This window comes from Frigoribacterium sp. CFBP9030, from assembly GCF_034045195.1.
Lineage (GTDB): Bacteria > Actinomycetota > Actinomycetes > Actinomycetales > Microbacteriaceae > Frigoribacterium.
This window is the reverse complement of sequence record NZ_JAXCWG010000011.1, coordinates 1-103,018: the sequence shown is the minus strand read 5'-3', so window position 1 is coordinate 103,018 and position 103,018 is coordinate 1. Positions and strand designations below refer to the sequence as shown.

Annotated in this window: 93 protein-coding genes and 1 pseudogene; 39 read left to right on the top strand and 55 right to left on the bottom strand. The window is 71.2% G+C overall.

The annotated features are described in order from the left end of the window. Positions 1-197, bottom strand: a pseudogene (locus SOM13_RS12215) (hypothetical protein); the annotation flags it as partial. Between the two features lie 161 nt (positions 198-358). Here SOM13_RS12215 and SOM13_RS12210 point away from each other — a divergent pair. Next, complete coding sequence (locus SOM13_RS12210) at positions 359-808, top strand: hypothetical protein (protein WP_320477755.1); 450 nt, start codon at positions 359-361, stop codon at positions 806-808. Positions 809-1,338: 530 nt separating this feature from the next. Here the strand turns inward: SOM13_RS12210 and SOM13_RS12205 are convergent. Continuing rightward, positions 1,339-1,911 (bottom strand): phosphoglycerate transporter, encoded by a 573-nt coding sequence (locus tag SOM13_RS12205; protein ID WP_320477754.1) that lies wholly within the window; start codon positions 1,909-1,911, stop codon positions 1,339-1,341. Between the two features lie 100 nt (positions 1,912-2,011). Between SOM13_RS12205 and SOM13_RS12200 the strand changes: the two genes are divergently transcribed. Then, the gene (locus tag SOM13_RS12200) at positions 2,012-2,716 is read left to right on the top strand and encodes a DUF2625 family protein (RefSeq protein WP_320477753.1); all 705 of its coding nucleotides are present in this window, start codon (positions 2,012-2,014) and stop codon (positions 2,714-2,716) included. On the opposite strand, the gene SOM13_RS12195 is transcribed toward SOM13_RS12200, so the two are convergent. Beyond that, positions 2,710-3,174, bottom strand: a complete 465-nt coding sequence (locus SOM13_RS12195; protein WP_320479860.1) for a MarR family winged helix-turn-helix transcriptional regulator — start codon at positions 3,172-3,174, stop codon at positions 2,710-2,712. The two genes, SOM13_RS12200 and SOM13_RS12195, sit on opposite strands and share 7 nt — an antisense overlap. Before the next feature lie 140 nt (positions 3,175-3,314). Between SOM13_RS12195 and SOM13_RS12190 the strand changes: the two genes are divergently transcribed. Beyond that, a complete protein-coding gene (locus SOM13_RS12190) occupies positions 3,315-4,190 on the top strand; it encodes a cyclase family protein (protein WP_320479859.1) in 876 nt (291 codons plus the stop codon). Positions 4,191-4,559: 369 nt separating this feature from the next. Here SOM13_RS12190 and SOM13_RS12185 read toward each other — a convergent pair whose 3' ends face one another. The 5 genes from SOM13_RS12185 to SOM13_RS12165 all read right to left on the bottom strand — a co-directional run bounded on the left by SOM13_RS12185 (position 4,560) and on the right by SOM13_RS12165 (position 8,504). Then, positions 4,560-4,832 (bottom strand): hypothetical protein, encoded by a 273-nt coding sequence (locus SOM13_RS12185; RefSeq protein ID WP_243213945.1) that lies wholly within the window; start codon positions 4,830-4,832, stop codon positions 4,560-4,562. 1,887 nt (positions 4,833-6,719) lie between these two features. Next, complete coding sequence (locus SOM13_RS12180) at positions 6,720-7,226, bottom strand: GNAT family N-acetyltransferase (RefSeq protein WP_320479858.1); 507 nt, start codon at positions 7,224-7,226, stop codon at positions 6,720-6,722. A gap of 101 nt (positions 7,227-7,327) precedes the next feature. Continuing rightward, entirely contained in the window at positions 7,328-7,876 is a 549-nt protein-coding gene (locus tag SOM13_RS12175) for a hypothetical protein (protein ID WP_320479857.1), read from the bottom strand. A gap of 102 nt (positions 7,877-7,978) precedes the next feature. Beyond that, positions 7,979-8,194, bottom strand: a complete 216-nt coding sequence (locus tag SOM13_RS12170; RefSeq protein ID WP_320479856.1) for a hypothetical protein — start codon at positions 8,192-8,194, stop codon at positions 7,979-7,981. A gap of 112 nt (positions 8,195-8,306) precedes the next feature. Beyond that, positions 8,307-8,504 (bottom strand): hypothetical protein, encoded by a 198-nt coding sequence (locus SOM13_RS12165; RefSeq protein WP_320479855.1) that lies wholly within the window; start codon positions 8,502-8,504, stop codon positions 8,307-8,309. Positions 8,505-8,563: 59 nt separating this feature from the next. Between SOM13_RS12165 and SOM13_RS12160 the strand changes: the two genes are divergently transcribed. Then, complete coding sequence (locus SOM13_RS12160; protein WP_320479854.1) at positions 8,564-8,761, top strand: hypothetical protein; 198 nt, start codon at positions 8,564-8,566, stop codon at positions 8,759-8,761. Between the two features lie 416 nt (positions 8,762-9,177). Here SOM13_RS12160 and SOM13_RS12155 read toward each other — a convergent pair whose 3' ends face one another. Both SOM13_RS12155 and SOM13_RS12150 read right to left on the bottom strand, forming a co-directional pair. Further along, positions 9,178-10,560, bottom strand: a complete 1,383-nt coding sequence (locus tag SOM13_RS12155) for an NtaA/DmoA family FMN-dependent monooxygenase (protein ID WP_320479853.1) — start codon at positions 10,558-10,560, stop codon at positions 9,178-9,180. Between the two features lie 106 nt (positions 10,561-10,666). Beyond that, positions 10,667-12,016 (bottom strand): MFS transporter, encoded by a 1,350-nt coding sequence (locus tag SOM13_RS12150; protein ID WP_192059069.1) that lies wholly within the window; start codon positions 12,014-12,016, stop codon positions 10,667-10,669. 299 nt (positions 12,017-12,315) lie between these two features. On the opposite strand from SOM13_RS12150, the gene SOM13_RS12145 reads away from it, so the two are divergent. After that, positions 12,316-12,669 (top strand): PRC-barrel domain-containing protein, encoded by a 354-nt coding sequence (locus tag SOM13_RS12145; protein ID WP_192059071.1) that lies wholly within the window; start codon positions 12,316-12,318, stop codon positions 12,667-12,669. A gap of 68 nt (positions 12,670-12,737) precedes the next feature. Here SOM13_RS12145 and SOM13_RS12140 read toward each other — a convergent pair whose 3' ends face one another. Both SOM13_RS12140 and SOM13_RS12135 read right to left on the bottom strand, forming a co-directional pair. Next, positions 12,738-14,582: a PIG-L family deacetylase gene (locus SOM13_RS12140; RefSeq protein ID WP_320479852.1), complete on the bottom strand. Its 1,845-nt coding sequence runs from the start codon at positions 14,580-14,582 to the stop codon at positions 12,738-12,740. A gap of 10 nt (positions 14,583-14,592) precedes the next feature. Further along, positions 14,593-16,902: a hypothetical protein gene (locus tag SOM13_RS12135; RefSeq protein ID WP_320479851.1), complete on the bottom strand. Its 2,310-nt coding sequence runs from the start codon at positions 16,900-16,902 to the stop codon at positions 14,593-14,595. A 407-nt stretch (positions 16,903-17,309) separates the two neighbouring features. Here SOM13_RS12135 and SOM13_RS12130 point away from each other — a divergent pair, with 407 nt between their 5' ends. After that, positions 17,310-18,332 carry a glycoside hydrolase family 16 protein gene (locus SOM13_RS12130; RefSeq protein ID WP_243213933.1) on the top strand — a complete coding sequence of 341 codons (1,023 nt, stop codon included), beginning with the start codon at positions 17,310-17,312 and terminating at the stop codon, positions 18,330-18,332. Here the strand turns inward: SOM13_RS12130 and SOM13_RS12125 are convergent. The 6 genes from SOM13_RS12125 to SOM13_RS12100 all read right to left on the bottom strand — a co-directional run bounded on the left by SOM13_RS12125 (position 18,320) and on the right by SOM13_RS12100 (position 25,185). Continuing rightward, positions 18,320-19,489 (bottom strand): glycosyltransferase family 4 protein, encoded by a 1,170-nt coding sequence (locus SOM13_RS12125; protein WP_320479850.1) that lies wholly within the window; start codon positions 19,487-19,489, stop codon positions 18,320-18,322. The two genes, SOM13_RS12130 and SOM13_RS12125, sit on opposite strands and share 13 nt — an antisense overlap. Positions 19,490-19,554: 65 nt before the next feature. Next, a complete protein-coding gene (locus SOM13_RS12120; RefSeq protein WP_192059082.1) occupies positions 19,555-20,913 on the bottom strand; it encodes a glycosyltransferase family 2 protein in 1,359 nt (452 codons plus the stop codon). Further along, positions 20,910-22,676, bottom strand: coding sequence for a lipopolysaccharide biosynthesis protein (locus SOM13_RS12115; protein WP_320477743.1), 1,767 nt, complete (start codon positions 22,674-22,676; stop codon positions 20,910-20,912). Before SOM13_RS12115 ends, SOM13_RS12120 begins: the two co-directional genes overlap by 4 nt. Positions 22,677-22,933: 257 nt before the next feature. Next, on the bottom strand, positions 22,934-23,542 hold the full coding sequence (locus SOM13_RS12110; protein ID WP_320479849.1) for a hypothetical protein: 609 nt from the start codon (positions 23,540-23,542) through the stop codon (positions 22,934-22,936). A 108-nt stretch (positions 23,543-23,650) separates the two neighbouring features. After that, positions 23,651-24,604 carry an NAD(P)-dependent oxidoreductase gene (locus SOM13_RS12105; RefSeq protein WP_320479848.1) on the bottom strand — a complete coding sequence of 318 codons (954 nt, stop codon included), beginning with the start codon at positions 24,602-24,604 and terminating at the stop codon, positions 23,651-23,653. 302 nt (positions 24,605-24,906) lie between these two features. Further along, positions 24,907-25,185, bottom strand: coding sequence for a helix-turn-helix domain-containing protein (locus tag SOM13_RS12100; protein WP_192059091.1), 279 nt, complete (start codon positions 25,183-25,185; stop codon positions 24,907-24,909). Between the two features lie 90 nt (positions 25,186-25,275). On the opposite strand from SOM13_RS12100, the gene map reads away from it, so the two are divergent. Further along, a complete protein-coding gene (gene map, locus SOM13_RS12095) occupies positions 25,276-26,058 on the top strand; it encodes a type I methionyl aminopeptidase (RefSeq protein WP_243213927.1) in 783 nt (260 codons plus the stop codon). Between the two features lie 33 nt (positions 26,059-26,091). Next, positions 26,092-26,424, top strand: coding sequence for a DUF3140 domain-containing protein (locus SOM13_RS12090; protein WP_320479847.1), 333 nt, complete (start codon positions 26,092-26,094; stop codon positions 26,422-26,424). A 69-nt stretch (positions 26,425-26,493) separates the two neighbouring features. Here SOM13_RS12090 and SOM13_RS12085 read toward each other — a convergent pair whose 3' ends face one another. Further along, positions 26,494-27,051 carry a CGNR zinc finger domain-containing protein gene (locus SOM13_RS12085; RefSeq protein WP_320477739.1) on the bottom strand — a complete coding sequence of 186 codons (558 nt, stop codon included), beginning with the start codon at positions 27,049-27,051 and terminating at the stop codon, positions 26,494-26,496. A 73-nt stretch (positions 27,052-27,124) separates the two neighbouring features. Between SOM13_RS12085 and SOM13_RS12080 the strand changes: the two genes are divergently transcribed. The 3 genes from SOM13_RS12080 to SOM13_RS12070 all read left to right on the top strand — a co-directional run bounded on the left by SOM13_RS12080 (position 27,125) and on the right by SOM13_RS12070 (position 29,581). Then, complete coding sequence (locus tag SOM13_RS12080) at positions 27,125-28,150, top strand: DMT family transporter (RefSeq protein ID WP_320479846.1); 1,026 nt, start codon at positions 27,125-27,127, stop codon at positions 28,148-28,150. After that, a complete protein-coding gene (locus SOM13_RS12075; protein ID WP_192059099.1) occupies positions 28,147-28,872 on the top strand; it encodes a TSUP family transporter in 726 nt (241 codons plus the stop codon). Before SOM13_RS12080 ends, SOM13_RS12075 begins: the two co-directional genes overlap by 4 nt. 64 nt (positions 28,873-28,936) lie before the next feature. Then, positions 28,937-29,581, top strand: a complete 645-nt coding sequence (locus tag SOM13_RS12070; RefSeq protein ID WP_320479845.1) for an MOSC domain-containing protein — start codon at positions 28,937-28,939, stop codon at positions 29,579-29,581. A 32-nt stretch (positions 29,582-29,613) separates the two neighbouring features. On the opposite strand, the gene SOM13_RS12065 is transcribed toward SOM13_RS12070, so the two are convergent. Both SOM13_RS12065 and SOM13_RS12060 read right to left on the bottom strand, forming a co-directional pair. Beyond that, positions 29,614-30,750, bottom strand: a complete 1,137-nt coding sequence (locus SOM13_RS12065; RefSeq protein ID WP_192059103.1) for an AI-2E family transporter — start codon at positions 30,748-30,750, stop codon at positions 29,614-29,616. A gap of 151 nt (positions 30,751-30,901) precedes the next feature. Next, positions 30,902-31,063 (bottom strand): hypothetical protein, encoded by a 162-nt coding sequence (locus SOM13_RS12060; RefSeq protein ID WP_192059105.1) that lies wholly within the window; start codon positions 31,061-31,063, stop codon positions 30,902-30,904. A gap of 190 nt (positions 31,064-31,253) precedes the next feature. Here SOM13_RS12060 and SOM13_RS12055 point away from each other — a divergent pair, with 190 nt between their 5' ends. Next, a complete protein-coding gene (locus SOM13_RS12055; protein WP_192059107.1) occupies positions 31,254-32,759 on the top strand; it encodes a DHA2 family efflux MFS transporter permease subunit in 1,506 nt (501 codons plus the stop codon). A gap of 102 nt (positions 32,760-32,861) precedes the next feature. Here SOM13_RS12055 and SOM13_RS12050 read toward each other — a convergent pair whose 3' ends face one another. Genes SOM13_RS12050 through SOM13_RS12025 form a run of 6 tightly spaced genes read right to left on the bottom strand, consistent with a single transcriptional unit; the run spans position 32,862 to position 39,003 of the window. Continuing rightward, a complete protein-coding gene (locus SOM13_RS12050) occupies positions 32,862-33,767 on the bottom strand; it encodes a phosphogluconate dehydrogenase C-terminal domain-containing protein (RefSeq protein ID WP_320479844.1) in 906 nt (301 codons plus the stop codon). Further along, positions 33,760-34,563: a sugar phosphate isomerase/epimerase family protein gene (locus SOM13_RS12045; protein ID WP_320479843.1), complete on the bottom strand. Its 804-nt coding sequence runs from the start codon at positions 34,561-34,563 to the stop codon at positions 33,760-33,762. Before SOM13_RS12045 ends, SOM13_RS12050 begins: the two co-directional genes overlap by 8 nt. Further along, entirely contained in the window at positions 34,560-35,357 is a 798-nt protein-coding gene (locus tag SOM13_RS12040; protein WP_320479842.1) for a triose-phosphate isomerase family protein, read from the bottom strand. Before SOM13_RS12040 ends, SOM13_RS12045 begins: the two co-directional genes overlap by 4 nt. After that, positions 35,354-35,845, bottom strand: a complete 492-nt coding sequence (locus SOM13_RS12035; protein WP_192059116.1) for a ribose-5-phosphate isomerase — start codon at positions 35,843-35,845, stop codon at positions 35,354-35,356. Before SOM13_RS12035 ends, SOM13_RS12040 begins: the two co-directional genes overlap by 4 nt. 39 nt (positions 35,846-35,884) lie before the next feature. Next, entirely contained in the window at positions 35,885-37,627 is a 1,743-nt protein-coding gene (locus tag SOM13_RS12030; RefSeq protein ID WP_320479841.1) for a dihydroxyacetone kinase family protein, read from the bottom strand. Beyond that, on the bottom strand, positions 37,624-39,003 hold the full coding sequence (locus SOM13_RS12025) for an MFS transporter (protein ID WP_414655525.1): 1,380 nt from the start codon (positions 39,001-39,003) through the stop codon (positions 37,624-37,626). The genes SOM13_RS12030 and SOM13_RS12025 overlap by 4 nt, the downstream gene beginning before the upstream one ends. A 161-nt stretch (positions 39,004-39,164) precedes the next feature. Between SOM13_RS12025 and SOM13_RS12020 the strand changes: the two genes are divergently transcribed. Then, on the top strand, positions 39,165-39,914 hold the full coding sequence (locus SOM13_RS12020; RefSeq protein WP_192059122.1) for a FadR/GntR family transcriptional regulator: 750 nt from the start codon (positions 39,165-39,167) through the stop codon (positions 39,912-39,914). Positions 39,915-40,016: 102 nt separating this feature from the next. Here the strand turns inward: SOM13_RS12020 and SOM13_RS12015 are convergent, their stop codons facing one another. Both SOM13_RS12015 and SOM13_RS12010 read right to left on the bottom strand, forming a co-directional pair. Beyond that, positions 40,017-40,619: a response regulator transcription factor gene (locus SOM13_RS12015; protein ID WP_192059124.1), complete on the bottom strand. Its 603-nt coding sequence runs from the start codon at positions 40,617-40,619 to the stop codon at positions 40,017-40,019. Next, positions 40,616-41,797: a sensor histidine kinase gene (locus tag SOM13_RS12010; RefSeq protein WP_320479840.1), complete on the bottom strand. Its 1,182-nt coding sequence runs from the start codon at positions 41,795-41,797 to the stop codon at positions 40,616-40,618. Before SOM13_RS12010 ends, SOM13_RS12015 begins: the two co-directional genes overlap by 4 nt. Before the next feature lie 131 nt (positions 41,798-41,928). Here SOM13_RS12010 and SOM13_RS12005 point away from each other — a divergent pair, with 131 nt between their 5' ends. Both SOM13_RS12005 and SOM13_RS12000 read left to right on the top strand, forming a co-directional pair. Then, positions 41,929-42,870: an ABC transporter ATP-binding protein gene (locus SOM13_RS12005; RefSeq protein ID WP_192059129.1), complete on the top strand. Its 942-nt coding sequence runs from the start codon at positions 41,929-41,931 to the stop codon at positions 42,868-42,870. 35 nt (positions 42,871-42,905) lie between these two features. Beyond that, entirely contained in the window at positions 42,906-43,670 is a 765-nt protein-coding gene (locus SOM13_RS12000; RefSeq protein WP_243216515.1) for an ABC transporter permease, read from the top strand. Positions 43,671-43,787: 117 nt separating this feature from the next. Here SOM13_RS12000 and epsC read toward each other — a convergent pair whose 3' ends face one another. The 6 genes from epsC to SOM13_RS11970 form a co-directional block, all read right to left on the bottom strand. Beyond that, positions 43,788-44,336, bottom strand: coding sequence for a serine O-acetyltransferase EpsC (gene epsC, locus SOM13_RS11995; protein WP_320479839.1), 549 nt, complete (start codon positions 44,334-44,336; stop codon positions 43,788-43,790). Position 44,337: 1 nt separating this feature from the next. Further along, entirely contained in the window at positions 44,338-45,276 is a 939-nt protein-coding gene (cysK, locus tag SOM13_RS11990; RefSeq protein ID WP_192059133.1) for a cysteine synthase A, read from the bottom strand. A 112-nt stretch (positions 45,277-45,388) separates the two neighbouring features. Further along, entirely contained in the window at positions 45,389-46,123 is a 735-nt protein-coding gene (locus tag SOM13_RS11985; RefSeq protein ID WP_320479838.1) for a hypothetical protein, read from the bottom strand. Between the two features lie 507 nt (positions 46,124-46,630). Beyond that, a complete protein-coding gene (locus tag SOM13_RS11980) occupies positions 46,631-48,328 on the bottom strand; it encodes an FAD-binding oxidoreductase (RefSeq protein ID WP_320479837.1) in 1,698 nt (565 codons plus the stop codon). Further along, complete coding sequence (locus SOM13_RS11975) at positions 48,325-49,314, bottom strand: lysophospholipid acyltransferase family protein (RefSeq protein WP_320479836.1); 990 nt, start codon at positions 49,312-49,314, stop codon at positions 48,325-48,327. Before SOM13_RS11975 ends, SOM13_RS11980 begins: the two co-directional genes overlap by 4 nt. Next, positions 49,311-50,090: an SDR family NAD(P)-dependent oxidoreductase gene (locus tag SOM13_RS11970; protein WP_320479835.1), complete on the bottom strand. Its 780-nt coding sequence runs from the start codon at positions 50,088-50,090 to the stop codon at positions 49,311-49,313. Before SOM13_RS11970 ends, SOM13_RS11975 begins: the two co-directional genes overlap by 4 nt. Before the next feature lie 85 nt (positions 50,091-50,175). Between SOM13_RS11970 and SOM13_RS11965 the strand changes: the two genes are divergently transcribed. From SOM13_RS11965 to SOM13_RS11950, 4 genes are read left to right on the top strand one after another with little or no spacing between them, the layout of a single operon-like run. After that, positions 50,176-50,997, top strand: coding sequence for a hypothetical protein (locus SOM13_RS11965; protein WP_192059142.1), 822 nt, complete (start codon positions 50,176-50,178; stop codon positions 50,995-50,997). Next, on the top strand, positions 50,994-53,330 hold the full coding sequence (locus SOM13_RS11960) for an SDR family oxidoreductase (protein ID WP_192059143.1): 2,337 nt from the start codon (positions 50,994-50,996) through the stop codon (positions 53,328-53,330). The genes SOM13_RS11965 and SOM13_RS11960 overlap by 4 nt, the downstream gene beginning before the upstream one ends. 23 nt (positions 53,331-53,353) lie before the next feature. After that, a complete protein-coding gene (locus tag SOM13_RS11955) occupies positions 53,354-54,190 on the top strand; it encodes a ferritin-like domain-containing protein (protein WP_192059146.1) in 837 nt (278 codons plus the stop codon). Next, complete coding sequence (locus tag SOM13_RS11950; RefSeq protein ID WP_192059148.1) at positions 54,187-54,534, top strand: helix-turn-helix domain-containing protein; 348 nt, start codon at positions 54,187-54,189, stop codon at positions 54,532-54,534. Before SOM13_RS11955 ends, SOM13_RS11950 begins: the two co-directional genes overlap by 4 nt. On the opposite strand, the gene SOM13_RS11945 is transcribed toward SOM13_RS11950, so the two are convergent. The 4 genes from SOM13_RS11945 to SOM13_RS11930 form a co-directional block, all read right to left on the bottom strand. Further along, entirely contained in the window at positions 54,512-55,714 is a 1,203-nt protein-coding gene (locus tag SOM13_RS11945; protein WP_320477724.1) for a GAF domain-containing protein, read from the bottom strand. The two genes, SOM13_RS11950 and SOM13_RS11945, sit on opposite strands and share 23 nt — an antisense overlap. Positions 55,715-55,817: 103 nt before the next feature. Then, a complete protein-coding gene (locus tag SOM13_RS11940; protein WP_192059152.1) occupies positions 55,818-56,417 on the bottom strand; it encodes a hypothetical protein in 600 nt (199 codons plus the stop codon). Between the two features lie 148 nt (positions 56,418-56,565). Then, the gene (locus SOM13_RS11935) at positions 56,566-57,144 is read right to left on the bottom strand and encodes a type 1 glutamine amidotransferase domain-containing protein (protein WP_320477722.1); all 579 of its coding nucleotides are present in this window, start codon (positions 57,142-57,144) and stop codon (positions 56,566-56,568) included. 144 nt (positions 57,145-57,288) lie between these two features. Next, positions 57,289-58,188 (bottom strand): sugar-binding transcriptional regulator, encoded by a 900-nt coding sequence (locus tag SOM13_RS11930; protein ID WP_192059324.1) that lies wholly within the window; start codon positions 58,186-58,188, stop codon positions 57,289-57,291. Between the two features lie 239 nt (positions 58,189-58,427). Here SOM13_RS11930 and SOM13_RS11925 point away from each other — a divergent pair, with 239 nt between their 5' ends. The 4 genes from SOM13_RS11925 (at position 58,428) to SOM13_RS11910 (ending at position 62,631) form a co-directional block, all read left to right on the top strand. After that, positions 58,428-60,128, top strand: a complete 1,701-nt coding sequence (locus SOM13_RS11925) for a glycerol-3-phosphate dehydrogenase/oxidase (RefSeq protein ID WP_320479834.1) — start codon at positions 58,428-58,430, stop codon at positions 60,126-60,128. Positions 60,129-60,283: 155 nt separating this feature from the next. Then, positions 60,284-60,943 (top strand): GntR family transcriptional regulator, encoded by a 660-nt coding sequence (locus SOM13_RS11920; RefSeq protein ID WP_192059158.1) that lies wholly within the window; start codon positions 60,284-60,286, stop codon positions 60,941-60,943. Positions 60,944-61,035: 92 nt separating this feature from the next. Further along, positions 61,036-61,851 carry a hypothetical protein gene (locus SOM13_RS11915; RefSeq protein WP_320479833.1) on the top strand — a complete coding sequence of 272 codons (816 nt, stop codon included), beginning with the start codon at positions 61,036-61,038 and terminating at the stop codon, positions 61,849-61,851. Positions 61,852-62,061: 210 nt separating this feature from the next. After that, a complete protein-coding gene (locus tag SOM13_RS11910) occupies positions 62,062-62,631 on the top strand; it encodes a manganese efflux pump MntP family protein (protein ID WP_243214102.1) in 570 nt (189 codons plus the stop codon). 3 nt (positions 62,632-62,634) lie between these two features. Here SOM13_RS11910 and nadE read toward each other — a convergent pair whose 3' ends face one another. Together nadE and SOM13_RS11900 are read right to left on the bottom strand one after the other, a co-directional pair. Then, positions 62,635-63,459, bottom strand: coding sequence for an ammonia-dependent NAD(+) synthetase (nadE, locus tag SOM13_RS11905; protein ID WP_243214103.1), 825 nt, complete (start codon positions 63,457-63,459; stop codon positions 62,635-62,637). Between the two features lie 60 nt (positions 63,460-63,519). Beyond that, on the bottom strand, positions 63,520-63,666 hold the full coding sequence (locus tag SOM13_RS11900; RefSeq protein ID WP_320479832.1) for a hypothetical protein: 147 nt from the start codon (positions 63,664-63,666) through the stop codon (positions 63,520-63,522). Positions 63,667-63,709: 43 nt separating this feature from the next. Between SOM13_RS11900 and SOM13_RS11895 the strand changes: the two genes are divergently transcribed. Beyond that, positions 63,710-64,429 carry a hypothetical protein gene (locus SOM13_RS11895; RefSeq protein ID WP_320479831.1) on the top strand — a complete coding sequence of 240 codons (720 nt, stop codon included), beginning with the start codon at positions 63,710-63,712 and terminating at the stop codon, positions 64,427-64,429. A gap of 155 nt (positions 64,430-64,584) precedes the next feature. After that, positions 64,585-65,871, top strand: coding sequence for an Nramp family divalent metal transporter (locus tag SOM13_RS11890; protein WP_320479830.1), 1,287 nt, complete (start codon positions 64,585-64,587; stop codon positions 65,869-65,871). Between the two features lie 69 nt (positions 65,872-65,940). Here SOM13_RS11890 and SOM13_RS11885 read toward each other — a convergent pair whose 3' ends face one another. The 4 genes from SOM13_RS11885 to SOM13_RS11870 all read right to left on the bottom strand — a co-directional run bounded on the left by SOM13_RS11885 (position 65,941) and on the right by SOM13_RS11870 (position 76,664). Continuing rightward, complete coding sequence (locus tag SOM13_RS11885) at positions 65,941-69,573, bottom strand: hypothetical protein (RefSeq protein WP_320479829.1); 3,633 nt, start codon at positions 69,571-69,573, stop codon at positions 65,941-65,943. Between the two features lie 127 nt (positions 69,574-69,700). Beyond that, the gene (locus tag SOM13_RS11880; RefSeq protein WP_320479828.1) at positions 69,701-73,708 is read right to left on the bottom strand and encodes a hypothetical protein; all 4,008 of its coding nucleotides are present in this window, start codon (positions 73,706-73,708) and stop codon (positions 69,701-69,703) included. A gap of 68 nt (positions 73,709-73,776) precedes the next feature. Continuing rightward, positions 73,777-74,202 carry a hypothetical protein gene (locus tag SOM13_RS11875; protein ID WP_320479827.1) on the bottom strand — a complete coding sequence of 142 codons (426 nt, stop codon included), beginning with the start codon at positions 74,200-74,202 and terminating at the stop codon, positions 73,777-73,779. A gap of 101 nt (positions 74,203-74,303) precedes the next feature. Beyond that, positions 74,304-76,664 (bottom strand): hypothetical protein, encoded by a 2,361-nt coding sequence (locus tag SOM13_RS11870; RefSeq protein ID WP_320479826.1) that lies wholly within the window; start codon positions 76,662-76,664, stop codon positions 74,304-74,306. A gap of 249 nt (positions 76,665-76,913) precedes the next feature. Here SOM13_RS11870 and SOM13_RS11865 point away from each other — a divergent pair, with 249 nt between their 5' ends. The 4 genes from SOM13_RS11865 to SOM13_RS11850 are packed head-to-tail and all read left to right on the top strand — an operon-like array spanning position 76,914 to position 81,017. Further along, a complete protein-coding gene (locus tag SOM13_RS11865; protein ID WP_320479825.1) occupies positions 76,914-78,047 on the top strand; it encodes an ABC transporter substrate-binding protein in 1,134 nt (377 codons plus the stop codon). 11 nt (positions 78,048-78,058) lie between these two features. Beyond that, positions 78,059-78,976 carry an ABC transporter permease gene (locus SOM13_RS11860; RefSeq protein WP_320479824.1) on the top strand — a complete coding sequence of 306 codons (918 nt, stop codon included), beginning with the start codon at positions 78,059-78,061 and terminating at the stop codon, positions 78,974-78,976. Next, on the top strand, positions 78,973-79,947 hold the full coding sequence (locus SOM13_RS11855; protein ID WP_320479823.1) for an ABC transporter permease: 975 nt from the start codon (positions 78,973-78,975) through the stop codon (positions 79,945-79,947). The genes SOM13_RS11860 and SOM13_RS11855 overlap by 4 nt, the downstream gene beginning before the upstream one ends. Continuing rightward, positions 79,944-81,017, top strand: coding sequence for an ABC transporter ATP-binding protein (locus SOM13_RS11850; RefSeq protein WP_320479822.1), 1,074 nt, complete (start codon positions 79,944-79,946; stop codon positions 81,015-81,017). The genes SOM13_RS11855 and SOM13_RS11850 overlap by 4 nt, the downstream gene beginning before the upstream one ends. Before the next feature lie 75 nt (positions 81,018-81,092). On the opposite strand, the gene SOM13_RS11845 is transcribed toward SOM13_RS11850, so the two are convergent. Genes SOM13_RS11845 through ribB form a run of 3 tightly spaced genes read right to left on the bottom strand, consistent with a single transcriptional unit; the run spans position 81,093 to position 83,403 of the window. Next, positions 81,093-81,509, bottom strand: a complete 417-nt coding sequence (locus tag SOM13_RS11845) for an SRPBCC family protein (RefSeq protein ID WP_341850019.1) — start codon at positions 81,507-81,509, stop codon at positions 81,093-81,095. Next, a complete protein-coding gene (locus SOM13_RS11840; RefSeq protein WP_243214113.1) occupies positions 81,509-82,720 on the bottom strand; it encodes a lysophospholipid acyltransferase family protein in 1,212 nt (403 codons plus the stop codon). Before SOM13_RS11840 ends, SOM13_RS11845 begins: the two co-directional genes overlap by 1 nt. Then, positions 82,720-83,403 carry a 3,4-dihydroxy-2-butanone-4-phosphate synthase gene (ribB, locus tag SOM13_RS11835; protein ID WP_320479821.1) on the bottom strand — a complete coding sequence of 228 codons (684 nt, stop codon included), beginning with the start codon at positions 83,401-83,403 and terminating at the stop codon, positions 82,720-82,722. Before ribB ends, SOM13_RS11840 begins: the two co-directional genes overlap by 1 nt. 194 nt (positions 83,404-83,597) lie before the next feature. Between ribB and SOM13_RS11830 the strand changes: the two genes are divergently transcribed. From SOM13_RS11830 to SOM13_RS11820, 3 genes are all read left to right on the top strand, one after another. Continuing rightward, entirely contained in the window at positions 83,598-85,808 is a 2,211-nt protein-coding gene (locus SOM13_RS11830; RefSeq protein WP_320479820.1) for an MMPL family transporter, read from the top strand. After that, positions 85,805-86,317: a MarR family winged helix-turn-helix transcriptional regulator gene (locus SOM13_RS11825; RefSeq protein WP_243214115.1), complete on the top strand. Its 513-nt coding sequence runs from the start codon at positions 85,805-85,807 to the stop codon at positions 86,315-86,317. The genes SOM13_RS11830 and SOM13_RS11825 overlap by 4 nt, the downstream gene beginning before the upstream one ends. A 91-nt stretch (positions 86,318-86,408) precedes the next feature. Then, entirely contained in the window at positions 86,409-87,116 is a 708-nt protein-coding gene (locus SOM13_RS11820) for a Rho termination factor N-terminal domain-containing protein (protein ID WP_320479819.1), read from the top strand. Positions 87,117-87,182: 66 nt separating this feature from the next. On the opposite strand, the gene SOM13_RS11815 is transcribed toward SOM13_RS11820, so the two are convergent. The 6 genes from SOM13_RS11815 to SOM13_RS11790 all read right to left on the bottom strand — a co-directional run bounded on the left by SOM13_RS11815 (position 87,183) and on the right by SOM13_RS11790 (position 93,574). Further along, the gene (locus tag SOM13_RS11815; RefSeq protein WP_320479818.1) at positions 87,183-89,033 is read right to left on the bottom strand and encodes an immune inhibitor A domain-containing protein; all 1,851 of its coding nucleotides are present in this window, start codon (positions 89,031-89,033) and stop codon (positions 87,183-87,185) included. Between the two features lie 190 nt (positions 89,034-89,223). Next, entirely contained in the window at positions 89,224-89,979 is a 756-nt protein-coding gene (gene mtnN, locus SOM13_RS11810; protein WP_320479817.1) for a 5'-methylthioadenosine/S-adenosylhomocysteine nucleosidase, read from the bottom strand. Next, the gene (locus SOM13_RS11805; RefSeq protein WP_192061808.1) at positions 89,976-90,428 is read right to left on the bottom strand and encodes an S-ribosylhomocysteine lyase; all 453 of its coding nucleotides are present in this window, start codon (positions 90,426-90,428) and stop codon (positions 89,976-89,978) included. The genes mtnN and SOM13_RS11805 overlap by 4 nt, the downstream gene beginning before the upstream one ends. Before the next feature lie 229 nt (positions 90,429-90,657). Beyond that, positions 90,658-91,500, bottom strand: a complete 843-nt coding sequence (locus SOM13_RS11800) for an ABC transporter ATP-binding protein (protein ID WP_414655524.1) — start codon at positions 91,498-91,500, stop codon at positions 90,658-90,660. Continuing rightward, a complete protein-coding gene (locus tag SOM13_RS11795; protein WP_320479816.1) occupies positions 91,497-92,516 on the bottom strand; it encodes a FecCD family ABC transporter permease in 1,020 nt (339 codons plus the stop codon). The genes SOM13_RS11800 and SOM13_RS11795 overlap by 4 nt, the downstream gene beginning before the upstream one ends. Further along, a complete protein-coding gene (locus tag SOM13_RS11790) occupies positions 92,513-93,574 on the bottom strand; it encodes a FecCD family ABC transporter permease (RefSeq protein ID WP_320479815.1) in 1,062 nt (353 codons plus the stop codon). Before SOM13_RS11790 ends, SOM13_RS11795 begins: the two co-directional genes overlap by 4 nt. Positions 93,575-93,662: 88 nt before the next feature. Here SOM13_RS11790 and SOM13_RS11785 point away from each other — a divergent pair, with 88 nt between their 5' ends. The 7 genes from SOM13_RS11785 (at position 93,663) to SOM13_RS11755 (ending at position 101,766) form a co-directional block, all read left to right on the top strand. After that, positions 93,663-94,658: an iron-siderophore ABC transporter substrate-binding protein gene (locus SOM13_RS11785; protein WP_320479814.1), complete on the top strand. Its 996-nt coding sequence runs from the start codon at positions 93,663-93,665 to the stop codon at positions 94,656-94,658. Positions 94,659-94,672: 14 nt separating this feature from the next. Then, positions 94,673-95,545, top strand: a complete 873-nt coding sequence (locus SOM13_RS11780; RefSeq protein WP_320479813.1) for a siderophore-interacting protein — start codon at positions 94,673-94,675, stop codon at positions 95,543-95,545. A 53-nt stretch (positions 95,546-95,598) separates the two neighbouring features. After that, a complete protein-coding gene (locus SOM13_RS11775) occupies positions 95,599-95,967 on the top strand; it encodes a hypothetical protein (protein ID WP_192061798.1) in 369 nt (122 codons plus the stop codon). 176 nt (positions 95,968-96,143) lie between these two features. After that, complete coding sequence (locus SOM13_RS11770; RefSeq protein WP_320479812.1) at positions 96,144-98,444, top strand: transglycosylase domain-containing protein; 2,301 nt, start codon at positions 96,144-96,146, stop codon at positions 98,442-98,444. Continuing rightward, positions 98,441-99,358 carry an endonuclease/exonuclease/phosphatase family protein gene (locus SOM13_RS11765; RefSeq protein ID WP_320479811.1) on the top strand — a complete coding sequence of 306 codons (918 nt, stop codon included), beginning with the start codon at positions 98,441-98,443 and terminating at the stop codon, positions 99,356-99,358. Before SOM13_RS11770 ends, SOM13_RS11765 begins: the two co-directional genes overlap by 4 nt. Positions 99,359-99,595: 237 nt before the next feature. Further along, the gene (locus tag SOM13_RS11760) at positions 99,596-100,963 is read left to right on the top strand and encodes a hypothetical protein (RefSeq protein WP_320479810.1); all 1,368 of its coding nucleotides are present in this window, start codon (positions 99,596-99,598) and stop codon (positions 100,961-100,963) included. A 107-nt stretch (positions 100,964-101,070) separates the two neighbouring features. Next, positions 101,071-101,766 carry a hypothetical protein gene (locus tag SOM13_RS11755; RefSeq protein ID WP_320479809.1) on the top strand — a complete coding sequence of 232 codons (696 nt, stop codon included), beginning with the start codon at positions 101,071-101,073 and terminating at the stop codon, positions 101,764-101,766. Here the strand turns inward: SOM13_RS11755 and SOM13_RS11750 are convergent. Next, on the bottom strand, positions 101,756-102,730 hold the full coding sequence (locus tag SOM13_RS11750; RefSeq protein WP_320479808.1) for a glycosyltransferase family A protein: 975 nt from the start codon (positions 102,728-102,730) through the stop codon (positions 101,756-101,758). The genes SOM13_RS11755 and SOM13_RS11750 overlap by 11 nt on opposite strands. Positions 102,731-103,018 lie beyond the last annotated feature (288 nt).

Below are 103,018 nucleotides of genomic sequence, written 5' to 3'. Positions count from 1 at the left end.
GGTACTGCTTCCGTCACGCGACCGTCAGCGACGTGCTCGCGGCCGCCCTCGGTCCAGGTCTCGCGCACGGCCGAGCCGACCTCGGGAGTCAGCACAAGCTCAGGCCACCAGGAGTCGCGCTCGTCCGTAAGCGCGCACCACAGCCCCTCCACGGAGGACATCGATGTGACGGTGATCGACAGCGAGTCAGCGCACATGCTCAGACGCTAGTGCGTCTGCCCAGGCCTGGCGCCGATGTACCGGCCGCCGAACCCCTTACGGACACCTCGCGTCGCTGGTGGGTGTTCTACGGACAAGTCCTCATGAGTGATGACGCGCAGCGCCGTGATCCCTTGGCGACCTCTGGAAGCATGCCAGCGTGAACACCTCAGCCAGTCGGCGTGCCCATGGCTTCTGCGCCGCCTTCGTCATCGTCGCCACGGCAACCGTGTCCGGATGCTCTACAAGCGACATCGACACGCGGGCGCCCCCTCAGGGCATGACAGCAACCGCCGAGATCTTGGACCAATTCGACGGGTACCTCAGCGCCGGACTCAAGGTCGAGAACACGAGCGACACGCCCCTGCTGTTTGAAGCTGACGACGACATGGTGATCGACGGTGCCGGCGGACCCGACTGGTCACTCCCCTCCGGCCCCCGACCCGTGAGCGGCAAGATCGACGGTTACGCACTCGAGGAAGAGTGGCCAATCGAACTCAGCCCCGGTGCTGTCGCGACGACCGCGTTCCTGATGGACGAGAACTACGAGAAGGCTGTTCTCACCGTCTCTTCGATCAACGGCGGCTCAATCACCTTCTTCACCGATTAACGCGCCCGCCGACCGATCGTCTATCGGGACAGCTCGTCAGATCGACTCCCGAACTACGGCCCACGACACCTCGTACGGTTAGGTCATGGACCCGTTGTCTAGCGCCGCCCTCTTCGTTGCAATCACAAGCGCGATTCTCTACGCGCTTTACTGGGTAATTCGACGTGCCGTGGCAGCAGGAATGAGAGACGCAGAGGATCGCCCGTAGCCCGATCCCAGGAAGGGCACCACCCGCACGGCAGCGGTGTCACAATGCGCACGTGCAATCTCACGCAGCCCGCAGACGCCGTCGCGTAGCTATCGTTCTTGTCGTCGCCGGCCTAGTGATGCTCCTTGCCCCAGTTCTTGCTGGCGCGATCGCGCCGGGCGTTGCGTGGTTGGCTTGGCTCGCACGCTCTCTTCCCGCCGCCCTTGCCATCGCGGGCATCATGGTCTGGTACCGGGCAGACAAGGTTTTCGACCGCGGGTTCGAGCCAGAAGGGCCATCAGACGACGAGTCCCACCACGCTTGAGCGTTGACCGACCCCCTACTAAGACGATGCGTACAGCGTCTCTGCGTGCTCTCGCGGCATGAATCTCTGGGCGAAGTCGCGCTCGTTCGGAGTCCAGACGTCGGTCCACAGCGCCTCGTGACGTCGACCTAGCTCCCTGTCGCGGGCCATGCCGCGGCTGACGGCGACGTCGAGCTCGACATCGCACCAGACCGTGACGTCTAGGGAAGGCAGGGCCTCAGGGTGGAAAAGGCCGATGAGATCGACGACGAGAATCTCGGCGCGAGGAACCGGCTCCGGAGCACCGAGGGCCCCTACCGCCCAGCCATACCGTCGGAACTCGCCCTGCTGCTGACCACGGAAGGGCTCCAAGACACTCGAAACAAGACGTTGCCGCTCCACTCCGTCCCAGTCCGCAGAGCGGAGGTGAGAGCGTGCAGGATCGAGAAAGTCGTCACCGCGCATCCTCACGGCGCCAGGCAGGGCCTCGACAATGCGGCGCGCGAGCGTGGACTTGCCTGACCCGCAGAAGCCCGAGATACCGACCACAATGGGGCGGCCCGCCGACCCGGCTCTGATTGCGACATGCTCGACGACTTCGCCCTGATCCATGCCACGACCCTACGAGCTCACCCCGGTAGCCGATCCCCTATCGGACGCACACTCGCGCCGAAGGTTCACAGCTAGCCATGACGTCGGCCAGGATCGAGGCATGGTCAACCCTCGAGATGATGCCTGGCTGGAGTTGACGGAACTCATCGCAGCCTCGCCCGTGAACGTCGTCGTCTGCCCGCCGCACGAAGACTCTGCGACCGGGGCGGCGCTGGGACTCGGAACGAGTTCCTACCTTGGTGCGCTCGCTCGCAACACTTCCGGCGTCCTCGTCGACGACGGATGGTTACGTCTACTCGGAGGCAGCTCGGGAAAGGACGGTCTTCCCGGTCTCGACGAGGCAAGTGCCGGCACCCCCGGGCTGCTCGTCGTCGCTCACGACGTCCTTGGTGGCGCCTTCGCCCTCGACGGTGGAGCCCTGGGCAGAGGTGACGGCTCCGTCTATCACTTCTCGGTCGACTCGTTGAGCTGGGAGGACCTCGAGCTGGGCCACGCCGACTTCGTGACCAGGATGCTCGCCGGAGCGACCGAGAGCTTCTACGAGTCACTCCGCTGGCCGGGGTGGCAGGACGACCTCGCCGATCTGAGCCCGAAGCAGGGCCTATCCCTCTACCCCTACCCCTTCACGGCCGAGGGCAAGGACGTGAGCGATGCCAGCAAGCAGGCTGTGCCCATGACGGAGCTGCTCGGCATCTACAACGACGTAGCCGAACAACTCGGACTCAGCCGCGGAGTGCCCGCCGCCTGGGCCCAGGCATTCGATGCTGTGTCGCAGACCGACCCCCTATTGGGCGTGTATCAGTAAGCGTCGCCGATGCCCGGTGATTTCTCCGCGCCCTCGATGACAGCGAGCAGCAGTGCGTTGAGCTGTGCGCTCCGCGACGCGTCCAGCCCGAACATGCTGAGGTCGTTCGTCGCCAGGGCCACCTGCTGCACCGCGTCGAGCACGGCCTGGCCGGCTGGCGTGCTCGCGGCGGGGTTCCTCCGGCCGCGGGCGCGGATGCCCACCCGGCGGACGAGACCGCGACGTTCCATCCCGTCGAGCACGTCCGACATGCTCTGCGGGCGAACGAAGACGGCCCGAGCGATCTCCGCCGACGTGAGCTCAGCACCGTCCGCCAGGCACGACAGCACGCCGAACTGCACGAGGCTCACGTCGTGCTCCGCCATCCCCGCGGTGATCTGGGAGCCGATGATGCGCGCGACCTTTACCGCGTTCCAGCCCAGCACGGACTCGAGCCCGCGACCTCCATCGTCACCCATGCGTGCCTCCTCGTCGACGATCTCCGAAAAACAGGAACCTGCTTTTTGCGCTACGGTGCAGGAACCTGATTCTCAGGACCTCCTCGCAGTGTGCACCACCCACCCGCGCCACACCGAACCGACACGACAGGACAGGCACCATGACGACACCCGCACTCCCCGACGACCGAGGCCGCTGGGGCGCCTATGACGAGCTCGGCACGCTGAACTTGATCGACGACGCCGCCAGGGCCCGCGCCGCTGAGGAGGTGCGGATCGGCCGGAGCGTGTCGCTCGCGTACCCGGTCGAACCCGCCTCGATGCTCGGCGGGCCGTTCGCTACCCCCGCACCGCCGTCGCACCCCGTGCAGCAGGCGCTGCTCTACACGGGCACGCCGCCCATGGGGATGTCCGAGGTCCTCGTCGTGACGCCGCACCACCCGGCGATGACGCACATCGACGCTTTCGCCCACATGCCCGTCGACGGCACCGTGTACCCGGGCCGGCCACTCGAAGAAGCCGTCACGGCCGGAGGCGTCGTGCACGGCTCCACGACCGCCTTCGCCGCCGGGATCACGACGCGGGGAGTCCTGCTCGACCTGGCACCGGAGGGGCGGCTGCCGTCCGCGCACCCCATCACCTCGGCGGACCTCGATGCAGCCGAAGCACGGGCGGGGGTCAAGGTGCTGCCCGGTGACGCCGTGGTGGTCCGCAGCGGCTGGGGCTTCAGCTGGGACGCCGAGACCCAGGCGCCGGGCATGACCGTCGACGCGGTGGCGTGGCTGAACCACCGTGGCGTCTCGCTCTACGCCGGCGACGTCAGCGACTCGTTCCCGCCGAGCGACCCGGAGATGCCCATGCCGATGCACATGGTCGGGCTGGCCCGGCTGGGCATGCCCCTGATCGACAGCGTCGCCACGGACGACCTCGCCGCGACCTGCGCCGAGCTCGGCCGACACGCTTTCCTGCTCAGCATCGCCCCGCCCCGCCTCCACGGCCTCACCGGCGTGCCGGTGAACCCCCAAGCCATCTTCTAGACCAACACCACGGCCGTGCGCGCCGCAATGACCGATCGTCTATCGGAACAGCTCGTGAGATCAACTCCCGAACTACGGCCCACGACGCCTCGTACGGTTGGGTCACGGACCCGTTGTCTAGCGTCGCCCTCTTCGTTGCAGTCACGAGCGCGATTCTTTACGCGGTCTTCTGGGTGATTCGACGTGCCGTGGCAGCAGGCATCAAAGACGCAGACGATCGTCCGTAGCCCGATCCTTCACCGGGCACTAGGCGCTGGGCCGACACACGGCTACGTTGCGAGGGCAGCTCAGACCCCGCTGTGAATGGCGGGGTTCCTGGGTTCGCCCAGGTTCCCCGTCAGGGATCGGATCCCCTATCGGGACGGCTCGTCAAGGCTTGCGGCGCACACCCTGTCGGTAGCCGAGCCACGCTGCCAGCACGAGCAAGCTGACGATGACAATGACCGCGCCCACGAGGCTCGCGGTCGAGAACAAGTGCACGCCCTCGGCGGTGAACGTCGTGTCTGACAGGGGCGCATAGGCGAACCACCCGAAGGACATTGGCTGCGCCGAGGCGATGGCAAGGACGACGACGCCCACAACCAATGCGGCCAAACCGGCAACCAGAACGAGGCGGGAGATCAGGCCGGTACGACGCGTCATGCCTGGACCATAGCGCGCCATTTCGCGCACCAGGATGCCCCGAGAGTTGCCCGCCGTCCAACAGGCTGATGGATGTGGCCGGTGGTCGATCCCCCATCGGACCCCGCCCTTCGGCCTCGACCACGCGGTCGAAGTTCGCTAACTTCAAACATCACTACTTCTCGGAGGCGTCGTGCTCTCGATCGTCATCGCCCCAGTGGCCCTCATCATCGTGCTGGCCCTGCTCGGGATGGCCATCCTCGGGACTGCCAGAACGAGTCCTACCCAGAAGCGCCAGGATGCTGAGGCGAGAGAGCGTCGGCAGGCCCGTGCAGGTCGAGGGAGGACAGATGACGCGACCGCGAACACCGCTACGACCTTGGGCTCTCCAGGCGACGAGGCGGTCCGCTAGCCGATCCCCTATCGGGCGCTAAAGCGCCCCCCAAGTTCTAGATTTAGCGCTCGAGGCCGCCACGAATCGCGGTCAGGCAAGCAACGCCAGAACAAACGACGCTCTAGAACGGTCAAGTGATTGATCTAGCCGAAACTCGTTCGCTTGAACTCGATACACCCAAAACCGTCGACGAAGCGAGCCAAGTTCTGGCTGGGTGGCTTGCCGAGAAAAGCCGGGCACCACGAGAGGCAAGCGCAGAAGGCGCCCTGGACCTGGGCTCGCGATTTGCTTATCAAATGTGGGGCGCTAGCAGACGGGGCCAGGCCAGGCTTCCGATGCGACTGACTTGGCGTGTGAGCGGAAGCGGAAGCGGAAGTGAGAGCAACGTCTCTCTCCACATGCGCAGCAACGAGGGCCGGTACCTCGTCCGTACCTATCAACATCACCTCATCTACGAGCGCACTTTCGATCAGCTGGTCAGAGAGGTGAACGCAGTGTTTGAGTAGCCGATCGGCTATCGGGACCATCGACAGGTCAACATCATGGCGATGGTGCGTCGTCGCCCGCTTGTCTCGGCGCAGCGACTGATGACGGATCGTCGATGTCCGAGGGGCGACTGAGCCAACCCGGGCCGTCGCGTCGAAGCTGCTTGAGCTCGAGACTCGGTTCGGAAGGGACCTGAAATTTCTGCCTCAGCAGACGCCACTGCAGAACAACCCCGACGATGACGCCAGATGTAAAGAAGGGCACCCCGACCAAGACCAACAGCCACAGCGGCCAACGCTTCAGACCCCGACCCAACGGAGCCCACGGGTCCCACCCGACGGACCCCCCGCCCCAAACGATGAGCACGAGGAACCCGGCACTGACAACGGCTGCCACCCATGGATGTGCACGAAAGAACGATTCGACCCAGCCTGGGCTGCCGTTGCGCACCATGCACCAGATCCTACGGGTCGCTCTTGCCGCGGCTGCTGTCGACCTGATGTGGTGCATCTCTTTCGTTGTATGGGCGCAGTTGCTGTGCAGCGGTGCGAAGCATGTCCTCCCAAAGGCGGCGAGCTCGGACGTCCGTCACAAGCCAAGGGCCGGCAGCTCCGCCCCCTCGGACAGCGCTTACCAACATGGCCTTCAATAGCGGGCCGCTCCTCGTCACTGCGCAACTGGGGCCGAATCCCCGCACCTCGCCCGCCTGAGGATCGGATATCGGGCACGAGAGCGCCTTGGCGCGCAACCATCAATCAATACAGAACACTGAGAGTCTCTGGCTGCAGCCCGGACCCGCGAGCCGATGTGCCCGAGCGGCGCTTCTCTGGGGAGTGCTGGCCGTGTTCACACTCTTGCTTGCTGTGATCGTGCTCGCGCGCGGGAACGTTACGTGGTGGGGTCAAGTCGGCCTGATCGCGGCACCCGTCTTGTTCGGCGCTCTGGCGCTCATCTACGGCGCCAGCTATCGGGTGCACAGCGTGCGGGAGTCGCGAGGGGATTAGCAGACCATCTCGGTGGCCCATCGTCTATCGGGACGAAGCTCGCGGAAGCGCTTGGCGGACCCATCGTTGTTCCTCGAGTCCCGTTCCGAGGTCGGTCTGACTGTCCCCGGCGGGGTGAAACCCGTGCTTCGAGTAGAAACTCTGCGCTCGCTCATTGAACGAGAACACGAGCAGGTGCGCATCCTCATCTCCAAGCGCCGCCCGAAGCAATCGGGCAGCAACACCAGTGCCGTGAGCTCGCTCATCGACATAGATAGTCGACAGTTCCAGCGTCGGCAGGCCCTCCACGGCCCGGTCGCCACGTGTGGTGCTGGCAATGCCGAGTAGGACGCCATCGTCAGACAGGGCCATTAACACCCGACGAGAACCGTTAGCGATCCGTTCTGCCCAGCGAGTGGCACGAGTCTGATGGGTCGTCGTGTCGAGGAACTCGTCAGGGGCGATGCCTCTGTACGTCTGCTCCCAGCATCGGGTCTGAAACAGGCCGATCGCTTCTGCGTCGACAATCTTGGCCTGAACGATGTGTGTCACCTATCCAGTGTCGCGTGGGGGTGCCCCTCAGTGCTCTGACTGTTCGCTCACCGATGGGTCGCTGACACACGCCAAGGAGCACTATGAGCCTCTTGATGGGGTCATGTGTCACCGCCGAGAAATGGACCCTCGCGAGTAGCAGGGCTGTCCACCGCCAGCGGGCCCAGGGCGTTGTCGTCTGAACACGTTGGAGCGGGGTGGAAGCGGCTCCCCGAAGCGGGGTTGTAGGCATACCAACGGCCGCCACCGACCTTCTCGATGAGGGCGCGAGCCTGCGCAACCTGCCGCTCAGCCCGGGCGTGGAAGGCCTTGGCTGCCCGGGGGTTGATGGGCGCCTCCGCTGACCGGAAGACCTGACGTCCCTCGACGATGAGGTGGACTTCGACGCCGCGCCCGAGCTCGTCGGACAGCCGCCCAGCGAGGGCGCGACCGGTGACGGCGAAGTCGTAGTCGTCTTGCGACGCGTGGGTCGCGCGGTCTGGATCGAGGCGCGATCGGTGGAACGACTCCCACGCGTGTAGATCGTCCTCAAGTTCCTGCGACAGGTGGGCCTCTGCGTAGTCGACCGCCCCGCCGGACCAGAGAACGGTCCCGGCGTAGTCGGGAAAGACCCGCACGATCAAACGGCCGTCCTGTGAACGCTCGGTCATGCCGAGAACATACCTCCCCCGCCGAACGACCCTCAGGCCCGTTCCTCCCGAGGATCGTCTATTGGGACACTTTCGAGATTCTTGGTCCGGCTCGGCCAATACTCAGCCCGAGACTTCTGATCGGCTCTCTTCGAACTGCAGGTAGGCGACCTCCTTCAGATGAAGTGAGAGCTTCAACAAGGTTGCTGCTGCAGCCGCTCCAAGAGCCGATCCGATGAACATCCACCAGAAGCCGAGGACGAGACCGGCGACGGCCACCAGGCCAGTGAGGGCGACGACCGAGCTGAAGCAGACGTAGGCCATCTCGCGGGGCAACATTCCCCAGACCTTAATGTCCTCAAGCACGTTCATTATGTCTCCTCGTTCGGGTCGACTCACTGTAGGCGCGGCGACCGCTGATGGCTCGTCTACCAGGCAGGCTGCAGAAGCGTCACCAGCGGCTCGACGCGAGGATGACGAACCCAACCATGAACACGGCGAACGACGCGAGTATCCAGGGAAAGACAACGGCCTTGCGGCCCTCAAAGACAGGCCCTCCGTACCGCTGATGGTTGATGAACTCGTAGATGACGGCCGCGCCGAACGATGCGAAGCCGATTGCGGCAAAGACGATGGCGAGGGAATCCATAACTAACCTAAGCAGCCACCACGAGCACGCGAAGCACTTTCATCGGGTAGACATCAAGAGTGAATCTCGACTCTCGGTTCGGCCGCATCATGTACGGCATCAGCCTCCTGGTGAGCATTGGGATGCTCGCCTTTGTGTGGCTGGTCCTGCAACCGAGTCTGATCTTCTCCATCGTGTTCACGGTCTTCGTAGTGGGCATCGCTATGTGGAACGGCCGATCTGCCTTCGGGGTCTCCTCGAAGACGCCCAGGACCTAGAGGCTCGGCCTCTCCGTCGTCGTGCGCGCGACGCGCCTATTCGGCCGACTCGATTCCCCGCTGAGGCGATCGGCCAGGGCCTTTTCGACGCCCCCACAGCCCGAACCCGCCGATGGCCATGAACACTGCCCCCAACACTGCGACCCCCAGGCCGATCGGCCACATCTGCGGGTAGCCCACGAGCTGCCCTATGAAGCCGTAGATCGGACCTCCGATCAAGAGGTCGATCCCACCGGAGAAAGCGACGACGGCCCACGTGGGTTTCCTCACTCGCGAATGCTCCTCGGTTCTCGTAGCCCTGGCCGCACTCGACACCCTCACTCGCCGACGCAGCCGTCTCACTCGAGACCGCCCCCCTGAGCATCACGGAACGGCGCGGCCTCAAACCAGCGGATGTCCATCTCCTCCGGGCCCCCTCAGCGCCGGTAGGCGGCCGCCGGGTGCGTCTCGGGGAGGCGCGGGCCGCCTCCCGTGAGCCGCTCGCGCAGGGTCTCCCCCGGCACGTACGCCTCGCGGACGCGCCCGCGGCGGCGGAGCTCGGGCACGATCAGCTCGACGAAGTCGCGCAGCGTGTCGAACGAGTGGTACTGGCGGAGGTTGATGCCCTCGATGCCCTCCTCGTCGAGCCAGCGCTCGATCTCGTCGACCACGACGGTCGGCGTGCCGGCCACGAAGAAGGTGCCGCCCCACGCCTCGTCGACACCGTCGATCAGCTGGCCGACGGTGATGTCGAGCGGCAGGGAGGCGGCACCCGGGTGATCGAGACGACCTTCGATCTCGAGGGCCTCGCGCACCGTCCGATCGCTCGGGTGGGACAGCGCGTCGAACGGGACGCTGCGGTGCACGAGCCGCCCCTGCGCGCTGGCGGACGACCGGTAGAGAGCCAGCTTCTCGGCGACCTCCGCGTCGGTGCGCCCCGTGATGACACCCGCCTGCACGATGAACCGCACGTCGTCGGCCGCACGGCCCGCCTCGACGGCCGCCGCCCGCGTGGCCGCACCCACCGCCTTGACCGCGGGGCCGCCCGTGAAGACGACCTCCGCGTTGCGGGCCGCCTGCTCGACGCCGTTCGGCGACGCCGTCGCGAGGAAGAGCACCGGGGTCCGCTGGGGCGACGGCTCGCTCAGATGCGGCCCGGCGACCCTGAAGTGCTCCCCGACGTGATCGATCGCATGCACCTTGGCGGGGTCGGTGTAGACGCCCGAACCGGGCTCGAGGCCGTCGGCTCCGGGGTCGGCGACCACCGCATCGTCCTCCCACGACCCCTCCCACAGCTTGTAGAGAACGTCGAGGTACTCGGCCGCGCGGGCGTAGCGCTCGGCCTTCGGGATCTCGGCGTCGAGTCCGAAGTTGCGGGCCGCGTTCGGCAGGTACGAGGTGACGACGTTCCAGCCCACGCGCCCCTTCGTCAGGTGGTCGAGCGTCGACATGCGCCGCGCGAACGCGAACGGCGGCTCGTAGCTGGTCGAGAACGTGATGCCGAAGCCGAGATGCTCGGTCACCGCCGCCATCGCCGGGACGACGAGCATCGGATCGTTGTTGGGCGCCTGGATGCCCTCGAGCAGGGCGGGCGCCGGGCTGTCGCCGTAGACGTCGTAGGCCCCGAGCACGTCGGCGATGAAGATCGCGTCGAAGCCGCCGCTCTCGGCCAGCCGCGCCAGCTCGAGCCAGTAGGCCAGGTCCTTGTACTCGCTGCGGTGGTTGTGCGGCAGACGCCAGAGACCGTGCGTGATGTGCCCGACGCAGTTCATCTCGAAGAGGTTGAGGATGAGCTGCTTCGGCGCGGAGGACTCGGTCATGCGTCGATCCTGCCCGATCGGACGGTGGCGGCGCTGCGCGATGACCTCGGGTGACGCGCGGCGGCCGGGTCGAGGCCGCGCCGCGCCTCCTCGGGTGACGCGCGGGTCAGGCGTCGGGGCGGGAGTGACCGCCGAGCGTCGGGACGGAGCCGGTGCGCGACGGGATGGTCCGCACCGAGCCCGTGACCACCGCGACCGACGACGTGATCGTGCGCAGGTTCGACGTCGACAGCGACACCTGCGAGTGCCCGATCGTCGGGAACCCGCGCCGGGCCAGCAGCACGACGACGAAGCTCCCGCCGACGATGACGGCCGCTGTGTAGGGCAGCGCCGCGAGCCCGGTCATCTCGAAGGCCCGGGCCCCGAGCGCAGCCCCGGCCGCGATGCCGACGTTCGACCCCGCGTTGATCAGCGCCCCCGCGATGTCGGGGCTCACACCGCCGGTGCGGATCGCCGCCGCCATGAACAGGGTACCCGTCGTGCCGTTCGCCGCCACCCAGACGCCCGCGACGACGAAGGTGCCGATCAGCGAGCCGTGCACGAACGGCAGCGCGCCGAGGGCGAGCGTCATGACCCCGACCGCGACGAGCAGCGTCTGCCGCGGCGCCCGGTCGACGAACGCCCCGGCGACGAGCAGGCCGACGACGCCGGTCGCCCCGAGCACGAGCAGCGCCGTGCCCGTCGAGCCCGTGCCGAGCCCCGCGTCCACCAGGTAGGGCCCGATGTAGGTGTAGACCACGTAGTGACCCGCGAAGAGCAGCAGGTCGGCGACGACCACGGCCAGCAGACCGCTGCGCGCCCACGACGCGACCGACCCGATGTGCGGATACGACTCGCCGCGCACCGACGGCAGGAAGACGAGCGCGACGACGGCGAGCAGTGCCGAGGCCACCGCCACGCCGGTGACGGCGAGACGCCAGCCGACCTGGTCGCCGACGGTCGTCGCGACGGGCACGCCGATCACGAAGCCGAGCGAGCTGCCCGAGTAGACGAACGCGATCGCGCGCCCCGCCAGCCGAGGAGGCACGATGCGGGTCGCGTAGGCCGACGCGACCGAGAAGAAGAGCGCGTGGGCGACGCCGCCGACGATGCGCCCGGCGCAGAGGAACTCGAAGCTCGGAGCGAACGCCACCATCAGGTTCGACACCGTGTACCCGACGAGGGTCGCGACGAGCACGGCCTTGCGGGGCACCCGCGCCGTCGCCCACGTGAGCGGCAGCGCGAGCACGGCGACGGCGAGCGCGTACACCGTGACGACGACGCCCATGCGCGACTCGGCCACGCCCAGATCGGCGCTCATGGTCGAGAGCAGCCCGACGGGCATCAGCTCGGTGGTGATCGCGAAGAAGGTCGACAGCCCCAGCACGGCGATGCCGACGACCGCCGAGGCGGTGAGGGTGTGCGGCTGCTCGGTCTGGCTCCGACCGGTGGATGGACGGGCGAGTGTGTCGGTCACGGGCGTGCCTCCGTTCGGGCGGAGAGCGCGCACGACGAGAGGACTCGCCGGGAGGACGCCGCCGCGAGGCGTGCTGAGGCACGGGTCGCGGGGGCGATGCGCACTCGCCGCGATCGTTGCTGACGGGTGGGGATGGGATGTTGCCACTCCACGACGAGGGCGCTCCGTCCAGTGTGACATATCCCCCTCCCCCGGCCGCAAGGCCCGAGACCGTCTTTCTCAGAGGCTGCCGCGGGCGGGGGCGACTAGCGTCGGAGTCGTCGCGGCGGCCCTGACCCCCGTCGACAGAGAGGGACTCCATGTTCGAAGCCGAGAACCTGCGCGACTGGATCGGCATGCCCGTCGTCGACCCGAACGGCGACAAGGTCGGCACGCTCGAGAGCATCTACTTCGACACCTCGACCGAGCTGGCCACGTTCGCCACCGTGCAGGCCGGGATCGTCGGCAAGAAGCTGCTGTTCGTGCCGCTGCAGGGTGCGGTCGTCGCCCCGAAGCACCTCAAGGTGCAGTTCGACAAGAAGATCGTCAAGGACGCCCCCTCGATCGAGACCGACGGCGAGCTCGAGGCGTCGCGCGAGCCCGCCGTGTTCGAGCACTACGGCCTCGCCTACTCCGTCGGCTCGACCGGTGAGCGCCGCCTCGGGCGCCGCTGACCGGCATCCGCCGAACGATCCGACGGGGTCGACGTCGCCACGAGGCGGTGTCGACCCCGTCCGTCCGTTCAGCTGGTCTGCTGCACCCGCAGCTCGGCGAGTCCGACGTTCCGCGTGCTCGCGCTGACCGACGTGGTCGTGAAGGCGACCGACGTCGAGGCGCGCGAGGCGAATCGGACCGTGGTCGCGCCTCCTGCGGCATCGAGGGCCGGCACGGCGACCGTGCTGCCGTCCGAGAAGGTGAGTGTGCCGCCCGTCACGTCGTCGGCGAGGTTCGGGCGATCGTGCAGCACGATCGTGTCCATCGTCACCGGCGTCGACCAGCGGAGCGTCAACGTCACCCCGACGCGCCCCCAGGGCGCGACCCATTCGTTCTGAGGGGCGTCGGGATAACCGCCCGCCACGCCGTCGATCGCCTTGGCGGCGGTCTGCCCGCCCGCCGCGTCGTCCCAGCTGGCGGTGGCGACGGCCCCGGCCGTCACGTCGGTCACCACGGGCGGGGTGACGACCGGCGCCGCCGTCGCCGAGCGCACCACGATCTCGGCCAGCCCGACGTTGCGGGTCGTGCTCGACACCGAGGTGACCGTCAGCACCACGGACGAGGAGGTGCGGGCCGGGAACGTCACCGTGCTCGCCGTCCCGTCGTCGGCGAGCGCCGGCACCGCCACCGTCGACCCGTCCGAGAACGAGAGGGTCGCCCCGGTGATGCGGTCGCTCGTGTTCGGCCGGTCGTGCAGCACGACCTGGTCGATGCTGCGAGCCGACGGCCAGGTCAGGGTCAGCCGGCTGCCGTCTCGACCGCCCGCGGTGGCCCATTCGGCCCGGTGGTCGCCCGGATACCCGTCGGCCACGCCGTCGATCGCCTTGACGGCGGTCTGGGAGTCGGCGGTGTTCTCAGAGCTCGCGGTGACCGTCGCCCCGGAGGTGACGTCGTACGCCGAGAGCGGCGCATGCGGGTCGACCGGCACGGTGACGACCGGCGTGGGCGGCGTGGTGGTCACGGTGCCGACCGTGTACTGGCGGCTGAACCACTCGCGCTCGGACCGGTTCCAGCAGGCGTCCCACCCGCCGCAGGTCGCCGGGTCGTGCTCGGCGTAGCGGAAGAAGACGTCGGCCTTGTCGAGCACCTGCGGCATGGTCAGGTTCGAGGGGCGATCGCGGATGCCGTAGCCCTGATACCCGGCGAACCCGTGCGGTGTCGCGTAGAGCCGCTGGGCGGCGTCGGTCAGATAGCCGACGACGTGGTGGTCGGGGTGATCGCCGTCGTGCATGGTGCCGAGGTGATCGAGCGTGTTCACGTTCGTCGGCTGGACCGCGGTCATCAGAGCCAGCAGCGTGGATCGCAGCGAGGCGAGGGTGTACGACGACGACCCGTCGACGGTCGTGAGGGAGTCGATCGCTCCCGTGTAGAGCGCGGTGAGGCTGGTGTCGTCCGTGCTCGGGAACCCGGCGCCGTCGGTGCCCCCGTCGGGCAGTCGCAGCGAGACGAGCTGCACACGCGGGTCGGCATCGAGGCGGGCGACGGCGACGGCGCGGCCGTCGACGTCGACGTTCGACGTCGTCCACGCGTCGTCGACGTGGAGGATCTCGGCGTAGGCGGCTCGCGGCCCGAGCTCGCGCTCGCGCCAGTACTGCTCGACGTGCCCGCCGTCGCCGGCCGTGACGAACACCGTCGTCACGCAGCGCCCGGCCTGCAGATCGGTGACGAGCGTCGAGCTCTGGAACAGCAGGTCGTCGTCCTGGTGCGCGACGACGTTCAGCGTGGTGCCTGCGCCGCAGCCGGTCGGGGTGAGCGGATGCCGGGCGTGCCCGGTGTCGGCGGCGACGGCCGGTGCGGCGGCGAAGAGGGCGCCGGCCAGCGTCAGCGCGACGACGACCCCGGCGACGGGAGGCGACGACGGACGGCGCACCACGCCGCGCCGACTAGCCACGGACGGCCTCGGGGTCGGCGAGACGGTAGAGCACGGCGGTGGGGCTCGAGTAGACGACCTGCCAGCGGTCGTCGTCGGCGAAGGCCCGCCCGAGCTCCTGGTAGTCGGCGTAGGTCTGGAACCCGTAGCGCTCGTCGTAGGCGCCCAGCACGTCCGACACCAGCACGTAGTACTCCGACGCCTGCCAGCCGAGGGCGAACTGGCTGGTGAGCTCGCGCTCGTCCGCGACGGCGTCGTAGTCGGGGCCCGTGTCGGCGTAGCCGCCCAGCGACTCGCGGGGCACGTACTGCACCTCGTCGTACTTGGCCGTCCGTGCGCCCGGGGTCGCGTTGCCGTTGCCCGGCACGAGCAGGGCGGCGCCGAACTCGGCCTCGTCCTCGAAGGCGAGGGTGGCGCGGGTGGTGTCGACGCTGGCGACCCGGTTCCAGTCGAGGGCCGTGTTGCCGAACACGTTGACGGCGACGACGACGACGAGCGCCACGGCGAGGGCGGTCGTGCCGAGACGGCGGGGGAGGCGGAGGGGCCAGGGCAGCATGACCGCGAGGATGCACAGCCAGGGGGCGGCGAAGAGCGTCACCCGGAAGATGCCCTCAGCGCCGTAGTTGGTGGCGATGATCAGGCTCACCGGGCTGGCTGCGGCGAGCACGAGCGCCCACTGCTGGCGGCTCTTGCGATGCAGCAGGAACGACGCCAGGGCGGCGAGCCCGATGATCACGAGCACGACGGCCGGCAGACCGAACGCGAGCGTGTTGACCAGCGGCTTGCCGAGGGTTGCGCCGTCGTGCACCGGCGGTGCCGCGTTGTCGATCACGTTGCCGGCGGCGGCCGGGACCAGGAAGGTGCCGAGCACCGACCGGTTGGCCAGGGCCCAGACGACGGCGGGCGCCAGCACCAGGAGAGGGGTCCACCACGGTCGCACGAGTCGGAAGACCACGAAGACGCCGAGCGCCGCCGTGGTCAGGTACGGCGAGATCTGGTGCGTGACCGCGAGCGTCGAGCCGAGCACGAGGATGGCCGCGAGCGACCACCGGCCGAGGACTCCGGAGGCGCGGGGCCGGGCCGAGTGGGCCGGGTCGCCCGAGGCGACGAGCTCGCCGGGTGCGGCGGGTCGGCTCGTGACGGCGAACGACGTCTCGCGCGCGGGGCGACCGGCGCCGAGCGCCAGGGCCGCGATGCACAGCGAGAGGACGATGCCGAGCGACTGCGGCGAGAAGTAGATGGTGTTGAGGGTCAGCGTGAGGGCGAAGAGACCCCCGGCGAGCCAGGCGCGGCCGTCGTCGGCGAGGAACCGGCGCGCCAGCACGGTGGCCGCGAGGGCGATCATGGGGGTGATCATCACCGGCCACCAGGTCGCCACGACCATCACGTCGCGGATGCCGGCGACGTCGGCCACCCACGCGACGCCCGAGAACAGACCCGCCCACGACTGGAAGATGTCGCGCCCCAGGGTGACTCCGCCGTCGGCCCGGATCGACTCGATCACGCCGACGTGGCGGGCGGCGCTGACCATCGTCGGGGTGCCGTAGACGATGGCCTGCGACAGGACGACCACGCCGCTGAGCGCGAGCAGCGGCAGAGCGGGGCTCCGGTGCGTGACGAGGGCGAAGACGGTCGCCGCCACGAGCAGGGCCAGACCCGCGAACCAGCCCGGGCCCTCGAGCGAGAAGAGACCGCCGGGGGTGGGGTCGCCCCGCACGAGCAGCGACGATCCGACGACGAGCACGAGGGCGACGGCCGTGGCGAGGGGCACCCAGGGCAGGCGGTCCGCGATGCCGGGCCGCGCCTCCTCGATGTCGACGGAGTCGGTGACCGTCTCGAGGAGGCCGTCGAGTCTCGCCGCGCGGTCGAGGCCGATCGCCATGATCTCGCGGACGGTCGCCGTCGCGAGCAGCACGATCGTCGCCATGACGACCGTGGTCATCGTCTCGGCCGGCTGCCAGACGTGCGTCCGGGCCATGGCGGTGCCGATCAGCACCGTCGCCGACAGGCTCGTCACCACGGCGATCAGCGTGAACCGCGACGACCGCATCGGAGCGGCCAGCAGCACGGGGGCGATGCCGAGCTCGAGCAGCAGGAAGACCGGCACCGCCAGCTCGCGGAGCGCCGTCGCCTGCGTGGCGAAGCCGATCCCGATGACGATCAGGGTCAGCCAGACGAGGCCGGCCGCGGCGAGCCGCCGGCCTGGCGACATCACCGCGTAGGCGTCGCGGGTCGGGACGAGGGTCGGGTGACTGCGGCTCGCGAGGTCGGGATCGGCGCTGTCGGGGCGCGCACTCGCGGGGGCAGAGTCAGCTCGGGTCACGAGTGATCTCCAGTGGGTAGCCGCCGACCATCACGGGCGGCGCGCTCGACCGACGGAGCCGTCTGACCCTGGGTGGGGGTCGCCTCGTCGGCGGGGTGGAAGAGCGCCGGGTTCGGGTCGGCGTGATTCGGGTTGCCGCCTCGCCCTCGGGTGTCGGGCGTGGCGGGTCCGTTCAGAGTAACTTGCGCTCTGCTCCCCGCGATACGCAGGGGCCGGACATCGACAGGGTGAACAGTGGACTACGCGTCGACCTCCCGGCGGGTGCCCCTCGATCGGGGGGTGCCTCGTTCGACGGGGGTCGCCTTGACCCGCGCGACGTCGCGGGCGATGATCGTTCGATCGTTCCGACGCGTCGGGTTCACCCGCACCCGCCTCGGCGACGATCGCTACCCGAAGGAACCGACGACGTGCCGACCACCGAGAGAACCCGAGCGTCCTCTCGACGACGGCGGACGCGCGTCGCCGTCACCACGGTGGTCGTCCTCTCGGTCGTGGCGCTGGTCGGGCTGCCGATGATCGTCCTCGGCGAGGACTCCGGCGCCGTCACCCCGTGGAGCACCGACGGGGCGTCCGCCCCGGTGGCCCCGGTGCCGAGCGACGCGCCGACGTCGTACTCCCCCGCCGACCCGTCCGACACGGGCACCGCGCCTCCGGCGGGCGGGGTGCCATCCGCCCCGCACCTCGACATGTCGGCCGACGCCCCCGGTTCGGCGTCCGCCGCCGACACGGCGTCCCCGAGCGGCGAGGCCGCACCCGTCGGCGACCTGCCGGGGTGGAGGCAGATCTTCGTCGACGACTTCGACACCCCGGTCGCCCGTGGGTCGTTCCCCGGGCCGTACGCGGACTCGTGGCTGCCGTACGACGGCTTCACCGACACCAACGACAACGGCACGTACCGGGCCGGCGCGATCTCCGTCGCCGACGGCATGCTGTCGCTCGGCGTCTCGGCCCTCGGCGACGAGGTGACGTCGTCGGCCGTCGTGCCGCTGGTCGACGGCGAATGGGGCGGGCAGACCCACGGCCGTTACAGCGTGCGCCTGCGCGCCGACCCCGTCGAGGGCTACAGCGCGGCGTTCCTGCTCTGGAGCGACGAGAACGACTGGGACGACGGCGAGATCGACTTCCCCGAGGGTCACCTCGACAAGGAGGTCAGGGCCTACAACCACAAGCTCGGCGACCCGTCCGAGAACTCGTTCGACCGCCGCACGGCCGTGCCGTTCAGCGAATGGCACACCTACACGATCGAATGGGGCCCCGACGAGATCGCCTTCCAGATCGACGGAGTCACCATCGGCACCACCCGCAGCGACATCCCCACGGCGAAGATGCACTGGGTGATGCAGATCGAGACCCTCAAGAGCGCCCCGCCGGACGGCGCGCAGGGCGCCGTCCACATCGACTGGGCCACGATCTACCGTTACGACGGCTGAGCGGCTCCCCGGCTGCGCCCGCCCGCTCGACGACGGGCCCGCCGCCCCGGGCCCCGACGGCGGGCGTGCGCCGTCAGCACGGCCTCGAGGGCGTCGATGTGCTGCTCGTGGGGGAACCCCTCGGCGACCCGGTCACGGCAGCGCTCGCCCAGACCGGGGTCGTCGTGCCGCCAGTCGAGCACCGACGCGATGCGGGCGGCGAGGTCGAGCGGATCGGCCGGGCGCACGAGCAGGCCGGCGAACTCGCCCGAGAGCACCTCGGAGACCGCCCCGACGTCGGTGCCGACGGCCGGTCGCCCCGTCGACATCGCCTCGATCAGCACGCGACCGAAGGCCTCGGGCAGATGCGAGGCCATGACCACGAGGTCGGCGGCGTGCAGCAGCGGGACGACGTCGCGCCGGGCGTCGCTCAGACGGTACGACCCCTCGGGCAGACCGGCCAGAGCCTCGAGCACCTCGGGTTCGACCGGTGCCGGCCCCGCCAGCACGAGCACCGCGCGCTCGGGGTCGAGGGCGAGCCCGCGCCAGGCCTCGACGAGCGTCAGCACGCCCTTCTCGACCGACAGTCTCCCGTAGCTCAGCACCACGCGGGCTCCGGGGGCGATGCCCAGTCCGAGGTCGCGACGGGCGCTCTCGAGCTCCGCCGCGCCTCCTCGGGGGTACTCGTCGGCGGAGACGGCGTTGTGCACCACGGTGATGCGCTCGGGCGAGATCCCGGCGGCGACCCAGAGGGTCTTCATGAACTCGGAGACGGCGACGAAGTGCGCGACCCCCGTCATCACCAGCCGGGTGCGGTGGAAGTTCGGCGCGTGGTGCAGGTGGCAGACGATCGGCAGCCCGGCCCAGCGCGCCGCGAGCTGCGCCCAGACGATCTGCTCGGGGCGGTTCAGCCACAGCACGTCGGAGGCGAGGCTCCGCGCCCGTGCGATCGACGGTGCGAAGCGCCGCAGATCGCGGAGCACGCTCGACCGGTCGACGTCGAACGGGTACGGCCCGATCGGCTCGACCCCGACGGACGCGTACTCGGCACGCTGCACGCCGTCGTGGTGGAACAGCACGTCGACGCGGTGACCGCGACCCACGAGGCCCACGGTGTCCTGCAGCATGCAGAGCTCGACGCCGCCGACCGGTCGCAGCCGCTCGGCGGTCGTCAGCACCCTCAGGGGCGTCGACGACCCGGCTCGCGGTCCCGCCGGATCCGGGCGGAGCCGAGGAGGCGCGGTCACGATCGCACGGCCACCGGCGCATCGGCCGGGCGCACGGCGATCGCACGCGCGAGTCGCCGGCTCCGCAGGTAGGCGAGCGGCCCCTTGGGGTAGTCCCGCAGCTCGTTCAGCACGAGCGACCGGGGGTACTCGTCTTCGAGTCCGGCGGGGCGGCTCTCGGCGGCGTCGGACGCGCCTCCTCCGATGCGGGAGAGACTCTGCGCCGCCATCGACCGCACGGCGAGGGGCAGCTGCCAGGCCAGCCCCGCGATGTGACGGCGGTCGCCGAGCACGAGCGAGGTGAGCATGGCGGTGAAGCCCAGCCCGTTGCCCCGCAGCTGCTTGAGCAGCTCGTCGGTGCCGCGACGGTGACGGTGGTGCACGATCGCGGCCGGTTCGTAGGCGATGCGGCCGCCCGTCCAGAGGACCCCGATGAACGCGGCGAGGTCCTCGCCGCCGCGGGCGGGCGTGCCCGTGCCGAGGGCCAGGTCGAAGCCGCCGATCCGCTCGAGCGCGCTCCGCCGGAACGACATGTTGGCCCCGGCGCCGTACGCGCCGACGCCGTAGACCGCGAAGCGGCGCACCACCTCGCCGTCGTCGACGACCGTGATCCGCGCCCCGCGCACCAGGCGCGACGCCGGGCGTTCCGCGTCGAGCACGAGCGGTCGCCAGGTCCGCTCGCCGCTGAAGCCGCCGTAGTAGCGCTCGAACCAGATCTGGGCCGGGGTGTCGAGCTCGGCGGGGAGGATCAGACCGGTGACGGCGTCGACCCGGGGGTCGTCGACGAAGCGCTGGGCGAGCTCGCGCAGCCAGTTTGGCTCGACCCGCACGTCGTCGTCGGTGAAGACGATGATGTCGCCCCGGGCCGCGGCGACGCCGGCGTTCCGCCCGGCCGAGATGCCCTTGCGGGGCTCGTGGATCGCACGGACCCGGTCGCGACCCGCCACGAGCCCGGGCAGGACGTCGTCGGACGGGAGCACGGGCCGGTTGTCGACGATCAGGAACTCGACGTCGGGGTAGTCGACGTCCGCGAAGCCGTCGAGCATGAGCTCGAGGTCCTCCCGCCGACCGACGATCGTCGACACGACGACGGTGACGGCGGGGAGGCGGTCGTCCGGGAGGCGCGGCGGGCGCGACGCCTCGTAGCGGACCGAGTCGTCGCGCAGATCGGTGAGCGGCGTCAGGGCCGTGCGCGCCGCGGCCGGGTCGTCGGTGAGCATGACGTCGGCCACGCCGACGGGGAGACCCCGCCAGGTGCCGAACACCATGGCCGAGTCGTACCGGTCGTCGGCCACCAGGTCGGGGAGCGGCTCGGCGAGGTCGAGGACGACGACCCGGCGCGGGGCCGGTTCGACGACCTGGGGGCGGCGGGTCATGAGGTCTCCTGGTCGTGGCGTGATCGGTGCGCGGGCATGGCGGCGACGGGGTCGTCGAGTGCTGGGTCGTCGAGGGCGGGAGCTTCGGGTGCGGGGGCCTCGGGTGCGGGGGCCTCGGCTGCGGGGGCCTCCGGTGCGGCACCCGCGGCGTCGTCCGCGACGTCGACCTCCGGGGGGCGGCGGGCGGCGGCGAGACGGCGGAGGAACCACGGCAGGCAGGCCAGCGCGACGATGCAGCGCCCGATGTTCCATTCGAGGGTCTGCGGCAGCGCGATGGTCGCCGCGGCGACGACCACGCTCGCCAGCACGGTGAGCAGGAGTCCGACCGGGGCGCCGTGCCACGCGACGCGCTTCGGCAGGACGACGAGCTGCAGGCCCGCGAGCACGGAGTAGGCGATGACGGTCGCGACCGCCGCGCCGAGGATGCCGAGCGGCGGCACCAGCAGGAGGTTCAGGCCGACGTTGGCCGCCGCCGCGACGCCGGTGATGACGCCGAGGGTCTTGGCCCGCCGCTCGATGGTCAGCAGGCGGCCGCTCGCGCCGCCCGCCGTCGCCGGGTAGGCCGTCAGCGCCACGACGAAGACGACGATGGTGAGACTCGACGGGTCGAAGCTCGCCGGCACGAGGATCGGCATCGCGAAGGGGGTCACGAGAGTCAGGGCGACGATGATCGGGTTCAGCAGACGGTAGATCTCGTTGCGCGCCGTCATCGCGAGCGCGAACCGGGCCGTCTCGTCGCGCATCTTCGCGAAGTGCGGCGCCCACGCGCTGTTGGTGAACGAGAGCAGCAGGATCACCGACGAGCCGACCACGTACGCGACCTGGTACTGACCGACCGCGTCGGGGCCCATCAGCCGCTGCAGCACGATGCGGTCGCCGGCGTTCAGGACGAAGTACGCCAGGCTCGCCAGGGCGAGCGGCACGCCGAACGAGAGGGCGCGCTTCGCGACCGGCCCGTTCACCAGACCGCCGATCAGCGGGCGGGTGAAGCAGAGCCCGATCACCATGGCCAGAGTCTGGCTGATGACGCTGCCCCACGCGTAGGTGAGCGCGCCGCCGCCGAGGGTCAGCAGCAGGGTCAAGCCGATCGCCTGGCCGCCCACGGCCGACACGATGCTCGTCGTGGCGAACGCCCGGAAGCGGTCTTCGGCGAGCAGCAGGGCGAGCATCACCTGGACGGCAGCCGACGGGGCCGCCCACAGCAGGACGACGAGCAGCAGGTCGTGCTCGCTGCCGAAGCCGAGCGCTCCGGCCCAGAACGGCACGGTGAGAACGGCCGCCGCGGTGGCGACGAACGAGATGACGAGGCCGACGGCGACGAGCCCGCGGGCGTTCCGGGCATCGCCGTCCTCCGCGTGCTGCAGGACGAGCGCCTGGTCGAGACCGAGCAGCGCCAGCACGCTGAGCACCTGGAAGATCGCCTGCGCGGTCGAGAAGGCGCCGAAGTCGGTGACGCCGAGCAGGTGGGCCAGCACCGGCGAGACCACCGTGCCGACGACGAGCTGCAGCGACCAGATGATCACGTACAGCAGGCCGCGCCCGAAGAGCCGCGACTGATCCGGGTCGGCGGGGGCGGCGTCCGGGCCCGGCGACCCGATGCTCCGGGTCGGGTCGGCGACCGGCGGCGGGTCGAAGACCGGCATTCCGGCCACCGGCGACGCAGCCGACGGGCGCGGGTCGGGTTCGGCCGCGTGTCGGGGCGAGGTCGGGGGCAGCCGGGTCTCGGCGGGGTCGTCGGGTCTCTCGGGCGGGGCTGACCGCATGGGTGGTGTCCTGTCAGGTTCGGGTCCTGGACGCAGCCTGCCGGACGCTTCGGGGCGCGTCGGCGTCGTCGACCGGGCCGAGGGGTAAGCGAGCCTGGTCGAGCGTCGAAGACTGAAGCTATCTCATGGTCGAGCGTCGGACAATGCCGCGTCCGGGGTGCGCGAGCGCCGCGTGGCGGCCCGCTCACCCGGTCTCACCCGCGGGCGCCCTGACTCCCGTGCGACCCCGCTGAGCTGCGGGTCAGCGGATCGTCGGGTCAGCGGATCGTCGTGACGACGTCGACGAGGCTGGGGCGCGCGGGGGCCGAGCCGAAACCGAAGCGCACCGGCGGGCTGAGCGGCGCCAACGGCCCCAGGTCGTCGCCCGCCCGCGTGGTCACGGCCGCCGAGACGTCGCGGACGAGCGTCACGCCGTAGTACTCGCGCTTGCCGCCGCCCGCCGAGCCGGCCGTCCGCGCACCCCGGACGAGCACCCGCGCGACCGGATCGATCAGCCGGAGCCACAGCGGCTCGGTCGCGACCCGACGCGGCACGATGCGCATCAGCATGCCGAGCGGCGACACCGCGCCGACGGTCAGCCGCACGGCGAGATCGCCGGCGGTCACCGCGATGCCGCCGTCGACGCGCCGCGTCTCGACCGGCACGACGCGCACCTCGTCGAACGTGTAGGTCGACGAGACGTAGTCGGCGACGGCCTGCGAGGGAGCCAGAAGGAGGCGGTGGCCGGTGCCGTCCTCGATCATCACGTCCGTGAAGCGGCCGAGCGGCGAACGCTCCCACATGCCGATCACGACACGTGTGCCCGAGGCGGTGCCGATGCCGGCGATCCGACCCTCGAAACGGGCTGCAGGCGCACGACGACTCATGCGGGCGACGGTACGCCGCCGTCGCTGGGGCCGCGCCGTCTTCGCGAGTGCCGACCCGCGCCTCCTACGGGGCCGCGTCCTCGGGGACGGCACCGCGCCTCCTCGGAGTCAGTACCCGGCGTCGACGTCGACGACTCCGACGGGCTCCTTCGCCGCGGCGAGCGCCTCGATGTTCGCGCGGACGCGCTCCTGGAAGAGCGGCTCGGTCATGACGTCGGTGTTCGCCTGATGCGGGGTGATCAGGGCGCGCGGCTCGTTCCAGAGCGGGTGACCGTCGGGCAGCGGCTCGGGGTCGACCACATCGAGCCCGGCACCGCCGATGGTGCCCTCGGCGAGCGCCGCGACGAGCGCGTCGGTGTCGACGAGGGGCCCGCGCGCGATGTTGACGAGCACGGCGGTGTCTTTCATGGCGGCGAGCCGCTCGGCGCCGATCAGGCTGGTCGTGCCCTCCGTGAGCGCCGCGGCGACGACCACGACGTCGGCGTCGGGCAGCACCTCGTCGAGGCGATCGGTGGTGACGGTGCGTGCGGCGCCCTCGACCTCGCGGGCGGTGCGGACGACCATCGACACCTCGACGTCGAACGGCTGCAGCAGCCGGAGCAGCTCGGTGCCGATGCCGCCCGCCCCGATGATCAGCACGTGACCGCCGTTCAGCGAGATGCCGCGCTGCGTCTGCTCCCACGACGAGGCGCGGGCCCGGATCTGCAGCGACCGCAGCGTGGCCAGTGTGAGCGCGAGCGCGTGCTCGGCGACGGGCGCGCTGTAGGCGCCCTTCGCACTGGTGAAGACGAGCCCGTCGCGGCGGGTGGCGCGCATGGTCTCGACGTACGCGTCGACCCCGGCGCTCGGCAGCTGCACGACGGCGACCCCGGGGTGCTCGTCGACGGCGCGGCGCAGCTCGGCCTGGTCGACGCGGCCGGCGACGACGATCATGCGGGTCTCGTCGCCGAGCTCGACCTCGCGGGCGCCGGTCTCGGCGAGCGCGCGCCGGGCCGAGGCCGCTCCCCAGGCGGCGGCCTCAGGGGCGGCGGCGGGCAGGATGGTCACGGCGAGATCGGTCATACGTCAACCTACCGAGCCCCGCCCCGCGCCTGCCCGCTGCCGCCGCCGCCCTCCCCCGTGTGTGCAAATCGCGACCAGATCCGGCCTCACGCGGCCAGAACGGGTGTTTTACAGAGTGTGTCAACGCGCACAGGTCGGGTTCGGCCCGCCGAATCCACCTTGCCAGGTCGGGTTCGGCACAGGCACCGCCTGGCGAGGTCGCGATCTGCACACGCCTGCCACCGCCGAGGTCGCGATCCGCACACGCCTGCCACCGCCGAGGTCGCGATCCGCACACGACAGCCCAGCCGAGGAGGCGCGGCTCAGGAGGCCGTCAGCGCCGGCTCGTCGAGTCGGCCGGGCGAGCAGGCCTGGGCCCAGACGACGTCGAGCGACAGCCCGAGCACACCCGCGATCGCCGCGACGGTCGCGAACGACGGGGTCGCGATGCGCCCGGTCTCGACCTTCCGCAGGGTCTCGGGCGAGACGCCCGCGGCGATCGCCGTCTCGAGCATCGAGCGCTCGCCGCGGGCGCGGCGCAGCGTCGCACCGAGTCGGCGACCGCGCTCGACCTCGGCGGGGCTGAGAGGGAGTCGGACCATGCAGCCGATAGTAGTACCGGTACGACATGGCCGGTATAGTTATCGCCAGCCGCACGCCCGCCCGCACCCCGCACCCCGAAAGGCCCCCGCGTGATCGAGATCCTCACCCCCGACGAACTGCGCCGAGCCCGGCGCACCGGTGCGCTGGTCGGCGACATCCTGCACGAGCTGTCGGGGCGCGCCCGGGTCGGCACGAACCTGCTCGAGATCGACCGGTGGGCGCGCGAGATGATCCTCGAGGCCGGGGCCACGTCGTGCTACGTCGACTACGCGCCGTCGTTCGGGCGGGGTCCCTTCGGGCACTACATCTGCACCGCGGTGAACGACGCGGTGCTGCACGGGCTCCCCCACGACTACGCGCTGGCCGACGGAGACCTGCTGACCCTCGACCTCGCGGTCGTGCTCGACGGCATCGCGGCCGATGCGGCCGTCAGCTTCGTGGTGGGCGACTCCCCCCAGCCCGAGAGCGACGCCCTGATCGACTCGACGCGCCGCGCCCTCGCGGCCGGCATCGCGGCGGCCGGCCCCGGTGCTCGCCTCGGCGATCTGTCGGCGGCGATCGGCGCGGTGCTGAGCGCCGACGGCTACCCGATCAACGTCGAGTTCGGCGGCCACGGCATCGGCTCGACGATGCATCAGGACCCTCACGTGGCGAACACCGGTCGCGCCGGCCGCGGCTACAAGCTCCGCCCCGGTCTGCTGCTCGCCCTCGAGCCGTGGATCATGGCCGACACCGACGAGCTGGTCACCGACCCCGACGGCTGGACGCTCCGCAGCGCCACCGGCAGCCGCACGGCGCACACCGAGCACACGATCGCGATCACCGAGACCGGCGCCGAGATCATGACGCTGCCGGCACACCTCCGCGCCTGAACCCCGAGCGCCCCGCGGGAGCACGATGGGCGCATGACCGACCACGACGACAAGGCCACGCGCGACGAGTTCGGCGATGCCGTCAACATGACCGCCTCCGAGCTCGGGCGCTGGCTCGACACCGACGAGTCGAAGGAGGTCGGCCAGAAGACCGACGGCCACGAGTCGACCGGTCACGCGAGCGGTCGGCGCATCGTCGGCATCCTGAAGAAGAAGCAGGCCGACTACACCGACGACGACTACGCCCACATGCGCAAGGTCGTCGGCTACGTCGCCCGCCACTCGAAGCAGCGCCCCGACGGCGACGTCACCGACACGCCCTGGCGCTGGTCGCTGATGAACTGGGGCAACGACCCCCTGAAGTAGCCCCGGCTCCGTCAGGGCGGGCCGGGCCGCTCGGACCCGGCAGGGTCGACGGGAGCCGAGGAGGCGCGGTCAGGCGCCGTCCGTCGACTGACGGGCCCGGAACGCCACCATGTTCATGCGGTTGCCGCATCGGACGCTGCAGAACCGCTTCGAGCCGTTGCGCGACAGGTCGACCAGCACGCCGTCGCAGTCGGGCGCCTCGCACGCCCGGAGGCGCCCGACCTCGTCGGAGCGGATGACGTCGACGAGGGCCAGCGCCGCCTCGACGCGGATGCGCACGGCGAGCGGAGCGTCGTCGGCCGTCGCGTGCACGTGCCAGTCGAAGTCGTCGTGCCGCACGAGGCGCGGTGTCGCGTCGGCGGCGGCGAGCAGGGCGTTGACCTCGCCGACCATGGTCTCGCGATCGAGCGACCACAGTCGTCGCAGCTCGGTCCGTGCCTCGTGCACCTCGCGCAGCTCGCGCTCGTCGTGGTCGATGCGCCCCGAGAAGCCGCTCTCGGCCAGCAGCCCGCCGAGCTGCTCGATCGTCGCGAGCTCGTCGGCACCCGACCTCGACGCCGAGGCGGACGTGTTGAGCAGCACGACGTCGAAGGCGAGGACGTCGGTCGTGTCAGGGGCGAAATGCAAGTTGACTCCTTATCCGCAGACACCCTAGCGTCAGGACCACCACCTCCTCCAGCCCCTGACCAGAAGGCGTCCCATGTCGCATCACCCGACCACGCGGGGCCTGCTCGTCGCCCTCGTCGCCGCCACCTCGTTCGGCGTCTCGGGCGCCCTCGTCAAGCCCCTCCTCGAGGGCGACTGGAGCCCCGCCGCGGCCGTCACCGTTCGCGCCCTCGTCGGCGGTCTCGTGCTGGTCCCCTTCGCCCTCCGCGCCCTGCGCGGTCGCAGGCGCACCCTCTGGACGGCCCGGTGGCGCATCCTCGGCATGGCCGTCGTCGGCGTGGTCGGCACGCAGGTCTTCTACTTCGCAGCCGTCCGGCGCATCCCCGTCGGCACCGCGATCCTGATCGAGTACATGGCACCGCTCCTCCTCGTCGCGGTCGCCTGGGTCGTGACCCGTCGCCGACCGGCCGCGGTCGTCCTGATCGGCGCCGCCGTCGCCGCCGGAGGACTCCTGCTCGTCGTGTCGCCGAGCGGCGGCGGTCGTCTCGATCCCATCGGCCTCGCCTCGGCGGCCGTGGCGATGGTCTGCTGCGCCGCCTACTTCGTCATCGCGGCCCGACCGACCGAGGGGCTCCCTCCCGTGGCGCTGGCCTGCGCCGGGCTGCTGCTCGGGGTCGTCGTGCTCGCGATCGTCGGGCTGACCGGCCTGGTCCCCTACACGGCGTCGACGGCACCGGTCGAGCTCTTCGGCGCCACGACCGCCTGGTGGGTCCCCATGCTCGCCGTCGGCGTCGTCGCCACCGCGATCTCGTACGCGGCGAGCATCACCGCGACCACGATGCTGGGGTCGCGACTGGCGTCGTTCGTCGGCCTGCTCGAGGTCGCCGCCGCCGCGCTGTGGGCATGGATCCTGCTGGGCGAGTCGCTCACCCTCCTGCAGGGGCTCGGCGGCGCGGCGATCCTCGCGGGGATCGCCTTCGTGCGCTCGGATCGCGAGGGCCGACCTGAGGACGCCGTGGCCGAGGCCGCGTCCGACATCGGCCCCGTGCCCCAGGCGGCACCCGCGCCCGCCGTCGTCACGCCGGACGCGGCTCCCCCGGGGGCTAGCGTGGAACGGTGACCCCGTTGACCCTCGGCCTGGCCGCCGCCGCGATCATGCTGGGGGCGCTGACCCAGCGCATCTCGGGGATCGGCTTCGCCCTCACCGCCGCGCCCCTGCTCGTCATCGTGCTGGGCCCCGAGGCCGGCGTCACCGTCGGCAACGTGCTCGCCGCCGCCCTCGCCGCGGTGCTGCTGGCCCAGACGTGGCGCACCGTGCGGTGGCGGCGCGCCCTGCTGCTCGTCGCACCGGCTCTCGTCGCCGTCCCGATCGGGGCGTGGGTCGTCCGCACCGCCCCGACCGGGCCCCTGACCGTCGCCGTCGGAGTGCTCGCCCTGGTCGGCGTGCTCGTCATGGCGTTCTCGTCGACCGTGCGGCTGCTGCCCGGCCCGGGAGGCGCGGTGGCGGCGGGCGCGCTCGGCGGCTTCATGAACGTCACGGCCGGGGTCGGCGGCCCCGCGCTGACGGTGCACGCGACGAGCGAGCGGTGGTCGCGCGACGTCTTCGTGGGCACGGGGCAGGTGTTCCTCCTCTCGGTCAACCTCGCGTCGGTGCTGTCGAAGGGCGTGCCGTCCGAACCCTGGGGAGTCTGGGTCGGCGCCTTCGCCGCCCTCCTGATCGGCGCCGTGGCCGGCCACCGCCTGAGTCGGCACGTGTCGGCCCGCGTGGGGCGCATCCTCGTGCTCGTGCTCGCCGCGGTCGGCAGCGCGGCCGCGGTCGTCCGGGGCGTTCTGCTGCTCTGACGGTCGAAGGCGGATGGTCTCGCGGCGCTTGTCGCCGGGCCGCCCCGTGCGGCAGCATGGCGTCATGCCCTCGCTGACCGCCGTCTGCCGCGTCCACGCCCTCCTCGACGACTCGGGCTCGGTGGGCGTCACGGCCATCGACAAGCGACCCGTCGACGGCCCGGTCGAGGTCAAGCGGCTCGGCGTCCGCGGCGACGTCCAGGCGAGTCGCGCCCACCACGGCGGCCCCGACAAGGCCGTCTACGCGTACGCCGACTCCGACGCCGAGCACTTCGCGGGGATCCTCGGCTACGAGGTGACTCCCGGGCTCTTCGGCGAGAACCTGCGGGTCGACGGGCTCGACGTCACCGGCGCCGTCATCGGCGAGCGCTGGGCCGTGGGCGAGACGCTCGTGCTGCAGGTGACCATGCCCCGCACGCCGTGCGCGACCTTCGCCCGCCGGCTCGGCGAGAGCGGCTGGGTCAAGCGGTTCCAGGCGGAGGGACGCCCCGGCGCGTACCTGTCCATCGTCAAGGCCGGCCCGATCCGGGCGGGCGATCCGATCGAGGTCGTCTCGCGCCCCGCGCACGGGGTCACCATCGGCGACGTCTTCGCGGGTCTCGAGCCCGAGCAGGCGTCGAAGCTCCTGGCCTCGCCCGCGCCCCGGCTCAGCGAGATCGTGCACGGCCTGGCCGAGAAGGCGCTGACCCGCGCAGCCGTCGGCGCCTGACCAGGCCGACCCGCGCCTCCTCGGCCCCGGGGTCAGACGCGCTGCTGCCGCGGCACGACGACCCGCTCGAAGACGAGCACGCCCGCCGTCGCGATCGGGATGGCGACGAGCGCCCCGAGCACGCCGCCGAGGGCCCCTCCGCCGAACGCCGCGACGATCACGAGGGCTCCGGGCACGGCCACGGCCTTGGACATCACGCGCGGGGTCAGCACGTACGCCTCGATCTGCGCGTAGACGAGCAGCACGACGCCGACCACGAGTGCGGTGACGGGCGAGACGGTGATCGTCGCCGCCACGATGACGGCGTACGCCACGACCGTGCCGACCACGGGGATCAGCGCCCCGAGGAACGCCAGGGTCGCGAACAGCACGGGCACGGGGCCGCCGGCGATCGACAGCACGATGAACACGAACACCGCGTTGACCGCGGCGAGTACGACCTGACCGGCGACGTAGCGGCCGACCGACAGGAAGATCTCGTCCGAGATGTCCATCACGCGCTCGCGGTGGCTGCGGGGCACGGCCCGGCTGAGCGAGCGGAGCATCTGCGGCAGAGTGATCGCGAAGTACAGCGTCAGGATGGCGACGACGATGACCGCCGTGATCGCCGAGGTGATGCCCTGACCGACGGCCAGGATGCCGCCGCCGAGCGCGAGCAGCTGATCGGGGTCGAGCAGGTACGACGACACCGCGCCCACCGCGTCGTCGATGTCGAAGTCGAAGCCGACGGTCTCGACGGCCTGCTGCACCCACGGCTCGCGCGACAGCTGCTGCAGGGTGGCCGGGGTCTCGCGGATCACGTAGCCGATCTGCTCGACCAGGGCCGGCACCACGGCGGCGACGATGCCGACGACGACCCCGATCACGAGCACGACGGCGACGACCACCCCGACCCAGCGCGGGGCGCCCGCGCGGACGAGTCGGCGGACCACCGGTTCGAACGCCAGCGCGAGGAAGAACGCGAGCCCGATGTACACGAGGATCGTCGACAGCGCCATCAGCGAGACGATGATGCCGACGCCGAGTCCGCCGCCGAGCGTGGCGATCAGACCGAAGCGGAACGCCCCCGTGCGACGGGCGGGGTCAGGAGGCGCGGGGTGCGTCGCGCCCGTCGGCCCGGTCGCCGTCGCCGAACGACGGACGGAGCGGGCGCGTGAGGAGAGAGCCATGCGACCATCCTGGCGTGCCGCCGCGGCTGGGGGCCGCCGGCACCGGGGGCCGCCGCGGTCGGGGGCCGCCGGGCACGACACGGCCCCGCCCGGTCGCCGGCCGCAGCGGCCTGCGGTCGAGGCCCGAGCGGGGCCGGTGGTGCGGGTGTCGCTAGTTCGCGGACCCGTCGGAGATCTCGCTGTCGTCGCTCTCCTCGGAGTCGTCGACGAGGCCGGGCTTCGAGCCGTCGGGCAGCCCTTCGGTGCGCTTCGCCTGCTCGTCCGTGATGTCGGTCGATCCGTCGGGGGCGGTGGTCTCTTCTGGTGTGCTCATGTCCGGGACGATACGCCGCGACTCCGGGGTCGTGTCCACCGAGAAGATGCAGACCATGAACTATTCTCGGCGGGCTCGGGTACCATCGATGCTTCTGGCCGTCCGGTCTCGGCGACTCCCCTGCCGCACGTTCGCGCCTCCTCTCCTCCTTCTGCTCCTGTCCGGCCCCGCGCCGCACGAAAGGCCCCTCATGACCGACGCCACCGCCCGGGCGACCGCCCCCGCGCCCGCCATCCCCCGGCAGTCCTGGCTGGCCCTGGTGGCCCTCCTGCTGGGCATGTTCATCGCGCTGCTCGACACGACGATCGTCAACGTCGCGCTGCCGACCATCCGCACGACGCTCGACGCGTCGGAGGCGACCCTGTCGTGGATCATCTCGGGCTACGCCCTCGCCTTCGGCCTCACGCTCATCCCCGCCGGCCGCATCGGCGACCGCATCGGGCACAAGTGGGTGTACTTCACGGGCGTGCTGCTCTTCACGCTCGCCAGCCTCGCCTGCGGCATCGCGACGAGCGATGTCCAGCTCGTGGTGTTCCGCGTGGTGCAGGGTCTGGCCGGCGGCATCTTCGTGCCCGCGGTGACGGCGTTCATCCAGCTGCTGTTCCCCGGTCGCTCGCGGGGCAAGGCGTTCGCGATCATGGGCGCCGTCATCGGCGTCTCGTCTGCCCTCGGGCCCATCATCGGCGGACTGATCATCCAGGCCTTCGGCGACGAGAACGGCTGGCGTCTCGTCTTCTTCGTCAACCTGCCGTTCGGCGTCATCACGCTGATCGCGGCGGCCATCCTGCTGCCGAAGCGCGACGAGTCCGTGCCCCGCCCCGACAAGGGCCTCGACGTCGTCGGCCTCGTGCTCGTCTCGGCCGCGTTCGTCGCCCTGCTCGTGCCGCTCATCCAGGGGCAGGACGAAGGCTGGCCGCTCTGGACGTACCTCACGATCGCCGCCGGCCTCGTCCTGCTCGCCGCCTTCGGACTGTGGGAGGTGCGCTACACCCGCTCCGGTCGCACCCCGCTCGTGCCCCCGACGCTGTTCTCGCACCCCTCGTTCACCGGCGGCGTCGTCCTCGCCCTGGTCTACTTCGCCGCGTTCACCAGCATCTTCTTCACGATCTCGCTGCTCTGGCAGTCGGGCCTCGGGCACAGCGCGCTCGCCTCGGGCGCCGTGGCCATCCCGTTCGCGGTGGGCAGCATCATCAGCTCGTCGCAGAGCAACCGGATCGCCCAGCGCCTCGGTCGCAACGTGCTCGTGCTCGGCACCGCCCTGGTCGCGATCGGGCTCGGCTCGATGTGGATCATCCTGATGCTCACCGACGCCGCCGACCTCACCAACTGGCTGCTGCTCGTGCCGCTGCTCGTCGCGGGGCTCGGCAACGGGTTCTTCATCGCCCCGAACGTGCAGTTCATCGTCGCCACCGTCGACCCCCGCGACGCCGGCTCGGCCAGCGCCGTCATCTCGGCGATCCAGCGGATCGGCTCGGCCGTCGGCATCGCCATCATCGGCAGCGTGCTGTTCGGGTCGCTGCCCGGGGGCCGCGAGCTGGCCACGGCGGCCGGTCGCGCCACGGGCTTCACGGACGCGGCGGCCGCGGCCATGGGCGTGAGCGCGGCGTTCGCGGTGCTCGCGTTCGCGCTGGTGTTCGCGCTGCCGCGCCGGGTCGACCAGCACCGCGGGGCGCCCAGCGCGCCCGACGCCGGCTAGCCGCCCGCGCTCCCGCGCCCCAGCGTCGATGAGTCACGACACGCCGCGCCTCTTCCCGAGGACGCGGCGTGTCGTAACTCATCGACGCCGGTCGACGCCTCGCTAGCGCTTGACGGCGTCGATCTTCAGCATGCGCGCGATGACGTGGTCGAGCTGGTCGTCGTCGAAGATCTTCTTCCAGTCGTCCTTGACGATCGACTCGCGGCCGTAGTCCATGGCGATGTGGCAGGCGTCCGAGAACGGGTTCGAGCCGCGCAGCGCGTTGGTCAGCGCGATGCCGGTGTGACCCCAGAGCATGGCCCGGGCGGCCTCGGCGGGGACGCCGGCCTGGTCGACCGTCGTCTCCAGCGCCTCCTGCAGCAGTTCGCCGATCATGCACGCGATGGTCTCGACGAGCGTCGGCTCGAGGATCGCCAGCTGCTTGACGGTGACCCAGTGCACCTGGATGACGGGTGCGTAGATCGTCGTGATGACGTCGGTCGCGAGCTGACGGACGGCGTCGGCCGGCTCGCCCTCGAGGGCGGCGACGACCTCCTGCGGGGCGGCGATGCCGCCGAACGTGTCGGCGTACTCGGCGTCGGTGCGACGCTCCAGGAACACCGACGGGTGGCACGGGTGCGCCACCGCGTAGTGGATGTCGGCGCGCTCCTCGAGCAGACCGGCGTAGGCGGCGGCCGGGTCGAGGGTGAGGATGATCGAGCCCGACTTCATCGCCGGCACGACGCTCTCGGACACCTTGCCGAGCACGACGTCGGGCACCGCGAGGATGACGACGTCGGCGTCGGCGATCGCGTCGTCGGTCGAGGTCACCTCGCGCCCGAGGCCGCGGATCAGCTCCTGCCCGGCGGGCGACGCCTCGCTGTAGAAGACGGTGTAGCCGCTCTTCTCGAGGTTGTTCGAGACGCGCTGGCCCATCTTGCCGCCGGCGCCGATCACGGCCACGGTGACGTCGGGGGTCCCCTGGTCGGCGGCCTGGGTCACGGTCTGCGTGCTGAGGGTGTCAGTCATTGCTGTTCTTCTTCCTGAGGTGGTCGATGGTCAGGGTCGTCCACTCCGCCTCGAGGCGGGTGGTGGTCTCGGGGTCGCTCCGCCAGGGCAGCCAGTGCTCGACGACCTGGTTGATGCCGCGGGCCTCGGGCTCGAGCAGGGCGAGCATGCCGTCGTAGTCGAGTCGCCCGGCGCCGAGGGGCGTGCTGGTCAGCGCGAAGCCGACCCAGCCGTCCTCGCGCGAGAACGCGAAGTCCTTGATGTGCCAGTTCTTGACGAACGGCGCGCAGCGGGCGGTCACGTCGGCGGGGTGCTCGAGGTTCGCGACGGTGTTCGCGGGGTCGAGCACGATGCCGAGCCGGTCGCTGCCGATGCTGCGCACGATGGCCACGAGCTCCGTCGAGGTCACCTGCTCGTAGGTCTCGAGGGCGAGGGTGACCCGCGCCTCCTCGAACTCCGGCAGCACCTCGCGGAGGCGCCGGTCGGTCTCGATCGCGTCGGGCCGGTCGTCGCCGGCCGTCCACATGCTCCGGACGAGGGAGGCGCGGAGCGCGACCGCGAGGCGCAGATACGTCCGCAGCACGGCCGGGTCCGTCCCCCGCGTGCCGAGCTCGAGCGTCAGATCGAGCTCGTCGGCCAGGGCGCGCAGGGCGGCGAGCCGGTCGTCGTCGTAGTCGGCGAGCGGCGCATGGTCGCAGATCTGGAACAGCCGGATGCCCTGCGCGGCCGTGTCGCGGAGCATGTCGTCGAGCGTCATCGGCTCGGGCACGCGCTCGGAGCCGCGCCAGAAGTAGGCGTAGGTGCTGAGGCCGATCATGCGGGCGCCCCCTCGCCGAGTGCCAGCGCCTCGTCGAGGATGCTCTCGACGGCCGAGACGTCGTGCGCGAACCGTCCGAGGAACAGCCCGTCGACCTCGCCGCCCAGCGTCGTCAGCAGCCCGGGCCCGGCGCTGCCGCCGTAGACCACGCGGCTGCCGGTGTGAGCGGGCAGCGACTCGAGATGCGCGCCGATCGCCCGCACCACGGCGACGATGTGCTCGGCGGCGGCGGGCTCGGGGGCGCCGATGGCCCAGACGGGTTCGTAGGCGACGAGCAGCGGGCCGGTCAGACCGGCGGCGGCCGAGGCGGCGAGGGCGGCGTCGATCTGCTGCGTCACCTCGAGCGCGGCCACGGCGGCCGGCGCCTGCTCGATCTCGCCGACGCAGAGCAGCGGGGTGATGCCGTTGCGCAGGGCGGCCGCCGTCTTGGCGGAGATGACGGCGTCGTCCTCGAAGAAGAGGCGGCGGCGTTCGGCGTGACCGATCTCGGCCAGCGTGCAGCCGATCTCGGCGAGCTCGACCCCGCTCACCTCGCCGGTGAAGGCACCGGAGTCCGCCGACGCGAGATCCTGTGCACCCAGCCGCACAGGAGCCCCGTCGAGGGCGTCGCGCACCGGCACCAGGGCCGGGAACGACGGCACGACGAACAGCTCGACGAGACCGGAGCGCACCGCGGGGTGACGCTTCGCCAGCTCGCCGACCGCCGTCGACCACTCGATGGTACGCGTGTGCGTGAAGTACATCTTGAGACTCACCCCGATGGTGAACCGGGGGGTCGCGCGCGCGGTGCTCATGACCGGCCGTCGAGCCCCACGGTCTCCGCCGAGCCGTCGTACTCGCAGATGGACCGCACCTTGTCGGCCGAGGCGCTGCTCGTGTCGAAGCGGTAGGTCAGCCACTCCTTCGCCAGGCGGCGCATCAGCTCGACGCCGACGACGCGCTGACCCATGCAGAGCACCTGCGCGTCGTTCGACAGCACGCTGCGCTCGACGGAGAACGAATCGTGCGCCGTGACGGCGCGGATGCCCGGCACCTTGTTCGCCGCGATCGCGACGCCGAGACCGGTGCCGCAGATCAGGATGGCCCGGTCGGCCTCGCCCGCGGCCACCATGCGCGCCGCGTCGACGGCGACGTGCGGATAGGCGGTGCCACCGTCGGCGTCGACCCCGACGTCGACGACGCTCGCGACACCGGGGTTCGCGGCGAGATCCGCTTTCAGGATCTCCTTGTAGTCGAATCCGGCGTCGTCCGATCCGACGACGATGCGCAGCTGGTCAACCATGGTGATGCCTTTCGAGAGAGCGGAGGAGCGAGCGGGAGTTCAGGAGGCGCGGTGCACGGAGGCGTGCTCGTCGAGCACCCGCGCGACGGTGCGGGTGATGAGACCGAGCGATGTCGCACCCGCGTCGGGCGTGCCGAGGCTCTTCTCGGCGTGCGGCCGGGCGCGGCCCATCTTCGGCAGCAGGTCGGCCGTGGCGGCGGCGGCCTCGACGGCCGTCTCGGCGGCGGCGGCCCAGGCGGTCGGCAGGTCGCCGCCCGCCTCGACGGCCGAGCCGAGGGCGGTGGAGAACGGCACGAGCACGTCGACCATGGTCTTGTCGCCGACCGCGGCACCGAACTCGAGGATGGCGTCGGTCGCGGCCGCGACACCGGCGACGACGGAGTGCCGGGTGGGCGCGGCGTCGTCGGCGAGGGCGGCTCCGAGGCTGGCCAGCGCCGAACCCCAGAGGGCGCCGGAGGTGCCGCCGGCTCGGTCCGACCACGCGTCGCCGGCGAGATCGAGCAGCGTGCCCGCGCCCGCGCCCCCGGCGAGGGCGACGTCGGCGGCCGCGACGGCCGCGGTGACGCCGCGCTGCATGCCGATGCCGTGATCGCCGTCGCCGGCCACGGCGTCGATGCGACCGAGCTCGTCGGCGTTGTCGTCGATCGCCGTCTTGACGGCGACGAGGGCGGCGTGGACGACCCGGGCGGCGGCCTGCGACTCGGCCGAGGCCGGCGGGATCGATTCGGCCGCGAGGGCCTCGAGCTCGACCGGGTCGATGCGGTCGGCCGCCTCGATCGAGCCCTTCTTGTAGGCGGGTGCGTCGGCCGGCGCGGCCCAGAAGCCCTCGAGCTCGTCGTCCAGCCAGAACAGGGTCAGCGAGACGCCGGCCATGTCGAAGCTGGTGACGAGTTCGCCGACCTCCGGCTCGACGACGACCAGGCCGGCGTCGCGCAGCATCTGGTCGACCCGGGCGTAGACCACGAAGAGCTCTTCGTACTTGACCGAGCCGAGGCCGTTCAGGAGGACCGCGACCCGCTGGCCCCGCGCCTCCTCGACGCCCTCGGGCAGTTCGGCCAGCAGCGAGGTCACGAGCAGCTCGGCCAGCTCGTTCGCGGTGGGCACGTCGGTCTCGCCGATGCCGGGCTCGCCGTGGATCCCCATGCCGACGGCCATGCGGCCCTCGGGGACGGTGAAGAGCGGTTCGGCGGCGCCCGGCAGCGAGCAGCCCGAGAAGGCCACGCCGAAGCTGCGGGTGCGCTCGTTCGCCTTCTCGGCGACCCGCACGACCTCGTCGAGCGGGTAGCCGGCGTCGGAGGCCGCGGCGGCGGTCTTGAAGACCGTCAGATCGCCGGCGATGCCGCGACGCCGGTGCTTCTCGGCGAGCGAGGCGCTCGAGATGTCGTCGGTGACGGCGACGGAACGGGTCTCGATCCCCTCGGCGACGAGCTTGGCCTGCGCCTGATCGAAGTTCAGCACGTCGCCCGCGTAGTTGCCGTAGCTGAGCAGCACGCCGCCGCCGGTGTGCGCCGAGCGCGCCACCGAGCGGACCTGCTGCCACGACGGCGAGGCGAAGAGGTTGCCGAGGGCCGCGCCGTGCGCCAGCCCCTGACCGACGAGTCCGCCGAAGGCCGGGTAGTGACCCGAGCCGCCGCCGACCACCAGGGCGACCCGGCCCGGCGCGCTGCGCGTCGCGCGCACCACGCCGCCGTGCACCCGGCGCACCCAGCGCTGGTTGGCCGCGACGAAGCCGTCGATCATCTCGTCGGCGAAGTCGCTCGGCTCGTTGAAGAGGCGGGTCATCGCGGGGCCTCGGCGAGCTCGGTGTCGTCGGACGTCTCGGCGCCGGCGGGCTTCTTCAGCCGGCTCAGCACGGTCATCAGCACCGCCGACAGCAGCAGGAAGAATCCGACGATGAACATCGGCACCTCGTAGTTGCCGGTCGCATCCGTGACGGCGCCCGTGATGTACGGGGCGCTGAACCCGGCGAGGTTGCCGATCGTGTTGATCAGCGCGATGCCCGCGGCGGCGGCCGCTCCGGTGAGGAACTGCGTCGGGAGCGTCCAGAAGTTCGGCAGCGCCGCGAAGATCGCCATGGCGGTGACCGCGATGACCGCGATCGTGGCGGCCGGCGAACCGGTGAACAGCGCGACGGGGATGCTCAGACCGCCGACGATCGCCGGGATGACGATGTGCCAGGTGCGGAGCCCACGGCGCGAGGCGTCACGCGACCAGAAGTACAGGGCGATCGCGGCGGGCACGTACGGGATGGCGGTGATGAAGCCGCGCTCGGTGACGCTGAACTCGGTGCCGAACTGCTCTTGGAACCCGCCGATGATCGTCGGCAGGAAGAACGCGAGGGCGTAGAGGCCGTACACGAAGCCGAAGTAGATGAAGGCGAGCATCCAGACGCGACCGTTGCCGAACACCTTCAGGATGCTGGGGTGCTTGCCGGCTGCGGTCGACCCGGTCTTGCCGGCCGACTCCTTCTTCAACGCCTCCGTCAACCAGACCTGCTCGTCGCGGGTCAGCCACTTCGCGTCGGCGGGCTTGTCCTTCAGGTAGAACCAGGCGATCACGCCGATGACGATCGCGGGGATCGAGACGCCCAGGAACATGAAGCGCCAGCCCTCGAGACCGAGGATGCCGTCGTGGCTGATCAGCCAGCCGGCCAGCGGGGCGCCGATCACCGAGGTAAGAGGCTGCGCCAGGTAGAACAGCGCGAGGATCTTGCCGCGGTGTCGCGCGGGCACCCACAGGCTGAGGAACAGGATCGCGCCGGGGAAGAACCCGGCCTCCATCACACCGAGCAGGAACCGCAGCACGACGAGCTGCTCGTAGTTCTGCACCCAGGTGAAGAGCAGCGACACGATGCCCCACGAGACCATGATGCGAGCGAGCCAGCGGCGGGCGCCGAAGCGGTGCAGAGCGAGGTTGCTGGGCACCTCGAGCAGGATGTAGCCGATGAAGAACACGCCCGAGGCGAAGCCGAACTGAGCGGCCGAGAGGGCGAGGTCGGACTCCATGCCGTTGGGGGCGGCGAAGCCGATGGCCGTGCGGTCGAGGTAGTTGATGAAGAACATCAACGCGACGAACGGCACCAGCCGGATGGCGACCTTGCGGATGGCGGACTTCTCGACGGCGCTCTGCGGCTCCGCCGAGCGGGTGGGGGTGTCCACATCGACTCCTTTTATCTAACGACTCTGTTGGATGGACGCCGCCTGGCCCCGGGAGGCCCGCTTCGCGTACTCGAACATCGTGCCGTTTCCCGCTCAACTTGTCAACCGGTTGACCAATCACCGTCCACGACACGTGGCATAGCGGTCGGTAGGATTGCGCCGTGCCCGCCTATCCCGACGACGACCCGACCTCGCTCCGGCTCGAGCTCGAACTCGTGCCCCGGGGAACGGCGGTCTCCGAGGTCGTGAAACAGCTGATCGGCCTGCTGACGGCGGGCGAGCTCGTGCCCGGTTCGCGCCTCCCTCCCGAACGCCAGCTCGCCGAGCGCATCGGCGTCGGCCGGTCGGCGGTGCGCGAGGCCCTCGCGGCGCTCGAGATCCTCGGCATCGTGACCGTCCGACCCGGCTCGGGCACGTACCTGCGCGACAACACCTCGGAGCTCCTGCCGACCACGCTCAGCTGGGGCATGATGCTGAACGCCGCGCGCACACGAGAGCTGATCGAGGTGCGCAGCGGCCTCGAGACCCAGGCGGCGACACTCGCGGCGACCCGGGTCGACGACGCCGACGTCGAGAAGCTGCGCGGCTTCGTCGACACGATGCGCGACAGCCGCGACGACCTCGACACCTTTCTGCAGGCCGACATCCGGTTCCACCTGCAGATCGCCATCAGCGCCGACAACGTCGTGCTGCGCGATCTGCTGCAGAGCACGCGGTCGCTGCTGCGGCTCTGGGTCGAACGGGGGCTCCGCGACCGGGCTCAGGCCGAGGCTGCCTACCTCGAGCACCTCGACGTGTTCGAGGCCATCGCGGCCCGCGACCCCTCCGCCGCCGAGGCCGCGATGCGACGGCACATGTCGACGGCCGGCGAGCGCGTCGGTCACGCCGACGTCGACGACCCCGCCTCCTGACCCCGCGCGGCCGAGCGTCCCCCCGCCCGGTACCGCGCCCGCCGCCGACCGCCGCGACGAGTCGCACGCTACCGCGCCCGCGCCCGGATCCGCTACCGGCGGCTACAGCCAGCTGCGCTCGCGTGCCACCCGGGCGGCCCCGTGCCGCGACGAGCTGCCGGTCTTCTGCATCGCCGCCGACAGGTAGTTCCGCACCGTCCCTGATGCGAGGTGCAGGCGGGCGCTCATCTCGCGCACCGACAGCCCCTCCGCCGTCAGCCGCAGGGTGTCCAGCTCGCGCTCGGTGAGCGGGCAGTCGTCCATCATGGCGGCGGCCGAGATGTCGGCGTCGATGTACCGGCGCCCGCCGTGCACCTGCACGATGACCCGCTCGAGCTCGTCGGGGTCGATCGACTTCGGCACGAACCCGCGCACGCCGGCGCTCAGCGCCCGCCGCAGCACACCGGGTCGCGCGTGCCGGGTCAGCAGCACGACCGCCTGCTCGGGGCGACGGGCGAGGATCTCCGTCGCGGCGTCGATGCCGTCCATGCCCGGCATCTCGAGGTCGAGCAGCACGACGTCGGGCTCGTGCTCGCCGGCGAGACGCACGGCCTCGGCCCCGTCGCCGGCCTGCGCGACGACCTCGATGCCGTCGCCGAGGTCGAGCAGCGCGGCGATCGACCGCCGCAGCAGCGTCTCGTCGTCGGCGAGCAGCACCCGGATCATGCGCGCCCCCCGGTCGCGACGCCGGGCCCGGGGGCGAAGGAGGCGCGGGTCGCCCCCGCGAGACCGCCCGCACCAGCCGATGCCGCCCTCGCCTCGAGTCGGAACACCCCGTCGTGGTGGCTCGTGGTCACCGAGCCCCCGATCTCCGCGAAGCGCTCGCCGAGGCGGGCGAGTCCGCTGAGCAGACGCGGCGCCTCGCCGGCGCCGTCGTTCTCGACCACGACGGTGTCGTCTCGCAGTCGGATGGTCACGTGCTCGGCCTGGGCGTGGCGCAGCAGGTTCGTCGTCGCCTCGCGGACGGCGTGCCCGAAGAGGTCGTCGGCGGGGTGCCCGACGGGTGGGGCGCCGTCGACGACCAGGTCGATGCTCGCCGCCCGGATCAGCTCGGTCGAGTTGGCGAGCTCGCCGGCGAGGGTCAGGGTGCGCTGGCCGTAGGCGAGGCGCCGGGTCTCGGCGATGGTCTGCACGATCAGCTGCTCGGCCTCGCGGAGGTGGCGCCGCGCCTCGGCCGGGTCGCGGTCGAGCGTCTTGTCGGCGAGCTGCAGCTGGAGGCGGCTGACGTGCAGGGCCTGACCCTGGATGTCGTGCAGGTCCACCGAGAAGCGGTAGCGCTCTCGGACCACGGCCAGTTCGGCCGTCGTCTCGCGGGCGGCCTCGATCTCGAGGTACAGGTCGAATCCGTACCGGTTCAGGCGGTAGACGAGGTAGATCGCCGCCATCGTCACGACGACGACCGCGATCGAGACCGGCAGGACGACGGGTCGCGCGCCGGGGCCCGCGACGAGCAGCGGCGCCACCGCGACGCCCACGGCGGCGGCCAGCCACCGCCACGAGGTGAAGGGCGGGGTCGTGGTCACGAGACCGACCGAGACGCCGAAGAACAGCAGGAGCGTCAGGTTCTGCTCGGCGAGGTGGGCGGCCCACCAGAGCGCGGCGGACGACGCGAGAGACAGGGTCGCGAGCCACCACGGCGCCCCGCGCTCCCAGAAGACGGAGTGCGCCGCCACCGCGACCGAGACCGCGACGACGGCGACGACCAGCCAGGCCGGCGCCCCCTCGGTCGTCAGCGCCGCGACGTAGAAGACGGCCATGAACGCGACCAGCGCCACGAACGACCCGGTGACGTACCGCCGCATCCGCGTCAGCGCGGGCAGGCGATCGGGGGTGCGGCGGGGCATGGGTCCACGGTAGCGACAGCCCCCGACACCCGTCAGCACGCGATGTCATGCCCCGACGTGACGGATGTCACGCCGAGAGGGTGGCAGGTCGGCACTACCGGGCGCCCGCCCCTCCCGGCATCGTCGAGGTCATGACGAACTCCACCGACACCACGCCCCGGCCCGCCGTGACGCACGACCCCCGTGACGGGTCGGACGTCGTGATCTCGACCAGCGGTCTCACCTGCACGTACGGCGACTTCACGGCCGTCGGCGGCGTCGACCTCACGGTGCGGCGCGGCGAGCTCTACGCTCTGCTCGGCACGAACGGCGCCGGCAAGACGACCACCCTCGAGGTGCTCGAGGGCCACCGGGCGGCCGACGGCGGCACCGTCGAGGTGCTCGGAGGCGACCCGACCGACCGCTCCCGTACCCGACGCCGCCTCGGCATGATGCTGCAGGACAGCGGCCTGGCCCCCGAGCTCACGGTCCGCGAGAGCGTGCTGCTCACGGGGGCGATCTCGGGCCGCGACGACGACGTCGACCGCGTGCTGGGTCTCGTCGGCATCGACCACAAGGCGCGGTCGCGCGTCGCCCAGCTCTCGGGGGGCGAGCGCCGTCGCGTCGACTTCGCGGCCGCCGTCTGGGGCACCCCCGAACTGGTCTTCCTCGACGAGCCGACGACGGGGCTCGATCCGGCGGCCCGCGACGCCCTCTGGGACGTCGTCACCGAACTGAGGGAGGCGGGGGTCACCTTCGTGCTGACCACGCACTACCTCGAGGAGGCCGCCGACAATGCCGACCGCATCGGACTCATGCACGCGGGCACGATACGCCGCGAGGGCACCGTGGCCGATCTCACCGCCGGCAGCACGACCAGCATCCGCTTCGTCGCCCCCGGCCCGCTCGACGAGCTCCCCCTGCGGGTCGCCCGCACCGAGAACGACCTCGTCGTCGTCGAGACCGACTCGCCGCAGCGCGATCTCACCCGGCTGATGACCTGGGCGGCCGAGGCCGATCGGCGTCTGGAGCGGCTGACGGTGCACCAGTCGGGACTCGACGAGGTGTTCCGCGAGCTGAGCCGCGCCTCCTAGGCCCCCTCCGACCGACCCTCCCGAAAGGACCCCTCATGACCACCGCCACCACCGCCCGTCCGTCCGAGTCCCCGGCGACGCCGTCGCGTCGCTCGGGCCCGGTCGCCATCGCCGTCGCCGAGCTGCGGATGCTCGTCCGCAACCGCACCGTCGCGCTCTGCGCGCTGCTCCTGCCCCTCGCCTTCGGGGCGCTGACCTTCGCGTTCGGCTCGTACGGCACCGGGGGCATGCTGGCCGGCGTGCAGATCATCGGCATGCTCGGACTCGGCGTCTACGTCACGGCGACGACGACCCTCGCCGCCCGGCGGCAGTCGCTCCACCTCAAGCGGCTGCGCAGCGGCTCCGTCTCGGACGCGGGCATCATCGGCGGACTCGTCCTGCCGATCGTGGCCGTCAGCCTCGCGCAGCTCGTCATCGTGCTCGGGGTGCTGGCCGTTCAAGAGCCCCCGGCCCACCTCGGTCTGCTCGTCGTCGCCGTGCTCGTCGCCGAGGTGATGTTCGCCGCGTTCGCCCTCGCCACGGCCGGCTTCAGCACGTCGCCCGAGCACGCCCAGTACACGACCATGCCGATCTACCTCATCACCCTCGGCGTCGCCATCTGGTGGACGATCACCGGCGCCGACGACCTGCTCTGGCTCAAGCGGATCCTGCCGGGCGGTGGACTGATGGAGCTCATCGTCCTCGCCTGGAACGGCGGCGACCTCGGGCTGCTGCCGGTGCTGCTCGCCCCGACGCTGCTCTGGGCCGCCGTGGCCGTCGCGGCCGCCGTGCGCATGTTCCGCTGGGAGCCCCGCCGCTGAGCCCGCTCCCCGCTCCCCCGCGTCCGTGAGTCGAGACACGCCGCGCCGCCCCCGGGCCCGCGGCGTGTCGTGACTCATCGCCGGGCACGGGCGCGCGGAGCCGGGTGCAGGCCGGGCTCAGACCCGGGCGCGCGCGACGGCCGGCACCCCGACCGCGATCGAGCCGGCCGGCACGTCGCGCGTGACGACAGCGTTGGCGCCGACGATGCTGTCGTCGCCCACCGTGACGCCACCGAGCACGGCGGCCCCGGCACCGACCATCACGCCCCGACCGAGGGTGGGGTGCCGGCGACCGAGCGCGCCTCCTCGGCCCTTGCCCCCCAGGGTCACGCCGTGGAACAGCGTGCAGTCGTCGCCGACCACCGCGGTCTCGCCGATCACGACTCCCATGCCGTGGTCGATGAACAGCCGCCGACCGAGCAGCGCACCGGGGTGGATCTCGACCCCGGTCGCGGTCCGGGCGAGCTGCGACAGCACACGGGCCGCGAACCGTGCCCCGAGGAGGCGCGGCGCACCTTCCGCACGCCACAGCCGCGAGGTCACGCGATGCGCCCACACCGCGTGCAGCCCCGAGTAGACGAGGGCCGTCTCGAGCCGCCCCCGAGCCGCGGGGTCGCGTCGCCGGACGGTGTCGAGGTCCTCCCGCAGGCGGGCGACCAAGCGCATGCTAGGCGCCTGCGAGGTCCTGGAAGAGCACCGTCGACAGGTACCGCTCACCGGTGTCGCAGACGATCGCGACGATGCGCTTGCCGGCGTTCTCGGGGCGCTTCGCGATCTCGAGGGCGGCGTGCATGATCGCGCCCGACGAGATACCCGAGAGGATCCCCTCGTGGGTCGCGAGGTCGCGGGCGACGCGCAGGGCGTCGTCGAGCTCGACGGGGAACACCTCGTCGATCTGCGCGCGGTCGAGCACCTCGGGCACGAAGTTCGCGCCGATGCCCTGGATCTTGTGCGGGCCGGCCTTGCCCTGGCTGAGCAGCGGCGAGTCGGCGGGCTCGACGGCCACGACCTTCACGCCGGGCACCTGCTCGTGCAGCACGCGGCCGACGCCGGTGATGGTGCCGCCGGTGCCGACGCCGGCGACGAAGAAGTCGATGCGCCCGTCGGTGTCGCGGAGGATCTCGGGCGCGGTCGTCGTGCGGTGGATCTCGGCGTTCGCCTCGGTCTCGAACTGCTGGGCCCAGATGGCGTTCTCGGTCTCGTCGACGATCTGCTTGGCGCGCTCGACGGCGCCGCGCATCCCCTCGGGACCGGGGGTCAGCACGATCTCCGCGCCGTAGGCCTTCATGACGGTGCGACGCTCGACGCTCATCGTCTCGGGCATCGTGACGATCACCTTGTAGCCGCGAGCCGCGCCGACGAGGGCGAGCGAGATGCCGGTGTTGCCGCTCGAGCCCTCGACGATCGTGCCGCCGGGCTTCAACGCTCCCGACTTCTCGGCTGCATCGACGATGGCGACGCCGAGCCGGTCCTTGACGCTGGCGCCCGGGTTGTAGAACTCGAGCTTCGCGAGGATCTCGGCACCGCCCTCGTCGGCGAGACGGTTGATCTTGACGAGCGGCGTGTCGCCGAATGCGGACGTGATGTCGGCGTGGATTCCGGGCATGCGAGCCTCTTCCGTGAGCGATGTCTGTGCGTGCGGATCGAACCCTCATCCTAGGTCGGCCCCCTGCACCACCGCCCCACCATGACGCCACGTGATGGACACGACGCCATGTTTACTTCTGGCGTCGTGCCCACATCCTGGCGTTATGGCGAGGACGCAGCGGCACGCCGAGATCGCGCAGCGTCGAGGCGAGCGGAGCGAGGAGGGCGACGTCGTCCGAGTCGCACCGCCCGATGGCCCTGACCCCGCCCGTGCGCAGCACCCGTCGCTCTCGCATCTTCTCGGCTCGGATCACGGCCGACGGAGCCCTTCCGCCCCGCATGGCCTCGTCGTCGTACTTCACGTTGCCGTCGAACTCCAGCGCGACGTCGCCCAGCACGAAATCGCACCTGCCCGCGAGGCCCTGACCGTCGTAGAACTCGACCTGCATGAGCGGCTCGGGCGCGCCGACCGTCAAGAGCGCCAGTCGACAGAGGGACTCGCCCCCGTTCTCGGCCCAGGGGGTCGCGAACTCGACCACCCTCCGGGCTGCGACGAGACCGCGGGTGCCACGAGACGCGTCGATCCTCCCGAGCAGGACGCCTCGGGTGAGATCGGCGGCCGCCTCGACCCGCTCCCGTCGCTGCTCTCGGTTCGGAGGCCACGCTGCAGGCCCCGGCGAGAAGGCCCCCGCTCGGAGCGCCTCTCGTCGCAGGAGCGCATCGACGCAGAGGACGGCGTCGGCGAAGGAGGCGCGGCGTGCGACGTCGATGGCGGTCCGGTGCTCGGAGGTGACGAGGAGCCCGTCGATCTCGACGACGTCGCCGGGGGCGACGGGCCCCGCATGGCGGACCACTCGCTCGCTCACCTGAGTCCGGGTCCGCCGCGGGTCGATGACGTGGACGGGGCCTCGTGGCCACGTGGCACTGGGCAGCCCGTGCAAGACGGCGGCCGACGAGTGCGAGGCGATCGCGCCCGGAGCTAGTCGTGACATGACGGCGTGGACGGTCAAGCGATGCCGTGCACGCGGATCGAGCGCTTGCCACGCCGCGGACTCGACGAACACCCCGGGGTGCAGGGTCTCGAGGTGTCCGCGTCGCGCGTCACGACGCAGGGCCGCGGCCTCGCGACTCTGCGAGCCGTGTGTCGCGGCGAAGATCAGCGGAGGCAGGGGGTCGGTCACCCGGCCAGCCTGCCCGGGCGCCGTCCGGACGACACGCGCACCGCGCCTCCTCGGGGACGAGCACCCCACCCGGATCAGCTGGGGAGGACACGTCCACGAGATCTGTTAGCACCACCACGCCAAAAGGTGGACACGACGCCGGTCTTAAACCTGGCGTCGTGTCCACCTCCTGGCGTCGAGCGCGGCGGGCGGCTAGGCGCCGGTCACCTTGCCGGGGTTGAACACCCGCCCCGGGTCGGCCGAGTCGAACAGCCCCTGCATGACGGCGACGCCCTCGGGCGAGACGTCCTGGGACATCCACGGCTGGTGCTCGAGGCCCACGCCGTGGTGGTGCGACACCGTCGCGCCGGTGTCGATGAACGCCTGCTGGATGGCGTGCTTGACGACGTCGTACTCGGCCTCTGCGTCGGAGCCGTGCTCGAAGGCGAAGGTGAAGTACAGGCACGCCCCCGAGTGGTACGAGTGCGACAGGTGGCCCATGATCCAGCCCTGCTTGCCGATCTGGTCGAAGGCCTGGTTGGCGGCGGCGTACACGCGCGACGACACGTCGCGCAGCTTCGACCAGGGTGCGGCGGTCTCGCTGACGTCGGCCGCGCCTCCGTGGTCCATGAAGAAGTCGCGCAGGTAGGGCGTGTCGAACTTCTTCTGGTCGTACAGCTTGCCGGGGCCCTTGCCGACGCTCATGCCGCGGTTGGCCTTGACGATCTTCGCGACCGTCTTCTGGGTCTGGGCGACGTGCTCGGGGCTGCCCTCGTAGCCGATGAACGACAGGCACATCGCGTCGACGTCCCAGCCCTTGGCCTTCAGCACCTTCGGCAGCGCGTCGTTGACTATCTTCGAGATGCCCGTGCTCGCCTTCGAGGTGGCGAACGAGAACGCCGTCTCGTGCGCGTCGCTGACGCGGGTGACCGAGGGGTGCGCGTCGCTCTCGGCGATCGCCTGCATCGCCGCGAGGCCGTCGTGCCACGACGGGAACAGGTAGGCGAGGATCTCGCGCTTCTCGGGCAGGCGGTGCACCTGCGCGGTGACCTCGGTGATGACGCCGAGACGCCCCTCCGACCCGATGATCATCTCGCGCAGCGACGGCCCGGTCGACGCGCTCGGCACGGCGCGGATCGACAGGATGCCGCCGGGGCGGACGACGCGCAGGCCCTTGGTGATGTCGGCGATGTCGCCGTACTTGTCGCTCTGCATGCCGGACGAGCGGGTGGCGACCCAGCCGCCCATGGTCGAGTGGGTGAAGCTGTCGGGGAAGTGCCCGAGGGTCCAGCCGCGGGCGTTCAGCTGCTCTTCGAGGTCGGGGCCCTGGCCGCCGGCCTGGATGCGCGCGAGTCCGCTGTCTTCGTCGATGTCGAGCACCTTGTCGAGGCGCCCCATGTCGAGCGAGATGACCGTGCGGGTCTCGGCCGGCAGCGGCTCGAGGCTGCCGACGATGTTGCTGCCGCCGCCGAACGGGATGAGCACGAGGTCGGAGGCGACGGCGAGGTCGACGATGCTCTGCACCTCGGCCTCGTCTGCCGGGTAGACGACGAGGTCGGGCACCCGCTCGAGGATCCCCGCGCGGATGCGGATCAGGTCGCGGATGCTCTTGCCGTAGGTGTGCACGACGCGGTCGTGGTCGTCGCGGGCCACGGCGCCGGGGCCGACGATCTGCTCGAGCGACTCGACCACCTCGGGCGCGGCGATCGACGCGGGCACCACGAGGTCGGCGAAGTCGAGCCCGGTGTCGTGGCCCTGCGACAGCTCGACGCCGACGATCTTCTTGACGAAGGGGGCGAAGCCCGGCTTGTCGTGGTGGTGGAAGGCGACGCCCTCGACGCCCCAGCCCCACCACTTCATGTGCTTCACGTCTACGACGGTGTCGCTCTTCTGCTGCTGGACGTCGGTCACCGGTGTGCTCCTTCGGACGGGTTGTCAGGCCCCAGGATACGGGCCGTGTTGGCGTCGCGGAGACGCAGGACCTCGGCGCGGACGCGCAGCGAGAAGGCCGCCGCGCCTTCGCCCTCGGCGGGCAGCATGGGGTCGCCGAACGCGACGCCCACGGGCAGCCGGCCGGGTCGCGGCCAGTTCGCCCCGCGCGGGTGCGCGATGTGCGCCCCGATCAGCGCGAGCGGCACGACCGGCACGTCGCAGGCGACCGCGAGCGCCGCGGCACCTGGCTTGAAGTGCCCCACCGTGCCGTCTTTCGAGCGCGTCCCCTCGGGGAACACCAGCACGGGGTAGCCCCGCTGCAGCAGCGACTTCGCGCTGACGGTCGGCTGGCCCGACCGACCGCGGGCAGCGGCTCGGGCGGCGGCCCGGCGGCGGGCCGAGCTCTGCGGCGTCGACCCCGCCGAGGCACCGGCCGAGGAGGCGCGGGTCGCGTCCGCCGCGGAGGCGGGAGTCCCCGAGCCCCGCTGCACCGGGAACGCGTTGAAGAAGAGCTCGGTCAGCTGGCGCCGCCAGGGCACGTCGAAGAAGTAGTCGGCCGCGGCGCCGGTCGCGAGGTAGCGGGCGAGGCGGCGGGGCAGCGCGCCGAGGATGAGCGGCGCGTCGAGATGACTGGAGTGGTTCGCGACGACGACGAAGCCGCCCGAGAGCCCGTCGAGGCGGTCGCGGTCGATGACGGTGACGTCGGTGATCGACCAGATGGTCGGCTTCAGGACCATCCGCTGCGCGACGTAGCGCGCCATGGCGTGCCGTCGCGAGCTGAAGCGGTCGCGCGCGTCGCTCGCCACGTCGCCGGCGCGCTGCGCGACGGCGTCCGCCCGCTGGGCGACGGCGTCGAGACGCGGGCGCTCCGGACGCGGGGCGTCCTGCCGCTGGGCGTCCTGCCGCGGGGCGTCCTGCTGCGGCTCGTCGTCGCGCGGGCGATCGCGCCGGTCGCGGGGGCTCACGGCTCGACGGGCTTCCGACGACTGGACGAGATCTTCGCCGACGCCGCGCGCACGGCGCTCCGCGGAGCGTGCCGCACCAACCAGAAGAGCGCCCGGTACCGAACCGTGGGCATGGAGACCACCTTGCCTTTGTCGACGTCGCGCAGACACGCGGTCACGAGGTGTTCGGCGCTGAGCCACAACGCGTTGGGTATCGACGACGACCGGATGCCGGCGCGCTGATGGAACTCCGTGCGGACCCAGCCGGGCAGCAGCGTCGTGACGCCGACGCCGGTGCCCTGCAGCTCGACCGAGAGGCTCTCGCCGAACGACGTCGCCCACGCCTTGATCGCGCTGTACCCGCCCATGGTCATGAACCCGGCCGTGCTCGAGACGATCACGATGCGTCCGCGTCCACGACCGCGCATGGCGCGGGCGCCGGCGCCCGACAGCACCAGCACGGCCCGGCACATGACCTCGAACGCGGCGTCGTGCGCAGCGACGTCCGTGGACGACAGCGGCGTGTGCACGCCGAAGCCGGCGTTGTTGACCAGGAGGTCGATCGGCGCCACCTCGTCTTCGAGTCGAGCGGCGACCCGGTCGACGTCGGCGCGGTCGCCGAGGTCGGCCGCGAGGACCTCCACGCGACGACCGAGCGCCCGCAGCTCGGTCGCCGTGGCGTCGAGTCGTGGGAGGTCTCTCGCGACGAGGACGAGGTCCCAGCCGCGACGGGCGAGTTGGCGGGCGAATTCGGCTCCGATGCCGGACGTGCCCCCGGTGACGAGCGCTGTTGCCATGCCGCTTACGATACGGTCTGTAGGGCTCGCGACGTGCATCGTGCCCGAACCACCACACGAGAGCGTCACGAGAGGATCGCAGGCCTTGTCCACCCCGAGTGACCCCTACGACACCACCGACTTCGACATCCGCGAGTTCACCCTCACGGCCCAGGGCGCCTTCCGCGGCGAGCTCGAGCTCGACTCGTTCGCCACGGCGCCCCTCGGCGACGACACCCTCCGCCTGCTGCGCCACGTCGGGCGGCTCGAGAGCGCCACGATGGAGCACCTGCGCAACCTGCTCGTCACCGCGACCCACAAGGACGCCCGCGTCACGGCCTTCCTGGTCACCTGGGCCTTCGAGAAGTTCTGGATCGCCGACGCGATCGACGCTGTGCTCGAGTCGCACGGGCAGCCCCGCCTCAAGGAGGTCGACGAGGGCCCCCGCCGGCACAGCCCGTCCGAGGCCGTCGAGCGCCGCGGCCCGATCACGCGCGCCATCGAGGCCATGGGCAAGGGAGTTCCGATCGTCGCCGTGCACATGACCACCGGCCTCGTCGACGAGTGGGTCATGTCCGACGCCTACGACGTCCTGGTCGAGCGCGCCTCCGACCCGGCTCTGACGGCCGTCGTCGACCGCATCCGCGCCATCAAGGCGCGGCACGAGCGCTTCTTCGGCATCGAGTCGCGATGGCGTCTCGACGACTCGCCCCGCGCGGTCAAGCAGACCCGCGCCTCCCTGTCCACCGCGGTGCTGCCGATCGGCGCGATCGAGCGGGCCGACTCCGAACGGACCCTCTTCGACGCGCTCGTCTACGGCGGGGCCGAGGGGCACCTCAGGGCCGACGCCGTCGGCGAGCGGGTCGCAGCACTGCCCGGCCTCGACTCCACGATCGGTTCCGCCGTCACACGAAAGCTCACCGCATGACCACCGCACTGCCCCCGTCCGTCCCCGGCTCGACCGAGGCGAGCCTGGGTTCCGCCCATGTGCTGCTCACCGGCGGCACCGGCTTCGTCGGCCAGGCGATCCTCGAGCGACTGCTCTCGACGCACCCCGACACCACCGTCACACTGCTGATCAGGCCCAAGGCGGGCACCCCGGCGCTCGGTCGACTGCGGCACCTGCTGAAGAAGCCGGTGTTCGCGACGTGGCGCGACCGCGTCGGGCCGGCCGAGGTCGAGCGCGCGCTGACCGAGCGCCTGCGCGTCATCGAGAGCGGACTGGGCTCGCTGCCCGAGCTGCCCGCCGACCTCGACGTCGTCATCCACAGCGCGTCGACCGTCTCGTTCGACCCGCCGATCGACCAGGCCTTCGACACGAACGTCGGCGGAGCCGTCGGTCTCTACGAGGCGCTCGGCCGTGCAGGTGGCGACCCGCACGTCGTGCACGTCTCGACCGCGTACGTCGGTGGCATCCGCAAGGGCGTGTTCCCCGAGGCCGCGCTCACCCACGACGTCGACTGGCGTGCCGAGTACGCCGCCGCCCGCGACGCCCGCGCCCGGGTCGAGGCGGCCTCGCGTCAGCCCGAGACGCTGCGCCGGTTCCTCGCCGAGGGTCGCATCGGTCACGGCAAGACCGGCCCGCAGGCCGTGTCGACCGCAGCCGAGGAGGCGCGGGTCGCCTGGGTCGCCGCCCGTCTCGTCGACTACGGCCGCACCCGGGCCGAGACCCTCGGCTGGACGGACGTCTACACGCTGACCAAGGCCTTCGCCGAGCGCGCCGCCGAGGAGCTCTGGGCCGAGAAGGGCCACCGCCTGTCGGTCGTGCGGCCGGCCATCGTCGAGAGCGCCCTCCGGCACCCGTTCCCCGGCTGGATCGACGGCTTCAAGGTCGCCGACCCGCTGATCATGTCGTACGCCCGCGGGCTGCTGCCCGAGTTCCCGGGGGTGCCCGACAGCGTGCTGGACATCGTGCCGGTCGACTTCGTCGTGAACGTGATCCTGACGGTCGCGGCGAACCCGACCCGCGCCTCCTCGGTGCCGGTCGAGTCGGCGGCCGGCGACGCACCCGCGGGCGACGCCCAGTACTTCCACGTCGCGTCGGGCAACAGCAACCCGTTCCCGATCCTGCGGATGTTCGAGAACCTCAACACGTTCTTCACCGCGAACCCGCTGCCGCGCGACGAGCACACCTCGATCCCGGTCCCGACCTGGAACTTCCCGGGGGTGCGCAAGGTCGAGGGCGCCATCCGCATGAAGCAGCGGACGAACGACCTGCGCGAGAAGGTGCTGACGCGGCTGCCGTCGAACGCCCGCACGCGCACGGCCCTGACGGCCGTGCAGACGCGCCGCGCCGACCTCGAGTCGCTGCAGAGCCTGACCGATCTCTACCGGCACTACGTGCAGTCCGAGATCATCTTCGACGACCGCCGCACCCGCGCCCTGCACGCCGGTCTGCCCGCGGGGTCGCCCGAGAGCATCGGCTTCGACGTCACCGACATCGACTGGGAGGACTACTTCCAGACGGTGCACTTCCCGTCGATCACGGCGATGACGCGAGCCTTCTCGGTGCGCCCCGCCGCCACCGGGGCGGTCGCCGACACGAAGGCGCTCCCCCGCCGCGACGACGTCGTCGCCGTCTTCGACCTCGAGGGCACCGTGCTCGACTCGAACATCGTCGAGCAGTACCTGTGGGTGCGCTCGAACGGGTTCCGCAAGGCGGCCTGGCCGGGCGAGGTCGCGAGTCTGCTGACCGGCCTGCCCGCGTACCTCCGGGCCGACGCCCGCGACCGTGGCGAGTTCATCCGCTCGTTCCTCCGGCGGTACAGCGGCATGCCCGTCTCCCGTCTGCAGAACGTCGTGTCGTCGACCGGCTACGCCGAGACCGTCCGCCGGCACACCCTGCCCGACGCCCTGGCCCGCATCGCGGAGCACCGCGCCGCCGGTCACCGCACGGTGCTGGTCACGGGTTCGATCGGCAGCCTCGCGGCGCCGCTCGCCTCGCTCTTCGACGAGGTCGTCGCGAGCACGATGCACTCGCGCGACGGCGTCTACACGGGTTACCTCGCCCAGCCGCCGCTCGTCGACGAGGCCCGGGCGGCCTGGCTCTCGCAGTACGCGAGCGAACTCGGAATCGACCTCGCAGGCTCGTACGGATACGGTGACTCTCACGCCGACCTCGTCTGGCTCGAGCTCCTCGGCAACCCGTCCGCTGTGAATCCCGACGCCAATCTCGCACGCGAAGCGCTCCGAAGAAGATGGAGCATCCGCGATTGGAATCGTGGCGGCAACTCAGCGAAAGGAGATGGAGGCAGGGCCTGACGCCCGCGCCTCCTGAACACGGCATGGCATTCGACATCGACAAATTCGCCGCGACGAGCGAGCGGATCACGTGGGACGACCTCGACCTCGACCACTTCAAGCAGAACCCGCTGTCGGCCGACTCGCTGCGCACGCTCCGGTACATGGCCGACGTCGAGTACCACACGGTCTGCTACACGCGTGATCTGCTGACTACCCCCTCGCATAAAGAGGACGACGTCTCGACCTTCATGACGATGTGGAACCGCGAGGAGTTCTGGCACGGCGAGGCCCTCGCCGCCATCCTCGAGGTGCACGGCGTCAAGGTCGACTACGACCAGCTGCGCGCCAACCGTCTGAAGCTCGGCTGGCGCGACCGCCTCGACCCCGTCAAGCAGGGTCTGCTCGGCAAGTTCGTCGGCTCCGACTTCGTCGCTGTGCACATGTCGTGGGGCGCCGCGAACGAGTACTCCGCCGTCGCGGCCTACAAGCGCATGGCCGAGCTCGAACAGGACCCGGTGCTCGCCGAGCTGCTGCGTCGCATCGCCAAGCAGGAGGCGCGGCACGTGGCCTTCTACGTCTCGCAGGCCCGAGAGCGCCTGCTCAAGAGCAAGAAGGCCCAGAAGCTGACCCGGTTCCTGCTGTCGAAGGTCTGGGCTCCCGTCGGCTCGTCGATCATGGAGCTCGACGACGTCAAGTTCGTCTTCGGTCAGCTGATGAGCGGCGTCGACGGTCGCAAGGCCGCCGCGAAGCTCGACCAGAACATCTCGAACCTGCCCGGCATGAGCGGGCTGACGATCTTCCAGAAGGCCCTCGACGGCCTCGGGGTCCGAGCGGACGCCGGTGCCTCGACCGGTGCCGGTTCGGTCGCCACCGCGTGAAGACCAGTCACCTGAGGCACTTCCTCGTGGCCGCCGAGGTGCTGCACTTCCCGGTCGCGGCCGACAAGCTCGGCATCTCGCGGCAGAAGCTCGAGTCGTCGATCGAGGCGCTCGAGCTCGAGTTCGGTCAGAAGCTGTTCGACCGCGACGCGTCGCCCTACCGCCTGACGAAGGCGGGGCAGGCGGCGATCGTCGTCGCCGAAGAGGAGCTGGCCAGCCCCTCGACCCCGCCGCCGCCGCCTGCTCCCCCCGGCGGCGGCAAGGCGAAGGCGAGCAAGGGCAAGGGTCGGACCCCCGCGGTCAAGGGTCAGCCCAAGCCGTTCAAGAAGCGTCAAGGGCGCTGACGCGCAGTTCGCGTTGCACGGCGAGAGCCAGCTCGCGCAGCAGCACCAGATCGACGCCTTCGACGCCCCGGGGCTCGGCGTCGACCACGCACAGCGCTCCGATGCGGACCCCGTCGTCGGTCTCGATCGGATGCCCGGCGTAGAACCGGACGGAGGGGTGCGACACGAAGCGGTCGTCGCGCCACGCGTCGGGCACGACAAGGGGTCGCCCGCTGCGGATCGTGTGGGCGCAGAACGAGTCGACGACGGGCATCTCGGTGAGTGACGACCCCGAGACGGCCTTGTTCCAGTGCCGGTCCTCGGTGATCAGCGAGAAGGCGGCGCCCTGCGCCCCGAGCAGGGTCCGAGCCCGCTCGACGATGTCGTCGAATCTCTTCTCGGCGGGCGTGTCGAGCAGCCCCAGCGATCGGATCGCCTCGACGCGGCGATCGACGCTCTGCGGTGCATGACGGGAGGCACGGGCCCCCTGTCCGTCGGCCACGCCGATGTCCACGATCGGCGCCGCGACCTCGGCGAGGGCTGCACCCCACGCCTGATACCGAGCGGTGTCGCCTGAACGGTCGTCGCTTCCGCCGGGCATCTCGGGGGCCGGCATGACGCGCACAGCGGGTCGCTCCGCGCAGAGGGCCCGGGTCGTCTCGTTCAGGAGCCGCGCGTGCCGGTCGACGACACCGCCGGGCGCGGCGCCGAAGCGGGGGACGGTGCTCGGCGGCTGGATGCCCGTCACGATCACCCCGGTGGAGGGACCGGTCGCGCGATCCACCGCGTCGAGCAGTCGGGACATCCCCCGACGCCACTTCTCCGGCGGCAGCAGTCTCAGGGCGTCGCTCATCCCCAGCACGACGACCACGACGTCGTAGCCGCAGAGCTCGCGGTCCGGCAGGTGGTCGGCGGCGGTCGCGACCGTCATGTCGGCGTCGGCGAACGCGTCGACGTCGACGCCGCGACCGGTCAACGCCGACAGGCTCCGGGCCAGATGCCCGGGGATGGCGAGGTCGTGGCAGCGGACACCCCAGCCGACGGCCGGGCCGTTGCCGAAGACGAGTACCCGGTCGGGGTCGACGCCCGGTGCGTGCACGTGCGGAGAGTCGTCGGGCCGAGGGCGGGTCGTGAGGTCGTCGACCACCCGGTACCGACCGCGGAAGAACGGTCGGAGCGCACGGGCGAGGATGCTCGTCATTCTCTGCTCCTCCGACACCCGGAGCGACCGGGTCGGTCTCCTCGCGGCAGGGCGGTGACCCTGCATTCGTAGCTAACGACTATCCGCGCCCAGCGCAGACGACTCAACCCCCAGTCGGGGGCGCAGACCGCCGGTCGCCCAGAGCGGCGAGGTCGTCGCCGAGCCCCGCGAGGCGCGAGGCCCTGTCGTCGCGGTAGTCGTCGTCGACGACGACCTGCCGCGCCCTGACGCGGGTCACGACGGCCGACCCGACGTCGCCCCAGGCGCGTTCGACGGCGGACGCCACGATGCCGTCGACGTAGTCGGCGTCGTCGCGGAGCTCGTCGAGGCGGTCGGCCACGCCGACGTAGGCGTTCTCACGGAACCAGAGCGTGCCGTCGTCGCCCGGTCGGTAGTCGTGCTGGTGACGCGAGCGACCACGGGCCCGCAGGGCCTTCGACCGTTCGCCGGCGATGCGGGTGTTCTGCGCCCGCTGCTCTTCGGCGAGGCGGTGCAGGGTGCGGCGGACGGCGGCGGCCGTCTCGTCGTGGTCGAAGGTCTCGCCGTCGCGGAGCGCGTGCACGACGATGCGGTTCGCCACCGTCACGACGGCGGCGGCCCGGGCGATGAGCAGGGCCTCGCCCACGGCACGATCGAGCGCGCCCTGGTCGACCGGTGCCGGCGTCGACGTCGCCGTCTCGCTGCGCGTCTTCCCCCACTTCATGGCGGGACTCCCTCTCGTCGTGCGGACTGGCGTCGAGTCGAGCAGAGTCGACCTCCCTCATTAAAGACCTCCCGCCCCGGGCCGGCGGACCGGTTCGGGGCGGGAGGTCGACGGGACGGCCGCGGGGCGAGACGTCGGCCGACCGGGCTCAGCTGTCGGCGGGTCGCTCCGACGACGCGGCGGTCGTCAGCTCGCGGACGAAGTCGTCGAGGTCGTCCGGGGTCCGCGACGTGACGAGGGTGAAGCCCTCCTCGACGTCGGTGATCACCGAGGCGTCCGTCCACGACCCTCCGGCGTTGCGGATGTCCGTCGTGAGCGACGGGAACGACGTCAGCTGCTTGCCTTTGACCAGGTCGGCCTCGACGAGCAGCCACGGGCCGTGGCAGATCGCGGCGATGGGCCGGCCCGAGGCCGCGAACGACGAGGCGATCGAGACCGCCCCCGCGTCCTGCCGGAGCGTGTCGGCGTTGATGGTGCCGCCGGGCACGAGCAGCAGGTCGAACTCGGAGGCGTCGACCTCCTCGATGGTCGTGTCGGGCCGGACCGCCTCGCCCGGGTCTTTGTCGCCGACGAGCGTCTCGACGGGCGCGGTCGACTGGGCGGCGACCACGACCGTGGCGCCCGCGTCGCGGAGCGCGCGCGTCGGGACGACGAGCTCGTCCTGCTCGACGCCGTAGTTGGTGACGATCGCGAGTACGCGACGTCCGGTGAGATCCGTGCTGGCCATGGGGCTCCTCCTTCAGGCCCGCTGCGGCGGGCCGATCGATGACCCGTCCCGTCTACGCCCCGAGGCTGAGCCGCCGCTCTGCGAGGTGTCCCCCGGGATCACGCGCGCTGCCCGACGTCGTCGACCCGCGCCTCCTCGGCCCGGTCAGCTGGCCAGCAGCGCCCGCGCAGTGCCCTCGTCGATGATCAGGTCGGTCACCAGACCGGCGGCGAGCGTCCCGCGGACGGCCGCCACCTTGGCGGTGCCGGCGACGACGCAGACCCGTCTCGGCACTCGGCGGATGGTCGCGAGGTCCGGCCCGCTGCCCCGCGCGTTCAGCGCGATGTCGACCGACGAGCCGTCCTCCCGGAAGAACACCGTCGCCACGTCGCCCACGACCCGGTCGTGCTCGAGGCTCGACTGGTCGCTGTCCTCGAGGTAGGCGCCCGAGTAGACGTGGCTCGGCACGAGGGCGCCCCGCGCGCCGACGCCGAAGACGACGAGGTCCATCCGCTCGTGCAGCTCGAGCACGCGCCGGGTGCTGCGCTCGCGCCAGAGCGCGCGCTTCGTCGCCGGGTCGTCGAAGAACGCCGGCACCGGGAACTGCTGGATGACCGCGCCGTAGGCGTGCCCGAAGCGGCGGAGGATCTCGCTCGCGTACTCGATGCCCGTGGTGCGCGTGTTGGCCGCGCCGTTCAGCTGCACGATCAGCGAGTTGTGGGTCGCCTTCGGCACGAGGTAGCGGCTGATGGCGCTGAGCGTCGAGCCCCAGGCGACGCCGATCACCATGTTCGAGTCGACGTACGGCGTGAGCGTCCGTGCAGCGGACAGGGCGACGCGGTCGAGACGATCGACGTCGCTGGCCTGGTCGGGCACCGGCACGACGTGGGCGACCACGCCGAAGCGGTGCTGCACGGCCTCGCCGACGACGGTCGCCTGGTCGAGCGGCGACTTGATCTGGATGTCGACCAGACCCGTGTCGCGGGCCGATTTCAGGAGGCGCGAGACCGACGAGCGGGACGTCCCCAGCTCGTGGGCGATCGCCTCCATCGTGAGGTCCTGCATGTAGTACAGGTGCGCCGCCCGCAGGGCGTCCTGCGTCTTGTCGGGCGAGAGCAGATCAGTCACGACGGCCTCCGTGCACGTTTGTGCAGATACGTTGCACCCATGGGAACACGGGTCGACGATAGACGATACCGGCGCGAGCCGCCGGCCGACCCCGTCGGACACACGCAACGCGAAAGAAGCTCCCTGTGACTGCGTCAAAGAAGACTGAACCCGCACGGCCCAACGTCGCCCGGATCATGGACCGCCCCACCGCCAAGGTCCTGGTCGTCGGCGGCGGCATCAACGGCATCGCCACGTTCCGCGACCTCGCCCTGCAGGGCGTCGACGTCGTGCTCGTCGAGCGCAACGACTACGCCTCGGGCGCCTCCGCCGCGTCGTCGCACATGATCCACGGCGGCATCCGCTACCTCGAGAACGGCGAGTTCCGACTCGTCCGCGAGAGCGTCGAGGAGCGCAACGGCCTGCTGAAGATCGCGCCGCACTACGTCAAGCCCCTGCAGACGACGATGCCGATCTTCTCGACGTTCTCGGGCATCCTGAACGCCCCGCTGCGCATGCTCACGCACAAGCAGCGCTCGACGAAGGAGCGCGGCGCGCTCCTCATCAAGGTCGGCATGACCCTGTACGACTCCTTCTCGCGCGACGGCGGCTCGGTGCCCCGTCACCAGTTCCGCACCGGCAAGGCCGCGCTGAACGACATGCCCGCGCTGAACAGGGGCGTCAAGTACACCGGCACGTACTACGACGCGTCGGTGCACGAGCCCGAGCGACTCGCCCTCGACGTGCTGAAGGACGGCCTCGCCGCCGGCGACCACGCCCGCAGCGCCAACTACGTCGAGGCGATCGGATCGCGCGACGGCGGAGTCCTGCTGCGCGACGTCGTGAGCGGCGCCGAGTTCGTCGTGAAGGCCGACGTCGTGATCAACGCCTCCGGCCCGTGGACCGATCTCACCAACGCCGCGTTCGGCGGGGAGTCCGCCTACATGGGCGGCACCAAGGGATCGCACATCGTCGTCGACAACGCCGAGCTGCTCGAGGCGACCCGCGGTCGCGAGATCTTCTTCGAGAACAACGACGGCCGCATCGTGCTCATCTACCCGCTGAAGGGCCGCGTGCTGATCGGCACGACCGACATCGACGCCGACCCGTCGCAGCCGGCCGTCTGCACCGAGGAGGAGGTCGACTACTTCTTCGATCTCGTCAAGCACGTGTTCCCGCAGATCGACGTGACCCGCGAGCACATCGTCTACCGCTACTCGGGCATCCGTCCGCTTCCGCGTCACGAGGACACCGCCCCCGGCTTCGTCTCGCGCGACTACCGGATCGTCGAGACCCCCATCCAGGGGCTCCCCTCCTCGACGGTGCTGAGCCTCGTCGGCGGCAAGTGGACGACGTTCCGCGCCCTGTCGGCGCACCTGTCGACCGAGGCCACGAACCGCCTGGGCGTCACGCGCACGGTCGACACGACCGGCATGGAGATCGGCGGCGGCAAGGGCTTCCCCACCAGCGACTCCGCGCGCACCACGTGGATCGCCGCCCACGCCGACGGTCTCGACCGCGCGCAGGTCGACCGGCTGCTGACCCGCTACGGCACCCGCGCCTCCTCGGTGATCGACGTGCTGCTCGACCAGCCGTCGGAGCCGCTGGCCAGCCACCCCGAGCTGACCCGGGCCGAGATCGCGTACTTCGCTCAGCACGAAGACGCCGTGCACCTGGCCGACGTCGTCCTGCGCCGAACGAACCTCGCGTTCGTGGGCGGTGTCACGATCGAGCTGCTGACCGAGATCGCGGACGTCCTGGGCGAGGCCCTCGGCTGGGACGCCGACCGCCACGAGGCCGAGATCGCCGACACGCTCGAGGTGCTCCGCACGTCGCACGGCGTCGAGGTCGGCTCGCAGCACGTCCCCAGCGCGACGGGCACCCCCGCCGCCTCGTGACCGATGAGCGTCGGGCCCCCTGAGCCGGACCGACCGCGACCCGCACTCCCCCGAGAACCCACCCCCGCAGCCCTGCGGCGGGTGGGTTCTCGGCGTCCGGTGTCGGAGGACTCGTCTAGAGTCGTTCCCACACACCTGTGATGAATGGAGCCCGCATGCCGATCCCCAGCACGCCCCCGGCCGCCGAACGGCAGCTGCTGCGCGACACGGTCCGCGCGCGCATCCGTGACGCGATCGTCGACGGCACGCTCGAGCCCGGCGAGAGACTCCACGACGAAGAGCTGATCGCCTGGCTGCAGGTCTCACGCACGCCGATCCGCGAGGCGCTCGGCGATCTGGTCCGCGCCGGCCTGGTCGAGATGGCCCCCAACCGCTACACCCGCGTCGCGACCCCGAACGCCGACGAGGCCGTCGAGTCGATCCAGACCCTGGGCGTGCTCTACGGCGGCGCGGTCCGACTCGCCGTCCCCCGCCTGTCGGCCACCGTGCTGAAGCAGATCGTCACCGCCATCGACGGCTGCCTCGTCGACCTCGAGAACGAAGACGGCCCGGCCCTCAACGCGCACGCCGTCGCCCTGTTCGCCCTCTACGTCGAGCAGTGCGGCAACGCGTCGCTGCAGAAGGTCAGCCGCGACGTCACGGACGGGCTCGCGTACAAGCTGCGGGTGCCGAACATCGTCGAAGTGCTCAACTGGTCCGAGATGCCGGCGGCGTTCCGTCTGCTGCGTCAGGCGACCATCGATCGCGACCCCATCAAGGCCGAGCTGGCGGCCGAGGCGCTGCACGAGCTGCCGGGCGCACGACCCGTCGAATAGCACCCCGGCGCTGCGTGGCCCGTGCGTCCGACCGGGTGATCGGCATGGGCCGGGCCTACTACGCTTGCTCCGACCGATTGGACACCTTCGCCGTGACAGACATGAGCCTCCGGCTCCCGACGACCCGGTTCCGGGCCGTGTTCGCCCTGGGCAACCGACCCGCCGCCGCTCTGCCGGTGCCCACACTGCTGGGCAAGCCGAACCTCTACGGCGAATTCGACGACGAGACGGGCCAGAGCACTCTCTACGTCGGCTTCGGCACCGGGCAGATCCATCTCGAGTCCGACGGTTCGAACCTCGCGTTCCACTATCACGACGCCGCCGGCGACGACACCGACATCAGCCCGTGGAACACCGCCGACACCGCGATGCTCGTCCAGTGGTCGACCCAGCTGCTGCAGGACTTCCACCGCCTGCTGCCCGGGCTGCTCGACGACGTCGACGACGCCGCGGCCTGGCACGACGTCGGGCTCGACCTCTGGGTCTGCGAGGTCGAAGAGCCCGCCAAGCTCGATCTGATCGAGGTCGACATCGAGGGCGAGCTGCTCACCCTCCCCTGGCTCGGGGCCGGGCACGTCGAGCACGACCACGTCGACGAGTCGGTGTTCGGAGCTCGAGACGGCTCCGTCGACGGTGAACGCGAGCACCCGATCGCCCTGCTCTGGGCGGCCGACCCGAACGCGAGCCCCGACAGGGCCATCGCCGAGGCCTGGCTCACGCCGGGCACCGAGCAGCCCGTCACCAGGGCGCTGCCCGGCATCGACTGGGAGGCCATCGGCTGGCCGGCCGACGAGGTCCTCGCGTGGCTCGAGGGCATCTACCTGAACCACCACGTGCTGCCCGACCCGGCGGGCACCATCCTCACCGGCGTGCTCGAGCGACTGGGCGGCATCGACGGCACCGACTGAGGTTCGCCTCGCGGCAGGCCGCCTCTCGGTGGGGTGAAGCCGCGAATTCGGACTCCCGAACATCTCTGATCAGGGCTTTTTCGGCGCTCCGACCCTCTGGGGCATGGCAGGATCGGGGGGTTCGTCGGCACCGCAGCCGCGCCTCCTCGTCTCATCGCGCCGTGCTGCGTGATCGCGCTCGCGCGCGCCCGCTGAAAGGTCGTCACCCTCGTGTCGTTCTGGACCCTCCTCCTCATCGCCGTCGGCGTCTCCGCCGACGCCTTCGCCGTGGCACTCGGCAAGGGGCTGCACATGCGGAGGTTCTCGGCCCGGAACGCCGTCATCATCGCCCTCACGTTCGGCGCGTTCCAGGCGCTCATGCCGCTGATCGGCTGGCTGCTGGGTTCGGCGTTCGCGTCGTACATCGCCGACATCGATCACTGGATCGCCTTCGGTCTCCTCGCGCTGATCGGCGGCAAGATGCTCCACGAGGCGTTCTCGACGAAGGACGACGTCGACGAGGACACCGACCGGCTGCCGCTCCGCGAGCTGCTGGTGCTCGCCCTGGCGACCAGCATCGATGCACTGGCCGTCGGCGTGACCCTGGCCTTCCTGCCGGTGTCGATCGGCGGGGCCATCGCCGTCATCGGCGTGACGACGACCGTCTTGGCGTTCGTCGGCGTCGTCGTCGGTCGTCGGGTCGGCTCGCGTTTCGGCAAGCCCGCCGAGATCGCCGGCGGGGTCATCCTGATTCTGATCGGGCTGAACATCCTGCTCGATCACCTCGGCGTCTTCGGCTGAGGCTCAGCGGCGCCACCAGGTGTCGAACGGCGAGGCGGGCACCCGGCGCTTGTGCTCGGTCGCGAGGTAGCGCGCCTCGATCAGCTCGGCGACGTCGTCGGCGATGTCGCCGCCCTCGAGATAGGTGTCGATGTCGTCGTAGGTCAGCCCGAGGTTCGCCTCGTCGGTCTGACCGGGGGTCTCGTCGAGCAGATCGGCGGTGGGCGCCTTCTCGTAGAGACGGGCGGGGGCGCCGAGGTGAGCCAGCAGCGCCTTGCCCTGGCGCTTGCTGAGACCGGTGAGCGGCACGAGATCGACCCCGCCGTCGCCGTACTTGGTGAAGAACCCGGTCAGCGCCTCGGCCGCGTGGTCGGTGCCGACCACGAGCAGCCGGCGTTCGCCTGCCAGGGCGTACTGCGCGACCATGCGGGTGCGAGCCTTGACGTTGCCCTTGGTGAAGTCGCTGAGCGCCACGTCTGTGGCGTCGGCGTAGTCGCGGGCGATGCCGTCGACACCGTGCTGGATGTTGACGGTGACGCCGTCGGACCCGGCGATGAACTGCAGCGCGAGCTGCGCGTCGGCCTCGTCGGCCTGCACCTTGTAGGGCATCCGCACGGTGACGAGCTCGGCGGAGCCGCCGTCGGCCCGGACGGCCTCGACCGCGAGCTGGCAGAGGCGCCCGGCGAGCGTCGAGTCTTGACCACCGCTGACGGCGAGCACGAAGCCGGCCGCGCCGGTCTTCGCGAGGTAATCGCGGAGGAACGCGACACGCGCCTCGACCTCGGCGGCCGGGTCGATCACGGGACGGACGGACAGCTCGGCGACGATCTCGGCCTGGAGTGCTCTCATGCCAGAACGATACCCATCACCGCCGACACTCGTGAAGCCCCGGAGCCGAGGAGGCGCGGGTCAGCTCGAGCGGCCCATCGCGATGAACGCGGCCGCGACCAGGCCGAGACCGGCGACGGTCATCGCGCTGATGAGGATGGTGAAGAAGAGCTCGGTCATGGGGGTCTCCGTCCGATCGGGTGCGGTGGTCTCGGACGATCCTGTCACGGGCCGCATGGTAGAACGGTGGTCGGACCACCGAGAGGCTTCTGTGCAGTCGACCCGCACCTCCTTCCGTTCGTCGCTCGGGCTCGTGGCGGTCGTCGCGGTCGCCGTCGGGCTGGCCGGCTGCTCCGCCCCCGAGGGGCCCCGCGGCACGGTCGCGGCCGCCGAGCTCGAGGGGCTCCTGCCCGGTGCCGACGAGGTCTCCGCCGCCACCGACGACGAGGGAGGCGCGTGGCGGCTCGAGCAGGCGACCTCGGCCGACGGCACCTCGGCCCCCGACCCTGCGGCGGGCTCCGACGCGGCATCGGGCGCGGGTGACGGCGACCTCGGGATCTGCGCGATGGACTTCCGGAGCTTCACGGCGGCCGAGACCCTGCCGTCCGCCTCGGCGGTGTTCACCCGCGAGCGTCAGCAGTTCACGACCGGCGTCGTCTCGCGTGACGACGCGGCTGCGTACATCGCGGCCCTCCGCGACGAGCTGGCCGGCTGCCCCGCGACGACGACCGCGGGCGTCAGCGGCACGGAGAGCAGCTTCACGCTGACCCCGTTCGACGAGCCGCTCGCCGAGGCCGACGAGTCCGCCGCCGTCTGCTTCGGCTACGCCGCGTCGTTCGGCGGCGCCCCCGCCCGTGGTCACGCCTGCCAGGTCGCGCAGGGCGATCTGGTCACGCTGTCGTGGGTGCTGGCGCCGACCGACCGCGAGGCGCTCGACGCGGCCGCGTTCGCCCGTCTGGTCGATCTGTCGGTGGCGACCAGCGCCTCCTGAAGCACTCGACGCCGTCGCGCCCGGGTGGCGCGAGACACGCGTACCCGCTTGACTGGGGTGGACGACGCGCGACGCGTGTCGCCCAGGTCGAGCAGCGACGCCCGGACCGGAGGCACTGCTCGACGTTCGATGACGAACGATCCGAGAGGACCCCCATGGCCGCCAGCCCGGACATCCCGCGCACCGACGACCTGACCACCCCCGTCTCCGCCAAGCGGTGGCGCATCATCGGACCCGGCCTCGTCGTCGCGGCCACCGGGATCGGAGCGGGCGACCTCGTCGCCACCCTGGTCGCGGGGTCGCGGTTCGGCTACGCGCTGGCCTGGACGGTCGTGATCGGCGTCGTGATCAAGATCGCGCTGGTCGAGGGGGCCGGTCGCTGGTCGCTCGCGACGGGCCGCACGATCTTCGAGGGCTGGCGGTCGCTCGGCCGGTGGACGACTGTCTACTTCGGCGTCTACATCGTCGTCTGGGGCTTCGTCTACGGTGCCGCCGCGATGAGTTCGTCGGCCCTGCCCCTGCAGGCGCTCTTCCCCACGGTCGATCTCAAGGTCTTCGCCATCGGGGCCGGAGTGCTCGGCGGCGTGATGGTCTGGTTCGGCCGGTACTCGTTCTTCGAGAAGATCATCGCGTTCTTCGTGGGCGTGATGTTCGTCACGGTGGTCGGGTCGGCGATCGTGACCCTGCCCAACCTCGGCGACATCCTGACCGGTCTCGTGCCGACCATCCCCGAGGGCGGCCTCGTCGTGGCCCTCAGCGTGACCGGCGGCGTCGGTGGCACGATCACGCTCGCCGCGTACGGCTACTGGCTGCGCGAGAAGGGCTGGAACAGCCCGGGGTGGATGCGCGTCATGCGCCTCGACAACGGGGTCGCGTACGTCGTCAGCGGGATCTTCGTGTTCTCGATGCTGGTCGTCGGCGCCGAGCTGCTGCACTCGGCCGACATCGCCCTGACCGACGGCGAGGGCGGGCTCGTGCAGCTCGCGGCCGTGCTCGGCGAGCGGTACGGCACGTTCATGACGTGGTTCTTCCTGATCGGGTTCTTCGCGACGTCGTTCTCGTCGATCCTCGGGGTGTGGAACGGCGTCTCGCTGATGTTCGCCGACTTCGTGGGCACCCTGCGCGGTCTCGACGCCGACGACCCGCGTCGCCGCATCGGAGGCACGTACTACCGGGCCTTCGTGATCTGGCTGACGGTGCCCCCGATGGCGATCCTCTTCCTCGACCGGCCGATCGGCCTGATCGTGCTCTACGGCGTGCTGGGCGCCCTGTTCATGCCGTTCCTCGCGATCACGCTGCTCTGGCTGCTGAACTCGTCGCGGACTCCCGCCGAATGGCGCAGCCGATGGCTGAGCAACACGATGATGACGATCTGCGCCGTGCTGTTCGTGGTGCTCGGGGTTCAGCAGCTCGTGACCGAGGTCGGCAAGCTGTTCGCCTGAGCGGCTGCCCCCGGGAAGCCGAGGAGGCGCGGGTCGAGATGACCCGCGCCTCCTCGTCTCTCTGTGCGACTACTCCGCGGTGTTGAAGCGGATCGTCTGGCTGCCGTTGGCGATGCCGGCGCGCTCGCTGGTGACCGTGAAGGTCACCGGGGCGGTTCCGACCCAGCGGCGGACCGTCCACGAACCGTCGTACTGCACGGTCGCGACCGAGGGTGCCGCCGAGGTGCCGTCGCTGATCGAGACCTTCGACCAGGTCGTGCCGGTGCCCGTGAAGGTCACGAAGCCGGGGGCCGTGTGAGAGTCGCCTTCCACCGGAGCCGTCACCACGAGGTCACCCTGGGCGACCTGGTCGGAGAACAGACGCAGGGTCTGCTTCGTCTCGTCGCCGGTGACCGGGGTGTGGGTCACGGTGAAGGTGATGAACCCGTTGCCGAGCCAGCGCTGGATGCTCCAGCGGCCGCGGCTGTCGACCTCGGTCTCGAGCGGCGCCAGACCGGGTGCCGCGATCGTGACCTTGTCTCCGGTCGTGCCCGTGCCCGAGATCGCGACGTTGCCCGGGGTGAAGGTGCCACCATCGGTGTGACTGCCGATCGTGAAGTCACCCACGACGTCGCCGACGTTGAACTCGATCGTCTCGCTGCCGTTGGAAACGCCGCCTCGTTCGCTCGAGACCGTGAACGTCGTCGCCGCCGTGCCGACCCAGCGGCGGACCGTCCACGAACCATCGATCTGAACGGTCGCGGTCGACGGCGCAGCCGACGTGCCGTCGCTGACCGAGACCTTCGACCAGGTCGTGCCGGTGCCCGTGAAGGTCACCCAGCCCGGCTGAGTGTGACCGTCGCCGTCGACCGGCGACGTCACCACTAGGTCACCCTGGGCGACCTGGTCCGAGTACAGACGCAGCGTCTGCTTCGTCTCGTCACCCGTGACCGGGGTGTGGGTCACCGTGAAGGTGATGAATCCGTTGCCCAGCCAGCGCGGGATCGACCACTCACCCGCAGCGTTCACCGTCGCCTCGAGAGGCGCCAGACCCGGTGCCGTGAACGTCACCTTGTCACCGGTCGAACCCTTGCCCCGGAACACGATGTTGCCGGGGGTGAAGGTGCCGCCATCGGTGTGGCTGTCGAGGCTGAACGCCTGACCCGAGACACCCGTGTTGAACTCGATGGTCTGCGAACCGTTCTGCACATCAGCCCGCGACGAGGTCACCGTGAAGGTCGTCTTCTCCGTGCCCACCCAGCGGCGTGCCGACCACGTGCCGTCGTACTGCACGGTCGCCTTCGTGGCGGCCGTGTCGGAGCCGTCGCTGATCGACACCGTCGACCACGTCGTCCCCACACCCGTGAACGTCACCCAACCCTGCTGCGTGTGACCGTCGTCGTTCCGAGGCGTCGTGACCGAGAAGTCCTGCTCGACGACCGCGTCCGAGAACAGGCGGATGTTCTCGATCGTGTTCTCCCCCGACGCAGCCTTCTGCGAGACCGACATCGTGTACGACGCGTTGCCCAGGTACCGGACCGCACTCCACGTGCCATCGGCACGCACCTCGGTCGACACACCCGCACCGGTCGACGGCGCCACCGTCACCGTGGCACCCGGCGTGCCGGTGCCCGAGAACGTCACATCACCCGGAGTGAACGTGTCACCATCGGCGAGGTTGTCCAGCGTCACATCCGCATACGACGATGCGAACGTCACCGGAGCGGAACCAGTGGCCTGGAATCCGCCCTGGGCGCTGGTCCCGACGAACGTGTAACCCATCGCGTTGCCGTCGACATCCGCAGCGTCAGCCGGGGTCGTCACCGCGATCTTCCACCGCAGGACCTCATCCCGGGGGCTCTGCCAACCCGGGGTCCCGTTCGCCGCGGTGTCCCAGGTGTAGGTGTAGGTGCGACCATCGGCCGACCGCACTCCGCCCTTCAGCTGCATGCCCGCGGTGTTCTCCCGACCGTCACGGACGTAGGCCCCGGTGATCTCGTCCTGCCCCGCGTCGAACACCGTGCCTTCCGGGGCGGTCACCGTGACCTCCGCAACGGGCAGACGCAATGCATCACCGGCGACCTTCGTCTCGAACGTCACCTCCGTGTCGGCGCCCCGCGTGAGCTCCACCGGAGCCATCGCGACGGGAGCTATCGAACCGAAGTCGCCCACGACCGTCACCGGCGCACTGCCCGCGGCGCGGAACGCACCCTGCGTGCTCGTGCCGGCGAGCACGAACTGCATCGCGTTGTCCTCGACGTCGGCCGCGTCGGCCGGCGTGACCACGGCGATCTTCCACCGCAGGATCTCGTCCTTCGGGCTCTGCCAGGCGTCCGCACCGTTCGCCTCGGTGTCCCAGGTGTAGGTGTAGCTGCGACCATCGGCCGAACGATCACCGCCGGTCAGCCGCATCCCCGCGGGGTCCTCCTGCCCGTCACGGACGAACGCACCGGCGATCTCGTCCTGCCCCTCGGCGAACGTCGTCCCCTGCGGCGCGGTGAGCGTCACCTCCGCGGACGGGCGACCCAGGAACTCATCGGCGACCTTCGCCTCGAACGTCACCTCACGCTCAGCACCCCGCGACAGCTCCATCGGAGCCATCGTGTTCGCCGCCAGCGCCCCGAAACTCGCCTTGGTCGACACAGGCACGGCCCCCGGAGCACGGAAGCCGTTCAGCATCGCCTGGCCGGAGTAGACGAATCCGAGCATGTTGTTCGGGCGTTCAACGGCCTGAGGGTCAGCGAGGACCTTGACGGTGTACTCGATCTGGCCCTCGGCCTGCAGTTGGACCGTGCTGCCCGAGACGGTTCTATCGAACGTCAGCGTCTTGCCGCCATTCGTGACGACTCCGCCTGCCAGCCCCACGGAATAACTCCAATCGACCCAATTCGAGTCAGGAGAACTGCGGATCATCGCTGTAGCAGTGCTCTGATCCGGGAAGGTCATTCCCTCCGGGGCGGTCAACGTCAGGCGAGGGTCCACGGCGCCGGTCAAGCGCGTCGCGCGCAGGCGCACCTTGACGTCCGACACCTCACCAGGAGCGACGTTGAACGAGCCCGTCGGAGCCGCGACGAACGGACCGATCTGATTCGCCGACGTCGTCCGCACGGTTCCTGAGGCGCTGAAATCCTGAAGCATCGCCTGGCCGGAGTAGACGAATCCGAGCGTGTTGTTCGGCCGGTCCACGGCCTGAGCATCTGCTCGGACCTTGACGGTGTACTCGATCTGGCCCTCGGCCTGCAGTTGGACCGTGCTGCCCGAGACGGTTCTATCGAACGTCAGCGTCTTGCCGCCATTCGTGACGACTCCGCCTGCCAGCCCCACGGAATAACTCCAATCGACCCAATTCGAGTCAGGAGAACTGCGGATCATCGCTGTAGCAGTGCTCTGATCCGGGAAGGTCATTCCCTCCGGGGCGGTCAACGTCAGGCGAGGGTCCACGGCGCCGGTCAAGCGCGTCGCGCGCAGGCGCACCTTGACGTCCGACACCTCACCAGGAGCGACGTTGAACGAGCCCGTCGAAGCCGCGACGAACGGACCGACGTCGGCTGCGGGCGTGGCGGCAGCCGGCTCAGGCGCGAAGGATGCGGCCGGTGTGACCGCGCTCATCGACGGAGCCGGTGCCGCGACGGCACCCGGGCCGAAGGCGAGTCCTGAGACGACGGTGGCCGTCGCCAGGGCCGCGGCGCCCAGGCGCTGCGGGGTGGTGTTCTTCTGCTTCATGGAGCGGTTGCTTCCTTCATTCTGGCCGTCGATCGACGGCGTGTGTGGTGCGGGGGTGGGCTGAGGCGCGGGGAAGCCGGGGAGGCGCGGGTCGTATCGACCCGCGCCTCCCCGTCTCTCTGTGCGACTACTCCGCGGTGTTGAAGCGGATCGTCTGGCTGCCGTTTTCGATGTCGGCGCGCTCGCTGGTGACCGTGAAGGTCACCGGGGCGGTTCCGACCCAGCGGCGGACGGTCCACGAACCGTCGTACTGCACGGTCGCGACCGAGGGTGCCGCCGAGGTGCCGTCGCTGATCGAGACCTTCGACCAGGTCGTGCCGGTGCCGGTGAAGGTCACCCAGCCCGCGGCGTCGTGGCTGGCACCGTCCAGCGGTGCCGTGACGACGAGGTCACCCTGGGCGACCTGGTCCGAGAACAGACGCAGGGTCTGCTTCGTCTCGTCGCCGGTGACCGGGGTGTGGGTCACCGTGAAGGTGATGAACCCGTTGCCGAGCCAGCGCTGGATGCTCCAGCGGCCGCGGCTGTCGACCTCGGTCTCGAGCGGCGCCAGACCGGGTGCCGTGATCGTGACCTTGTCACCGGTCGTGCCGGTGCCCGTGATCGCGACGTTGCCCGGGGTGAAGGTGCCGCCATCGGTGTGGCTGCCGATCGTGAATCCGTCCGCAGTCTCGCCGACGTTGAACTCGAGCGTCTGGCTGCCGTTGGCGATGCCGCCTCGTTCACTGGAGACCGTGAACGTCGTCGCGGTCGTCCCGACCCAGCGGCGGACCGTCCATGAACCGTCGACCTGAACGGTCGCGGTCGACGGCGCGGCCGAGGTGTCGTCGCTGACCGTGACCTTGGACCAGGTCGTGCCGGTGCCCGTGAAGGTCACCCAGCCCGGCTGGTCGTGGCTCGCGCCATCGATCGGCGCGGTGACGATCAGGTCACCCTGGGCGACCTGGTCCGAGAACAGACGCAGGGTCTGCTTCGTCTCGTCACCCGTGACGGGGGTGTGGGTCACCGTGAAGGTGATGTACCCGTTGCCCAGCCAGCGCGGGATCGACCACTCACCCGCAGCGTTCACCGTCGCCTCCAGAGGCGCCAGACCCGGTGCCGTGAACGTGACCTTGTCACCGGTCGACCCCTTCCCACGGAACACGATGTTGCCCGGGGTGAAGGTGCCGCCATCGGTGTGGCTGTCGAGGCTGAACGCCTGACCCGAGACACCCGTGTTGAACTCGATGGTCTGCGAACCGTTCTGCACATCAGCGCGGCTCGAGGTCACCGTGAAGGTCGTCTTCTCGGTGCCCACCCAGCGGCGTGCCGACCAGGTGCCGTCGTACTGCACGGTCGCCTTCGTCGCGGCCGAGTCGGAGCCGTCGCTGATCGACACCGTCGACCACGTCGTACCCACACCGGTGAAGGTCACCCAGCCCTGCTGCGTGTGCCCCGCACCAGCGGCCGGCGTCGTGACCGAGAAGTCCTGCTCGACGACCGCGTTCGAGAACAAGCGGATCTTCTCGATCGTGTTCTCACCCGTGGCAGCGACCTGCTTCACCGACATCGTGTACGACGCATTGCCCAAGTACCGGACCGCACTCCACGTGCCATCGGCACGCACCTCGGTCGACACGCCCGCGCCGGTCGACGGCGCCACCGTCACCGTCGCACCAGGCTGACCGGTGCCCGAGAACGTCACATCACCCGGGGTGAACGTGTCACCATCGGCGAGGTTGTCCAGCGTCACACCCGCATACGACGACACGAACGTCACCGGAGCGGAACCCGTGGCCCGGAACCCGCCCTGGACGCTCGTCCCGACGAACGTGTAACCCATCGCGTTGTCGTCGACATCAGCAGCGTCAGCCGGGGTCGTCACCGCGATCTTCCACCGCAGGACCTCGTCACGCGGGCTCTGCCACTGCGGCACGCCGTTCGCCGCGGTGTCCCAGGTGTAGGTGTAGGTGCGGCCGTCCTCCGAACGCTCGCCGGTCATCTTCATGCCGGCGGAATCCTCTCGTCCGTTACGGATCCAGACACCCACGATCTCATCCTGGCCCGCGGCGAACACCGTTCCCTCGGGCGCGGTCAGCGTGACATCCGCCACGGGCAGACGCAACGCATCGGCGGCGACCTTCGTCTCGAACGTCACCTCCGTGTCCGCGCCCCGCGTGAGCTCCACCGGAGCCATCGCGACGGGCGCCATCGAGCCGAAGTCGCCTACGACCGACACGGGCGCGGAGCCCATGGCACGGAATGCGCCTTGGTCGCTCGTCCCGACGAACGAGTAATCCATCGCGTTGCCGTCGACATCCGCCGCGTCAGCCGAGGTCGTCACCGCGATCTTCCACCGCAGAACCTCATCCTTAGGGCTCTGCCACCCCGTCGCACCGTTCGCCGCGGTGTCCCAGGTGTAGCTGTAGGTGCGACCGTCATCCGACCGCATTCCACCCGTCAGCTGCATCCCCGTGGGGTCCTCCTGACCGTCACGGACGAACGCACCGGCGATCTCGTCCTGCCCCTCGGTGAACGTCGTCCCCTCAGGGGCGGTCACGGTGACCTCCGCTACGGGCAGACGCAACGCGTCAGCTGCGACCTTCGTCTCGAACGTCACCTCCGTGTCGGCGCCCCGTGTGATCTCCACCGGAGCCATCTCCACCGAGGCGAGGGGTCCCGTCGAGGCCGCGACCTCGACGTCGACGTCGACGCTGTCGAGCACATCGCCGTTGAAGAGCGTCTGGGTGATCTCGACGGTCGTCGTCCCGATCGGGAGATCCGACAGCGGCAGGGAGTACGTCCCGTCCTCCGCGGTCTCGACCTCGACACCGCGCGCCGACACCGTCGATCCCGTCGTCGCTGCACCCGTGATCGTCGCCGACCGTGCGAGGTCGTCCACGACGACCTTCGCCGTCAACCCGCGCTCGGCACGCATCGCCTCGTCCAGAACGAAGGGATGTGCAGTCGACAGGCCACTCAGCTGGACGTAGGTTCCTTCACCGCGCGAACGGATCGCCCTGGCGTCCTCACCGACAGGCGCGAGCCCCTTCTCAGCGCCCTGCTTCGCGGGAACCTCGACCCACTGCCACTGCTGCGTCTCCGACCCGTCGCACCCGCTGATGCCGACGTGCGACGACGCTGCACTGACCCACGTCAGACACGAGTCGGAATCATCACCGACACCGCGCACCAAGCCGGTCCTCCCGACCTTCGGCACCGACCAGAAGCTCGCGTTCGCCTGCGCCTCGGCGACCGTCCCTCCCTCGACGGGCCGCATCGCGTCCGGATCCAGACGAACACCGAAGGCGTCGGTCTCCGAGACCGCCATGGCCAACGGCCCCACAAGACGGACGCTGTCGATGACGAGATCGACCGTCGCGGTACCGGACACGGCCCCGTTCGGAAGCGTCTGAGTGACCTCGATCGAATGCGTTCCTTCGGGGAGGCCGGCGAACGACAACTCGTACGAGCCGTCCTCGCCGACCTCGACCGACTCGCCCCGAGCAGAGACGGTCGCCCCGGTCGTCGCGACACCCGAGACGGAGCCCTTCTCGCCATCCGCCACCGCGGTCAACTCGCGCTCCGGGAGCATGCGCTCGTCCATCACGAGGGGACGCTTGCCCCCGCCGCTCAGCAGGAACAGGAACGTCCCCGCGCCTCGGGGGACGAGACCGTTGTTCGACCTGGCGACGGGCGCGAGGGTCTTGTCGAACCCCTGAACGGAGTTCGCGTCGGTCCAGGTCCAGAGCTGCTCGGAGGAGTCGGAGCATGTCGCGAAGGCCAGGTAGGTGAAGTTGTACGTCGGGATCAGACAGCGGTCATCGTTCGCACCCGTTCCGCGCACCTGCCCCTGCTGGCCGACGGCCGGCAGCGAGAACCAGCTGGCGTCGTCGACGGTGGTCGTCCGCATCGTGTCGGGGTCGATGCGGAGACCGTACTGGACGTCGTCGGAGCTGTTGATGACCAGCGGTCCGACACGACGTGTCGACTCGGCCTCCGCGTTCTCGCTCGTGGCGCTGGTGACGGTCGTGCCCCGCTCGGCGCTGGGGGCCGCGACGGCCCCGGGGCCGAAGGCGAGCCCTGACACGACGGTGGCCGTCGCGAGTGCGGCCGCACCCAGGCGCTGCGCCGGGGTGTTCTTCTTCTTGTTCGTCATCTGGTGATGTGTTCTTTCTTTCTGGCCGTCGAGGGACGGCGTGAGGGGAGGGGTCTGTCGGCGCCGGGTCATCGGGCGCTGACGGCGACGTCGTCGGCGCCGGTGGCCACCTCGGGGGCGTCTCCGCCGTGGGTGACGGTGTTGCCGAACGAGAGGTTGTTGATCGTCTCGACGGACTCGACGTCGACCGTGTTGCCGTCGCTCTCGAGGATCAGGTTCGTGACCGGGCCGAGCGTGATGGTGTTGCCCGAGCCGATGATGTCGACGGTCTCGCAGCCGTCGGGCAGCTCGTACTCGGTGTCGTTGTCGACGAACGTGGCGATGCCGTCGATGCACTCGCCGGTCGGCTTCGGGAAGTCCGTGGCCGCGGCGGTCTCCGAGGAGGCGGGGGTCGGCGTGGCCTCGTCGGCCTCGGTCGTGCCGCTGGTGCAGCCGGTCAGGGCCAGCGCGGCGAACGCGATACCGGCGGTGGTGGTGAGGAGTGTGCGGCGCATGGTGGTCCGTTCTGTCGTGTGGCGGCGAGCCGGGCGGCACGCCGAAGGGGAAGCTGAGAGGGGAGGGGAAGCAGGAGGAGAGACGGCCTTCGTGCGGAGCGTCACCGGCCCGCCCCGAGGCGGATCTCGTGACGACCGTTCTCGACGTCTGCGCGGGCGCTGGTCACCGTGACGGTGACGGGCCCGGCGCCGATCCATCGGCGCACGGTCCACGAGCCGTCGTACTGGACGGTGGCGACCGAGGGCGGTGTGCCGGTGCCATCGTCGATCGAGACCCGTGACCAGGTCGTACCGGTGCCGGTGAAGGTGACCCAGCCGGCCTGCGAGTGGTCATCGCCGTCGACCGGAGTCGACACGACCAGCTCGCCCTGCGGCACCTGGTCGGAGTAGAGCCGGAGCTGCTGCTCGGTCGACTCGCCGCCCGTCGTCGTGTGGGTCACGGTGAAGGCGATCGAGCCGTTGCCGAGCCACCTCTGGATCGACCAGCGACCGCTGAGGTCGACCCGCGCCTCCAGCGGGGCCAGGCCGGGTGCGGTCAGGGTGACCGTGTCGCCGGTGGATCCGGTGCCCGAGAAGGTGATCGCGCCGGGGGTGAAGGTGCCGCCGTCGGAGTGACTGTCGATCGTGAAGGGCCGGTCGGTGACACCCGTGTTGAATGCGACGGTCTCGGACCCGTTCTCGACGTCGGCCCGGGAGGACGTCACCGTGAACGAGGTCGGCTCGGTGCCGACCCACCGCCGTGCCGTCCATGAGCCGTCGTACTGCACGGTCGCGGTGGTCGGGGCGATGGCGGAGTCGTCGGCGATCGACACCCTCGACCAGGTCGTGCCCGTGCCCGAGAAGGTCACCCACCCCTGCGCCGCGTGACCATCGCCGTCCGAGGGAGACGCCAGGGTGAAGTCGCCCTCGGCCACGGCGTTCGAGAACAGACGGATGCCCTCGATGGTGTTCTCACCCTCGGAGGAGGTGTGCGAGACGGTCAGGGTGTACGCGCCGTTGCCCAGGTAGCGCACCGCGCGCCAGGTCCCGTCGGGGCGGACCTCGGTCGAGACGGGGGCGCCCGAGGCCGGTGCGATGGTCACCGTCGCGCCGGGGAACCCGGAGCCGGTAAACTCGACCTCGCCCGGAGTGAAGCGATCACCGTCTGCGAAGTCGTCGAGGGTCCCGTCGCGGTACCGGTCGACGAACGAGACCGCCGAGCGACCGAAGACGTGGAAGGCCCCGCTGTTCGCCGTGCCGGAGTGCAGGAGGCCTAGCGAGCCCTGGTCGGCGACGCCGAACGGGGTGCGCACGACGGCCTCGAACCGCAGCCGGGACCCGGCCGGGAGGCGGAAGCCGCCGTTCGTCGTGTCGGCGTCGTAGGTGAGGGAGGTCGCGTCGGCCGACGGGGTGCCCCCGGTCAGACGCAGATAGGCGGACTCGCGCCAGTCGCGAGCCCCGGGCAGCAGGTAGGCCACCGGCCGATCATCGGCCGAGGCGAACGTCGTCCCGGCCGGCGCCGTGAAGGTGACCGTCGAGTCCATCGAGGTCAGCTCGGCGGTCGTCTCGACCTGGGCGGTCACCGCGCTGTCCAGCCCGCGGGGGATCTCGGCCGACGGCAGCTCGACGGGGGTGAACTCGCCGGAGGCCGCCGGGACCTCGACATCGAGCGTCGTCGTGCCGTGCACCTCGTCGTTCGGCAGGGTCTGGGTGACCACGAGCGAGGTGACGCCGACCTCGAGATCGGTCAGCGTGAGCGTGTACTCGCCGGTCTCGCCGACGACGACCGACTCGTCGCCGATCGAGACCGTCGACCCCGTGGAGGCGACCCCCGAGACCGCTGCCGAGCGCTCCATCGCGTCGACGACGGCCGACGCGGTGATCTCGCGCTCGGCGAGCATCGCCCCGTCGAGGGCCATCGGCCGCGTGTACGAGGCCCCGTCGACGGCGTGCACGTAGGTGCCGGCACCGCGCGGTGCGATCGCCCGTGCCGTGGCGGTCGACGGCGAGAGCGCCTTCGAGAAGCCCTGCCGCTCGGTCGTGTCGGTCCACTGCCAGTCCTGCTGGGCGGAGGCGTTGCAGCTCGCGATCGTGACCGTGCCGTTGCTCGGCGACGCCTTGGTCAGGCAGCGATCCGCCTTGTCGCCGACACCACGCACCGGGCCGACCTGGCCGACGGCCGGCACCAACCAGTAGTCGGCCTCGGCCTGCGCCTCGGCGAGGGTTCCGCCGCCGCCGGTGCGCATGGTGTCGGGATCGGCTCGGAGGCCGAAGGCGTGGGTCTCGCTCTGGACGATCGCGAGAGGCCCGACGAGGCGGGTGGATTCGGAGGCGATGACGACGGGCGTGCTGCCCGAGGCCCTAACCGACGGGTCGCCCGGCGAGGCGTCCGCGGCAGCGGCTGCTCCGTCGGCGATGCCGCCGAGCACGGTCGCCGTGGCGAGCGCGACTGCTCCGACTCGGAGTGCGGTCCTTCTCGTCATGTGTTCTGGTCTCCCCTGGTGTCATGCCCGGCGGGTCCCGGTGACAATGCGTCAAATATTACCAGAGGAATTCGTATATCGCATGCTAATACGTGTGATGCATGAGCTAGGACGACGCCAGCCGTTCATCTGCGCGACGTGCGGCGGCATCCCCACCGTCGCCGCGCCTCCCTACGGTGCTCGTGGGTCGACCGGCACCCCTTCGTCGCTCCCCGCGACGAGCCTCGGCCCCGCACCCGAAGGATCCCGATGCTCGCCAAGCGCCACCTCGCCGGAGCCGCCACCCTCGCCGCCCTGGCCCTGGGCCTCACCGCCTGCTCGTCCGCCGACGCGGGGAGCTCAGGAGGCGCGGCGAGCGGCACCGACGCCGCCACCGCCACCAGCGCGGAGGACCTCGGCGGCATGGACCAGCTCGTCGCCGCCGCCGAGGCCGAAGGCGAGCTGAACGTCATCGCGCTGCCCGACACCTGGGCGAACTACGGCGAGATCATCGACGCCTTCGAGAACGAGTACGACATCACCGTCAACTCGGACAACCCCGACGTGTCGAGCGCCGAGGAGATCACCGCGGCGCAGAACCTGAAGGGGCAGGACGGCGCCCCCGACGTCTTCGACCTCGGCTCGGCCGTCACCCTCGAGAACCTCGACCAGTTCGCGCCGTACAAGGTGACGACCTGGGACGACATCGCCGACGATCGCAAGGACGCCGACGGCAGGTGGGTCTACGACTACACCGGTCTGATGTCGATCGGCTACGACGCCGACGCCGTGCCCGAGCCGACCAGCCTCGACGACCTGCTCGGCGACGAGTACAAGGGCAAGGTCGCCCTGAACGGCGACCCGACCCAGGCCGGCGCCGCAGCGGCAGCGATCCAGTGGGCCGCCCTCCAGGACGGCGGCAGCGTCGACGACATCACCCCCGGTGTCGACTTCTTCGGCGAGCTGAACGACGCCGGCAACTTCCTGCCGACCGACCCGACGCCCGCCACCATCGCCTCGGGCGAGACCCCCGTCGTCTTCGACTGGAGCTACAACAACCTGGCCGCCGCGGCCGACGCCGGCGGTCGCGACTGGAAGACAGCCGTGCTGCCCGGCACGGCCCTCGCCAGCTACTACAACCAGGCCATCAACGTCGACGCCCCGCACCCCGCGGCCGCCCGACTGTGGCAGGAGTTCATCATGGGCGACACCGCCCAGAACCTCTACCTCGCCGCCGGCGCCTACCCCGTCCGACTCGACGCCATGGTCGAGGCCGGCACGGTCGACCAGGGCGCCCTCGACGCGGTCGGCGAGCAGCCCGCCGACACCGTGCAGTTCACCAGCGAGCAGACCGAGGCCGCCTCGGCGGTCCTGGCCGAGCGCTGGGCCGCCGTGATCGGCTGATCGTGACGACCGTGGCGAGAGGGGCGGAGTCGTCGACCCGCGCCTCCTCGACCTCCGGCGGCGTCGACTCCCCCCGGGGTCGGCGCCGCCTGCCGGCGTGGTGGGGGCTGACCCCGTTCGCGCTCTACGTGCTGGCGTTCCTGGTGCTGCCGTGCCTGCTGGCGCTCGGCACCGGCTTCGTCGACGGCGACGGCCGGTTCACCCTCGACAACATCGCCGTGCTCGGCGAACCCAGCGTGCTGCGCGCGTTCGGCAGCTCGGCGCTGGTCTCGGGCGTGACCGCCGTGGTCGGCGCCGTGCTCGGCGCCGTCGTCTGCTGGGGTCTCACCGCCCTCCGCCCCGACGGGCTCGTGCGCGGGTTCGTCGACTCGGCAGCCAGCGTGCTCGCCCAGTTCGGCGGCGTCATGCTCGCGTTCGCCTTCACGGCCACGATCGGCATCCAGGGGGTCGTCACGCAGCTGCTGCTGACCCGCTTCGGGGTCGACGTCTTCGCCGACGGCGTCTGGTTCTACCAGGTGCCCGGCCTGCTGCTGCCCTACATCTACTTCCAGGTGCCGCTGATGGTGATCACCTTCATGCCGGCCGTCACCGGACTGCGTCCGCAGTGGCAGGAGGCGGTGGCCACCCTCGGCGGCACGGGGTGGCAGCACTTCGCCCGCGTCGTGGTGCCCGTGCTCACGCCCGCATTCGTCGGCAGCCTGCTGCTGCTGTTCGCGAACGCGTTCTCGTCGTACGCGACCGCCGCAGCGATCATCAGTCAGGGCGCCCAGATCGTGCCGCTGCAGATCCGCGCGGCGCTCGTCAGCGAGACGGTGCTCGGTCGCGAGAACGTCGCCGGAGCCCTCGCGCTCGGCATGGTCGTCGTGATGGTCGTGCTGATGTCGCTGTACTCGGTGCTGCAGCGTCGGACCGAGCGGTGGCAGCGGTGACCGGCGTCGGTGTGTCGACCCGCGCCTCCTCGGGGCGCGCCCCCTCGGCGGGCGGCCCTGCGGGGCGTGCCTCGACGACTGCGCGCAGGGTCGCGCTCGGCGTGGTCGGGCTGGTGTTCGCCGTGCCGATCGCCGCGATGGTCGCGTTCTCGCTGCGGAGCGCCGACGGCAGCGGGCACGACCTGAACCACTGGCTCGCGATCGTCGACCCCGAGAACGAGCGGGCGTATCGCAACCTCGTCGAGGGCGTGACGAACTCGCTCGTGCTGGCCGTCGTCGCCGCGCTGCTGGTACTCGCGCTGCTCGTGCCCGCCATGGTGCTCGTGCACCTCCGCTACCCGCGACTCGCGCGCCCGCTCGAGCTCGTCTGCCTCGTGCCGATCACGGTGCCGGCCATCGTGCTCGTCGTCGGACTCGCGCCGGTCTACTCGGTGGTGACGCGCATCGCCGGGTCGGGCGCCTGGACGCTCGCGCTGGCCTACGGGATCACCGTGCTGCCCTACGCGTACCGGGCCGTGCAGTCCGACCTCACCGGCACGGATCTGCGCACCCTCACCGAAGCGGCCCGCACCCTCGGGGCCGGCTGGGCGCACACCTCCGTGAGCGTCGTCGTGCCGACGCTGCGCCGGGGGCTGCTCGCGGCCGCGTTCATCACCGTCGCCGTCGTGCTCGGCGAGTTCACCATCGCGTCGCTGCTCAACCGCGTGACGCTGCAGACGGCCCTGGTGCAGGTCTCGCGGAGCGACCCGTACGCCGCGGTCATCTTCGCCCTGCTGGCGCTGGGCTTCGCGTTCGCGCTGCTCGTCGTGATCGGGCGCGTCGGCACTCGCGGGCCGGGCTCATCGCCCGCGGTCTCGGCAGGCGCCGCGTCTCCCGCCGGTGCTGCTGCCGGTGCCGTCACGCGCGCCGCGCCTGTCGCTTTCGCTCCCTCTGCTCCTCCTGCTCCGCCCGCTCGAAAGGCCCGCTCGTGACCGCCACCCTCACCGCCCCGATCGACGTCGACCGGCGCGCTGGCGCGGCCGTCGAGTTCCGCTCGGTCGTCAAGGACTTCTCGGGGCACCGCGCCCTCGACGGCGTCTCGCTGTCGCTGCGACCAGGCGAGCTCTTGGCCGTGCTCGGGCCGAGCGGCTGCGGCAAGACCACCGCGTTGCGGGGCCTGGCGGGTCTCGAGAGCGTGACGAGCGGCAGCATCACCATCGACGGCGACGATGTCGTCGGCGTGCCGACCCATCGCCGAGACGTGGGCATGGTCTTCCAGGCGTACTCGCTCTTCCCGCATCTGACGGTGCTGCAGAACGTCGAGTTCGGTCTCCGGATGCGCCGCGTCGGGCGCACGGAGCGCACGAGCCGTGCGCGCTCGATGCTCGAGCTGGTCGGCCTCGGCGACCTCGGCGAGCGCTACGCCCACCAGCTCTCGGGCGGGCAGCAGCAGCGCGTCGCCCTGGCCAGGGCCCTCGTCACCCGGCCCCGCGTGCTGCTGCTCGACGAGCCGCTCAGCGCCCTCGATGCGAAGGTGCGGGTGCATCTGCGCGATGAGATCCGTCGGATCCAGCGCGAGCTCGCCATCACGACGATGTTCGTCACCCACGATCAGGAGGAGGCGCTCGCCGTCGCCGACCGCGTCGCCGTCATGCGGGCCGGGTCGATCGAGCAGATCGGCACCCCCGAGGAGCTCTACCGCGAGCCGTCGTCCGCGTTCGTCGCGGAGTTCGTCGGCACGAGCAACCGGGTGCGGGCCGAGGTGGTCGACGGGCGCGTGCGCCTGCCGGGCTGCCGTGAGATCGAGGCGGTCGGGTCGCCGGCCGACGGCGCCGTCTGGGCCTGGGTCCGCCCGGAGGACGTCGTCTTCACCGACGATCCGCACGCGATCGCCGGCACGGTCGAGTCGGTGTCGTTCAGAGGGGCGGTCTCGCGGACGACCGTGCGGACCGACCCCGGCACGGTGCTCACCCTCGACCACCGCCCCGAGGTCGGCCGCCCGATCGGCACCGAGGTGCTCGTCTCGTTCGTCCCCACCGCCGTGGCGGTCGTCCCGGTCTGATCGCCCCGGTCTGATCGCCTCGGCCGATCCGAGGCGGCCGGTCGACGTGAGCCGGGCGGCCGCCCCGGAGACCGATCAGCCGGCGCGTGCGTCGCCCGCCGTCTGGTCGAGCCTCTCGAGCCGCCACGACGGCACGGGTTCGAACGCCCGCCGCATCAGGCGGAGCACGGCGCCGCGGTGCTCCATGCGATGCGACACGAGGGTGCCGCCCGGCACCCTGTCCATCCGCCATTCGCCGAGCTCGTCGGCGCCGGGGGCCACGAGACGGTAGGCGACTCGCGCCGGGCCGGTCTCGAGGTACGTGATGTGGCCGCCGACCAGCCCTCGGATCCGGATCGGGTACGCCCGGCCGATCGTCGCCGGCCCAGGAGGCGCGGTGACGGACGACAGCGCCGGGTTCCAGTCGGCGACGGCCGAGACCTCGACGAGCACCCGCAGGACATCCGCCGGGCGACGCCGCATCGAGCGGCTGGCCGAATGCACGACGGGCATCACGTCGCGGCCCCCCGCAGCTCGCCGACCAGGCGTTCGGCCCGGCGCACCCGAGACGCGTGGTGCGGGTGCTGCGTCGGCGTCTCGGCCACGACCCGTCGCAGCTGCTCGAGCGCCTGCCGATGCCGACCGAGCCGCTGCAGGGCCTCGGCCGAGGCCATGGCGGTGCGGGTCGGGTCGGCGGCGTCGGCCGCGGCGACCGCGAACCGTTCGAGCGCCCGCTCGGCGCCGCCGCCGAGGGCCGTCGGCACGGCGAGACACCATCGACCCAGCAGGTAGTTGGCCAGCGGATGGGCGGGGGCCTCGCCGAGGAGGCGCGCGAGGCGTCCGCGGATCACCATCGCGGCCACGAGACGGACCGGCCCCCGCCACCGGGTCGCCCGGAGAGCCGCGAGTCGGATCCGCTGCGTCCGCAGGTCGAGACCCCGACGCTCGACGGTGCCGACCACGGTGGTCAGCATGCGCAGTCGACGGAGCACCGCGGGGGCGATCCGCCCGTCGTCCGTCAGCTGGCGGACGATGGAGGCGTCGACGGCGTCGGCCGCGGGCGGCACGGGGATCGCCGACGAACGCGCTGCGTTCCGGGCCGCCCGGGCCACGAGCGACTCGACAACCGCCCGGCTCGACCCGGCGAGGGCCTGCGCCGCCTCGGGCTTCGTCAGAGTGGAGTCGACCTCGAGGGGCGCGCCGATCACGACGTCGACGCGACCTCGTCGGAACCACCGGTCGCCCTTGCGGAGCACGTCGGCGGTGCCGTGCAGACCGATGGGGATCATGGGCGCCCCGTGGGCGAGGGCGAATCGGAAGGCCCCGGGCTTGAACTCGCGCATCGGACCGCCGTCTCCGCGGGTGCCCTCCGGATAGACGCAGAGCCCGTCGCCCGAGCCGAGCACCCGCCGGACCTCGCGGAGGGTGTCGGGCCCGGGGACGTCGCGGTCGACCGGGATGCCGTACCAGGCCGTCGCCCACAGACGAGGGAACGGCCGGGCGAAGCTCTCGCGCTTGGTGAGGAACCAGACAGGACGGCCCCGGAGGGTCTGGACCACCACCTGGACGACGAAGTGGTCGAAGTAGCTGGCGTGGTTCGGGACGACGACGAGCGGACCGTCGAGCGGGATGTTCTCGAGCCCTTCGACGCTGCCGATGCGCCGTCGGACGATGCGCCACACCACCGACCGGGTCGCCCCGCGGATGACGCGGAGGGCCAGCATCAGTCGCGACCCTGCTCAGCGCGAGCCTCGTCGGCGCGGTGGCGGACGAGCTCCGCGATGCTCGTCAGCACGAGGCCGTGCTCGGCCGCGAACTCGCGCAGGGCGTCGAGACGGAGCATCTCGCCGTCGACCCCGATGATCTCGACGATGACGCCGGCGGGCGCGCACCCGGCCAGACGGGCGAGATCGACCGACGCCTCGGTGTGACCGGGTCGCTCGAGGACCCCGCCGGGGCGGGCGATCAGCGGGAACACGTGCCCGGGTCGGGCGAGATCGTTAGCGTCGCCCGACACGGCGAGGTGGATGGTGGTCGCCCGCTCGGAGGCGGAGATGCCCGTGGTGACGCCGTGAGCGGGTGTGCCGTCGATCGACACCGTGAAAGCGGTCGACTGGTGGTCTTCGTTCTTCTCGACCATGGGGTCGAGTCGCAGCTCGGCCGCGCGCCCCTCGTCGAGCGCGAGGCAGACCAGGCCGCGACCGTGGGTGATCATGAAGTTCACGATCTGGGGTGTGACGTGCTCGGCGGCGACGATGAGATCGCCTTCGTTCTCGCGGTCCTCGTCGTCGACCACGACGACCATCTCGCCGCGGCCGATGGCGCCGATGGCGGCTCGGGCGTCGCTCAGGGGCGCGGCGCCGATGGCGGCGGGCGGTGCGTCGGGGGTCTCGGTCTGCAGGGTCATGGTGCTCCTCGTGAGGTGATGTGTCGCGTGGCGGGCTGTGTAAGCAGCCAGAATGTCAGATGTATGACTCCACAACAAATGTCGAGACATCTATCGGCCTCGAGCCTCGAATCGACGTCGGACTCGCTACGTGATACAACATGCATGTTCCATCATCTACCGGCGTCGTCCGACGCCCTCGACGGGAGACCGCCATGTCACGACCGAACCATCCCCTCCGGCGAGCACCTCGCCTCGTCCTCACCGCGTGGGTGATCCTGGTGGCGGTCGCCGCGGCCCTCGCCCTCCAGCTCGACGGCGCACTGTCGGGCGGCGGCTTCACCGCACCCCGGGCGGAGGCGCTGGTCACCCAGGCGGGCATCGAACGCGACTTCGGCGACGCCCCCAACCAGGTCGTCGTGGTGCTCGACGGCGACGACGCCATCTCCCCCGCCGCGATCGACGAGACGACGGCGCTGCTCACCGAGCATGGAGCGGTCTCCGTGACGACACCCGGGCAACGACCCGACTACGCGTCCGCCGACGGCCGCACGGTCGTGATCACCGCGGGCTTCGACGGCGACAACACCGTCGCTCAGAACCTCACCCCCGACCTGCAGGAGGGCGTCTCCGACCTGGCCGGCGGCGTCGACGGCTACGTGACGGGTCAACCCGCACTCGACTACCAGCTGAACGCCCACTCGAAGGAGGACGCCCTCCGGGCCGAGCTGATCGTCTTCCCCGTGCTGATCGTCGTCCTCCTCATCGTCTTCCGCTCAGTCGCCGCCGCCGTCGTGCCCCTGCTCATCGCCGGCTCGTCGCTCGCGATCGCCCTGGGCGTCGGCTACCTCATCGCCCGCGAGACCGACGTCTCGAACCTGTACTCGAACATCGTCTCGATGATCGGCCTGGCGGTGTCCGTCGACTACTCGCTGTTCATCGTGAAGAGATTCCGCGAAGAGCTGAGCCACAGTCGGAGCGTGCGCGACGCCGTCGACGTCGCGATGGCCCGCGCGGGTCATTCGGTGCTGTTCTCCGGCGCCGCGGTCATCGTGGCCCTGGCCGCCCTGCTCGTCCCCCGCGTCATGGCCTTCACGAGCATCGCCCTGGGCGGCATGATCGTCACCGCGGTGGCGCTGGTGCTCACGCACACCGTCCTGCCGTCGCTCCTGATCCTCCTCGGTCGTCGCATCGACTGGGGTCGCGTCCCCCTGCCCAGTCGTCGACCTCGCCGGGCGTCCGGCTCCACCGCCGCCGGCTCGACGAGCACCGGCACGGGCCTGCGCGGTCGTCCGAGCCCGACCCGCGCGATGTCGGCCGTCGTGGCCCTCGTCGGCGTCGTGGGGCTTCTCGCCGTGTCGTCGCCGGCCCTCGGCCTCTCGCTGCAGTCGCCGGTCGCGAGCGCCACCGTCCTCCCCGAAGACGACCCCGCTCGCATCGGACTCGACGTGGCCGCGGCCCGGATCGGCGTGGACGACCTGTTCCCGCTCCAGGTCGTCATCGGCGCGGACGACGCATCGGAGCTCGTCGACGACGTCGCGAAGGCCAGCCGCCTGCTGCAGGAGCACGCCGACGTCGCCTCGGTCACGAGCGTCACCACCTCCGGGATCGACCCGGCGCTGCTCCCCGCGCTGCTGGCCAGCGACGAGGCTCCCGCCGAGCTGGGGGCGCTGTGGGCCGAGGGCTCCGCGGGGACGGTCGCGCGCCTCCTCGTCACCACCGACGACGGACCGGACTCGGTCGAGGCGCACGACCTCGTCCGCGAGATCCGCGACGAGCTGCCCGACGAGCTCGGCTCGTCGTCGACCGTTGCGGTCGCCGGGGCGACCGCCCAGGGGCTCGACTTCGACGAGACGCTCGTCGACTCGCTGCCGACCATCGCCGTCCTCGTGTTCGTCGCGACGTTCCTGCTGCTGATCGTGGCGTTCCGATCCGTGACGCTCTCGCTGCTGGCGCTCGCGTTCAACGCGCTCGTCGTCGGAGCGAGCCTCGGGGCGCTCACCCTCGTGCAGTCGCTGACGAGCGACGTGCCGCTGAACTCCGTCACCCCCGTCCTGCTCTTCGCCGTGATGTTCGGCCTGAGCATGGACTACATGGTGATCATCATCGCCCGGATCGCCGAGACCTACGAGCGCGGGGCCGTCTTCGGCTCGGCGGTGACCGACGGGCTGCGGGCGACCCGACCCATGATCAACAGCGCCGCCCTCATCATGATCGTCGTCTTCCTCGCGTTCATGACCGGGCAGATCAGCATCGTGCGCGAGATCGGCCTGGGGCTGGCGATCGCGGTGGCCCTCGACGCCGTCGTCATCCGCACGATCGTGCTGCCGTCCGTGCTGCGGGCCATCGGCCCGGGTGTCTTCGGGGCGCGGAGTCGTCGACGTCGACCGCAGCCCCAGACGGCGGGCGGTAATCTCGTGTCGTGACATCCTCTGGCGGACCCCGAGCCGAGCTGGCCCCCTCCGAGTTGCGCTACCTCGTGCTCGCCGCCCAGCGCGAAGGCAACCGAGCCGTGGCCGACGCGCTGGCCCCCGTCGGGCTGACACCCTCGCAGGCCGAGGTCGTCGGGGTGCTCGACGACTCCGGCCCCCTGACGCTCAAGGCCCTGGGCGAGCTGATCGTCTGCGAGACCGGCAGCCCGAGCCGGATCGTCGACGCGCTGGTCCGCCGTGGGCTCGTCGCACGGGAGACGAGCCCCGACGACCGTCGCGCCGTCGTCCTCAGCCTCACCGACGACGGCCGCGCGCTCGTGCCGCACGTGCGGGCGGTCGACGCGGGGATGGACGACGTGCAGGGTCGCACCTCGGGCGACGACCTGGCCGGGCTCGTCGCGGTGCTCCGCGGGTTCCTCGCCGGCTCGGCCAGTGCGGAGGTGCTCGACCGCCGATTCGGCGCCGACCGCACGGTGGTCGAGGACGCTCCGCGTTCCGACTGAGCGGACTCCTCGACTCCCGCCGGCGGATCGGTCGGGCGCCGGAAAGGCATGAGGGGGTTGTGCGTACACCTCGAGGGTCGACAATGTCGGAGTGAGCAAAAAGATCAAGACAGCCCTCAGAGATCTCGTCGACGCCCTCGAGAAGCACGCGGCAGTGACCGCGGAGCGACCGACATCGTCCAAACGCGCTGGTCGTGCGACGGCGAAGGTCCGCTCCGCGGCCGCCGCCTACACGTCGATCGTCGCCGACAAGACCGGGCAGCCCAACCCGTTCGTCGACTTCCTCGACGACGAGACCGTCGCCTCGCTGCGCGCCGAACGCGACGCCGTCGCCCGCAAGCACGACGACAAGAAGTCGAAGGGCGACGAGAAGACCGTCGTCGCGCCGACCCCGTCTCTCGACGAACTCACGAAGTCGGAGAAGAAGGGCAAATCGGACAAGAAGGGCAAGTCCGACGGAAAGGGCAAGACCGACGAAAAGGGCAAGACGGACGAGAAGGGCAAGTCGGACAAGAAGGGCGAGTCGGAGAAGTCTGACAAGAAGGACAAGTCCGGTAAGTCCGACAAGCCGTCGAAGACCGCCCCCGTCGCGTCGTCGATCTTCGTCCCGCCGCTGCCCCCCGTCGTCACCGTCGACGAGACCGTCGCCGACGACACCGCGATCGACCCGTCTCGCGACCTCACCGCGATGACGCTCGTGCAGCTGCGCGCCCTCGCGCGCGAGGCTGGGCTCTCCGGGGTGTCGCGGGCGACGAAGGCGCAGCTGATCGAGCACCTGCACCGCGGCGCCACCAGCTGAGTCGACGGACGACGGGAGGCGCGGGTCCACTGGACCCGCGCCTCCTTCATGTCTCCCCGCGTGCGCTCAGTCGACGCGGAGGGTCATCATCCCCTGCTTGTTGCTCTGCAGCACCTGGATGGTCGTGCCCGATCCGGCGACCTTGACGGAGCCCTGCGGGTTCGACGCGTCGTAGTACGCGAGCGGGTCGCTGTCGTCGAACATCGACACCGCCGGTCGCGCCGGCGCGGTCATCGTCAGCGACGCGCCGCCGAGCTCGCGGTGCAGCGTGATCGGGTCGGTGCGCTGGATGCCGAACGTGGCGTCGAAGCTCTGGATCCGGTTGCGGGCGACCGAGCCGTCCGACCAGGTCAGCGCCGTCGGGTTCGCGTCGACCGGCAACGCGAGCCCCGCACCGGGGTGCTGCGCCGTGTTGTTGTCCGACTGCGCGGAGTCCCAGTAGGTGATGCTGAGGCCGTCCTGATACGGGAAGTGCTCGACGCGGTCGGGCTGCGACTCGAGCCAGCCGAAGTTGTACGGACCGGTGCGCAGGGTGTCGTCGTAGCCGCCGTACTGCCGGTTCTCGGCGAGATAGAAGCGGGCGTTCCCCTTCTTGTCGAAGGGCAGCGTGACCACGACGGCCTGCGGCTTCTTCGTGGCGTGGAACGACGGGCCGATCTGGTGCGTGGACTTCGCCGCCTTCGGGCCGCCCACCGCGATCTCGTAGTCGAGCCAGCCGAGCTGCAGCTTCTCCCAGGCGCCCATCTGGTTCGGGGTCGTGCCGATCGCCCCGTCGCCGTGACTCAGCCACGAGCCGGAGCTCATGAGCGTCCAGAAACCGGTGCCGTTCTCGCCACCGCTGGTGTCGTAGAGGTCGGGCAGACCCAGGTCGTGACCGTACTCGTGGGCGAAGACGCCGAGGCCGCCGTTCTCGGGCTCGGTCGTGTAGTCGCGCACCCAGAAGTCGGTGTCGCCGATCTTGACTCCGCCGAACGGATTGACCGCGGGGCCAGCCGTGCCCTCCGCGTCCTGACCGACCGCCCAGCGGTGCGACCAGATGGCGCTCGAGTCGGCGCCCGCCTCCTCGCCCTCGCCGGCGTGGATGGCCTGGAAGTGGTCGATGTAGCCGTCGGGCTCGTCGAAGACGCCGTCGGCGTCGTAGTCGTAGCGATCCCACTGGTCGAAGGTCTGCAGGTACTCGGTGATCTGCGCGGGAGTCTTTCCGCGGGAGATCTGGTCGTCGTACCAGGCGTCGGCGGTGTCCTGCACGAAGCGGGTCATGTCGGCCTGGCTCTCGGTCTCGCCGTAGCTGGCCGACGAGTACGGCACGGTGACCCAGTCGCTGACGTCGCCGTCGACCGTGTACCGGCCGCTCGACATCTCCTCGTAGACGCCCTTCAGCGACTCGCCCTGCTGGTCGAAGAACATGTCGAGGTAGTGGCCGCGGCTGAAGTCGTTGGTCCAGTACGTGGAGTTGTCGTTCGCCCTGTCGGGCTGGGCGATCTCGTTGTGGATCGGGCCGGCCGGCGCGTCGGCGTAGCGCGGGTCGACCTCGTCGCCGAAGTCGACGAGGAACGACAGGATCTGGTCGCTCGACTCGACGCCGTACTGGGCCCACTGCCCCGGCTTGATCTCGACCGACTCGCTGTCGCTGCGCGCGCTCCGCTGCTGCGGCTCTGCCTGACCGGTGATCACCTGGGCCACCGCCTCGCGGTTCAGCTCGCGCTGGGCCTCGGCGGCGGGATCGGGGCGATCGTCTCTGCTGCGGGGCGAGAGCTGACCATCGGCACCGGGTGCCGCGGCGGCGGATGCCGCGGCGGCTGAAGGTCCGGCGGCGGACCCGGTGGTGGGAGCGGCGCCGGCCGGCGAGGCGAGCGAGGCGACGAGGAGCGACGCGAACGCCACTCCCCCGATCGCATTGACGTGGCGTTTCTTCACGAAGTGGACCCCTGTCGTTCATCCGAGAAAACTCTTAGGGAGAACATAGGTTCGTGGGGACTTCGTGCACAGTGGGCACTTCAGAGGTCGACGGTGTCCCCCGAACGAGGGTGCAGGGAGCCGAGGAGGCGCGGGTCGACCCGACCCGCGCCTCCTTCATGCCCGATGGCGCGTCGGCGGACGCCGCCGGTCAGCGGCTCGCCAGGCCCCGCACCAGCGCGAGGGCGACGTCGGCCGAGCGCCCGGCCGTCAGGGCCAGGTTCTCGTCGTGCACGTCGTGGGCGTCGGGCCCCGCGAGATCGCTGACGCCGCGCACCGAGACGAACGGCACGCGATAGACGTGGCAGGTCTGCGCGATGGCCATCGACTCCATGTCGACCGCGTCGACGTCGACCACGTCGGCGAAGGCGCTGCGGACGCCGACCACCCGGTCGGCGGTCATGAACGCGTCGCTCGACGCGATCAGGCCGGGGCGCACGGCCCAGCCGGCCTCGGACGCGACGGACGTCCCGTAGGCGAGCGCCGCCTCCATCAGGTGGTCGTCGGCGTGGAAGCTGGCCGGCATGCCCGGCACCTGACCGAGGCGGTACCCGAAGACGCGCGCGTCGGCGTCGAGGTTGACGTACTCGGCGCCCGCGACCACGTCGCCGATCTCGATCCCGTGGCCCATGCCGGCCGCGGTGCCCGCGCTGACGACGGTCGGTACGACGCCGTCGAGCGCGCCCGCCCGCACGATGGCCGACGTCGTCGCACTGGCGGAGTTGACGAAGCCGATGCCGCCCTGCACGAGCAGCAGCTCGACCCCGTCGATCTCGACGACGCGCTGCAGCGAACCGCCGACCGCCACGGGCTCGTCGACCCGGGAGGCGCGGTCGACGAACGGCTGGGCCTCGTCGCTCATCGCGACGACGACGATGATCGGCGGGACGGCTGCGCCCCGGCTCATCGGGTGACGGTCGACCACTGGTCGCGGGCCGCGAGGAACCCGCGAGCGACCTCCTGTGCGGCCTCGAGCGAGTGGTTCGCACCCCAGCCGCACTGCGTCTCGTTCGCGGCCGGCACCTCGGTCGCCGTCGTGATGTCGGTCAGCGTGCCCTCGACGAGCGACATGACGTCGTCGATCTCGGGGGTGCCCTGCAGGATCAGGTAGAAGCCGGTCTGGCAGCCCATCGGCGAGAAGTCGATGACGTCGTTCGAGCGGTTGCGCGAGTGCTCGGCGAAGAGGTGCTCGAGCGAATGCACGGCGGGCATCTCGAGGTGCGCCTCGTTCGGCTGCGTGAAGCGCACATCGAACTTGGTGATCGTGTCGCCCTTCGGCAGCGTCTTGTGATCGGCGACACGGATGTAGGGGGCCGCGACGGTGCGGTGGTCGAGGTTGAACGACTCGACGTTCATCTTGGGCTGGGTCACGATGTCTCCTCTGCGCCCGGGGCGCGGTCTCGATGGGCGGATCACCCTGGGGGGTGCAACGCCCGTACGAACCTAGGCCATTCCCTCCGGCCGTGTCGGCGGCGGCATCGAGGTGACGCGGAAGGGGCATGGTGGGGCCTCCTGGGGTCCCGTTGCGTCACCTCGATGCCGCGCGGGGGCGCGGGTGCAGGGGCGCGGCGGCGGGCCGGGCGGGTCAGCGGCGGCGGGGGACGACGAGGGGCGTGCCGGTGACGGGGTCGGGCACGATCAGGCAGGGCAGGTCGAACACGTCGGCGACGAGCTGCTCGGTGAGCACGTCGGCGGGTGCGCCGGTCGCCACGACGTCGCCGTCTTTCATCACGATCAGGTCGGTCGCGTACCTCGCCGCCTGGTTGAGGTCGTGCAGCACCGCGACCACCGTCGTCCCCTGCAGGTGCAGTCGGGCGAACAGGTCGAGCAGGTCGTACTGGTGCGCGATGTCGAGGTAGGTCGTCGGCTCGTCGAGCAGCAGCACGGGGGTCTGCTGCGCGAGCGCCATCGCCACCCAGACGCGCTGCCGCTGGCCGCCCGAGAGCTCGTCGACCGCCACGTCGACCAGCCCGGTCAGGTCGGTCTCGACGAGGGCGGCGTCGACGGCCTCGCGATCGGCCGCCGTCCACTGCCGGAACAGCCCCTGGTGCGGGTAGCGCCCACGCGACACGAGCTCGGCCACGGTGATGCCCTCGGGGGCGGTCGAGGTCTGCGGCAGCAGCCCCACCGTGCGGGCCGCCTCCTTCGGCGGGACGGACGCGAGCTCGCGCCCGTCGAGCAGCACCGACCCCGACCGGGGCTTCAGGAGGCGCGCGAAGGCCCGCAGGAGAGTCGACTTCCCGCACGCGTTCGGCCCGACGATCACCGTGAACGAGCCGTCGCGGATCTCGGCGTCGACGGACTCGCTGACCGTCCGCCGGTCGTAGGCGAGGTGCGCGGACCGGGCGACCAGACGCGGCGACGGAGCGACGGGCGCGGCGCCGGACCCGTCAGCAGCGGCGGCGGTGGTGGGGGTTCTCTCGGTCACACGGACCTCCGACTCTCTCCGACGAGCAGCGTGATCAGGTAGACCCCGCCGATGACGAGTGTGACGAGCCCGACCGGCACCGGGCTCGACGTGATGTGCTGCGCCACCAGGTCGGCGACGAGCAGCAGGACGGCGCCCGTGAGGGCTCCGGCGACGAGGGGCACGCCAGCCGATCGGACGAGACGCCGGGCCAGCTGGGGGGCGGCGAGCGCGACGAACGCGATCGGCCCGGTGCTCGCGGTCACGACGGCCGTGAGCGCCACCCCGACGACGACCAGGGCCAGCCGCGCCCCCTCGGCCCCGAGGCCGTGCGACCGCGCGGCGTCGTCGCCGAGCTCGAGCTGCCGCAGCGGGCGCGACAGCATCATCACGAGAGGGGTCAGCACGGCGATGAGCACGAGGGCGGGCACGAGCTGCGGCCAGCCGACGAGCGCGAGCGACCCGGCGCCCCAGAACGACGCGGTGAGGGCGACCTCGTTCTGCGCCCGCAGCAGCAGCCAGCTGTTGACGGAGTGCAGCAGCGCGGTCACGCCGATGCCGACGATGATCAGCCGCAGGCCCTGCACCCCGCCGCGGTAGGCCAGCAGATACACGATCAGCGCCGTCAGCAGCCCTCCGGCGAGGGCGCCTCCGGCCGTGCCGAGCGTCGACGACGCCCCTGTGACGATCACGACGATCGCGCCCGTGTACGCGCCGGTCGAGAAGCCGATCACGTCGGGCGAGCCGAGCGGGTTGCGGGTCAGCGACTGGAAGATCGCGCCCGAGACGCCGAGCGCGGCGCCGAAGACGAGGGCGGCGAGCACGCGCGGCAGTCGCCAGCCGAGCACGATGGTCGACGCGAAGCCGTCGCCGCCGAACAGGGCGCGGACGACCTCGATCGGGCTGAGCGGGTAGTCGCCGATGCCGAGCGCGACGATCGCCACGACGAGGGCCACGACGGCGAGCGCGATCGTCGCGATGCGGCGCCGATCCCGTGCCGTCGCGACGCGGCGGGGGCGGGGGCTCAGGGCGGTCATGATCCGCCCACCCGGCGTCGACGGGCGATGGCGATCAGCACGGGGGCCCCGACGGCGGCGGTCACGAGCCCGGCGGCGAGCTCCCCGGGAGGCGCGACGACGCGACCGAGGACGTCCGCCAGCAGCAGCAGCGCCGGTCCGAGCAGGGCCGAGAGACCGGTGATCCACGGCTGACTCGGCCCGACCAGACCTCGGGCGGTGTGGGCGACGATCAGGCCGACGAACGCGATGGGCCCGACGATCGCGGTCGCGCCTCCGGCGAGGAGCGTGACGACGATCAGCGACAGCACCCGCACGGTCGGCACCGAGACCCCCACCGACGCGGCGTGCTCGTCGCCGAGCGAGACGGCGTCGAGCGGCCGGGCGGCGACGAGGGCGACGACGAGGCCGACGGCGACGAAGGGGGCGACGGTCAGCACGGGCTCCCAGCCGCGGTCGGCCAGCGAGCCGACCTCCCAGGCGCGGACCGCGTCGAAGCGGCGGGGGTCGGACAGCACGATGGACGACGTGATGCCCGCGAGGACGGAGCCGAGCGCGAGACCGGCGAGGGTCAGACGGGCCGGACCACCGCCTCCTCGGCCCGCTCCGCCGATGAGCGAGACCGCGACCGTCGCGAGACCGGCCCCGACCAGCGAGAACCAGACCCAGCCGCTCGCGGCGGAGACGCCGAAGAAGCCGACCGCGAGGGCGACGGCGAAGGCGCTGCCCGAGGTGACGCCGAGGATGCCCGGGTCGGCCAGGGGATTGCGGGTCACCGCCTGGACGACGGCACCGGCCACCCCGAGACCCGCCCCCGCGACGATCGCGGCGACCGTTCGGGGCAGACGGAGGTCGAGCACCGCGGCGGCGTCGGCGGAGTCGCGCGACGCGGCGCCGACGATGATGCGGACCACCTCGTCGAAGGCCACGGGTCGAGCCCCGACGGCCAGCCCGAGGACGGCGGCGAGCACGAGGAGGAGGACGGCGATCACCAGGGCGAGCAGGCGGGTGCGGCGTCGGCGGACGCCGCCGGCCGGCCGCTGAGCGCGGTCGACCCCGTGGACCTCGGACGTCGCCATGCGGATTAGCTTAGGCTACCCTCACCTGAGACCCCGTCGAGGGTCCGCCCCCGTCTGATCACCCACCCCTCCCCCACGCAAGGAATCCATGCGCAAGTCACTCACGCTCGCCTCCGTCATCGCCGTCGCCGCCCTCTCGCTCGCAGGGTGCTCGGCCGACTCCGACACCGACTCGGACGGAGGGTCGACCGCCGGCGGCGCCGGATTCCCCGTCACGGTCGAGACCGCCTTCGGCGACGTGACCGTCGACGAGAAGCCGCAGCGCGTCGTCGCGCTCGGCTGGGGCGACGCCGAGACGGCCCTGGCGCTCGGCGTCCAGCCCGTCGGCGCCTCCGACTGGCTCGCCTTCGGCGAGGAGAACGACGGCGTCGGCCCCTGGGCGCAGGGTCTCTACGACACCCCGCCCGAGATCATCGGCACGCTCGAGCCCTCGTACGAGGCCATCGCGGCGCTCGAACCCGATCTCATCCTCGACACGAAGAGCTCCGGCGACCAGGCGCGCTACGACCGCCTCTCGGGCATCGCGCCGACCATCGGCGTCCCCGAGGGCGGCGAGAACTACCTGACCGACTTCGAGGACCAGATGGACCTCGTCTCCACCGCCCTCGGCGAGGAGGCCGAGGGCGACCGTCTCGTCGCCGAGAGCGAGTCGGCCGTCGAGGCCGTCGCCGACGCCCACCCCGAGTGGGACGACCTGACCGTGACCGCAGCCACGAAGACCAGCGAGGGCTGGGGCGCCTACATCGAGGGCTCCGAGCGCGTCGACCTGCTCGAGGAGTTCGGCTTCGACCAGAACCCCGAGATCGCGGCTCTGACCCCGAACGCCGGCGGCTTCTCGGTCGACATCTCGTCCGAGCAGCTCGACGTGATCGACGCCGACGTGATCATCGCGTTCCCGATCTTCATCGAGACGACCGAGATCACCGACGACCCTCAGTGGCAGCAGCTGCCCGCGGTGAAGGCCGGTCACGACATCGTGATCGACGGCGACGTCTCGTCGGCCTACTCGCTCGGCACCTCGCTCTCCCGTCAGTACGCCCTCGATCAGCTCGTCCCGCTGCTCGAGGACGCCACGGCGAACTGATCGGAGGGGACCGCGTGAGCGAGACGACTCCGGAGACCGGCACCGCCCCTCCTCGGCGCCCGGCCCGGCGGCAGCACGTGCTCGTCGTAGACCGGACCGAACGCGTGTCGCCGCATCTGATGCGCGTGCACCTGGGCGGACCGGCGTTCGACGGGTTCGTCGAGGCGGGCGAGGCCGCTCTGACCTCGACCGACCGCTACGTCAAGCTGCTGCTGGCCCGCCCCGGTCTCGGTCTGCAGCCGCCGTTCGACCTCGAGGCGCTCCGGGCCGAGCTCGCACCCGCCGACCTGCCGGTCCGTCGCACCTACACCGTGCGGTCGATCGACCGGGCGGCGCGCACCATCGCGATCGACTTCGTCGTGCACGGCGACGAGGGTGTGGCCGGGCCGTGGGCTCTCGCGGCCCGTCCGGGCGATCGACTGCAGATGTCGACGCCCGCCGGTCTCTGGTCACCGGTCGACGATCCCGCGGTGCTGCACCTGCTGCTCGCCGACGACTCGGCGCTGCCAGCGGTGGCGTCGGCCCTCGAGTCGATGACCGCCGACTCGCGCGGGCTGGCCCTCGTCGAGGTCGACACGGCCGACGACGAGCTCGACCTCGTCCGACCGGCGGGAGTCGAGCTGCGCTGGCTGCACCGCCGCGGCACCGCCACCCCGGGGGCGCCGCTCGTCGCCGCCCTCGCGGCGCTCGACGCCCCCGAGGGCCCCGTCGCCGTCTTCGCCCACGGCGAGCGCGGAGCCATGAAGGAGGCGCGGGCCATCGTCCAGGACGCCTGGGGTCTCGATCGCGCGGCCCTCTCGGTGTCGGCGTACTGGGCGCTCGGTCGGGCGGAGGATCGGTTCCAGGAGGAGAAGCGCGAGCCGATCGGGGCGATCTTCACGGAGTGACCCGGGCGGTCGACGACGGCTGTGGTGCACAGGGAGCCGCGAAGAGGCGCAAGATGTCTTCCGTGCAGAATGTGCAGAACGACCTGATGTCGCCCGAGAACAACGTCCAGCGGATCATGTGGACGGGGACCTACTGGTTCATGGCCGCCGTCGGGAGCGTCGCGGTGAGCCTCGGTCTCCTCCTCTCGTCGGGCTGGCGCCCCACCGTGCTGCCGACCGGACTCGCCGTCCTGTTCTGGGCCGCCTTCGGCCTGGTGGCCTTGAGCATCGGCCTGATCGGCTGGTCGGGCTGCCCCATCCTCGAGGTCGACGTGCCCACCGCGAGTCGCAACAAGTCGCTGACGATGCAGGGCGGCACGATGTTCTTCATCGTCGGGATGACCGCCGCGGCGGCCGCCGTGCTGCTCGGCCCCGCCGCCTGACGGGGCGTCGCCGGCGCCGTCTCCGTCGACCGACTAGGCATCACGGTCGGCTGACAATGTGCTGACGGGGCCCTGTGCGGACTTCGCCGGGAGGCGGACCGGACCGTACGGTCGGAGGCGATGACACGACGACTCGACTCCCCCAGCCAGGCCGCCGCATCGATCGGTGCGATCGCATGAGCGACGACGGACACCGCGCCTCCTGGGCGTCCCGGACGGGCGGCGCCCTCGGGGCGATCGCCGGCATGACCGGGCTCTCGGTCGTGGTCGGTGTGCTCGTCACCGTGCTCGTGACACCGGTGATCGCCGTAGCCGGCAGTGGTGCCAGCTTCGGGGTCAGGGCGTTCAACACGATCCCCGAGGCGCTCGAGATCGGCGAGCAGGCCCAGACCAGCGAGCTCTACGCCACCCGCGGCGGCGAACCGGTCAAGATGGCCGAGTTCTTCTCGCAGGACCGCCAGGAGGTCGGCTGGGACGCCGTCGCCCAGAGCGCGAAGGACGCGGCCATCGCCACGGAGGACCCTCGGTTCTACGAGCACGCGGGCGTCGACTCGTTCGCGGCCGTCCGCGCGGTGTTCCAGAACGTGGCGAGCGGCGGCGTCGAGAGCGGCGCGTCGACCATCACGATGCAGTACGTCCGCAACGTGCTCGTGCAGCAGGCCGAGGAGATGCTCGAATCGGGCGACCCCGAGATCGTCGAGGCCGGCGAGGCCGCCTACGAGGAGGCCACCGTCACGACCCTGCCGCGCAAGCTGCGGGAGATCAAGATGGCGATCGGCGTCGAGGAGCGCTTCGAGAAGGACGAGATCCTGCTCGCGTACCTCAACATCGCCAACTTCGGCGGGCGCGTCTACGGCATCGAGTCGGCGGCGCAGTACTACTTCGGGGTGTCCGCCGCCGAGCTGACCCCGGCGCAGTCGGCCAGTCTCGTGGCCACGGTCAACTCGCCCGCCGAGCTCCGCATCGACGACGAGTCGAACATCGCCCTCAACACACAACGCCGCGACCTGCTGCTCGCGAACATGAACGAGCAGGGCATGCTCTCCGACGCCGACTACACGGCGGCCGTCGAGACACCCGTCGCGCCCGTCATCACCGCAGCCACCAGCGGCTGCGCGAACACGCAGCCCGCCTCGGCCGCGTACTTCTGCGACTACGTGCGATCCGAGGTGCTGAACGACCCGGCCTTCGGCGAGACCGCCGACGAGCGCGCCGCGCTGCTGAACCGCGGCGGACTGCGCATCATGACGACGCTCGACCTCGACGTCCAGGACGCCGCCGCGGGCACCCTGCAGGCCCAGGTGCCCGGCAGCGTCGGGTTCGCCGACCTCGGCGGATCGCTCGTGTCGACCGAGGCCCGCACCGGGCGCATCGTCGCGATGGCCCAGAACACCGCCTACGGCAGCAGCCAGGACGCCGCCGGCACCACGCAGGTGAACTACGCCGCCGACTCGAGCCACGGCGGCTCGACCGGGTTCCAGGTCGGGTCGACGTACAAGGCCTTCACGCTGGTCGACTGGCTGCGCAACGGTAACTCGCTCTACGACGTCGTCAACGCCTCCAAGAACAACTGGAACACCTCGGAGTTCTCGTCGTGCCAGGGCGGATTCGGCTCGCAGCCGTACCCCGTGACCAACGACACCGGAGGCGCGCGCAGCGACATGACGCCGCTCCGCGCGACGACGCAGTCCGTCAACACGGCGTTCATCGCGATGGCCGCCGAGCTCGACCTCTGCGACATCGCCGACGCCGCCTCCGACCTCGGGGTCACGAACGCCGACGGCCGCGAGCTCAGCATCTTCCCCTCCGACGTGCTCGGCTCGGGCGCCAACACGATCGCCCCGCTGCAGATGGCGTCGGCGTTCGGCTCGATCGCGAACGGCGGCACCGCCTGCTCGCCGATCGCCATCGACAGCGTCACCCGCCCCGACGGCTCGACCGTCGCGCCGCCGTCGGCCGACTGCCGCGAGGCGGTCGACCCCGCGGTCGCCGCGACCACGGCCTTCGCCCTGCGGTCCGTCGTCGCCCCCGGCGGCACGGGCTCGGCCTCGAACCCCGGCGACGGCGTGCCCCTGATGGGCAAGACCGGCACCACCGACAACGCGAAGGACACCTGGATGGTCGGCTCGACGACCGAGGTGGCCACCGCGATCTGGGTCGGCAACGTCCAGGGCGAGGTGAGCATGCGCCGCAACACCCTGCCGGGCGGCGGAGCGGACACCGCGCGGCACCGCGTGTTCCAGCCGTACATGCAGGCCGTCAACGACCTGTACGGCGGCCAGCCGTTCGCGGCGCCCAGCGCGGCTCTGACCGAGCGACCCGCACCCCCGCCCGCGCCGACGCCGGCGCCGTCCGCGAGCCCGTCGGCACCCGCTCCGGCACCAGCGCCCGCACCCGCCCCGGGATCGCCCGGTGCGGGCGAACAGCCCGAGCCAGGTGACGGCGAGGGCGGCGAAGACTCCCCCGCGGGCGGATGACGCCCGGTCGCGACGGGGCCGCGGGGGCCGGATCCGACGGCACCGGGGCCGACGGCGACGTTGACGGCTACCGTGACGGCACGGCCGCGGCTCGGCCCACCGTCGGGCCCGTCGCGGCACCCGGGCTGCACGTCATGACCTTCAACCTGCGGCGGCGTCTGCCGGCGGTGCGGGCCGGCAGCCCCGACCGCTGGAGCCGGCGGGCACCACTGGTGTCGCGCCTCCTCGAGGCGGAACGCCCCGCCGTGCTGGCCGTGCAGGAGGTCATGCCCGATCAGTCCGTCGAACTCGCCGCGATGCTCGGACCGCGCTACGCGTCGATCGGCAGCGGTCGGGAGCGCGACCGCGGGGGCGAACGCGTCGAGCTGCACGTCGACACCGAGCGCCTCAAGGTGCTCTCGTCGAGCACCTGGTGGCTGTCCGACCGACCCGAGACGCCGGGGTCGAGGGGGCCGGGGGCGGTGTTCGCTCGCGTCGTCGTCCAGGCGGATCTGTCGGACCTCGCGACCGGGGCGCGGTTCACCGTCGTCGCCGTGCACATCGACCCGTTCTCGGCCCGGGCGAAGCTCGACGCCGCCCGGCGGATCCGCGCCGTCGTGGCACGACTCGACGGACCTGTCGTCGTGCTCGGCGACTTCAACGCCGACGACGACTCGCCGTCGCACGCCGAGCTGACCCGCGGCGGGCTCCTCGTCGACGCCCGCGCCGTCGCCGACCGACTCGTCGATCCGGGGTGGGGCAGCTGGTCGCACTACGGGCCGCCGCGCCCCGGCGGCCGTCGGCTCGACTGGGTGCTCGTCAGCCCCGACGCCCAGGTCTCGGCGGCGGGGGTCGGGGCGCCCCGGTTCGCGGGTGCCGCGGCGTCGGACCACGACCCCGTGCACGCCGTGCTGCGCTGGCCCGCTGCGCACTGAACCTCGGCGTGAGCATCGCACCCCAGCACGACGAGGTGCGATGCTCACGCGGGGGTTCTCGCAGCGGTCGGGGCGGCGGTGTCCCCCGGAGGCGCGGAGACGGGGGACGGAATGGTGACGATCCGGTGTCGGAGGCGCCGTCCGCTCGAACGGGGGGCCGTGCGGCACCCGGCGGGTCACCTAGGTTCGGACCGACGCGCCCACCCGAGGCGCCGTACCGTTCCAGGGGGAACACGCATGCCCAGATCACACCGCCTCCGCTCACGAGCCGGCGCCGCCGCCGCGCTCGTCGCCGCGATGGTCCTCGCCCCGACCGCCGCACTCGCCGCCCAGGCGCCCGCGACGCCTGCCGCACCCGCCGCGCAGGCACCCGTCGACGTGGTCGAGGTCGCACCGACCGACACCGCGACCACCACGCCGACGCCGACCGCGCCGGCCGAGACCGGCACCGGCACCGGCACCGGCACCGGCACGTCGGTCGTCGTCGGGGACAGCCCGGCCGCGACGCCCGCTCCCGCTGTGACGCCCGCTCCCGCTGTGACGCCCGCACCGGCCGCGACGCCCGCTCCGAGCGAGACGCCCGTCCCGGCATCGAGCGCCCCCGCGCCGTCGTCGGTCGTCGTCGTTCCCGGCGAGCCTTCGGAGCCCGAGCTGTACGCGATGTCGTCCATCACGTCCCCCGGCGACAACGTGCTGTTCTTCGCCGACTACTTCACCCCCGGCGACGCGGTGAGGGTCGACGTCGACGGCCCGGTCGTGACGGACTCCACGGAGTTCCTCGTCCACCCCGGCGATGACGGATTCGTCTTCGACACCGAGGGATCCACGTACTTCGACATGGACATCCCCGCGACCCTGGCCCTGGGCACCATCGTGGTCACGGTCTCGGATCAGAGCGGCCTCTCCCGCTCGATCGACATGACGGTTCGCGAGCCGATCGCCGCGCCGACGATCACGGCGCCGACCGGCGCGACCGCCGGGGTCGTCTCGCTCACCGGACGCGACGCGGTCCCCGGCTCCATCGCCAGCGTCGTCCTCGCCGACGGTGGAGTCGTCGACGAGTTCGACGACGGCGCGGTCACCGTCGGTGGCGCAGTCGTCGAACCGCTCATGGCCGAGAACGAGAGTTCGATCACCCGGTCCGCAGCTGCCGACTCCGACGACTGGTCCGAGTTCCCCTACGACACCGAGCCCGTGACCTACGACCCCGACACGATGTTCGTCGTGGCGACGGTGCCCGTCGCAGCCGACGGCACGTTCACGGCGGAGTTCGTCGTGCCGGCCGGCGAGTACGTCACCTTCGCCCAACTCCTCGTCGTCGTGAACGATGAGGACTTCGTCTTCTCGCCGGAGTCGGACCTCATCCGGTTCGCGGTCGCCGAGGCCGTCGCCACCCCTACGCCCGGCGCCACCACTCCCCCGGTCGTCGTGCCCGCCGGCAACACGACCGTCGTCGCCGGCGGCGCGGACGAGCGACGTGCGCGCGGGGCCCTCGCCTACACGGGTGCCGATCAGGGCGTCTGGATCGCCGGCGCCGCCGCGCTGCTGGCCCTCGGCACGGCACTGGTGGCCGCACCGCGCCTCCGGCGTCGCTTCGGTCGCTGAACCTCCGGGTGAGCATCGCACCCCCGAACGGCGAGGTGCGTTGCTCACACCCGGGTTCTCGCCCCCGGATGCGGGCACGATCGGGTCGAGGCGAGTGCAATGGACTGATGATCGAGACGTTCCTGCAGCGCCCGGCCCGCCCGACGGAGTGGGTCGCCGACGCGGTGCGGGCGCTGGCGGCCCTCAGCGTGGTGGTCGTCGGCATCGGCTGGGGCTTCGTCGAGATCGCCGTCATGATGCTCGCCCTCGCCGCCGTGCTGGCCCCGAGGTTCCTCGGGGTGCGACCGGGGTTCGACGTCTTCGCCGGCGCGACCGTGCTCGTCGCCGCCTGGAGCAGCGTCTTCGAGCTGTACACGCGCATCGCGGGCTGGGACACCCTCGTGCACTTCGCCCTCAACGGCGTGCTCGCGGCTCTCGCCGTCATCGTGGTGCAGCACACCGGGTTCGTGCCGTCCCGAGGCCACCGACTCGGACTCGCCGCCGCCACGGTCGCGATCGGTCTCGCCGCGGGCGTCCTGTGGGAGATCGGCGAATGGTGGGGTCACCACGTCGTCGACGACGCGATCTTCGTGACCTACGACGACACCATCGGCGACCTCGCCGCGGGCGGAGCCGGAGCTCTCGTCGCGGGCATCGCCCTCCCGGTGCTGACCGCCGGGCGCCGCCGACACGATGCAGGCGGACCCACGGGCGGCACCCGCACCGACACGGGAACCGTCGACACGAGGCCGGCCGACACGGGGCCCGCCGACGACATGCTCACCCCGCCGACCGACCGACGAGGCGCACCGCTCACCTGGTGACGCGCCGTCGCCCGCCCCGTCGGAACAGCCGAGGAGGCGCGGGTCGGCTCCGCGCCGGAGCCTCGCGTGCTCCTGCGGCGTCGTCAGCGGCGCCTGCGGAGGCGTCGACAGCGTAGTCAGCGGCGTCGTCGGCGGAGCCTCCTGAGACCTCGACGGGCAGATGCCCGCCACCCGACAGCACATCGACCGCGGCGACCTCGTGGGTCAGCCCGAGTCGACGGAACACGCCCGCGGGGTCGGCCCGCAGCCAGCGCCACCAGGGTCGACCGTCGACGCCGTGCACCGTGAACGAGTGCAGCGCGCGGTAGGTGCGCAACCAGGGGCCGTTGCGGAGACTCAGCGGACGGGCCGAGATGCCGGTGACCAGATCATGCCGATAGGCGATCCGGCCCTGCCCCGCGAGCTGCAGATCGCCGAGGTGGACGGCGAGATCCATGTCGTCGTGCAGCATCCGGTCGTGCCGATGCACCACGTCGCGCACCCGCGACCACGCCGAGCGGCGCATCATCATCGTCGAGCCGAACAACGGCCAGTGCGCCAGCCCGGCCCCGACGATCAGGTGATAGGCGCCGACGTAGAACGTCGAGAGGACGGTGCCCGCCAGGACGGGCGCGTCGTAGAACCGGGCGTTCGTGCTGACCGCCAGCACGTCGGCGTCCTGCTCGAAGGTGCGGACGAGCTCGGCGACCCAGTGTCGCGGCAACACGCTGTCGGCGTCGACGCGACCGATCAGGTCGGCGTTCGTCGAGTCGTAGCCGGTGCTCGCCGCCGCCGCGATGCCGACCTCTGACTCGGTGACCACACGGGCGCCGTACCGTCGCGCGACCTCGACCGTGTCGTCGGTGCTGCCGTTGTCGACGACGACGACCTCGTCGGGGAGACGGGTCTGCCGCGCGAGCGACCTGAGACAGGCGTCGAGCAGATCGCCGTCGTCGCGAACAGGGACGACCACGCAGACGAGCACCGCACCAGTCAACCCCGTCGGGGGCGTTCTCGGGCGTCCGCCGCGCCTCCTCGACCGGGTTCGGCCCACCCGGGGTCGTCGTGCGCCCGGCCGTGGGCCTCCGCCCGGGGTCGATGAGTCACGACTCGCCGCGGGGTCGGGAGGGTGCGCGGCGAGTCGTGACTCATCGAGCGGGCGAGCAGGGGGCGGGCGTGCGGGCGCACGGGAAAACCCCACCTCGCGAAGCCGTGAGGCCTTGCGGGGTGGGGTTCCACCGGGAACACGGGCCCCGGCCGGGGGCCGGAGCCC

Excerpts from the sequence above, each read along its gene's own strand:
- SOM13_RS12205 (WP_320477754.1), bottom strand. The coding sequence starts at position 1,911 with ATGGATCAGGGCGAAGTCGTCGAGCATGTCGCAATCAGAGCCGGGTCG.
- SOM13_RS12200 (WP_320477753.1), top strand. The coding sequence starts at position 2,012 with ATGGTCAACCCTCGAGATGATGCCTGGCTGGAGTTGACGGAACTCATC.
- SOM13_RS12195 (WP_320479860.1), bottom strand. The coding sequence starts at position 3,174 with ATGGGTGACGATGGAGGTCGCGGGCTCGAGTCCGTGCTGGGCTGGAAC.
- SOM13_RS12190 (WP_320479859.1), top strand. The coding sequence starts at position 3,315 with ATGACGACACCCGCACTCCCCGACGACCGAGGCCGCTGGGGCGCCTAT.
- SOM13_RS12185 (WP_243213945.1), bottom strand. The coding sequence starts at position 4,832 with ATGACGCGTCGTACCGGCCTGATCTCCCGCCTCGTTCTGGTTGCCGGT.
- SOM13_RS12175 (WP_320479857.1), bottom strand. The coding sequence starts at position 7,876 with ATGACCGAGCGTTCACAGGACGGCCGTTTGATCGTGCGGGTCTTTCCC.
- SOM13_RS12170 (WP_320479856.1), bottom strand. The coding sequence starts at position 8,194 with ATGTTGCCCCGCGAGATGGCCTACGTCTGCTTCAGCTCGGTCGTCGCC.
- SOM13_RS12165 (WP_320479855.1), bottom strand. The coding sequence starts at position 8,504 with ATGGATTCCCTCGCCATCGTCTTTGCCGCAATCGGCTTCGCATCGTTC.
- SOM13_RS12155 (WP_320479853.1), bottom strand. The coding sequence starts at position 10,560 with ATGACCGAGTCCTCCGCGCCGAAGCAGCTCATCCTCAACCTCTTCGAG.
- SOM13_RS12145 (WP_192059071.1), top strand. The coding sequence starts at position 12,316 with ATGTTCGAAGCCGAGAACCTGCGCGACTGGATCGGCATGCCCGTCGTC.
- SOM13_RS12120 (WP_192059082.1), bottom strand. The coding sequence starts at position 20,913 with ATGACCCGCCGCCCCCAGGTCGTCGAACCGGCCCCGCGCCGGGTCGTC.
- SOM13_RS12115 (WP_320477743.1), bottom strand. The coding sequence starts at position 22,676 with ATGCGGTCAGCCCCGCCCGAGAGACCCGACGACCCCGCCGAGACCCGG.
- SOM13_RS12110 (WP_320479849.1), bottom strand. The coding sequence starts at position 23,542 with ATGAGTCGTCGTGCGCCTGCAGCCCGTTTCGAGGGTCGGATCGCCGGC.
- SOM13_RS12105 (WP_320479848.1), bottom strand. The coding sequence starts at position 24,604 with ATGACCGATCTCGCCGTGACCATCCTGCCCGCCGCCGCCCCTGAGGCC.
- SOM13_RS12100 (WP_192059091.1), bottom strand. The coding sequence starts at position 25,185 with ATGGTCCGACTCCCTCTCAGCCCCGCCGAGGTCGAGCGCGGTCGCCGA.
- SOM13_RS12090 (WP_320479847.1), top strand. The coding sequence starts at position 26,092 with ATGACCGACCACGACGACAAGGCCACGCGCGACGAGTTCGGCGATGCC.
- SOM13_RS12080 (WP_320479846.1), top strand. The coding sequence starts at position 27,125 with ATGTCGCATCACCCGACCACGCGGGGCCTGCTCGTCGCCCTCGTCGCC.
- SOM13_RS12070 (WP_320479845.1), top strand. The coding sequence starts at position 28,937 with ATGCCCTCGCTGACCGCCGTCTGCCGCGTCCACGCCCTCCTCGACGAC.
- SOM13_RS12065 (WP_192059103.1), bottom strand. The coding sequence starts at position 30,750 with ATGGCTCTCTCCTCACGCGCCCGCTCCGTCCGTCGTTCGGCGACGGCG.
- SOM13_RS12060 (WP_192059105.1), bottom strand. The coding sequence starts at position 31,063 with ATGAGCACACCAGAAGAGACCACCGCCCCCGACGGATCGACCGACATC.
- SOM13_RS12055 (WP_192059107.1), top strand. The coding sequence starts at position 31,254 with ATGACCGACGCCACCGCCCGGGCGACCGCCCCCGCGCCCGCCATCCCC.
- SOM13_RS12050 (WP_320479844.1), bottom strand. The coding sequence starts at position 33,767 with ATGACTGACACCCTCAGCACGCAGACCGTGACCCAGGCCGCCGACCAG.
- SOM13_RS12045 (WP_320479843.1), bottom strand. The coding sequence starts at position 34,563 with ATGATCGGCCTCAGCACCTACGCCTACTTCTGGCGCGGCTCCGAGCGC.
- SOM13_RS12040 (WP_320479842.1), bottom strand. The coding sequence starts at position 35,357 with ATGAGCACCGCGCGCGCGACCCCCCGGTTCACCATCGGGGTGAGTCTC.
- SOM13_RS12035 (WP_192059116.1), bottom strand. The coding sequence starts at position 35,845 with ATGGTTGACCAGCTGCGCATCGTCGTCGGATCGGACGACGCCGGATTC.
- SOM13_RS12030 (WP_320479841.1), bottom strand. The coding sequence starts at position 37,627 with ATGACCCGCCTCTTCAACGAGCCGAGCGACTTCGCCGACGAGATGATC.
- SOM13_RS12015 (WP_192059124.1), bottom strand. The coding sequence starts at position 40,619 with ATGATCCGGGTGCTGCTCGCCGACGACGAGACGCTGCTGCGGCGGTCG.
- SOM13_RS12010 (WP_320479840.1), bottom strand. The coding sequence starts at position 41,797 with ATGCCCCGCCGCACCCCCGATCGCCTGCCCGCGCTGACGCGGATGCGG.
- SOM13_RS12005 (WP_192059129.1), top strand. The coding sequence starts at position 41,929 with ATGACGAACTCCACCGACACCACGCCCCGGCCCGCCGTGACGCACGAC.
- SOM13_RS12000 (WP_243216515.1), top strand. The coding sequence starts at position 42,906 with ATGACCACCGCCACCACCGCCCGTCCGTCCGAGTCCCCGGCGACGCCG.
- epsC (WP_320479839.1), bottom strand. The coding sequence starts at position 44,336 with ATGCGCTTGGTCGCCCGCCTGCGGGAGGACCTCGACACCGTCCGGCGA.
- cysK (WP_192059133.1), bottom strand. The coding sequence starts at position 45,276 with ATGCCCGGAATCCACGCCGACATCACGTCCGCATTCGGCGACACGCCG.
- SOM13_RS11970 (WP_320479835.1), bottom strand. The coding sequence starts at position 50,090 with ATGGCAACAGCGCTCGTCACCGGGGGCACGTCCGGCATCGGAGCCGAA.
- SOM13_RS11960 (WP_192059143.1), top strand. The coding sequence starts at position 50,994 with ATGACCACCGCACTGCCCCCGTCCGTCCCCGGCTCGACCGAGGCGAGC.
- SOM13_RS11955 (WP_192059146.1), top strand. The coding sequence starts at position 53,354 with ATGGCATTCGACATCGACAAATTCGCCGCGACGAGCGAGCGGATCACG.
- SOM13_RS11945 (WP_320477724.1), bottom strand. The coding sequence starts at position 55,714 with ATGACGAGCATCCTCGCCCGTGCGCTCCGACCGTTCTTCCGCGGTCGG.
- SOM13_RS11940 (WP_192059152.1), bottom strand. The coding sequence starts at position 56,417 with ATGAAGTGGGGGAAGACGCGCAGCGAGACGGCGACGTCGACGCCGGCA.
- SOM13_RS11935 (WP_320477722.1), bottom strand. The coding sequence starts at position 57,144 with ATGGCCAGCACGGATCTCACCGGACGTCGCGTACTCGCGATCGTCACC.
- SOM13_RS11930 (WP_192059324.1), bottom strand. The coding sequence starts at position 58,188 with ATGCAGGACCTCACGATGGAGGCGATCGCCCACGAGCTGGGGACGTCC.
- SOM13_RS11925 (WP_320479834.1), top strand. The coding sequence starts at position 58,428 with ATGGACCGCCCCACCGCCAAGGTCCTGGTCGTCGGCGGCGGCATCAAC.
- SOM13_RS11920 (WP_192059158.1), top strand. The coding sequence starts at position 60,284 with ATGCCGATCCCCAGCACGCCCCCGGCCGCCGAACGGCAGCTGCTGCGC.
- nadE (WP_243214103.1), bottom strand. The coding sequence starts at position 63,459 with ATGAGAGCACTCCAGGCCGAGATCGTCGCCGAGCTGTCCGTCCGTCCC.
- SOM13_RS11890 (WP_320479830.1), top strand. The coding sequence starts at position 64,585 with ATGGCCGCCAGCCCGGACATCCCGCGCACCGACGACCTGACCACCCCC.
- SOM13_RS11885 (WP_320479829.1), bottom strand. The coding sequence starts at position 69,573 with ATGAAGCAGAAGAACACCACCCCGCAGCGCCTGGGCGCCGCGGCCCTG.
- SOM13_RS11880 (WP_320479828.1), bottom strand. The coding sequence starts at position 73,708 with ATGACGAACAAGAAGAAGAACACCCCGGCGCAGCGCCTGGGTGCGGCC.
- SOM13_RS11875 (WP_320479827.1), bottom strand. The coding sequence starts at position 74,202 with ATGCGCCGCACACTCCTCACCACCACCGCCGGTATCGCGTTCGCCGCG.
- SOM13_RS11870 (WP_320479826.1), bottom strand. The coding sequence starts at position 76,664 with ATGACGAGAAGGACCGCACTCCGAGTCGGAGCAGTCGCGCTCGCCACG.
- SOM13_RS11865 (WP_320479825.1), top strand. The coding sequence starts at position 76,914 with ATGCTCGCCAAGCGCCACCTCGCCGGAGCCGCCACCCTCGCCGCCCTG.
- SOM13_RS11845 (WP_341850019.1), bottom strand. The coding sequence starts at position 81,509 with ATGCCCGTCGTGCATTCGGCCAGCCGCTCGATGCGGCGTCGCCCGGCG.
- SOM13_RS11840 (WP_243214113.1), bottom strand. The coding sequence starts at position 82,720 with ATGCTGGCCCTCCGCGTCATCCGCGGGGCGACCCGGTCGGTGGTGTGG.
- ribB (WP_320479821.1), bottom strand. The coding sequence starts at position 83,403 with ATGACCCTGCAGACCGAGACCCCCGACGCACCGCCCGCCGCCATCGGC.
- SOM13_RS11830 (WP_320479820.1), top strand. The coding sequence starts at position 83,598 with ATGTCACGACCGAACCATCCCCTCCGGCGAGCACCTCGCCTCGTCCTC.
- mtnN (WP_320479817.1), bottom strand. The coding sequence starts at position 89,979 with ATGAGCCGGGGCGCAGCCGTCCCGCCGATCATCGTCGTCGTCGCGATG.
- SOM13_RS11805 (WP_192061808.1), bottom strand. The coding sequence starts at position 90,428 with ATGAACGTCGAGTCGTTCAACCTCGACCACCGCACCGTCGCGGCCCCC.
- SOM13_RS11795 (WP_320479816.1), bottom strand. The coding sequence starts at position 92,516 with ATGACCGCCCTGAGCCCCCGCCCCCGCCGCGTCGCGACGGCACGGGAT.
- SOM13_RS11790 (WP_320479815.1), bottom strand. The coding sequence starts at position 93,574 with ATGGCGACGTCCGAGGTCCACGGGGTCGACCGCGCTCAGCGGCCGGCC.
- SOM13_RS11785 (WP_320479814.1), top strand. The coding sequence starts at position 93,663 with ATGCGCAAGTCACTCACGCTCGCCTCCGTCATCGCCGTCGCCGCCCTC.
- SOM13_RS11775 (WP_192061798.1), top strand. The coding sequence starts at position 95,599 with ATGTCTTCCGTGCAGAATGTGCAGAACGACCTGATGTCGCCCGAGAAC.
- SOM13_RS11770 (WP_320479812.1), top strand. The coding sequence starts at position 96,144 with ATGAGCGACGACGGACACCGCGCCTCCTGGGCGTCCCGGACGGGCGGC.
- SOM13_RS11765 (WP_320479811.1), top strand. The coding sequence starts at position 98,441 with ATGACGCCCGGTCGCGACGGGGCCGCGGGGGCCGGATCCGACGGCACC.
- SOM13_RS11760 (WP_320479810.1), top strand. The coding sequence starts at position 99,596 with ATGCCCAGATCACACCGCCTCCGCTCACGAGCCGGCGCCGCCGCCGCG.
- SOM13_RS11755 (WP_320479809.1), top strand. The coding sequence starts at position 101,071 with ATGATCGAGACGTTCCTGCAGCGCCCGGCCCGCCCGACGGAGTGGGTC.